Annotated in this window: 123 protein-coding genes, 1 tRNA gene and 1 riboswitch (1 of these 125 running past the window's edge); of the genes, 60 read left to right on the top strand and 64 right to left on the bottom strand. The window is 75.3% G+C overall.

Annotated elements, in window-relative coordinates; translation table 11 throughout:
- Together AC1050_RS11105 and AC1050_RS11110 are read left to right on the top strand one after the other, a co-directional pair.
- Positions 1-1,081 carry the 3' portion of a mechanosensitive ion channel family protein gene (locus tag AC1050_RS11105; RefSeq protein WP_482387463.1) on the top strand. The gene continues 818 nt to the left of window position 1, outside the view, so 1,081 of the gene's 1,899 nt are visible here — the last part of the coding sequence; its start codon lies off the left edge, out of view; its stop codon occupies positions 1,079-1,081.
- Positions 1,082-1,544: 463 nt separating this feature from the next.
- The gene (locus AC1050_RS11110) at positions 1,545-1,829 is read left to right on the top strand and encodes a Fe-S cluster assembly protein HesB (protein ID WP_482387464.1); all 285 of its coding nucleotides are present in this window, start codon (positions 1,545-1,547) and stop codon (positions 1,827-1,829) included.
- Between the two features lie 180 nt (positions 1,830-2,009).
- Here AC1050_RS11110 and AC1050_RS11115 read toward each other — a convergent pair whose 3' ends face one another.
- From AC1050_RS11115 to AC1050_RS11125, 3 genes are all read right to left on the bottom strand, one after another.
- On the bottom strand, positions 2,010-2,279 hold the full coding sequence (locus tag AC1050_RS11115) for a GlsB/YeaQ/YmgE family stress response membrane protein (protein ID WP_482387465.1): 270 nt from the start codon (positions 2,277-2,279) through the stop codon (positions 2,010-2,012).
- Between the two features lie 112 nt (positions 2,280-2,391).
- Complete coding sequence (locus tag AC1050_RS11120) at positions 2,392-2,667, bottom strand: hypothetical protein (protein ID WP_482387466.1); 276 nt, start codon at positions 2,665-2,667, stop codon at positions 2,392-2,394.
- Between the two features lie 132 nt (positions 2,668-2,799).
- Positions 2,800-3,147 carry a VOC family protein gene (locus AC1050_RS11125; protein ID WP_482387467.1) on the bottom strand — a complete coding sequence of 116 codons (348 nt, stop codon included), beginning with the start codon at positions 3,145-3,147 and terminating at the stop codon, positions 2,800-2,802.
- 143 nt (positions 3,148-3,290) lie between these two features.
- Here AC1050_RS11125 and AC1050_RS11130 point away from each other — a divergent pair, with 143 nt between their 5' ends.
- Complete coding sequence (locus AC1050_RS11130; protein WP_482387468.1) at positions 3,291-3,890, top strand: TetR/AcrR family transcriptional regulator; 600 nt, start codon at positions 3,291-3,293, stop codon at positions 3,888-3,890.
- Positions 3,891-3,941: 51 nt separating this feature from the next.
- On the opposite strand, the gene AC1050_RS11135 is transcribed toward AC1050_RS11130, so the two are convergent.
- The 4 genes from AC1050_RS11135 to AC1050_RS11150 form a co-directional block, all read right to left on the bottom strand.
- On the bottom strand, positions 3,942-4,400 hold the full coding sequence (locus AC1050_RS11135) for an SRPBCC family protein (protein ID WP_482387469.1): 459 nt from the start codon (positions 4,398-4,400) through the stop codon (positions 3,942-3,944).
- Positions 4,397-4,759, bottom strand: coding sequence for an ArsR/SmtB family transcription factor (locus AC1050_RS11140; protein ID WP_482387470.1), 363 nt, complete (start codon positions 4,757-4,759; stop codon positions 4,397-4,399). Before AC1050_RS11140 ends, AC1050_RS11135 begins: the two co-directional genes overlap by 4 nt.
- 74 nt (positions 4,760-4,833) lie before the next feature.
- Complete coding sequence (locus tag AC1050_RS11145) at positions 4,834-5,490, bottom strand: hypothetical protein (protein WP_482387471.1); 657 nt, start codon at positions 5,488-5,490, stop codon at positions 4,834-4,836.
- A gap of 17 nt (positions 5,491-5,507) precedes the next feature.
- Complete coding sequence (locus tag AC1050_RS11150; RefSeq protein WP_482387472.1) at positions 5,508-5,954, bottom strand: DUF4383 domain-containing protein; 447 nt, start codon at positions 5,952-5,954, stop codon at positions 5,508-5,510.
- Positions 5,955-6,165: 211 nt separating this feature from the next.
- Here AC1050_RS11150 and AC1050_RS11155 point away from each other — a divergent pair, with 211 nt between their 5' ends.
- Both AC1050_RS11155 and AC1050_RS11160 read left to right on the top strand, forming a co-directional pair.
- Positions 6,166-6,762 (top strand): DUF2231 domain-containing protein, encoded by a 597-nt coding sequence (locus AC1050_RS11155; protein WP_482387473.1) that lies wholly within the window; start codon positions 6,166-6,168, stop codon positions 6,760-6,762.
- A gap of 155 nt (positions 6,763-6,917) precedes the next feature.
- Positions 6,918-7,535, top strand: a complete 618-nt coding sequence (locus AC1050_RS11160) for a DUF2238 domain-containing protein (RefSeq protein WP_482387474.1) — start codon at positions 6,918-6,920, stop codon at positions 7,533-7,535.
- On the opposite strand, the gene AC1050_RS11165 is transcribed toward AC1050_RS11160, so the two are convergent.
- On the bottom strand, positions 7,532-8,263 hold the full coding sequence (locus AC1050_RS11165) for a GTP pyrophosphokinase (RefSeq protein WP_482387929.1): 732 nt from the start codon (positions 8,261-8,263) through the stop codon (positions 7,532-7,534). The two genes, AC1050_RS11160 and AC1050_RS11165, sit on opposite strands and share 4 nt — an antisense overlap.
- 297 nt (positions 8,264-8,560) lie before the next feature.
- Here AC1050_RS11165 and AC1050_RS11170 point away from each other — a divergent pair, with 297 nt between their 5' ends.
- Positions 8,561-8,698: a hypothetical protein gene (locus AC1050_RS11170; RefSeq protein ID WP_482387475.1), complete on the top strand. Its 138-nt coding sequence runs from the start codon at positions 8,561-8,563 to the stop codon at positions 8,696-8,698.
- A gap of 151 nt (positions 8,699-8,849) precedes the next feature.
- A complete protein-coding gene (locus tag AC1050_RS11175; RefSeq protein WP_482387476.1) occupies positions 8,850-10,013 on the top strand; it encodes a Fic family protein in 1,164 nt (387 codons plus the stop codon).
- A gap of 18 nt (positions 10,014-10,031) precedes the next feature.
- Here AC1050_RS11175 and AC1050_RS11180 read toward each other — a convergent pair whose 3' ends face one another.
- Both AC1050_RS11180 and AC1050_RS11185 read right to left on the bottom strand, forming a co-directional pair.
- Positions 10,032-10,673 (bottom strand): hypothetical protein, encoded by a 642-nt coding sequence (locus tag AC1050_RS11180; RefSeq protein ID WP_482387477.1) that lies wholly within the window; start codon positions 10,671-10,673, stop codon positions 10,032-10,034.
- 172 nt (positions 10,674-10,845) lie between these two features.
- Entirely contained in the window at positions 10,846-11,703 is an 858-nt protein-coding gene (locus AC1050_RS11185; protein WP_482387478.1) for a helix-turn-helix transcriptional regulator, read from the bottom strand.
- A 101-nt stretch (positions 11,704-11,804) separates the two neighbouring features.
- On the opposite strand from AC1050_RS11185, the gene AC1050_RS11190 reads away from it, so the two are divergent.
- The 4 genes from AC1050_RS11190 to AC1050_RS11205 all read left to right on the top strand — a co-directional run bounded on the left by AC1050_RS11190 (position 11,805) and on the right by AC1050_RS11205 (position 16,755).
- The gene (locus AC1050_RS11190; RefSeq protein WP_482387479.1) at positions 11,805-12,485 is read left to right on the top strand and encodes an SDR family NAD(P)-dependent oxidoreductase; all 681 of its coding nucleotides are present in this window, start codon (positions 11,805-11,807) and stop codon (positions 12,483-12,485) included.
- A gap of 36 nt (positions 12,486-12,521) precedes the next feature.
- Positions 12,522-13,106, top strand: coding sequence for a GNAT family N-acetyltransferase (locus AC1050_RS11195; RefSeq protein WP_482387480.1), 585 nt, complete (start codon positions 12,522-12,524; stop codon positions 13,104-13,106).
- A 94-nt stretch (positions 13,107-13,200) separates the two neighbouring features.
- A complete protein-coding gene (locus tag AC1050_RS11200; protein WP_482387481.1) occupies positions 13,201-15,900 on the top strand; it encodes a winged helix-turn-helix domain-containing protein in 2,700 nt (899 codons plus the stop codon).
- A gap of 111 nt (positions 15,901-16,011) precedes the next feature.
- Positions 16,012-16,755 carry a DUF4386 domain-containing protein gene (locus tag AC1050_RS11205; protein ID WP_482387482.1) on the top strand — a complete coding sequence of 248 codons (744 nt, stop codon included), beginning with the start codon at positions 16,012-16,014 and terminating at the stop codon, positions 16,753-16,755.
- A 38-nt stretch (positions 16,756-16,793) separates the two neighbouring features.
- On the opposite strand, the gene AC1050_RS11210 is transcribed toward AC1050_RS11205, so the two are convergent.
- Both AC1050_RS11210 and AC1050_RS11215 read right to left on the bottom strand, forming a co-directional pair.
- Positions 16,794-16,866: transfer RNA gene (locus AC1050_RS11210), tRNA-Lys, on the bottom strand.
- A 137-nt stretch (positions 16,867-17,003) separates the two neighbouring features.
- On the bottom strand, positions 17,004-18,317 hold the full coding sequence (locus AC1050_RS11215) for a glycoside hydrolase family 3 N-terminal domain-containing protein (protein ID WP_482387483.1): 1,314 nt from the start codon (positions 18,315-18,317) through the stop codon (positions 17,004-17,006).
- 136 nt (positions 18,318-18,453) lie between these two features.
- Here AC1050_RS11215 and AC1050_RS11220 point away from each other — a divergent pair, with 136 nt between their 5' ends.
- Together AC1050_RS11220 and AC1050_RS11225 are read left to right on the top strand one after the other, a co-directional pair.
- A complete protein-coding gene (locus tag AC1050_RS11220) occupies positions 18,454-18,672 on the top strand; it encodes a hypothetical protein (protein WP_482387484.1) in 219 nt (72 codons plus the stop codon).
- Between the two features lie 150 nt (positions 18,673-18,822).
- On the top strand, positions 18,823-21,006 hold the full coding sequence (locus tag AC1050_RS11225; protein ID WP_482387485.1) for a heavy metal translocating P-type ATPase: 2,184 nt from the start codon (positions 18,823-18,825) through the stop codon (positions 21,004-21,006).
- 107 nt (positions 21,007-21,113) lie between these two features.
- Here AC1050_RS11225 and AC1050_RS11230 read toward each other — a convergent pair whose 3' ends face one another.
- From AC1050_RS11230 to AC1050_RS11240, 3 genes are all read right to left on the bottom strand, one after another.
- Positions 21,114-21,545 (bottom strand): hypothetical protein, encoded by a 432-nt coding sequence (locus tag AC1050_RS11230; RefSeq protein ID WP_482387486.1) that lies wholly within the window; start codon positions 21,543-21,545, stop codon positions 21,114-21,116.
- 123 nt (positions 21,546-21,668) lie between these two features.
- Positions 21,669-23,204 carry a vWA domain-containing protein gene (locus tag AC1050_RS11235; RefSeq protein ID WP_482387487.1) on the bottom strand — a complete coding sequence of 512 codons (1,536 nt, stop codon included), beginning with the start codon at positions 23,202-23,204 and terminating at the stop codon, positions 21,669-21,671.
- A gap of 194 nt (positions 23,205-23,398) precedes the next feature.
- Positions 23,399-24,106, bottom strand: a complete 708-nt coding sequence (locus tag AC1050_RS11240; protein WP_482387488.1) for a hypothetical protein — start codon at positions 24,104-24,106, stop codon at positions 23,399-23,401.
- Between the two features lie 260 nt (positions 24,107-24,366).
- Here AC1050_RS11240 and AC1050_RS11245 point away from each other — a divergent pair, with 260 nt between their 5' ends.
- The 5 genes from AC1050_RS11245 (at position 24,367) to AC1050_RS11265 (ending at position 27,558) form a co-directional block, all read left to right on the top strand.
- A complete protein-coding gene (locus AC1050_RS11245; RefSeq protein WP_482387489.1) occupies positions 24,367-24,720 on the top strand; it encodes a hypothetical protein in 354 nt (117 codons plus the stop codon).
- Positions 24,713-24,982, top strand: coding sequence for a hypothetical protein (locus tag AC1050_RS11250; RefSeq protein WP_482387490.1), 270 nt, complete (start codon positions 24,713-24,715; stop codon positions 24,980-24,982). The genes AC1050_RS11245 and AC1050_RS11250 overlap by 8 nt, the downstream gene beginning before the upstream one ends.
- A 24-nt stretch (positions 24,983-25,006) precedes the next feature.
- A complete protein-coding gene (locus AC1050_RS11255; RefSeq protein WP_482387491.1) occupies positions 25,007-26,206 on the top strand; it encodes a M20/M25/M40 family metallo-hydrolase in 1,200 nt (399 codons plus the stop codon).
- A gap of 101 nt (positions 26,207-26,307) precedes the next feature.
- Positions 26,308-27,027 carry a YqjF family protein gene (locus AC1050_RS11260; RefSeq protein ID WP_482387492.1) on the top strand — a complete coding sequence of 240 codons (720 nt, stop codon included), beginning with the start codon at positions 26,308-26,310 and terminating at the stop codon, positions 27,025-27,027.
- A 129-nt stretch (positions 27,028-27,156) separates the two neighbouring features.
- Positions 27,157-27,558 (top strand): four-helix bundle copper-binding protein, encoded by a 402-nt coding sequence (locus AC1050_RS11265; RefSeq protein ID WP_482387493.1) that lies wholly within the window; start codon positions 27,157-27,159, stop codon positions 27,556-27,558.
- Positions 27,559-27,627: 69 nt separating this feature from the next.
- Here the strand turns inward: AC1050_RS11265 and AC1050_RS11270 are convergent, their stop codons facing one another.
- A complete protein-coding gene (locus tag AC1050_RS11270) occupies positions 27,628-28,002 on the bottom strand; it encodes an ArsR/SmtB family transcription factor (protein WP_482387494.1) in 375 nt (124 codons plus the stop codon).
- A 101-nt stretch (positions 28,003-28,103) separates the two neighbouring features.
- Here AC1050_RS11270 and arsM point away from each other — a divergent pair, with 101 nt between their 5' ends.
- Positions 28,104-28,868 (top strand): arsenite methyltransferase, encoded by a 765-nt coding sequence (arsM, locus tag AC1050_RS11275; protein ID WP_482387495.1) that lies wholly within the window; start codon positions 28,104-28,106, stop codon positions 28,866-28,868.
- Entirely contained in the window at positions 28,868-29,065 is a 198-nt protein-coding gene (locus tag AC1050_RS11280) for a hypothetical protein (protein ID WP_482387496.1), read from the top strand. The genes arsM and AC1050_RS11280 overlap by 1 nt, the downstream gene beginning before the upstream one ends.
- A 55-nt stretch (positions 29,066-29,120) precedes the next feature.
- Here the strand turns inward: AC1050_RS11280 and AC1050_RS11285 are convergent, their stop codons facing one another.
- The 3 genes from AC1050_RS11285 to arsB are packed head-to-tail and all read right to left on the bottom strand — an operon-like array spanning position 29,121 to position 31,696.
- Complete coding sequence (locus AC1050_RS11285) at positions 29,121-29,543, bottom strand: arsenate reductase ArsC (protein ID WP_482387497.1); 423 nt, start codon at positions 29,541-29,543, stop codon at positions 29,121-29,123.
- 18 nt (positions 29,544-29,561) lie between these two features.
- Positions 29,562-30,587 (bottom strand): metalloregulator ArsR/SmtB family transcription factor, encoded by a 1,026-nt coding sequence (locus AC1050_RS11290; protein ID WP_482387498.1) that lies wholly within the window; start codon positions 30,585-30,587, stop codon positions 29,562-29,564.
- On the bottom strand, positions 30,584-31,696 hold the full coding sequence (gene arsB, locus AC1050_RS11295) for an ACR3 family arsenite efflux transporter (protein ID WP_482387499.1): 1,113 nt from the start codon (positions 31,694-31,696) through the stop codon (positions 30,584-30,586). Before arsB ends, AC1050_RS11290 begins: the two co-directional genes overlap by 4 nt.
- Before the next feature lie 288 nt (positions 31,697-31,984).
- Between arsB and nhaA the strand changes: the two genes are divergently transcribed.
- The 3 genes from nhaA to AC1050_RS11310 all read left to right on the top strand — a co-directional run bounded on the left by nhaA (position 31,985) and on the right by AC1050_RS11310 (position 35,395).
- Positions 31,985-33,256: a Na+/H+ antiporter NhaA gene (gene nhaA / locus AC1050_RS11300; RefSeq protein ID WP_482387500.1), complete on the top strand. Its 1,272-nt coding sequence runs from the start codon at positions 31,985-31,987 to the stop codon at positions 33,254-33,256.
- 210 nt (positions 33,257-33,466) lie between these two features.
- Positions 33,467-34,423: a choloylglycine hydrolase gene (gene bsh, locus AC1050_RS11305; protein WP_482387501.1), complete on the top strand. Its 957-nt coding sequence runs from the start codon at positions 33,467-33,469 to the stop codon at positions 34,421-34,423.
- Between the two features lie 204 nt (positions 34,424-34,627).
- On the top strand, positions 34,628-35,395 hold the full coding sequence (locus tag AC1050_RS11310; protein WP_482387502.1) for an SDR family NAD(P)-dependent oxidoreductase: 768 nt from the start codon (positions 34,628-34,630) through the stop codon (positions 35,393-35,395).
- Between the two features lie 13 nt (positions 35,396-35,408).
- Here AC1050_RS11310 and AC1050_RS11315 read toward each other — a convergent pair whose 3' ends face one another.
- The 3 genes from AC1050_RS11315 to AC1050_RS11325 all read right to left on the bottom strand — a co-directional run bounded on the left by AC1050_RS11315 (position 35,409) and on the right by AC1050_RS11325 (position 37,040).
- Positions 35,409-36,275 carry a helix-turn-helix transcriptional regulator gene (locus tag AC1050_RS11315; RefSeq protein WP_482387503.1) on the bottom strand — a complete coding sequence of 289 codons (867 nt, stop codon included), beginning with the start codon at positions 36,273-36,275 and terminating at the stop codon, positions 35,409-35,411.
- Between the two features lie 113 nt (positions 36,276-36,388).
- Positions 36,389-36,532: a hypothetical protein gene (locus AC1050_RS11320; RefSeq protein ID WP_482387504.1), complete on the bottom strand. Its 144-nt coding sequence runs from the start codon at positions 36,530-36,532 to the stop codon at positions 36,389-36,391.
- A 112-nt stretch (positions 36,533-36,644) separates the two neighbouring features.
- On the bottom strand, positions 36,645-37,040 hold the full coding sequence (locus AC1050_RS11325; protein ID WP_482387505.1) for an MmcQ/YjbR family DNA-binding protein: 396 nt from the start codon (positions 37,038-37,040) through the stop codon (positions 36,645-36,647).
- A gap of 220 nt (positions 37,041-37,260) precedes the next feature.
- Between AC1050_RS11325 and AC1050_RS11330 the strand changes: the two genes are divergently transcribed.
- Positions 37,261-38,250 (top strand): NADP-dependent oxidoreductase, encoded by a 990-nt coding sequence (locus tag AC1050_RS11330; protein WP_482387506.1) that lies wholly within the window; start codon positions 37,261-37,263, stop codon positions 38,248-38,250.
- A 53-nt stretch (positions 38,251-38,303) separates the two neighbouring features.
- Here AC1050_RS11330 and AC1050_RS11335 read toward each other — a convergent pair whose 3' ends face one another.
- A complete protein-coding gene (locus AC1050_RS11335) occupies positions 38,304-39,017 on the bottom strand; it encodes an SDR family oxidoreductase (RefSeq protein ID WP_482387507.1) in 714 nt (237 codons plus the stop codon).
- 153 nt (positions 39,018-39,170) lie between these two features.
- Between AC1050_RS11335 and AC1050_RS11340 the strand changes: the two genes are divergently transcribed.
- Positions 39,171-39,779 (top strand): TetR/AcrR family transcriptional regulator, encoded by a 609-nt coding sequence (locus AC1050_RS11340; protein ID WP_482387508.1) that lies wholly within the window; start codon positions 39,171-39,173, stop codon positions 39,777-39,779.
- 11 nt (positions 39,780-39,790) lie between these two features.
- Here the strand turns inward: AC1050_RS11340 and AC1050_RS11345 are convergent, their stop codons facing one another.
- Positions 39,791-40,261: an ATP-binding protein gene (locus tag AC1050_RS11345; protein WP_482387509.1), complete on the bottom strand. Its 471-nt coding sequence runs from the start codon at positions 40,259-40,261 to the stop codon at positions 39,791-39,793.
- A gap of 110 nt (positions 40,262-40,371) precedes the next feature.
- Here AC1050_RS11345 and AC1050_RS11350 point away from each other — a divergent pair, with 110 nt between their 5' ends.
- From AC1050_RS11350 to AC1050_RS11360, 3 genes are all read left to right on the top strand, one after another.
- Positions 40,372-40,713 carry an STAS domain-containing protein gene (locus AC1050_RS11350; protein ID WP_482387510.1) on the top strand — a complete coding sequence of 114 codons (342 nt, stop codon included), beginning with the start codon at positions 40,372-40,374 and terminating at the stop codon, positions 40,711-40,713.
- Positions 40,714-40,777: 64 nt separating this feature from the next.
- A complete protein-coding gene (locus AC1050_RS11355; RefSeq protein WP_482387511.1) occupies positions 40,778-42,004 on the top strand; it encodes an MFS transporter in 1,227 nt (408 codons plus the stop codon).
- Positions 42,005-42,008: 4 nt separating this feature from the next.
- Positions 42,009-42,350 carry an ArsR/SmtB family transcription factor gene (locus tag AC1050_RS11360; protein WP_482387512.1) on the top strand — a complete coding sequence of 114 codons (342 nt, stop codon included), beginning with the start codon at positions 42,009-42,011 and terminating at the stop codon, positions 42,348-42,350.
- A gap of 15 nt (positions 42,351-42,365) precedes the next feature.
- Here the strand turns inward: AC1050_RS11360 and AC1050_RS11365 are convergent, their stop codons facing one another.
- From AC1050_RS11365 to AC1050_RS11375, 3 genes are read right to left on the bottom strand one after another with little or no spacing between them, the layout of a single operon-like run.
- Positions 42,366-43,331 (bottom strand): formylglycine-generating enzyme family protein, encoded by a 966-nt coding sequence (locus AC1050_RS11365; RefSeq protein ID WP_482387513.1) that lies wholly within the window; start codon positions 43,329-43,331, stop codon positions 42,366-42,368.
- Positions 43,328-44,275 carry an HAD family hydrolase gene (locus AC1050_RS11370; RefSeq protein WP_482387514.1) on the bottom strand — a complete coding sequence of 316 codons (948 nt, stop codon included), beginning with the start codon at positions 44,273-44,275 and terminating at the stop codon, positions 43,328-43,330. Before AC1050_RS11370 ends, AC1050_RS11365 begins: the two co-directional genes overlap by 4 nt.
- A gap of 10 nt (positions 44,276-44,285) precedes the next feature.
- On the bottom strand, positions 44,286-45,824 hold the full coding sequence (locus AC1050_RS11375) for an arylsulfatase (RefSeq protein ID WP_482387515.1): 1,539 nt from the start codon (positions 45,822-45,824) through the stop codon (positions 44,286-44,288).
- A gap of 222 nt (positions 45,825-46,046) precedes the next feature.
- Here AC1050_RS11375 and AC1050_RS11380 point away from each other — a divergent pair, with 222 nt between their 5' ends.
- The 4 genes from AC1050_RS11380 to AC1050_RS11395 all read left to right on the top strand — a co-directional run bounded on the left by AC1050_RS11380 (position 46,047) and on the right by AC1050_RS11395 (position 47,718).
- The gene (locus tag AC1050_RS11380; RefSeq protein WP_482387516.1) at positions 46,047-46,397 is read left to right on the top strand and encodes a DUF6221 family protein; all 351 of its coding nucleotides are present in this window, start codon (positions 46,047-46,049) and stop codon (positions 46,395-46,397) included.
- Positions 46,398-46,517: 120 nt separating this feature from the next.
- Positions 46,518-46,844: a LapA family protein gene (locus AC1050_RS11385; RefSeq protein WP_482387517.1), complete on the top strand. Its 327-nt coding sequence runs from the start codon at positions 46,518-46,520 to the stop codon at positions 46,842-46,844.
- Positions 46,841-47,290 (top strand): hypothetical protein, encoded by a 450-nt coding sequence (locus AC1050_RS11390; protein WP_482387518.1) that lies wholly within the window; start codon positions 46,841-46,843, stop codon positions 47,288-47,290. Before AC1050_RS11385 ends, AC1050_RS11390 begins: the two co-directional genes overlap by 4 nt.
- Positions 47,287-47,718 (top strand): hypothetical protein, encoded by a 432-nt coding sequence (locus AC1050_RS11395; protein ID WP_482387519.1) that lies wholly within the window; start codon positions 47,287-47,289, stop codon positions 47,716-47,718. Before AC1050_RS11390 ends, AC1050_RS11395 begins: the two co-directional genes overlap by 4 nt.
- A gap of 6 nt (positions 47,719-47,724) precedes the next feature.
- Here AC1050_RS11395 and AC1050_RS11400 read toward each other — a convergent pair whose 3' ends face one another.
- From AC1050_RS11400 to AC1050_RS11420, 5 genes are all read right to left on the bottom strand, one after another.
- Positions 47,725-48,393, bottom strand: coding sequence for a GAP family protein (locus AC1050_RS11400; protein ID WP_482387520.1), 669 nt, complete (start codon positions 48,391-48,393; stop codon positions 47,725-47,727).
- A gap of 28 nt (positions 48,394-48,421) precedes the next feature.
- The gene (locus AC1050_RS11405; RefSeq protein ID WP_482387521.1) at positions 48,422-48,925 is read right to left on the bottom strand and encodes a DUF1269 domain-containing protein; all 504 of its coding nucleotides are present in this window, start codon (positions 48,923-48,925) and stop codon (positions 48,422-48,424) included.
- Positions 48,926-49,039: 114 nt separating this feature from the next.
- On the bottom strand, positions 49,040-49,444 hold the full coding sequence (locus tag AC1050_RS11410; RefSeq protein WP_482387522.1) for a hypothetical protein: 405 nt from the start codon (positions 49,442-49,444) through the stop codon (positions 49,040-49,042).
- 163 nt (positions 49,445-49,607) lie between these two features.
- A complete protein-coding gene (locus tag AC1050_RS11415) occupies positions 49,608-51,308 on the bottom strand; it encodes a SulP family inorganic anion transporter (RefSeq protein ID WP_482387523.1) in 1,701 nt (566 codons plus the stop codon).
- Between the two features lie 99 nt (positions 51,309-51,407).
- Complete coding sequence (locus AC1050_RS11420) at positions 51,408-52,055, bottom strand: hypothetical protein (RefSeq protein WP_482387524.1); 648 nt, start codon at positions 52,053-52,055, stop codon at positions 51,408-51,410.
- Positions 52,056-52,296: 241 nt separating this feature from the next.
- Here AC1050_RS11420 and AC1050_RS11425 point away from each other — a divergent pair, with 241 nt between their 5' ends.
- Positions 52,297-52,695, top strand: a complete 399-nt coding sequence (locus AC1050_RS11425) for an ATP-binding protein (RefSeq protein ID WP_482387525.1) — start codon at positions 52,297-52,299, stop codon at positions 52,693-52,695.
- A gap of 21 nt (positions 52,696-52,716) precedes the next feature.
- Here AC1050_RS11425 and AC1050_RS11430 read toward each other — a convergent pair whose 3' ends face one another.
- Entirely contained in the window at positions 52,717-53,523 is an 807-nt protein-coding gene (locus AC1050_RS11430) for a MerR family transcriptional regulator (protein WP_482387526.1), read from the bottom strand.
- Between the two features lie 70 nt (positions 53,524-53,593).
- Here AC1050_RS11430 and AC1050_RS11435 point away from each other — a divergent pair, with 70 nt between their 5' ends.
- From AC1050_RS11435 to AC1050_RS11445, 3 genes are read left to right on the top strand one after another with little or no spacing between them, the layout of a single operon-like run.
- Positions 53,594-53,947 (top strand): nuclear transport factor 2 family protein, encoded by a 354-nt coding sequence (locus tag AC1050_RS11435; RefSeq protein WP_482387527.1) that lies wholly within the window; start codon positions 53,594-53,596, stop codon positions 53,945-53,947.
- 29 nt (positions 53,948-53,976) lie between these two features.
- Positions 53,977-54,699, top strand: a complete 723-nt coding sequence (locus AC1050_RS11440) for an alpha/beta fold hydrolase (protein ID WP_482387528.1) — start codon at positions 53,977-53,979, stop codon at positions 54,697-54,699.
- Positions 54,699-55,679, top strand: coding sequence for an NAD(P)/FAD-dependent oxidoreductase (locus AC1050_RS11445; protein ID WP_482387529.1), 981 nt, complete (start codon positions 54,699-54,701; stop codon positions 55,677-55,679). Before AC1050_RS11440 ends, AC1050_RS11445 begins: the two co-directional genes overlap by 1 nt.
- Here AC1050_RS11445 and AC1050_RS11450 read toward each other — a convergent pair.
- Positions 55,618-56,916, bottom strand: a complete 1,299-nt coding sequence (locus AC1050_RS11450) for an RNA polymerase sigma factor (protein ID WP_482387530.1) — start codon at positions 56,914-56,916, stop codon at positions 55,618-55,620. The two genes, AC1050_RS11445 and AC1050_RS11450, sit on opposite strands and share 62 nt — an antisense overlap.
- Complete coding sequence (locus AC1050_RS11455; RefSeq protein WP_482387531.1) at positions 56,913-57,602, bottom strand: YciI family protein; 690 nt, start codon at positions 57,600-57,602, stop codon at positions 56,913-56,915. Before AC1050_RS11455 ends, AC1050_RS11450 begins: the two co-directional genes overlap by 4 nt.
- A 626-nt stretch (positions 57,603-58,228) precedes the next feature.
- Between AC1050_RS11455 and AC1050_RS11460 the strand changes: the two genes are divergently transcribed.
- The 7 genes from AC1050_RS11460 to AC1050_RS11490 all read left to right on the top strand — a co-directional run bounded on the left by AC1050_RS11460 (position 58,229) and on the right by AC1050_RS11490 (position 65,349).
- A complete protein-coding gene (locus AC1050_RS11460; protein ID WP_482387532.1) occupies positions 58,229-58,318 on the top strand; it encodes a potassium-transporting ATPase subunit F in 90 nt (29 codons plus the stop codon).
- Positions 58,318-59,988: a potassium-transporting ATPase subunit KdpA gene (gene kdpA, locus AC1050_RS11465; protein WP_482387533.1), complete on the top strand. Its 1,671-nt coding sequence runs from the start codon at positions 58,318-58,320 to the stop codon at positions 59,986-59,988. The genes AC1050_RS11460 and kdpA overlap by 1 nt, the downstream gene beginning before the upstream one ends.
- A 5-nt stretch (positions 59,989-59,993) precedes the next feature.
- The gene (gene kdpB / locus AC1050_RS11470) at positions 59,994-62,162 is read left to right on the top strand and encodes a potassium-transporting ATPase subunit KdpB (RefSeq protein ID WP_482387534.1); all 2,169 of its coding nucleotides are present in this window, start codon (positions 59,994-59,996) and stop codon (positions 62,160-62,162) included.
- Between the two features lie 17 nt (positions 62,163-62,179).
- A complete protein-coding gene (gene kdpC, locus AC1050_RS11475) occupies positions 62,180-62,785 on the top strand; it encodes a potassium-transporting ATPase subunit KdpC (RefSeq protein ID WP_482387535.1) in 606 nt (201 codons plus the stop codon).
- 103 nt (positions 62,786-62,888) lie between these two features.
- On the top strand, positions 62,889-63,824 hold the full coding sequence (gene ppk2 / locus AC1050_RS11480) for a polyphosphate kinase 2 (RefSeq protein WP_482387536.1): 936 nt from the start codon (positions 62,889-62,891) through the stop codon (positions 63,822-63,824).
- Positions 63,825-63,887: 63 nt separating this feature from the next.
- Positions 63,888-64,517, top strand: coding sequence for a dihydrofolate reductase family protein (locus AC1050_RS11485; RefSeq protein WP_482387537.1), 630 nt, complete (start codon positions 63,888-63,890; stop codon positions 64,515-64,517).
- Positions 64,518-64,524: 7 nt separating this feature from the next.
- Positions 64,525-65,349: an alpha/beta fold hydrolase gene (locus tag AC1050_RS11490; RefSeq protein WP_482387538.1), complete on the top strand. Its 825-nt coding sequence runs from the start codon at positions 64,525-64,527 to the stop codon at positions 65,347-65,349.
- A 13-nt stretch (positions 65,350-65,362) separates the two neighbouring features.
- On the opposite strand, the gene AC1050_RS11495 is transcribed toward AC1050_RS11490, so the two are convergent.
- The 4 genes from AC1050_RS11495 to AC1050_RS11510 all read right to left on the bottom strand — a co-directional run bounded on the left by AC1050_RS11495 (position 65,363) and on the right by AC1050_RS11510 (position 67,508).
- The gene (locus AC1050_RS11495; protein ID WP_482387539.1) at positions 65,363-65,761 is read right to left on the bottom strand and encodes a PIN-like domain-containing protein; all 399 of its coding nucleotides are present in this window, start codon (positions 65,759-65,761) and stop codon (positions 65,363-65,365) included.
- A gap of 10 nt (positions 65,762-65,771) precedes the next feature.
- Positions 65,772-66,449, bottom strand: a complete 678-nt coding sequence (locus tag AC1050_RS11500; protein ID WP_482387540.1) for a DUF433 domain-containing protein — start codon at positions 66,447-66,449, stop codon at positions 65,772-65,774.
- 67 nt (positions 66,450-66,516) lie between these two features.
- The gene (locus AC1050_RS11505; RefSeq protein ID WP_482387541.1) at positions 66,517-66,996 is read right to left on the bottom strand and encodes a GNAT family N-acetyltransferase; all 480 of its coding nucleotides are present in this window, start codon (positions 66,994-66,996) and stop codon (positions 66,517-66,519) included.
- Positions 66,993-67,508 carry a MarR family winged helix-turn-helix transcriptional regulator gene (locus AC1050_RS11510; protein WP_482387542.1) on the bottom strand — a complete coding sequence of 172 codons (516 nt, stop codon included), beginning with the start codon at positions 67,506-67,508 and terminating at the stop codon, positions 66,993-66,995. Before AC1050_RS11510 ends, AC1050_RS11505 begins: the two co-directional genes overlap by 4 nt.
- 89 nt (positions 67,509-67,597) lie before the next feature.
- Here AC1050_RS11510 and AC1050_RS11515 point away from each other — a divergent pair, with 89 nt between their 5' ends.
- Entirely contained in the window at positions 67,598-68,230 is a 633-nt protein-coding gene (locus tag AC1050_RS11515) for an FMN-dependent NADH-azoreductase (RefSeq protein WP_482387543.1), read from the top strand.
- 170 nt (positions 68,231-68,400) lie between these two features.
- Here the strand turns inward: AC1050_RS11515 and AC1050_RS11520 are convergent, their stop codons facing one another.
- The 13 genes from AC1050_RS11520 to AC1050_RS11580 form a co-directional block, all read right to left on the bottom strand.
- A complete protein-coding gene (locus tag AC1050_RS11520; RefSeq protein ID WP_482387544.1) occupies positions 68,401-69,159 on the bottom strand; it encodes an FHA domain-containing protein in 759 nt (252 codons plus the stop codon).
- Positions 69,156-70,436: a vWA domain-containing protein gene (locus tag AC1050_RS11525; RefSeq protein WP_482387545.1), complete on the bottom strand. Its 1,281-nt coding sequence runs from the start codon at positions 70,434-70,436 to the stop codon at positions 69,156-69,158. The genes AC1050_RS11520 and AC1050_RS11525 overlap by 4 nt, the downstream gene beginning before the upstream one ends.
- Positions 70,433-71,548, bottom strand: a complete 1,116-nt coding sequence (locus tag AC1050_RS11530) for a PP2C family protein-serine/threonine phosphatase (protein WP_482387546.1) — start codon at positions 71,546-71,548, stop codon at positions 70,433-70,435. The genes AC1050_RS11525 and AC1050_RS11530 overlap by 4 nt, the downstream gene beginning before the upstream one ends.
- Entirely contained in the window at positions 71,545-73,755 is a 2,211-nt protein-coding gene (locus AC1050_RS11535) for a tetratricopeptide repeat protein (RefSeq protein ID WP_482387547.1), read from the bottom strand. The genes AC1050_RS11530 and AC1050_RS11535 overlap by 4 nt, the downstream gene beginning before the upstream one ends.
- Positions 73,752-74,957 (bottom strand): hypothetical protein, encoded by a 1,206-nt coding sequence (locus tag AC1050_RS11540; RefSeq protein WP_482387548.1) that lies wholly within the window; start codon positions 74,955-74,957, stop codon positions 73,752-73,754. Before AC1050_RS11540 ends, AC1050_RS11535 begins: the two co-directional genes overlap by 4 nt.
- Positions 74,954-75,946 carry a glutamate ABC transporter substrate-binding protein gene (locus AC1050_RS11545; protein WP_482387549.1) on the bottom strand — a complete coding sequence of 331 codons (993 nt, stop codon included), beginning with the start codon at positions 75,944-75,946 and terminating at the stop codon, positions 74,954-74,956. Before AC1050_RS11545 ends, AC1050_RS11540 begins: the two co-directional genes overlap by 4 nt.
- A complete protein-coding gene (locus AC1050_RS11550; protein WP_482387550.1) occupies positions 75,943-77,298 on the bottom strand; it encodes a hypothetical protein in 1,356 nt (451 codons plus the stop codon). The genes AC1050_RS11545 and AC1050_RS11550 overlap by 4 nt, the downstream gene beginning before the upstream one ends.
- On the bottom strand, positions 77,295-78,668 hold the full coding sequence (locus tag AC1050_RS11555; protein WP_482387551.1) for an AAA family ATPase: 1,374 nt from the start codon (positions 78,666-78,668) through the stop codon (positions 77,295-77,297). The genes AC1050_RS11550 and AC1050_RS11555 overlap by 4 nt, the downstream gene beginning before the upstream one ends.
- The gene (locus AC1050_RS11560; RefSeq protein WP_482387552.1) at positions 78,665-79,207 is read right to left on the bottom strand and encodes a hypothetical protein; all 543 of its coding nucleotides are present in this window, start codon (positions 79,205-79,207) and stop codon (positions 78,665-78,667) included. The genes AC1050_RS11555 and AC1050_RS11560 overlap by 4 nt, the downstream gene beginning before the upstream one ends.
- Positions 79,208-79,249: 42 nt before the next feature.
- Positions 79,250-80,497, bottom strand: a complete 1,248-nt coding sequence (locus AC1050_RS11565; RefSeq protein ID WP_482387553.1) for a toxic anion resistance protein — start codon at positions 80,495-80,497, stop codon at positions 79,250-79,252.
- A 257-nt stretch (positions 80,498-80,754) separates the two neighbouring features.
- A complete protein-coding gene (locus AC1050_RS11570; RefSeq protein WP_482387554.1) occupies positions 80,755-81,120 on the bottom strand; it encodes a fluoride efflux transporter FluC in 366 nt (121 codons plus the stop codon).
- Complete coding sequence (locus AC1050_RS11575; protein WP_482387555.1) at positions 81,117-81,662, bottom strand: fluoride efflux transporter FluC; 546 nt, start codon at positions 81,660-81,662, stop codon at positions 81,117-81,119. Before AC1050_RS11575 ends, AC1050_RS11570 begins: the two co-directional genes overlap by 4 nt.
- Positions 81,653-82,165, bottom strand: coding sequence for a universal stress protein (locus tag AC1050_RS11580; protein ID WP_482387556.1), 513 nt, complete (start codon positions 82,163-82,165; stop codon positions 81,653-81,655). The genes AC1050_RS11575 and AC1050_RS11580 overlap by 10 nt, the downstream gene beginning before the upstream one ends.
- 171 nt (positions 82,166-82,336) lie before the next feature.
- Here AC1050_RS11580 and AC1050_RS11585 point away from each other — a divergent pair, with 171 nt between their 5' ends.
- Both AC1050_RS11585 and AC1050_RS11590 read left to right on the top strand, forming a co-directional pair.
- Positions 82,337-82,615 (top strand): hypothetical protein, encoded by a 279-nt coding sequence (locus AC1050_RS11585; protein ID WP_482387557.1) that lies wholly within the window; start codon positions 82,337-82,339, stop codon positions 82,613-82,615.
- Between the two features lie 70 nt (positions 82,616-82,685).
- Positions 82,686-82,752: riboswitch (guanidine-III (ykkC-III) riboswitch) on the top strand.
- A 10-nt stretch (positions 82,753-82,762) separates the two neighbouring features.
- A complete protein-coding gene (locus AC1050_RS11590) occupies positions 82,763-83,077 on the top strand; it encodes a DMT family transporter (RefSeq protein WP_482387558.1) in 315 nt (104 codons plus the stop codon).
- Between the two features lie 4 nt (positions 83,078-83,081).
- On the opposite strand, the gene AC1050_RS11595 is transcribed toward AC1050_RS11590, so the two are convergent.
- Entirely contained in the window at positions 83,082-83,777 is a 696-nt protein-coding gene (locus tag AC1050_RS11595) for a DUF429 domain-containing protein (protein WP_482387559.1), read from the bottom strand.
- Between the two features lie 32 nt (positions 83,778-83,809).
- Here AC1050_RS11595 and AC1050_RS11600 point away from each other — a divergent pair, with 32 nt between their 5' ends.
- Positions 83,810-84,175, top strand: a complete 366-nt coding sequence (locus AC1050_RS11600; RefSeq protein ID WP_482387560.1) for a hypothetical protein — start codon at positions 83,810-83,812, stop codon at positions 84,173-84,175.
- A gap of 63 nt (positions 84,176-84,238) precedes the next feature.
- On the opposite strand, the gene AC1050_RS11605 is transcribed toward AC1050_RS11600, so the two are convergent.
- From AC1050_RS11605 to AC1050_RS11640, 8 genes are all read right to left on the bottom strand, one after another.
- On the bottom strand, positions 84,239-84,613 hold the full coding sequence (locus AC1050_RS11605) for a DivIVA domain-containing protein (RefSeq protein ID WP_482387561.1): 375 nt from the start codon (positions 84,611-84,613) through the stop codon (positions 84,239-84,241).
- 10 nt (positions 84,614-84,623) lie between these two features.
- Positions 84,624-86,201, bottom strand: coding sequence for an SPFH domain-containing protein (locus AC1050_RS11610; RefSeq protein WP_482387562.1), 1,578 nt, complete (start codon positions 86,199-86,201; stop codon positions 84,624-84,626).
- Positions 86,202-86,425: 224 nt separating this feature from the next.
- Positions 86,426-86,830 carry a DUF779 domain-containing protein gene (locus AC1050_RS11615; protein ID WP_482387563.1) on the bottom strand — a complete coding sequence of 135 codons (405 nt, stop codon included), beginning with the start codon at positions 86,828-86,830 and terminating at the stop codon, positions 86,426-86,428.
- A gap of 80 nt (positions 86,831-86,910) precedes the next feature.
- Positions 86,911-88,434, bottom strand: coding sequence for an acetaldehyde dehydrogenase ExaC (gene exaC, locus AC1050_RS11620; RefSeq protein ID WP_482387564.1), 1,524 nt, complete (start codon positions 88,432-88,434; stop codon positions 86,911-86,913).
- Between the two features lie 140 nt (positions 88,435-88,574).
- Complete coding sequence (locus AC1050_RS11625; RefSeq protein WP_482387565.1) at positions 88,575-88,784, bottom strand: hypothetical protein; 210 nt, start codon at positions 88,782-88,784, stop codon at positions 88,575-88,577.
- Between the two features lie 2 nt (positions 88,785-88,786).
- Complete coding sequence (locus tag AC1050_RS11630; protein ID WP_482387566.1) at positions 88,787-89,092, bottom strand: ArsR/SmtB family transcription factor; 306 nt, start codon at positions 89,090-89,092, stop codon at positions 88,787-88,789.
- 45 nt (positions 89,093-89,137) lie between these two features.
- A complete protein-coding gene (locus AC1050_RS11635; RefSeq protein WP_482387567.1) occupies positions 89,138-90,436 on the bottom strand; it encodes a sigma-54-dependent transcriptional regulator family protein in 1,299 nt (432 codons plus the stop codon).
- A gap of 170 nt (positions 90,437-90,606) precedes the next feature.
- Positions 90,607-91,380 (bottom strand): IclR family transcriptional regulator, encoded by a 774-nt coding sequence (locus AC1050_RS11640; RefSeq protein WP_482387568.1) that lies wholly within the window; start codon positions 91,378-91,380, stop codon positions 90,607-90,609.
- 214 nt (positions 91,381-91,594) lie between these two features.
- Here AC1050_RS11640 and AC1050_RS11645 point away from each other — a divergent pair, with 214 nt between their 5' ends.
- The 12 genes from AC1050_RS11645 (at position 91,595) to AC1050_RS11700 (ending at position 103,454) form a co-directional block, all read left to right on the top strand.
- Positions 91,595-92,857, top strand: a complete 1,263-nt coding sequence (locus AC1050_RS11645; protein WP_482387569.1) for an ABC transporter substrate-binding protein — start codon at positions 91,595-91,597, stop codon at positions 92,855-92,857.
- Positions 92,858-92,960: 103 nt separating this feature from the next.
- The gene (locus tag AC1050_RS11650) at positions 92,961-93,977 is read left to right on the top strand and encodes a branched-chain amino acid ABC transporter permease (protein ID WP_482387570.1); all 1,017 of its coding nucleotides are present in this window, start codon (positions 92,961-92,963) and stop codon (positions 93,975-93,977) included.
- Entirely contained in the window at positions 93,974-95,032 is a 1,059-nt protein-coding gene (locus AC1050_RS11655) for a branched-chain amino acid ABC transporter permease (protein ID WP_482387571.1), read from the top strand. Before AC1050_RS11650 ends, AC1050_RS11655 begins: the two co-directional genes overlap by 4 nt.
- Positions 95,029-95,757, top strand: coding sequence for an ABC transporter ATP-binding protein (locus AC1050_RS11660; protein ID WP_482387572.1), 729 nt, complete (start codon positions 95,029-95,031; stop codon positions 95,755-95,757). Before AC1050_RS11655 ends, AC1050_RS11660 begins: the two co-directional genes overlap by 4 nt.
- Positions 95,750-96,469 carry an ABC transporter ATP-binding protein gene (locus tag AC1050_RS11665; RefSeq protein ID WP_482387573.1) on the top strand — a complete coding sequence of 240 codons (720 nt, stop codon included), beginning with the start codon at positions 95,750-95,752 and terminating at the stop codon, positions 96,467-96,469. Before AC1050_RS11660 ends, AC1050_RS11665 begins: the two co-directional genes overlap by 8 nt.
- Before the next feature lie 98 nt (positions 96,470-96,567).
- On the top strand, positions 96,568-97,218 hold the full coding sequence (locus AC1050_RS11670; protein ID WP_482387574.1) for a cysteine hydrolase family protein: 651 nt from the start codon (positions 96,568-96,570) through the stop codon (positions 97,216-97,218).
- On the top strand, positions 97,215-98,165 hold the full coding sequence (locus AC1050_RS11675) for a polysaccharide deacetylase family protein (protein WP_482387575.1): 951 nt from the start codon (positions 97,215-97,217) through the stop codon (positions 98,163-98,165). The genes AC1050_RS11670 and AC1050_RS11675 overlap by 4 nt, the downstream gene beginning before the upstream one ends.
- Positions 98,162-99,076 (top strand): polysaccharide deacetylase family protein, encoded by a 915-nt coding sequence (locus tag AC1050_RS11680; RefSeq protein WP_482387576.1) that lies wholly within the window; start codon positions 98,162-98,164, stop codon positions 99,074-99,076. The genes AC1050_RS11675 and AC1050_RS11680 overlap by 4 nt, the downstream gene beginning before the upstream one ends.
- On the top strand, positions 99,073-100,458 hold the full coding sequence (locus AC1050_RS11685; RefSeq protein ID WP_482387577.1) for an MFS transporter: 1,386 nt from the start codon (positions 99,073-99,075) through the stop codon (positions 100,456-100,458). Before AC1050_RS11680 ends, AC1050_RS11685 begins: the two co-directional genes overlap by 4 nt.
- Positions 100,455-101,555 carry an NADH:flavin oxidoreductase/NADH oxidase gene (locus tag AC1050_RS11690; RefSeq protein WP_482387578.1) on the top strand — a complete coding sequence of 367 codons (1,101 nt, stop codon included), beginning with the start codon at positions 100,455-100,457 and terminating at the stop codon, positions 101,553-101,555. Before AC1050_RS11685 ends, AC1050_RS11690 begins: the two co-directional genes overlap by 4 nt.
- Before the next feature lie 285 nt (positions 101,556-101,840).
- Positions 101,841-102,986: a GNAT family N-acetyltransferase gene (locus tag AC1050_RS11695; RefSeq protein WP_482387579.1), complete on the top strand. Its 1,146-nt coding sequence runs from the start codon at positions 101,841-101,843 to the stop codon at positions 102,984-102,986.
- A gap of 36 nt (positions 102,987-103,022) precedes the next feature.
- A complete protein-coding gene (locus AC1050_RS11700) occupies positions 103,023-103,454 on the top strand; it encodes a hypothetical protein (RefSeq protein ID WP_482387580.1) in 432 nt (143 codons plus the stop codon).
- 3 nt (positions 103,455-103,457) lie between these two features.
- Here the strand turns inward: AC1050_RS11700 and AC1050_RS11705 are convergent, their stop codons facing one another.
- The gene (locus tag AC1050_RS11705) at positions 103,458-104,573 is read right to left on the bottom strand and encodes a helix-turn-helix transcriptional regulator (RefSeq protein WP_482387581.1); all 1,116 of its coding nucleotides are present in this window, start codon (positions 104,571-104,573) and stop codon (positions 103,458-103,460) included.
- A gap of 153 nt (positions 104,574-104,726) precedes the next feature.
- Here AC1050_RS11705 and AC1050_RS11710 point away from each other — a divergent pair, with 153 nt between their 5' ends.
- A complete protein-coding gene (locus tag AC1050_RS11710) occupies positions 104,727-106,121 on the top strand; it encodes an FAD-binding oxidoreductase (protein WP_482387582.1) in 1,395 nt (464 codons plus the stop codon).
- Positions 106,122-106,197: 76 nt separating this feature from the next.
- Here the strand turns inward: AC1050_RS11710 and AC1050_RS11715 are convergent, their stop codons facing one another.
- Positions 106,198-106,608, bottom strand: coding sequence for a DoxX family protein (locus AC1050_RS11715; protein WP_482387583.1), 411 nt, complete (start codon positions 106,606-106,608; stop codon positions 106,198-106,200).
- A 104-nt stretch (positions 106,609-106,712) separates the two neighbouring features.
- Positions 106,713-107,744 carry an NAD(P)-dependent alcohol dehydrogenase gene (locus tag AC1050_RS11720; protein ID WP_482387584.1) on the bottom strand — a complete coding sequence of 344 codons (1,032 nt, stop codon included), beginning with the start codon at positions 107,742-107,744 and terminating at the stop codon, positions 106,713-106,715.
- Positions 107,745-107,758 lie beyond the last annotated feature (14 nt).

Below are 107,758 nucleotides of genomic sequence, written 5' to 3' on the forward strand. Positions count from 1 at the left end.
GCAGGTGCCCGTCGACGAGCTGCGGGCCGAGCTGAACCGGCTGCTGCAGGAGACCGACCTCTGGGACCACCGGGTCGGCATCCTGCAGGTCACCGACGCCGTCAACGGCTGGGTGCGGCTGCGGGCGCTCGCCAGCGCCGCCGACGCCCCGACGCTGTTCGACCTGCGCTGCTACATCCGCGAAGGCCTGGTCACCTACCTGCAGGCGTCCGCGCCGCAGGGCCTGCCCCGGACCCGCATCGAGACGACCAAGGGCGCGCCGCTCCCCGCCGTCGAGGCCGCGCCGGCGCGCCGCCCGCGACCCGCGACCGGCTCGCACGCCGTCGTCGAGCCGCGGCCCGAGACCGGGCAGCTCGACGCCCGCCTGTTCACCGGCAGCGTCGAGGCGATGCAGCGCGCCGGGTCGTTCGCCGGCCCGGGAGAGGACGTGATCGCCGAGCGCGAGGAGCACGCCGCCGAGGCGCGCCAGGACGAGGGCGCGGCCCCGGTGCCGGGCCGCTCGTCCGGCGGCCGGCGGGGTGCCGACGACGCGGGTCCCGGGACCGCGGCCGTGCCCGTGGCGCGGGACGCCGCTGCGGCGCCGGCTGCCGCTGGCGGTGCTGCCGGTGCTGCCGCGGGAGGTGCGCCGAGCGGGACGGGCGCCGTCCCTGCGGCCTCGACCGGTGCAACCCCCGCCGACACTGCTGCCGCGGACGCGGCCCGGACCGATACCGACGAGGCCGTGCCGACCGGGACCGCTGCGACGGCGGCGAGCGGCGCGGACACCGGCGCCGCGGGTGTTCCGGCGGTGGCCGACGAGGCGCCCCGGCGGGACACGGCACCGCCGTCGGTCCCGGTCCCCGCAGCCGAGCCGGCACCGGGCACCGACGCGGGCACCGACCCCGGCACGATGGTCCTGCCGGCCTTCGCCGACACGACGGCCACGTTCCCGGCCACGACCGAGCCGCTGGCGAACGATGCCGGACCCGCCACCGCGGCGACGGAGGCCCAGCCGGAGGTCGCGGGGGACGAGCAGCCCGCGCCGCCGACGCGCCGCTCGGTCCGCAGCGCCCCGGTCGACCCCCGCACCCGCCGGGGCTGACCCCCCGCGCGCGTCAACCCGCCCGGGCCCCGCGCTCGCCCGCTGCACCGCTCGTCCGCTGCGCAGCTCGCATGCTGCGCTGCTCGCCTGCTGCACCGCTCGCCCGCCGCGCCGCTCGTCTGCGCGGGCTCCGGGTCGCCGAGATGACAACTCCCGCCTGTCCGGCTCCTCGCTCGCACAGGCGCGGAGTGTCATCTCGGCGAGTGGCGCCGGGCGCGGCGTGGTGTGCGGGGTGACGCGGCGCCGGCGCGACGGGTGCCGCGCGGCGTGCGCGGGCGCGTCCAGGGCGGGAGGGTGCGGGATGCGCGCCGCGCTGTCCAGCGGGCTCCGCGCAGCGGACCTCGCGGGTCTCGCCCAGCGGACCCGCGGTTGCGTCGCCGCTGATCCCGGAACACGGTGGAGGAGTCCGATGGTCGCGGCGCCCTGGTTCCGCGACCGCCACCGGCAACCGAGAGGGGCCTTCGTGCTCACCCTGACCGACAACGCCAGCACCGCCGTCCGCGACCTGACCTCCCGCGCCGGGCTCCCCGACTCCGGGGGCCTGCGGATCGCGGAGTCGGAGCAGCAGCTCGGCTCGTTCGAGCTCGCGCTCGTGCCCGAGGCGGTCCCCGGTGACGAGGTCATCGACGCCGCGGGCGCCACGGTGTTCGTCTCGCAGCAGACGTCCACGCTGCTCGCCGACCTCACGCTGGACGCCGACCCGGCGGCCACGGGGAACCCGGGCTTCACGCTCGCGCCGCAGGGCTGACAACCCCCGCACGCCACGAGGGCCCGCGCATCCGGATCGGATGTGCGGGCCCTCGTCGTGCCGGGCACGCCTCCCGGTGTCCCACCGGGAGGCGCTGGAGCCCGGCACGGTCCGGCGGCGGTGTCCCACCGCTCGCCGGACCGGGTCGGTGCGCGGCGCTCGCGAGGAGCGCCGGCGGCGTCAGGCGCGGGCGCCCTTGCGGCCGGTCAGCGCGCCGTAGATCAGCAGCACGACGATCGAGCCGGCGATGGCGAGCAGCCAGGTCTGGATGGACCAGAAGTCCTCCAGCGGGGCGTCGAACAGCACGCTCCCGAGCCACCCACCCAGCAGGGCGCCGACGACGCCGAGCAGCAGAGTCACGAACCAGCCACCGGCCTGGCGTCCGGGCAGGATCGCCTTCGCGATCGCCCCAGCGATCAGCCCCAGCAGCAGGAAAGCGAAGAAACCCATCTGGCACCTCCAAGGTTGCAGTTCGAACGGGGATGACCGTCCCACGACTGCGAGCGGTCCGCATCCGGAACGGCTGCGAGGGCGCTGGTGAGCGGCCCGCGCGGCGGCCGGGTCAGGACATCTGGCTCATCACGAGGGCGCCCAGCGCGAACCCGACGACGGTGGCGATCACGGCCACCACGAGCGCGATCTTGCCCAGGCGCTCCTTGCGGACGACGGCGAAGATGCCGGTCACGATGCCCGCGAGGCCGAACACGATCGGCAGGAACAGCACGGCGATCGCCGAGAGCACGAAGGTGATGATCGAGAGCACCGGCGTGCCGGTGACGACGGCGGGCGTGGTGGAACCGGTCGGGCCGGTCGGACCCTGTCCGTACGGGCTGGTCATGGCGTTCCCCTGTCTGTTCGCGGCACGGGTGTGCGCTGTCCGGAGCCGGCATCGAAGACGGCAGCCGCAAACTAGGGCGAAACGGGCATGCGCGCCCGCTGAGTGACGCGAATCACCCGGACGGGTGGTGCCTCAGGCGGCGGGGATCAGGTCGAACGCGTTGCCCTCGGGGTCGGTCAGGCTGACCCAGCGCGCCGCGCCGCCGACCGAGCCCACCCGGCGCGCGCCGAGGCGGACCAGCCGCTCGGACTCCCGCTCCAGGTCGGTGGTGACGAGGTCGAGGTGCAGGGCGTTGCGGATGACACCGCCCGCCCGGACGCGGTCGAAGACCAGGCGCGGGGCGCCGCCGTCGTCGAGCAGCTCGGCGTGCTCGGCGGTGGCACCGGGGGCGACGTCGCGGCCGAGCGCGCCGGCCCAGAACCGGGCGACGGCGTGCGCGTCGTAGGCGTCGAACGTGAGTCCGTGGAAGCTGCTGGCCATGAGGGCCTCCCTGGGGTGTCGAGCGGGGTGCGGCGCCGGCGTCGACGGGTGGTCGGGAGCGGCGTACCCTGGAACGGAGGAGCCTCCGTTTCGCTCCACGACTCTAACCGGAGGATCCTCCGGATCGCAAGGGGAGCAGCCAGATGAGCACCGCACCCGCCGCCACGAGCGGCAAGCCGCTGCGCGCCGACGCCGCGCGGAACCGCGCCCGGCTGGTCGAGGTCGCCGCGGCGGCGCTCGCCGAGGACGGCGACGTCGCGCTGGAGGCGATCGCGCAGCGGGCCGGTGTCGGGATCGGCACGCTGTACCGGCACTTCCCGGAGCGCGGTGCCCTGGTCGAGGCGGCCTACCGGCAGGAGGTCACCGAGCTCTGCGACGCCGCGCCGGCGCTGCTCGACGGGGACCGGCCGGCGGTCGAGGCGCTGCGGGACTGGATGGGCCGGTTCGTCCGGTACGCCGCTGCGAAGCGGGGGATGGGCGGCGCGCTGCGGGCCGCCGTCGGGTCGGACTCGTCGCTGTTCGCCGAGACCCGGGACCGGATCATCGCGGCGCTCGACGTGCTGCTGGACGCCGGCCGGGCCGACGGCTCCGTGCGGCCGGACGTCGACGGCGAGCAGGTGATGCTGGCGATGGGCGGGGTGTGGAACGTGCCGGACTCGGACCGGTGGGCGGAGCGCGTGCGCGGGCTGCTCGACCTGGTCGTCGACGGCCTGCGGTACGGCGCCGTGAGCCGCGCGCGCTGAGCGCGCCGACGCCCGGCACCTCCGCGAGGTGCCGGGCGTGCGCGCGGCCGGTCAGGCCTGCTGCAGGTAGGCCGCGATCCGGTCGAAGGCGCCCTGCCAGGCCTGCCCCTCGAAGAAGTCGCGGACCTCGGGCGTCGGGAAGCCGCTCTGCACGACGTCCATCCGGGTGCCGCCCTCGACGGCCTCGAACGTGACGACGACGTGGGTCGTCATCGTCTGGCCGTCCGGGCTGCTGCCGACGGACTCGGTGACCAGGCGGTGCGGCCGGTCGATCTCGAGGAACGTCTGCGTCTCGCGGAACAGCTCGTCGCGGCTGGGTCCCCACACCGCGGTCTGCTGCCCGCCGACCCGCAGGTCCACCTCGATCTCGACCACCCCCGGCTCGGTGTCGAGGATGGCGAACCAGATGCGCTGCTTCTCCGCGTCGGTGTAGGCGTCGAAGACCTCCTCCGGCGTGGCGGGCAGCACCCGGGTGGCACGGAGCTCGAGGTCGGTGGCGTCGGTGGTCATGGTGTCGGTCCTTCCGGTCGGTCGTCGTCGCGCGTGCCGCGCTGCAGGGTGAAGAAGGCGTCCAGGCCGTCGAGCCGGCGCTCCCAGAGGCGCTGGTAGAACCCGATCCAGGACATGGCGTCGTCCAGTCGCTCGGTGCCCAGGCGGCACTGCCGTGCGCGCCCGACCTTCTCGGTGACGACCAGGCCCGCGTCCTCGAGCACCCGCACGTGCTTGGTCATGCCCGTGAGGGTGATGCCGTGCGGCTCGGCGAGCTGGCCGATGGTGGCCGGACCCTCGCCGAGGCGCGTGAGGACGTCGCGCCGGGTCGCGTCGGACAGGGCCGCGAAGACCTCGTCCAGATGCTCTTGCTGAACCATGTGGTTCACCGTAACACTGAACCGAACGGTAGACAATAGCGATCTGGCGCGGAGGCCGGCGGCGGTGACGCGGGTCAGTCCGCGCGGGCCGCGCGGTAGGACGGCCGCCGGACGCGCGCCGCCCAGGCGGGCACGCGCAGGTCCCCCGGGACGTGGGCGACCGGGTCGAAGCGCAGGTCCGCGTCGTCGGCGTCGCCGGGCCGGGCCGGGCACACCAGGCGGCCGCACCGCTGCCACGGCCCGCCCGGCCGGGCGGAGAGCAGGATCAGGTCGATGCTGCCGTCGTCGGGGGTGTCCGGCATCGGCACGGCGGCGACCAGGACGGCGCGACCCTCGGCGTCGAGGAACGGCATCAGCGTCCCGTGCGGGCCCGCGAGCGGGTGCCGGCGCGGCACGAGCAGGAAACGGGAGAGCCGGCCGAGGCCGGTGGTCGACAGCAGGAGGTCCTGCGGGCGGCCGTCGCGCTGCCAGCGCACCGCGATGCCGAAGACGTCGGGGAGCGGGCGCGGCAGGCCGGCGGCGCGGGACACCCGGGCGACCGCGGTCGCGACGTAGGGCGCGCCGAGCTCCCGGGCGCCGGGGGCGTCGCTGTCGTCCAGCACGAGCGTGCCGCGCCGCACGACGCCGCGCGGGTGCAGCGGGCGCGGGGTCGGCCGCAGGCGGCGGACGGCAGCCGTGGCCGCACGCAGGACCGCGCCGACGGCGTCGGCCGGCGCGGTCCTGGCGGTCATCGGCGTGCTGCCGGTGCTCAGGCGCGCGTCGTGCGGGCCGAGCGGTCGCGACGCGGCCACAGCGCGATCGCGAGGCCGGCCAGCGCGGACACGATGTGCAGGACGTTGTCCGCGCCGTTGATGTTGAGGAAGTTCCACTCGGGCCGGTTCGCCACGATCAGGCCGTACACGAACGTCGCGCCGTAGCCGATGAACAGCAGCCAGCCGTAGGTGCGGGCCTTGCTCGAGGTGCTCCACAGCGCGATGCCGGCCAGGCCGATCACGATGTGCACGATGTTGTGCAGCGGGTTGATCGCGAAGCCGAGCAGGGTCTGCGAGTGGTCGTGCTCGGTGAAGCCGTCGAACCCGGTCACCAGGAACCCGGCGAGGCCGACGACCAGGTACACGACGCCGATGGTGAGCGCCAGGTACTGGTGCGGCTCGCGGGCGGTGGTGGTGCGGGCGGGCGTGGCGGATGCAGACATCGTGGGTACCCCCTGTGCGTACGCGGGCCTCCGGCGCCGGGGCGGCCGGTGGCGCTCTGCCGGGCGCCGGACTCTGGACGCGGGTGCTGCACGCCCAGCATGCGTCGGTGCTGGTGGGTGCGCATCTCGGCGCCGTCCCGGGGTGCGGCGGGCTCGGGTGCGCGGGATGCTCGTCGGCGACGCCCCGTCCGCTTGCCCCCAGGAGGACCGCATGACCGACGAGAGCCTGCCGCTGCGCCTGACCCGGAAGCTGGAGCGGTCGACCGCGCTCGACAAGCCCGTGGACGCCCTGCGCCCCGTCGTCCTCGCCGCGCTGCGCGCGCAGCCGAGGATCGCGGCGGTGCTGCACGGCAGGCCGATCGGGCACGCCGCGCACCCGCTCACGACCGACGTGCCGATCGGCTTCTGGGCGAGCTCTACCGTGCTGGACCTCGTGCCGGCGGGCGGGGACGGCCGCCGGCAAGCCTCCGACCTGCTGCTGGGGCTCGGCATCCTGTCCGCGGTCCCGGCCGCGGTCACCGGGCTCGCCGACTGGTCGGTGTCCGACCGCCGCACCCTGCGCGTCGGCTCGGTGCACGGGATGCTCAACAACGTCGCGCTCGGTCTCTACGGCACGTCGTGGCTGCTGCGCCGCGGCGGCCACCGCGGTCTCGGCGTCGCGGTCTCGCTCGGTGCCGGCGGCGTGCTGGGCGTCAGCGCGTACCTCGGCGGGCACATGGCCTCGCGGCTCGGCTCGCCACCGACGACCGCGTCCGGTCCCGCGGAGCCGGAGCGGGAGGGTCAGGCGCCGGAGGACGTGCCGGTCTGAGGCGGTCCGCTCCCCGCACCAGGCCCGACCTGGGGCGACGCGCCGGTGCGGGCGTCCCGGCGCTCCCCGGCGTCCCGGGTGCGGCCGAGGACGCACGCCCGTAGCGTCTGACGGCACGGACGCCCGGACCGGTGGCGCGCGACGGCGGGAGCAGCGTGGCGAGCACGGTCGACGGCAGCCCGGACCGGTCGTGGCGCGGAGCGCCCCGCCTGCTGCTGCGCGGTCCCGGCGGCGTCGTGCGGGTGCTCGCCGTCGTGTCCGTCGTGGTGGCGCTGACCGCGCGCGGACCGGTCGACGCGGCGCTGTTCGCGCTGGTGCTCGCCGGCCTGGTGGTCCCGCCGGCGGCGCGGGTCGGGCCGGCGCTGGACGCCGCCTACGGCGCGGGCCTGCTCGCGGCCGCGTGGGCCGGGGCGCTCGACCTCTACGAGGCGGTGTCCTGGCTCGACCTCGTCATGCACCTGGTGGTCACCGGGCTGATCGCCGCCGTCGCGCACCTTGCGCTCGCCCGGTGGACGGGGGCGGTCGCCGACCCCGGTGCCACCACGGGAGCCGACGGAGCGGCGCGGCGGGTCGGCGTGGTCGCGGTGACCACGGCGCTCGGCCTGGCGCTGAGCGTCTGGTGGGAGGTCGGGGAGTACCTCGGGCACACGTACGCCGACTCCTCGATCCACGTTGCGTACCGGGACACGGTCGGCGACATGGTGCTGGGCGGGATCGGCTCGACGGCGGCGGGCGTCGCGCTGGTCGTGACGGCCGCGCGCCGCGCCCGCTAGGACGCGTCCGGACCGGCGGCCTGGCGCTCCCGCGCCCGCTCCCAGAGCCGCAGCAGCACCGCGTCGTCCACGCCGGCGACGGCGCCGCCGGCGGCCCCGAGCGCAACGTCGGCGCCGCGCACCTCGGCGTGCAGCTGCTCCATCCGGCGGTCCAGCTGCTCCGCGACATCGGCCGCGTCGGCCAGGCTGGCGGCCAGGTGGCCCGGGACCTCGCCGTCGTACTTGTAGTAGATCTTGTGCTCGAGGCTGGCCCAGAAATCCATCGCGATGGTGCGGATCTGCAGCTCCACCGTCACCGGCACGGGCCCGGTGCTCAGGAACACCGGGATCTCGACGAGCGCGTGCAGGCTCTTGTACCCGTTGCCCTTCGGCTCGGCGATGTAGTCCTTGATCTTCAGCACCCGCACGCCCGACTGGGAGGTCAGCGTCTCGAGGATCCGGTAGGTGTCGGCGATGAAGCTGCACGTGATCCGCACCCCGGCGATGTCGGTGATCCCGGCGCGGATCGCCTCCGGCGTCAGCTCGAGCCCGCGCCGCAGCGCCTTGTCCAGGATGCTCGCGGGCGACTTGACCCGGGACCCCACGTGCTCGATCGGGTTGTACCGGTGCAGGTGCAGGAACTCGGTCCGCAGGATCGAGACCTTGGTGAGGATCTCGTCCACCGCGAACTGGTGCTCCATCTGCATCCGCGCGAAGCCCGCCTGCATCTGCCGGGCGAACGCGAGCATCGCGGGGTTCGGCGGCCCGCCCTCGGCGGGGTCCGGAAGCGGGGGGACGAGGTCGGGCACGTCGGGCTCCTGGGGTCGGGGGTGGCCGCTGCCATCCTCTCGCGCCGCGCGGCGCTGCCGGGTCGCCCGAGGTCCCGGGTGTCAGGTGCTCGCGCGGCAGACGACGGGCGTGTCCAGCAGGATCGCGGCCGGCTCCGTCCGGCGTCATTCCGCTCCACCTCGGCGGTCGCGCTCGACCTCGGCGCGGACGCGGGTGGCGCCGATCGGGGGAGACGGGGCCGTGGCGGGGAGCTCGTCGTGGAGGGCACCCGCGAGGTGCTCACCTGGGCTCCGGCGGGTGCGCCGGTCGCCTGGGCCCGCGAGCTCCGGGCGCTGGGCGTGCCGGTCGCCCCGGTGCCGCGCCACCCGGCCCGGGCCACGGCCGCGGCGTCCTGACCCGCGGGCGCCGTCGCGGGGTGACACCGCTGCACGGGTGGCTCGGGGACCGGTCCGCGATGCTCTGGTAACCGAGAAGAGCACGGCTCTTGTTCTCGGTTATCGCGATAAGCGAGAATAGTGCGTCCGATCTTCTCGCTCAGGAGGCACCGTGCTCGGCATCCCCTCGCACGAGTACGAGACGCTGCCGTGGGCGCCGCGTTCCGGCCGACGAGCGGAGATCGACGAGTACACCGCATCGATCCCGCCGCTGATCGCGCACGTGCACCTGGCGCCGTCGCCTGACGTGCTGGAGGCGTGCGGGCAAGCACGGGTCGACGTCGGCGTCCTCGAGCGGTCCTACGCCGGGCAGGTCGCGGCGCTGGAGCCGTTCCTGCTCCGCACCGAGGCCATCGCGTCGTCGCAGATCGAGGAGGAGCTGACCACCGTCGACCAGCTCGCCCGCGCGCAGCACGGCATCCGCGCGCCGCGGACGGCACGGACCGTCAAGGGCGCCATCGACGGGCTCGCCCTGCTGGTGTCCCGCGCCGGTGCGGGCGTCGAGCTCGCCGACGTCCTCGCCGCGCACCGGCCGCTGATGGCCGACGACCCCGACGAGAAGTGGGACGCGGGCACGCTCCGCGCGGTGCAGAACTGGATCGGCGGGTCCAACCGGTCGCCCCGCGGCGCCGTGCACGTGCCGCCCGCCCCGGAACGCGTGCCGGCACTGATGGCGGACCTGATCGCCTTCATGCGGCGTACGGACCTGGACCCCGTCGTGCAGGCTGCGGTCGCGCACGCGCAGTTCGAGTCGATCCACCCGTTCACGGACGGCAACGGCCGGATCGGCCGCTCGCTGATCAACGCGGTATGGCGGTACCGGGGCGTCACCCACGAGATGGCCGTGCCGGTGGCGTCGGCGATCGTCGCGGACAGGGAGCGGTACTTCCGGCTCGTCAACGACTACCGCCTCGGCGACGTCGGGGAGTTCGTGGCCTACCTCGCCGACGCCGCCGCACGTGCCACCGAGGCGGCGACGGTCTCCGCCGAGCGGCTGGCCTCCTTGCCCGAGCAGTGGCGCGAGCGGGTGCGCCCCCGAGCGGGTTCCGCCGTCGCGGTGCTCCTGCCCCTGCTCATCAGCAGACCCGTCGTGGACGCGTCGGACGTCGCCCGCCTGGCGGACGTGTCCTCGGCGCGGGCCTACGCGGCGATCGAGCGGCTCGTCGAGGCGGAGGTGCTGCGGCCGATCACCGAGTCGAGGCGTGACATGACCTGGGCCGCGGGCGAGGTGCTCGACGAGGCGGACCTGATGGTGGACCGGCTGCGGTTCGGCTGACCCGCGGGGCCCGACGGCTCAGCGCGCGCCGGCGGTGACCGGCACCTGCGGGTCGCCGCCCGCGTCGCCGGCCCGGGCGTCCGGCTCGCGCCGGAAGATGATCTTGAGGATCGGGAAGAACACCACGAACGAGATCAGCGCGTTGATGATCATCGTCACGACGTCGGCCCCGGTCTCGCCGGTCGTGCCCCAGCGGTCGATCATCCACTGGTAGATCGGGTCCTTGTAGAACCCCTGCAGCCAGGCGGCGACGAACGTGATGATCACGTAGGCGATCGCGTACCAGGTGGCCGCGCGCCACACGTTGCTGTCCGACTTGAACGTGACGTTGCGCTGCAGGAAGAAGTTGATGACCTGCGCGATCAGCAGCGTCAGCTGGACCGCGAGGAAGTACGCGAGGCCGCCGCCGCCCAGGGGAAGGGTCCCGGCGGGGTAGTCGAAGATGAAGAAGGTGCTGCCGTCGGCGTTGGTGTTCACCGCGAGCACCTGGAACGCGGTGTCCACCAGCGGGGTGAGGTTGAAGACCCACTTGAAGATCGGCATCAGCGCCAGCTGCAGGCCCGTCATGCCCTGGCTGATCAGCGTGAAGACGACGAACTCCGCCACGCCCGGGCGGGTCTCGGCGAAGCGCTGCCAGGCGGTGCGGATGCGGCGGATCATCGCGACGTCCCTCTCCCTCGGGCGCCCGGCTCGTCCCGGGGTCCGAGGTCATGGAAGCCGACGGTCGGCGGTGCCGGGGCCCCGTCGGCACAACCTGTCGCGAGGCGTCGACATGTTGTCGTGGGGCGTGTGCCGGGGGCGGGCGCCGAGCCGCCGATCGGGTGGCTCCGTGTCAGCGGTGCGCCGGTACCTCGTCCGTGATCCCGAGCGCCTGCGTCCCCATGACGCGCAGCAGCTCCAGCTTCTGCGCGTCCTCGCTGCCGGGGGCGGCGGTGTAGACGACGATCCGCAGGTCGTCGCCCGGCACGGACAGCACGTCGCAGTCGAGCGTGATCGGCCCGACGGGCGTCCGGGTCATCGTCTTGCGGCTGGACCGGTGCTCCGCGACGCGCGCGGACCCCCAGCGCCGCGCGAAGTCCGGCGACTCGGACTTCAACCGGGCGACCAGCCGCGCGAGGTCGCGGTCGCCGGGGTAGCGCCCGACGGCGGCACGGAGGTCGGCGGTGAGGTCGGCGGCGAAGTCCTCCTCGTGCTGGTCCTCGAACTCCACGCCGGGGTGCCCGGTCGTGAAGTACCGCCAGGCGAGGTTGCGGTCGAGCCCGACGTCGCCGGCCGGGTCGGTGCCGAGCGCGGCCCACAGCGGGTTCCACCGGAGGATGTCGAAGGTCGCCGTGAACACGGCCAGCGGCACGTCGCCCAGCCGGTCGACGACGCGCTGCACGCCGGGGGTGATCTGGCGCGGGACGAGCCCGCGGTCGGGCGGGGCGGCACCGGCGACGCGGTACAGGTGGTCGCGCTCGGCGTCGGTCAGGCGCAGGGCCCGGGCCAGCGCGCCGAGCAGCTGCGGCGACGGGTTGGTCGCGCGGCCCTGCTCCAGCCGCACGATGTAGTCCACGCTGACGCCGGCGAGGGTCGCGAGCTCCTCCCGACGCAGCCCGCGCGCCCGGCGGCCGACGCCGGCGGGCATGCCGACGTCGGCGGGACCGATCCGGTCCCGCCAGGACCGCAGCACCTCCGCGAACTCGCTCATGCGCCCATCCTGGCCCCGGTTCGGGCCGGCTGGGTGGTACTGCCGGTCCCACCGTCGAGCGGGGCCTGGGGGACCGGGCGGACCGGCCGCAGTCTGGGTCCATGACCACCACGCTGATCACCGGGGCCAACAAGAGCCTCGGCCTGGAGACCACCCGCCGCCTCGTCGAGGCCGGCCACACCGTCTACGCCGGGATGCGCGACCTCGCGAACGGCGCCGCGGCGCGTGCGCTCGGCGCGCTCCCGGTGCAGCTCGACGTCACCGACCAGCACAGCGTCGACACCGCACTGGCGTCCCTGCCGGAGCTCGACGTGCTCGTGAACAACGCCGGCGTCATCGGCACCTCGTTCGGCGTCGACGACCTGGACGCCGCCGCGATGCAGGCCGTGCTCGACACGAACGTGCTCGGCATCGTCCGCGTCACCCAGGCGGCGCTGCCGCTGCTGCGCCGGTCGGCGAACCCCGTCGTCGTCAACGTCGCGTCGGGGGTCGGCTGGCCGCGGTTCCTCACCACCGAGGGGCGGGACGAGTACGGCGTCCCGGCCGTGCCCTACGCCGCGTCGAAGGCGGCCGTCATCGCGCTCACGGTGCAGTACGCGAAGAACCTGCCGGGGTTCCGGGTCAACGTCAGCGACCCGGGCTACACCTCGACGGACTTCAACGGGCACTCCGGGCACCAGACGGTGGCCGAGGGGACGGACGCGACCGTCGCGCTCGCCCTGCTCGGGCCGGACGGGCCGACGGGGGAGTTCCACGACCGGACCGGGCGCATCGCCTACTGACCCCGGAGCGTGGTCACCCCGGGCTAGCCTGCCGGGGTGACCGCGCCCCGTCCCGAGATCGCCTGGCCCCTGACCACCGAGCGACTCGTCCTCCGGCCCGCCACGCAGGACGACGCGCCCGCCGTCTTCCGGTACCGGCGCCTGCCCGAGGTCGCCCGGTGGATGACCGCGCAGCCCGAGGACGAGGCGTCGTTCACCGAGCGCCTGGTCCGGCCCGAGAACCTCGGGCCGACCGTGGTGGTGGAGCTGGACGGCACCGTCGTCGGCGACCTGCTGCTGCGCGTCGAGGACGCGTGGGGGCAGCTCGAGGTCGCGGGCGACGCCGCGCGCACGCAGGCCGAGATCGGGTGGGCGTTCCACCCCGAGGTCGCCGGGCAGGGGCTCGCGACGGAGGCCGTGCGGCGGCTGGTCGGGGCGATCTTCTCCGAGCTCGGGCTGCGCCGGGTGACGGCCGTGTGCTTCGCGGCCAACGCGCCGTCGTGGCGCCTGATGGAGCGGATCGGGATGCGGCGCGAGGCCACGTTCCGAGCGGACTCGCTGCACCGCGACGGGCAGTGGCTGGACTCGTACGCGTACGGGCTGCTGCGCGAGGAGTGGCAGGCGGGCGCGTCCGGGCGCTGAGGTCCGGCATCGGGCAGCAGCAGCGCCGCGGGTGGTAGACATACCGGCGCGCCGCCCGCCGGGCCGGCGCGTACCGCCGGCACGGGAGACGGACGTGGCGACGCCGCTGCTCAGGAGCAAGACCCGGGTCCCGGACCGCCGGCCGGGCCGGGTGGTCCGCGCCCGGCTGCTCGACCGCCTCGAGCGGGCGACGGCGACCCGGCTCGCCGTCGTGTCCGCGCCCGCGGGCTACGGCAAGACGACCCTGCTCACCGAGTGGCTCGCGACCCGGCCGGCGGGGGCGCCGGTCGCCTGGCTCGCGCTGGACCCGGCCGACGACGACCCCGCGGTGTTCTGGGCGTACCTGCTCGCCGCGGTGGACGCGGGCGTCCCGGGTACGGCCGAGGCCGCCGGGGCCGCGCTCGCCGCGGGGGAGCCGCACGACGCCGTGGCCACCACGCTGCTCAACGACCTCGACGGCCTGGACCGTGACCTGCTCGTGGTGCTGGACGACGTCCACGTGCTGCGGTCCGAGGCGGTCCTGGCGGGTCTGCGCCTGCTCGTCGAGCACCTGCCTGCCCGGGTGCACCTGGTGCTCGCGGCGCGGGCCGAGCCCGACCTGCCGCTACCCCGGCTCCGCGCCCGCGGCGAGCTGGTGGAGCTGCGCGCCGAGGACCTGCGGTTCACCCCCGAGGAGACGGCGGCGTACCTGGCCGGCGCCGGGGTCCCCCTGGACGCCGCGGACCTCGCGGCGGTCGCCCGGCACACCGAGGGCTGGGCCGCTGCGGTGCAGCTCGTCGTCCTGGCGCTGCAGGACTCCGGTGACGTCGCCGGCGTCCTCGCGGGCCTGAGCGGCGACCACCGGCACGTGGCGGACTACCTGGTCGACGAGGTGCTGCGCCACCAGTCGCCGGAGGTGCGCGCCTTCCTGCTGCGCACCAGCGTGCTCAGCCGCCTGTCCGGGCCGCTCTGCGACGCCGTCACCGACGGGCGCGACGGGGGTGAGGTGCTGGAGGCGCTGGACCGCGCGAACCTGTTCCTGGTGCCGCTGGACGACGGGCGCCGGTGGTTCCGGTACCACCACCTCTTCGCCGAGGTGCTGGCGGACCGGCTCGGCCGCGAGCAGGGCGCCGACGCCGTGGCGGACCTGCACCGCCGGGCCGCGCGGTGGCACGCCGAGCACGAGCACGGCGACCCGGCCGAGGCCGTGCGGCACGCGCTCGCCGGGCAGGACCACGCGCGGGCGGCCGAGCTGGTCGAGGCCGCCGTCCCCGCGATGCGCCGCGACCGCCGGGAGTCCACCCTCCGCGGCTGGATCGAGGCGCTGCCGGCGGACGTGGTCGGTGCCCGGCCGGTGCTCGCGCTCGGCCAGGTAGGCGCGCTGCTGGCGGAGGGCCGGGCGGCCGACGCCGCCGCGCTGCTGGACCACGTCGAGCGCGGCGTCGCGGAGGCCACGGGGGACGCGCCAGCGCCGGCCGAGGTCGCGGCGGTCGCCGGGCAGGCGGCCGTCTTCCGCGCCGCGCTGGCGCAGGCGGCCGGGGACGGCGAGGCGGTCGAGCGGCACGCGCGCCGGGCGACCGACCTGCTCGGGCCGGACGAGCACCTGGGCCGCGGCGCCGCCACCGGCCTGCTGGGGCTGGCCGCGTGGAGCCGCGGCGACCTCGACGAGGCGGAGCGGTGGTGGTCGGCGTCGCTCGACGCCCTGCTCGCGGCGGGGCACCACGCCGACGCGCTGGGCGCCGTCCTCGCCCTCGGCGACATCCGGACGGCGCAGGGCCGGCTGGCGGAGTCCGCGGACGGGTACGCGGGAGCGCTGGCCCGTGCCGAGATCGAGGGCGCGGCGCCGCGCGGGGCGGCCGACATGCACGTCGGGCTCGCGTCCGTCCTGCGCGAGCGGGGCGAGCTCGACGCCGCGCGCGGGCACCTCGACGCCGCCGACGCGCTGGGTGACGGCGCCGGGTTGCCGCAGAACCGGCACCGCCGGCTCGTCGCGGAGGCGCTGCTCCACGTGGCCGAGGGGGACGCCGACGCCGCCGTCGCGCTGCTGGACGAGGCGGAGCGCGCCTACGTGGGCGACTTCTTCCCGGACGTGCGGCCCGTGGCCGCCGTCCGGGCGGGCGTGCAGGCGCGCGCCGGTCTGCTGGAGCCCGCCCGGCGGTGGGCGCGGGGGTGGGAACCGGCGACAGACGGGGCGCCCCGCTACGTGCACGAGTACGAGCACCTCACCCACGTGCGCGTGCTGCTCGCCGAGCACCGCGCCGGCGGGACCCCAGGCGCCCTCGTGGACGCCGAGCGGCTGCTGGACCGGGTGCTCGCCGCGGCGGAGGACGGCGGCCGCACCGGATCGGTGGTCGAGGCGCTGGTGCTCCGGGCGCTGGTGCGGCAGGCGGACGGCGACGTCCCGGCGGCGCTCGCGGCGCTCGACCGGGCGGTCCGGCTCGCGGCGGGCACCGGGCACGTGCGCGTCCTCGTCGACGAGGGGCCACCGGTGGCCGCGCTGCTCGGCGTGCTCGCGCTGCGACCGGACGCACCCGCGCACGTCACGACGCTGCTCGCGGCGGTACCGGACGCGGCACCAACCGCGGCCGCTGCGCCGGGACCGGGCCTGCTGGACCCGCTGAGCGCCCGCGAGCGGGACGTGCTGCGCCTGCTCGCGACCGAGCTCGACGGGCCGGAGATCGCCCGGCACCTCGGGCTGTCGCTGAACACGGTCCGGACCCACACCGCGAGCGTCTACCGCAAGCTCGGCGTGCACGGCCGCCGGGCCGCGCTCCGCCGCGCCGAGGAGCTGGGGCTGCTCCGCGCCGGCCGCTGACGACCTTCACCCGCGCGCTCACCAGGTGTGGTGATCCGCGCTCACCACACCGGTTCCTACGGTGCGGGGCACGGGCGGCGGACGGCTGCCCCGACCTGCCGAGGAGCCACGATGTCCACCACCACCGCACGCGCCGACGTCCCCGCGGGGGCCCGCGGCGCCGCCCCGTACCGGGGGACCGCCCGGCTGGCCGGGGCGCTCTACCTGCTGACGTTCGCCAGCTCCATCCCCGCGCTCCCGCTGCTCGGCCCGCTGCTGGACGACCCGGCCGTCTACGTGCTCGGCGCCGGCGCCGACGGCTCCGTGGTGGCGGGTGCGCTGCTGGACCTGGTGAACGCGCTCGCCTGCGTCGGCACGGCCGTCGTCCTGTTCGGCGTGGTCAAGCGGTGGGGCGAGCACCTGGCGCTCGGCTTCCTCGCGTCGCGCCTGGTCGAGGCGGCGGTGATCGCGATCGGGGTGGTGAGCGTGCTCGCCGTGGTGACGCTGCGCCAGGACGGGCCCCCGGCCGGGGACGACGGCAGCGGGCTGGCCGCGGTCGCGCAGGGGCTCGTCGCGGTGCGGGACTGGACGTTCCTGCTCGGGCCCGGCGTGATGGCGGGGGTGAACGCGCTGCTGCTCGGGTCGCTCATGCTGCGGTCGGGGCTCGTGCCGCGGATGATCCCGATCGCGGGACTGGTGGGGGCGCCGCTGCTGATCGCCTCCGACCTGCTGACCATGGCCGGCGTGAACGAGCAGCTGTCGGTGCTGTCGGCCGTCGCGGTGGCGCCGATCTTCGTCTGGGAGCTGTCGCTCGGGCTGTGGCTGCTGGTGCGGGGGTTCCGGCCGGCGGCGTTCGTGGGTGCCGCGGCCGCCTGATCGGCCCGGGAGGGCGGCGGCGCGCCCGGCGTGCTAGGTGGGCCCCGTGGGGATCGAACCCACAACCCGCGGATTAAAAGTCCGCTGCTCTGCCAGTTGAGCTAGAGGCCCGGGAAGCGCGGGGATCGAACGGCGGATCCCTCGGGAGCACTCCCGTGTCGCCGGCAGGAGAACGGTGCCGCGCCGACGGCGACGACGTCGACGGTACCGCGTCCGCGGTGCGCCGTCGGAGCGGTCGCCACCCGGCGTCACGGACCCGAGGTCGCCGCCCCCGGGTCGGCGCCCGGCCCGGCGTCCGGGGCGAGCTGCGGCAGCTCCACGTCGAGGCACGACATCGCCACGGGGTCCCCGCCGGCGAGCGCGGTCACCCGCGCCGCCGCCTCCGACAGGCGGGCCTCGGGCAGGACCCCGCCCTGCACCGCCGCGACGAGCCCGTCCCGCATGCGGGCCGCGTGGTGGCCGTCGGTCGCCAGCACCGCGTCGGCGCCGGCGGCGACCGCCTGGACCGCGGCGTCGGGGAAGTCCCAGCGCAGGTTCACCGCGCCCATGCCGACCGAGTCCGTCATGGCGACGCCCTGGAAGCCCGTCTCGCGCAGGAGGGCGTAGGCGCGGGGGCTCAGGGACGCGGGCAGCTCCGAGTCGAGCGCCGCGTACTGCAGGTGGTTCAGCATGACGACGGTTGCGCCCGCGTCGACGGCGCGCTGGAACGGCAGGACGTCCGTCGCCGCCAGCTCGTCCAGGCCGGCCTCGACCAGCGACGACTCCCGGTGCGAGTCGACCGCCGAGCGCCCGTGGCCGGGGAAGTGCTTGACCGCCGAGGTGACGCCCGCGTCGGCGAGCCCGCGCGCGTAGGCCAGCCCGTACGCCGCGGCCTCCTCCGGGTCCGCGCTGAAGGACCGGTCGCCGATCACGCCCGCGGCGGGCCCGTCGTCCAGGTCCAGCACGGGGGCCAGGTCCAGGTCGACGCCGACGGCCGCCAGCGCCTGGCCGGTGGCCGCGGCCTGCCCACGGACGTCGTCGGGCGTTCCCTGGGCGGCCATCCGGCGCGGCGACGGGCCGGGGCCGACGACGTCGCGCATGTGCGCCACCCGTCCCGACTCCTCGTCGGTGGCCACGATCACCGGTCGCGCCGCCGCGGCGCGCAGCCCCGCGGTCAGCGCCGCCACCTGCTCGGCGCTGTGCGCGTTCCCGCCCGCGAGGAACACGCCGCCGACGCCGAGCTCCATGACCTGCTGCGCCAGCGGGTCGTCCGCGCGCGTCACCCCGGGCAGCCCGACGACCAGCACGGCGGCCGCCCGCTGCTGCAGGGGCGCGGGGGTGCAGGTCGGCGTAGGCGCCGGCGTGGGCCCGGAGGTGACGCTGGGCGCAGGTGCGCGCGCCGCCGCGGGGACCGGCTCGGGTGCGCCGGCACCGTCCGCCGCCGCCCACGCGAGGGGCACGGCGGCGAGCCCCACCGCGACGAGCGCGGCGGCCGCCAAGCCGCGCGCGCGGCCCGGCCGGGTCGCGCCGCGGGCGTGCCGGGGCGGGGACCCGGACCGGCCGGGAGTGGTGGGGGAGCGCACGACGGCAGGCTACGTCCCGCCACCCCGCGCCGCCGCCGAGGTGGACGGGCGGGCCCTGGCGCCCGTGCCGACGGTGCCGCCGAGCTGCGCCGGCGCTCGGAGCGCGGTGGCCGGACGCGCCGCCAGGACCGTGCCGGTGCTGACCGCCCTGGCTGACCGGACCTACCGACGGCTCTTCGCGGCGCAGGTCATCTCGCTCGCGGGCACCGGTCGGGCGACGGTCGCCCACGGGCTGCTCGCCTACGACCTCGCGGGCGCGGATGCCGGCCTGGTCCTCGGGACGCTGGCCGGCACGATCGTCGCGGACCAGACCGCCGAGATCGAGACGATGGAGCAGCTGCTCGCGGATATGTGACGACCCTCGACCGCAACGCCACCGGTGCCCCCTCGCCGGTGGCGTCGCCTTGTCTGCCGTGGCTGCTCGGAATACCCCCGGGGGGTATGCGGTTGTCGGGTGTGACGCCAGGAGCAGCACGCCTGGGCGGACGACGGGAGGACCACCGAGATGAGCCACGACGACCACGCCGGGCACGACCTCGTCAGCGCGGGCACCGCCGGTGCGGACCGGGCCCACCGGGACGAGCCGGGAGCAGCCCGGACCCGCGCAGCGGACGCCGACCACGGCTCGGCGGCCCACGACGCGCACGCGTCCGCCGGGCACGCGGAGCACGACGCGCACGCGGGCCATGAGGGACACGGCGGCCACGCGGGCCACGGCGGCCACGCGGGCCACGGCGGCCACGCGGGCCACGTGGAGAAGTTCCGCCGGCTGTTCTGGATCATGCTCGTGCTCGCGGTGCCCGTAGTGCTCGCCAGCAGCATGTTCGCGATGGTCCTCGGCTACGAGCTGCCGGACGCCGGCTGGCTGCCGTGGGTCTCCCCGCTGCTGGGCACGGTGATGTACGTCTGGGGCGGCGCCCCCTTCCTGAGCGGCGCCCGTGACGAGCTGCGTGCCAGGCGGCCGGGGATGATGCTGCTCATCGCCCTGGCCATCACCGTCGCGTTCGTCGCGTCCTGGTCGTCGAGCCTCGGTCTCGTGGGGCACGAGCTGGACTTCTGGTGGGAGCTCGCGCTGCTGATCGTGATCATGCTGCTCGGGCACTGGATCGAGATGCGCTCGCTCGCGCAGACCACCTCGGCGCTGGACTCCCTGGCCGCGTTGCTCCCGGACGAGGCGGAGCGCGTCGAGGGCGCCGGGGTCGTGCGCGTCTCTCCCGCCGACCTCGTCGTGGACGACGTCGTGCTCGTGCGGGCGGGCGCCCGCGTCCCCGCCGACGGCGTGGTCGTCGACGGCTCCGCTGAGGTGGACGAGTCCATGGTGACCGGGGAGTCGCGGACGGTGCCCCGCACCGCCGGCGAGCGGGTCGTCGCCGGGACCGTCGCGACCGACTCGGCCCTGCGCGTGCGGGTGACGGCGGTCGGCGACGACACGGCCCTGGCCGGCATCCAGCGGCTCGTGCTCGAGGCGCAGAGCTCGTCCTCGCGCGCGCAGCGGCTGGCCGACTCCGCCGCGGCGCTGCTGTTCTGGTTCGCCCTCGGAGCCGCCGCCGTCACCGCAGCGGTCTGGTCGATCGCCGGGCAGCCCGACGCGGCCGTGGTCCGGACCATCACCGTGCTCGTCATCGCCTGCCCCCACGCGCTCGGGCTCGCCATCCCGCTGGTCGTCTCGATCGCGACCGAGCGCGCCGCGCGTGGCGGCGTCCTGGTCAAGGACCGGCTCGCGCTGGAGAGCATGCGCACCGTCGGCACCGTGGTCTTCGACAAGACCGGCACGCTGACCAAGGGGCAGCCGACCGTCGCCGACGTCCGTACCGCGGCGGACCTCGACCGCGACCAGGTCCTGGCTCTGGCCGCGTCCGCCGAGGCCGACAGCGAGCACCCGCTCGCCCGTGCCGTCGTCGCCGCGGCCACCCACCTCGACGTGCCCGCAGCGACGGACTTCACGTCCTCGCCCGCGGTCGGCGTCCGCGCGCGCATCGACGGCCGTGTCGTCGAGGTCGGCGGCCCCCGCCTGCTGCACCAGCGGGGGGTCGAGGAGCTCGACGGTCTCGAGCAGTGGCGCAGTGACGGCGCGACCATCCTGCACGTCCTGGTCGACGGTCGGGTGGCCGGTGCGCTCGAGCTCGCCGACGAGGTCCGGGAGGAGTCCAGGACGGCGGTCCGGGAGCTGCGCGACCGGGGCGTCGACGTCGTCATGATCACCGGTGACGCCGAGGCGGTCGCCCGCTCGGTGGCGGCCGAGCTCGGCATCGAGCGCTTCTACGCCGGCGTGCGACCCGAGGACAAGTCCGCCAAGGTCGGCGAGCTCCAGGGCGAGGGCCGGACGGTCGCGATGGTGGGCGACGGCGTGAACGACGCGCCCGCGCTCGCCCAGGCCGACGTCGGCATCGCGATCGGGGCCGGCACCGACGTCGCCATCGCCTCGGCCGGGGTGATCCTGGCCAGCGACGACCCGCGCTCGGTGGTGTCCGTCATCGAGCTGTCGGACGCCAGCTACCGCAAGATGAAGCAGAACCTCTGGTGGGCCGCGGGGTACAACCTCGTCGCGGTCCCTCTTGCGGCGGGCGTGCTCGCACCGGTCGGGTTCGTGATGCCGATGTCCGTCGGCGCACTGCTGATGTCCGTCTCGACCGTCGTCGTCGCGCTCAACGCCCAGCTCCTCCGACGGCTCGACCTGCGGCCGCGCTGACCTGCGGCGGCGGGCGTGGGGTGCCCACCGACCGCCGGGTCGAGGGCGACGCGCCGTCGGCGACTCACGGCCGGAGGAGCCACGCCGCGCGGACCGCGCGGCGTGGCTCAGGCCCTGCCGGCCGGCCGGAGCTCGTCGGCGAGCTCCTGGACCCGGACGTCCATCCGGACCAGCCGCGCGGCGCCCCAGACCTCCAGCCGGTCCGAGTAGGCGTTGAAGGCGACGGTGCGGTGGTCGTCGATGTACGCCGGCAGCGCCGCCGCCGACCGGAACCCCGCGCGGTCGGCGGCGGCACGCCACGCCGGCCACCGGGTCTCGGTGACGACGTCGGGCACCAGCACGCCGAAGAGCTGCTCCATCGCCAGCACGCACGGTCCGTCCTCGGCCCGCACCTCCGCCTGGTCGACGGCTGCCGCGCGCGGGTCGCTGCTGCCGACCTGGTGCAGAGCAGGCCCGTCCTTGACCGTGATGCTGCAGCAGGTCCCGTGGCCCATGTGCTCAGCCGCACGCAGTGCCAGGTCGTCCAGGGTGGTGTGCATCTCGTCGGGCCCCTCCGGTGCCGGGGAGCACCAGGCCGGTGACGGACACCCACGGTGCCGGACGGTCATCGACGTCGCGCCCATAGTCGCACGCCCCCCTCGTGGCGCACCGGGAGGCGTGGGTCAGCCGGCGAGCTCCGTGTACGTCTCGACCAGGCCGACGAACTCCGTGCGCAGCCCGTACGGATCCTCCCCGAGCGCGGTCACGGCGCGGTCCCGGGCGCGGGCCGCCTCGGCGCCGTCGGCGTGCTCGGACCCGGCCGCCACGAGGCCGAACTCGGCGACGGCGGACGCGAACCTGAAGTCGCTGCTGGGGGAGCGCGTGTACGTGTCGGCGCCGGCGGGGACGACGACCTCGGTGCTCTCGGTCGCGCCCGGCTCCTTGTAGCGGACGTGCACCGTCAGGAAGTCGTCGGAGCCCACCGTCGCGCGGTCCTGGTACCTCAGGTCGTCGTCGCCTGCGTCGTCGTCGTCCGCCCGCACGAGCTCGTAGAACGCGGTCACCGAGTGCCCGGCACCGACGTCGCCGGCGTCCGTGGCGTCGTCCTCGAACTCCTCGTCCTCCAGGCGCCGGTTGTCGTAGCCCAGCAGCCGGTACCGGGAGACGGCCGCGGGGTTGAGCTCGACCTGCACCTTGAGGTCCTGGGCGACGACGAACATCGTGGAGTCGAACTCGTCGACCAGGACCTTGCGCGCCTCGTCGACGGTGTCGATGTAGGCGTAGTTGCCGTTCCCGTGGTCGGCGATCGCCTCCATCGTGCTGTCCTTGAGGTTGCCCATGCCGAACCCGAGGACCGAGATGTGCACGCCCGTGCTCGCGTGCTCCTCGATCAGCTCCGTGAGCTGCTCGGGGGTCGACGGCCCGACGTTGAAGTCCCCGTCGGTCGCCAGCACGACCCGGTTGTTCCCGCCCTCGATGAAGTTCTTGGTCGCGAGCTCGTACGCGGTCTGCAGTCCTGCCGCCCCGCCGGTCGACCCCCCGGCGCGCAGCTCGCGCAGGATCTGCACGAGCCGCTTGCGCTCGCTCCCCGGCACCGAGTCGGCCAGCACGGCGTCGCTGCCGGCGTAGGTCACGATCGAGACGGTGTCGTCCTCGTCGAGCTGCTCGACGAGGAGCGCGAACGACTCGGCGAGCAGCGGGAGCTTGTTGGGCTCGTCCATCGACCCGGACACGTCGAGCAGGAAGACGACGTTGTTGCCCCGGCTGGTCGGCACCGCCTCCGTCGCCTGCACGCCGATCATCGCGAGCTGATGCTCCGGCGCCCACGGCGCGTCGGCGACCTGCGTGGTCACGGTGAACGGGTCCGCCGCGTCCGCCGCGGGGGCCGGGTAGTCGTAGTCGAAGTAGTTGACCAGCTCCTCGATCCGCACCCCCTCCGGCTCGACCCCCTGCGTCAGCTGCCGGCGCAGGTTGCTGTACGACGCGGTGTCGACGTCGGACGCGAACGTCGACAGCGGGCTCGTGGCCACGTCCTGGAACGGCTGCTCCGGGGAGTCGTCGTACTCCTCCTGCGGGGTGGTGGGAACGTCCCGCCACTGCTCGGGGGCGAGGGCGTCGTCCTGTATCGCCTCCTGCCCGTAGGAGGCGTCGCTCGACCCGCCCGTGCCGCACGCACCGAGCGCCCCGAGCACCGCCAGCGCGGCCGCCGTCGCGACCACACGGTCCCGCCGCCGCCCCGAGGACCCGGGACGAGCACCTGTCGACCACCGACCGCGCATGTGACCCCTCCATCGTCTGAGGACTGCATGCTCGCGGACCGCTGACCAGCGCGGACAGCACGGGACGGTCACGCGACCGTACCGTTCTGGTCACGGTGGACGGCGGCGGGTCAGCGGAGCCGCGCGCATCGGGCCTACCCGCCTTGCCCGCCCTGCCCGGCCTCCTGGAGGACCGTGTGCGCGTGGTCGACGACGTCGACCCCGGCTTCCTGGGCCTGCGCGAGGAGCAGCATGCGTGCGGCATCCGGACGCAACGCGTGCTTGGCGACCAGGAAGCCCACGGCGGTGTCGACGACGCCGCGCATCGCGAGCTCCTGCGGGGCGCGGACCGCCCGGGCGCGGGAGGCGAACGTCAGGTCCGCGTTGGTCGTCACCAACCCGGCGAGCGCCCCGACCGCGGCGCGGAGCAGCTCGACCCGGCCCTCGAAGGCACGGGGGTCTGCGGCGTAGACGTTCAACGACGCCCGCACCGACCCGGTTGCCGTCTCCACCGGCATCGACAGGCTCGAGCGCACCCCCTCCTCGGTGGCGGCGGTGGCGTACATCTGCCACCGGTCCTCGTCGAGGAGGTCGGGTGCCGAGCGCTCCTCGCCGGAGGCGGCGGACTCCAGGCAGGGGCCCCCGTGCTCGCTCTGCGCCAGGTCGATCGCCAGGGACCGTGACGACGTCGAGACGAACGTCAGCGTGAGGTCCTCGGTCAGGACGGCGAGGCTGACCCCGACCGTCGAGGGCACGATCGTCTCGATGCGATCGGCCAGGCTCTGCAGGGTGTCCTCCACGTCGCCGCCGCCGGCGGCGGCGAGGTACGACAGCACCTGTCGGGTCTCGGGCAGCGGTTGCACGCACGTTCCTCGGGTTCGACCTGCGGCGCCCTGGCTCGACAGCCGGTCTCCAGGTTGCCACGGCCCGCTCGTCGTCGCTCGTGCGGTCACCCCGTCACCGGTGGTCGGCCGGGAGAGCGGGATCGCCGGTGCTCGCCTCGCACGGCCCGGCCCGGCGTGTGACGCTGGCGGACCACGGCGCAGAGTGATCGCCGTGCCGCCCGCGGGACGCCGTGGCTGCCCGGGACCGCAGGCTCGCCTCGACACCGGCTGGAGGAGCGATGAAGCCACTGACCCCGACCACGCACGCTGCGCTGGACTACACGCTGGGCGCCACGCTGCTGACCGCCCCGCACCTGCTGGGCCTGACCCGCGGGGCACGCGCGTTCTTCGGTGCCTTCGGCGCCGTGGCGATCGGCGTCAACGCCCTGACGGACAGCCCGCTGGGCGTGCGGCGGGTGATCCCGTGGCGCACGCACCGGGCGATCGACCTGGCGTCCGACCCGGTGTTCGCCGTGCTGCCCGTCGTCACCGGCATCGCGAGGGACCCGCGCGCCCGGGCGCTGTGGCTGACGGCGAGCGCCGCGCTCGCGGCCGCCGTCGTCCTCACCGACTGGGAGGTCGCCGGTGACTGAGACCGCGACGGCCGTGGGCACCGGACCGCGGGAGCCGGGCCACGGCGGGTCCACCGCGGGAGGTGCGCCGGACGCCACCCACCTCGGCGCGATCCACGCCTACGCCGCGGACCACCTCGACGAGCTGGTCGGGCAGCTGGCGGACTGGGTGCGGATCCCGGGTGTCGCCGGCGTCGCCGAGAACCAGATGACGCTGCAGCGCTCGGCGAACTGGCTCGCCGGGGTGCTGCGCGCCACCGGGTTCCCTCGGGTCGAGCTGTGAGAGGTCGAGGACGGTGCCCCCGCGGTGTACGCGGAGTGGTGCGAGGCCCCCGGCGCGCCGACCGTGCTGGTCTACAGCCACCACGACGTGCGCAGCGCGAAGCCGCAGAACTGGGGCCAGGTCGACCCGTTCGACCCCGCGGTCCGGGACGGCCGGCTCTGGGGGCGCGGCACCTCGGACGCCAAGGGCCAGGTGCTGTGCCACGTCTGGGGTCTGCGCGCCCACCTCGAGGCGACCGGCCGCACGGCGCCCGCGGTCAACGTCAAGCTGCTGGTCGAGGGCGAGGAGGAGGCGCAGTCCACCCACCTCGCCCAGCTGCTGGACGAGCACCCCGGGGCGACCGCGGCCGACGTCGTGCTGCTGAGCGACACGGTGCTGTGGCGAGCTGACGCGCCGGCCGTGTGCCTGGGACTGCGGGGGTCGCTGAACGCGACGCTCACCGTCACCGGCCCTGGCCGGGACGCGCACAGCGGCGCGGTCTCGGGACCGGCCCCGAACCCGCTGCACGCCGTCGCCGCGCTGGTCGCGCGGCTGCACGACGAGCGGGACCGCGTGACGATCCCCGGGTTCTACGACGACGTCGAGCCGGTCCCCGACGCCGAGCGCGCGGCGATCGCCGCCCTGCCGTACTCGGACGAGGACTGGCTGGCGCGCTCGGAGACGCACCGGATCATCGGCGAGGAGGGCTGGTCGCCGCTGGAGCGCCTGTGGCTGCGCCCCGCCGTCGAGGTGCTGACCATCGCCGCCGGTGACGTGGACCCGCCGACCCGCGGGGCGATCCCGTCGGTGGCCCGGGTCGACCTGAGCTTCCGCACCGTGCCGGGTCAGCGGGTGCACCGGGTGGCGGAGCAGCTGCGCGCCTGGGTCGCCGAGCAGATCCCCGGTTACGTGGACTGGGAGCTGACGATCCCGCTCGAGAGCACCCAGGAGGCGTACCGGACGCCTGACGACGTGCCCGCACTCGCGGTGCTGCGCGCGGCGATGGCCGACGGGTGGCGCACCGACCACGTCGGGTCGATGCGCAACGCCGGTGGGTCGCCCGCGTCGCTGCTGCACGACACCACCGGGGCGCCGGTGCTGTTCTTCGGCACCGGACTCGTGGAGGACCACTGGCACGACAGCGACGAGAGCGTGCTGATCGACCTGCTGCGTGCCGGAACGGCGACGCTGGCGTCGTTCTGGGAGCGCCTCGGCGCGGCGCCGGCGCCGGTCGGACGGTCCTGAGCCGGTCGCCGGGTGGGCGGGTGCGGCAGGCCGTGCCTAGCCTGGCCTGAGCGAGCGCGGCCCGCTCCGAGGGCGACCGGCGGCCGACGCGGGGAGGCGCCATGAGCGGCCGAGGACCGGACCAGCCCGTGCGGTGCACGACCACGCTGCAGCGGTGGGAGTCGCTCACGTTCCTGCACTGGCCGTACGCCCCCGACGACGTCGCCGCGCTGCTGCCGCCGGGCCTCGTGCCGGACACCGTGGACGGCACCGCCTGGGTCGGGGTCACGCCGTTCCTCATGCGGGACGTCCGCGTACCCGGCGTGCCCGCCGTCCCGCGGTGGTCGCGGTTCGTCGAGGTCAACGTCCGCACCTACGTCCGGCACCCGCGCAGCGGCACCGACGGGCTCTGGTTCCTGGCCCTGGTGTGCCCGCGGCGGGCGGTCGTCGGCGCGCTGCGCACGGTCGGGCTGCCCTACCACCGGGCCGACGGCTCCGGCCACGACGACGCGGATGCCGTGTCCTACCGGGTCCGGGTGCGCGGCGGCGGCGCGTTGCGCGCGCGGGTCGTGCCGGGCGGGCGGATGACCGAGCCCGACCCGTGGCACGTCTCGGTCACCGGCCGGTGGGGCGCGTACACGCAGCGGGCGGGGCGGCTGTGGCGGGTGCCGGTGGAGCACGCACCCTGGCCGCTGCACGAGGCCACGGCCCCGGAGCTCGCCACGGACCTGCTGCAGCGGTGCGGGTTGCCGCGGCCCACCGGCGCCCCGCGCGTGTGCTGGTCCCCGGGCGTCGACGCGCGCATCGGGCTGCCGCACCTGCTGCCGGCGGGCCGCGGCTGATCAACGCCGGCGCGGCAGACGCGGGACGCCGCCCCGCGGCGACCGGGTGCGCCCGCTCGGGCGCGCTCGTAGCGTGGCCGGACGCCCGGACCACGGGCGGACCGCCCACCCGACCCGCAGGAGGACGCGATGCGCACGACGGAGATGCTGCAGACCTACCCCGGCACGGTGGACCTCGACCGCGAGCAGCTGGCGCGCGTCGTCGACGCGCTCGTGGAGTGCGCACAGGCGTGCACCGCCTGCGCCGACGCCTGTCTCGGCGAGGAGATGGTGGCCGACCTGCGCACCTGCATCCGCACGAACCTCGACTGCGCCGACAGCTGCGGCACCGTCTCCCGGATCCTGTCGCGGCAGACCGGCGGCGACGCCACCGTCACCCGCGCGCACCTCGAGGCGTGCGTCGTCGCCTGCCGGGCGTGCGGTGACCAGTGCGAGAAGCACGCCGGGATGCACGAGCACTGCCGGGTGTGCGCCGAGGCCTGCCGCGCGTGCGAGCAGGTGTGCCGGGAGCTGCTCGCCACCCTCTCCTGACCGGACGGTCCAGGCGGAACCCGGTACCGGCCGACCGCCGGTGGTCGGCCGCTGGACCCGGCGGCTCGGTCAGGCGCCGGCGGTTCCCGCCAGGTGCCCGCCGAGGTGCCGGGTGAGGTCGTCCACGGCGCCCGGGACGACCGTGTAGTAGGCCCACACCCCGCGCTTCTCCCGGGTCACGAACCCGGCCTCCGTGAGGACCTTGAGGTGGTGCGACACGGTCGGCTGGGACAGCCCCACCGGCTCCGTCAGGTCGCAGACGCACGCCTCGCCGCCGTCGTGCGCGGCGATGATCGACAGCAGCCGCAGGCGGGCCGGGTCGGCCAGCGCCTTCAGCGTGCGGGCGGTCCGGTCGGCGTCCTCGGCGGACATGGTGCTGCCGGTGACCGGGCTGCAGCAGGCGGTCGACGTCGGGATGCTCACGGGGAGCAGGTCCAGGGCCATGCCGCCATCCTCGCTCAGACATCGACCGTTGTCGATGTTGACAGCTGTCGATGTCTGCGTCACGCTCAACACATCGACGGTGATCGATCTTTGGAGGAGCGATGGTGCAGGACATCCGTGAGCAGGTCCGGTCCCGGTACGCGCTGGCGGCGGTGCAGGGCAGCGGTGACGCCGGCTGCTGCGGCGGTGGCGACTGCGGGCCGCAGGACCTGGTGATCGACGAGCGGTTCGGGGCGACGCTGTACGGCGCCGAGGACGCGGCATCGGTGCCGGCGGAGGCCCTGGCTGCCTCGCTCGGCTGCGGCAACCCGCTGATGGTGGCGGAGCTGCGCGAGGGCGAGCGCGTCCTCGACCTCGGGTCGGGCGGCGGGATCGACGTGCTGCTGTCCGCACGCCGCGTCGGTGCCACGGGCTTCGCCTACGGCGTCGACATGACCGACGAGATGCTCGACCTGGCCCGTGCCAACGCCGCGAAGGCGGGCGCGACCAACGTCGAGTTCCGCCGGGGCACGATCGAGGACCTGCCGCTCGGGGACGCCACGGTGGACGTGGTGATCTCCAACTGCGTGGTCAACCTGTCCCCGGACAAGCCCGCGGTGCTGGCCGAGGCGTTCCGGGTGCTGGTGCCCGGGGGTCGCGTGGGCATCTCCGACGTCGTCGCGGAGGACCACCTGACGCCCGAGGAGCGCGCCGGGCGCGGCTCGTACGTCGGGTGCATCGCCGGCGCGCTGTCCCGCACCGAGTACCTGGACGGCCTGGCGGCGGCGGGCTTCGTCGACGCCCAGGTCGAGTTCACGCACCCCGTCGCCGACGGGATGCACGGCGCGGTCGTCCGCGCCCGCAAGCCCGCACCCGAGGAGGCGTGATGGACCCCGAGGTCTACCTGACGATCCACCGGCAGGACGAGCGCGAGCTCGTGCGGCAGCTCGAGCTGCGCCGCGCCGCGCAGGACTGCCCGGGCTGCGTCGTGCGCGCCCGCCGGTTCGTGGAGCGGATGGCCGAGCGAGTGCGCTCCCGTGCGGCCGGGGTGGTGCCCGCGACGCCGGCCTGCTGCCCCGCCTGACCGGCGTCGCGCGAGGGGTCGCACCCGTGGGTGCGGCCCCTCGTCGTCGGAGCGCTCAGGCGGTGACGGGCTCCACGCCGAGCTCGGCCAGCAGCGTCAGGACGCGCCCGCGGATCTCGTCGCGGATCGGGCGCACGGACGCGATGCCCTGGCCGGCCGGGTCCTCCAGGGCCCAGTCCTCGTACCGCTTGCCGGGGAAGATCGGGCAGACGTCGCCGCAGCCCATGGTGATGACCACGTCGGAGGCCTGCACGGCGTCGGTGGTGAGCACTTTCGGGCGCTCGGTGCGGATGTCGATGCCCTCCTCGAGCATCGCCTCGACGGCGACCGGGTTGATCTGCTCGGCGGGCATCGAGCCGGCGGACCGGACCTCGACCGCACCGCCGGACAGGTGGCGCAGGTAGCCGGCGGCCATCTGAGAGCGGCCTGCGTTGTGCACGCAGACGAACAGGGCGGAGGGCTGGGTGGTCTCGCTCATCGGGGTCTCCTCAGGGAGTCAGGCGGGAACGTGGAGGTCGGGCAGCAGATCGGCGAGCAGGGTGCGCACGCGGCGGTCGATCTCGTCGCGGATGGCACGCACACCGGTCTCGGAGGCGAGGGCAGGGTCGCCGACGACCCAGTCCTCGTAGCGCTTGCCCGGCAGGATCGGGCAGGTGTCGCCGCAGCCCATGGTGATGACGACGTCGGCCGCGCGGACGGCGTCGTCGGTCAGCGGCTTGGGGAACGCCTCGGCGTCCGCGTCGAGCTCGGCCAGCAGCGGCTGCACCCCGGGGTGGACCTCGCCGGCGGGCGCGGAACCGGCCGAGCGGACGACGACGGCGTCGCCGGCGTAGTGGTGCAGCAGCGCGGCGGCGAGCTGGGAGCGGCCGGCGTTGGCGACGCAGACGAACAGCACCTGCGGGCGGTGGGCGGCGGCTGCCGTGATCGCCCGCTCGGCATCGGTCAGGCGCTGCCGGGCGAACCGCTCGGTGTTCACCACGAGGTGCGAGCGGACCGCCGACGACCGGGCCAGTCCGGTGTAGGACTCGCGGACGACCGTCAGCACGGCCGCGGGGTCGCGGTCGGGGAACGCGGCGACCAGCTGGTCCGCGATCCGGGCCAACGCGGTCTCGGCGTCGGTCAGCCCGGTGAGCGGGGACAGGTGCGCCGCCTCGGCCGCCACGGGTGCGAACGTGTCCAGCAGCGTCGTGACGGCGCCGCGCAGCGCGGGCTGCACGCGGTAGTACACCCAGGTGCCGCGCCGCTCCGAGGTGAGCAGGCCGACGTCCTTGAGCAGCTTGAGGTGGTGCGACACGGTGGGCTGCGACACCTCGGCGACCGTGGCCAGGTCGCAGACGCAGGCCTCGCCGGTCGGGGAGGTCGCGATGAGGGACAGCATCCGCAGGCGCAGCGGGTCGCCGAGCGCCTTGAGGGTGCCGGCCACCTGGGTCGCGGCATCCAGGCCCATCGCGTGGTCGGCGGGCGAGGGCTGCGGTGCGCAGCCCTCGCCGACCACGGCGGTGGCGGGTGTCGTGGTGGTCATGAGCGGACCTCCTGCGGTGCGACGGCGGAGACGGGACGAGCGGTGCCGGTGAACCAGCGTCGGCCGACCCACAGGCTGACGTAGACCAGGCCGACCAGGACCGGGACCTCGATGAGCGGGCCGACGACGCCGGCCAGCGCCTGACCGGAGGTCGCGCCGAACGTGCCGATCGCCACGGCGATCGCGAGCTCGAAGTTGTTGCCCGCCGCGGTGAACGCCAGCGTGGTCGAGCGTGCGTACCCGAGCCCCAGGCCCCGGCCGGTCAGCATGCCGACGCCCCACATCACGGCGAAGTACACGAGCAGCGGCAGGGCGATCCGCGCCACGTCGAGCGGGCGCGAGGTGACGGCGTCGCCCTGCAGGGCGAAGAGGAGCACGATGGTGAACAGCAACCCGTACAGCGCCCAGGGGCCGATGCGCGGGACGAACCGCTCCTCGTACCAGTCGCGGCCGCGGGAGCGCTCGCCGATCCACCGCGACGCGAACCCGGCGGCGAGCGGGACGCCGAGGAACACCAGGACGTTGACCGCGATCTGCCCGATCGACACGTCGAGCCCGGCGGAGTCGAGGCCCAGCCAGCCGGGCAGCACGGTCAGGTAGAACCAGCCGAGCAGCGAGAACGCCACGACCTGGAACACCGAGTTGATCGCGACCAGGACGGCGGCAGCCTCGCGGTCACCGCACGCCAGGTCGTTCCAGATCACGACCATCGCGATGCACCGGGCCAGCCCGACGATGATCAGCCCGGTCCGGTACTCCGGCAGGTCCGGCAGGGACACCCAGGCGAGCGCGAACATCAGCGCGGGCCCGAGGACCCAGTTCAGCGCGAGGGAGCTCGCCAGGAGCCGCTTGTCACCCGTCACGGCAGCGACGCGGTCGTAGCGGACCCTGGCCAGCACCGGGTACATCATCACGAGCAGGCCGACGGCGATCGGCAACGAGATGCCGCCGACCTCCAGCTCGGCCAACGCGCCGCCCAGCGCGGGCACGAGCCGGCCCAGCGCGAGGCCCGCGACCATGGCCAGACCGATCCAGACAGGCAGCCACCGGTCGAGCGCCGACAGCCGCCCCCGCGTCGCCGTCAGGTCGGGCAGCACCTGCGTGCTCACAGGACCACCGCCGCGGCGCCCGTGTCGGCGCTCCGAGCGGCGAGCGCGTCGACCAGGCGTGATCGCCTGGATGCAGCGGACGGCACTTGATTCGACATGTGTCTATGTTGACATACGTCGATGCCGCAGCGCTACGCGCAGGGGCGCATCACTCCCGGACGAGCACGTCCGCCTCGACGCGCCCTCCGTCCCGACGTCGCGTACCGTGTCGGCTGGTGTGCCGGGAAGTCTGGTCGGCGTCCTCGTCGGCGACCCTTCCGCGAGGGCCTCAGCCGCCTGGGAGAACCCATGACGACCGCACACCCCCACGCCCCCGCGCCCTCGGCACTGCGCCGCTGGGCGTCCCGCGAGACGACCGGCGGAGCGCTGCTCATCGCCGCGGCCGTGCTCGCCCTGGTCTGGGCGAACTCGCCGTGGCGCGCCGCGTACGACACCGTGTCGCACACCGTCCTCGGGCCCGCGGCGCTGCACCTGGACCTCGACGTCGCGCACTGGGCGGCCGACGGTCTGCTCGCCGTCTTCTTCTTCACGGTCGGGCTCGAGCTCAAGCGCGAGATCGTCGTCGGCTCGCTGCGCGACCCGCGCCGCGCCGCGGTGCCGGTGATCGCGGCGGTCGGCGGCATGCTCGTGCCCGCCGCGCTCTACACCGCCGTCGTCGTCGCCGCCGGCGACGACGCGGCGCGTGGCGGCTGGGCGATCCCCACCGCCACCGACATCGCGTTCGCCCTCGCCGTCCTGGCCATCTTCGGCCGCGGGCTGCCGGTGGCCATCCGGACGTTCCTGCTCACCCTGGCCGTCGTCGACGACCTGCTCGCGATCGTGGTGATCGCCGTGTTCTACACCGACACCGTGTCCGTCGGAGCGCTCGGCCTCGCGCTCGTGGTGATCGCCGCGTTCGCCGCGCTCGCGCGGTCGGCGCACGTGCACCCCTGGCTGCTGGCACCGCTCGCGCTGCTCGCGTGGGGGCTGATGCACGCCTCGGGGGTGCACGCCACCATCGCGGGGGTGCTGCTCGGCCTGGTGGTGCCGGCCCGCCCGGTGCACGGCGAGGTGGACGACCGCGCGCACCGGTACGAGCAGGCCGTGCGGCCCTGGTCGGCCGTCGTCGCGCTGCCGCTGTTCGCCTTCTTCTCCGCCGGCGTGACGCTGATCCCGGACGGGGACGGCGGATCGCCGCTGGCCCAGGCGGTCGTGCCGGCGGTCGTCCTCGGCCTGGTGGTCGGCAAGGTGACGGGCATCCTCGGTGCGGTCGCCCTGGCGACGCGGTCGTCCCGGCTGCGCCTGCCCGACGGCATCGGGCTGCGGGACCTCCTGCCGGTCGGCCTGCTGGCCGGCATCGGCTTCACCGTGTCGCTGCTGATCGTCGAGCTGTCGTTCGACGACGAGACGACGACGTCGGGCGCGAAGATCGCAGTGCTCGCCGGGACCGTCGTCTCGGCCGCGGCGGCCGCGGTGCTCCTGCGGTGGGACAGCCGGAAGGCGCGGTCGGCCGACATGAACGAGGACGGCGTCCCCGACAGCCCCCAGCCCACCGTCGGGGACGTCGCGGACCGGACCTGACCTCGGCCCGGCGCGCGTCGAGGTCCGCCCCGCCGCGCCCGCGCCGGTGCGCCCCGACGGCCACGCGCCCCCGTCGGGCGGGCCGGTACTCATCCCGACGGTGTGAGGACGTCCAACGCGCCGTCCCCGGATGCTGGTGCCCGGGGCACGGCACGCGGTCGACGGTGCCGGGCTGCCCGGACGGACGACACCGACGGCAGGGGGAGCAGCATGTGCACGGGGATCCGGTTCTCGGACGGCGACGGCCACCTGTACCTGGCCCGCAACCTCGACTGGACGAGCGGCTACGGGGAGCGGGTGGTGGTGACCCCCACGGGGTACGCGCCCCGGTCCCCGTTCGGGGCGATCCCGAGCATCCGCCACGCCACCATCGGCATGGGCATCGTCGAGGACGACACCCCGCTGTACTTCGACTGCGGGAACGACGTCGGCCTCGCCGTGGCGGGACTCAACTTCCCCGGGTACGCGGAGTACGCGGCGGCGCCCGTCGACGGCGCGACCAACGTCGCCGCCTTCGAGCTCCCGCTCTGGGTGTGCTCCCAGTTCGGCAGCGTCGACGAGGTCGAGGCCGCCCTGGCGGAGGTCGCGGTCGTCGACCGGCCGATCGACGAGAGGTACCCGAGCTCGTTGCTGCACTGGATCGTCGCCGACGCGACCCGCGCGATCGTCCTCGAGCACACGCACGACGGCCTGCACGTGGTCGACGACGACGTCGACGTGCTGGCGAACCAGCCGGGTTTCTCCTGGCACCACGAGAACCTGCGCAACTACCTCAACACGTCGCCCGAGTTCCCCGGGGAGACGGTGCTCGGCAGGGCTCGGCTCGCGCCCTTCGGCTCGGGATCGCACATGCGCGGGATCCCCGGTGACTACTCCTCGCCCTCGCGGTTCGTCCGCGCGGCCTACGTGAACGCGCACTACCCGACCCAGGCGGGCGAGGCCGACAACGTGAGCCGCGCCTTCCACACGCTGCAGCAGGTGGCGATGGTCGACGGCTGCGCCGCGATGGCCTCGGGCGAGTTCGAGAAGACGCTCTACACCGGGCTCTTCTCGTCCGCGACGTCGACGTACTACTGGAACACGTACGACGACCCGGCGGTCCGCGGCGTCGCGCTCGCGGACCACCAGCCAGGCGGGACCGAGCTCGTCGTCGCGGAGCCCGGGTGACCTGACGGGCCGGTCCCGGCGGACGGCTGCCGCCTCGCGCTGGGCCGTGCCGGCGCGGGGTCGCCCGGTCGGGCGAGGGATGCCCTGGCGGAACACCTTCTAGGCGGGACTCCCGCGTGCCGGACGGCGGGCGTTGCATGGGGGATCACCGGGGTGTGGCGACCCGCCCCCCGGGCCTCCGACCCCCGAAGGACACCTGCCCCCATGACTCAGCAGCTCACCGGAACCACGGCCGTCGTCACCGGAGCGAGCAGCGGGATCGGTGCCGCCACCGCCCGCGAGCTCGCCGCCCTCGGCGCGACCGTCGCGGTCGTGGCCCGCCGCCAGGACCGCCTCGAGGCCCTCGTCGCCGACATCGAGCGGGCCGGCGGCGCGGCGCTCGCGGTGGTCGCCGACATCTCCGACCGCGGCCAGGCGCAGGCCGCCGTCCAGCAGGTCGTGGACCGCACGGGCCGCCTGGACGTCCTTGTCAACAACGCGGGCCTGATGCTGCTCGGCCCGGTCGTCGGCGCGGACGTGGACGAGTGGGAGCGGATGATCGCGATCAACCAGAAGGGCCTGCTCTACATGACGGACGCGGCCCTGCCGCACCTGCTGTCCGCGGCCCAGGACGAGCTGCGCGGCGTCGCGGACATCGTGAACATCTCCTCCATCGCGGGACGCCAGGCCTGGGCGAACTTCGCCGTCTACAACATGACCAAGTTCGGCGTGAACGGCTTCTCCGAGGCCCTGCGCCAGGAGGTCACGAAGAAGCAGGTCCGCGTCGGGGTCCTCGAGCCCGGCGCCGTGGCCACCGAGCTGGTGTCGCACAACAACGACCAGGTCCGCGCCGACCTGGCCGCCTCCGACGCCGAGAACATCCCGGTGCCCCTGCAGCCCGAGGACATCGCGGAGAGCATCGCCTACATGGTGACCCGGCACCCGCGCTCGTCCGTCGCCGAGCTGTGGGCCATGCCCACCTCCCAGGCCTGACGGGGGCGCTCCGTCACGCCTGCCGGTCGCCGACTCTCCCGTCGGCCACGCGGCGGCCCAGCAGTCGCAGGCCCTCGTCCGCGTCGGACCCGGCCTCGGCGCTGAACACGACGAGCGTCAGCCCGGGATCGGCCGGCAGCTCCAGGACCTCGAAGTCCAGGACCATCTCACCGACCACCGGGTGCCGGACGTGCTTGCTGCCGGTCTGGTGCAGGCGGACGTCGTGCGCGTGCCAGCGCTCGCGGAACTCCGGGCTGCGGGCGGCCAGGTCGCGGGTCAGCCGCAGGAGCGCCCGGTCCTCGGGTGCGCGCCCGGCCTCGGTGCGCAGGGTGGCGACGGCGTCGTCGGCCGCGCGGTCCCAGTCCACCCAGAAGGTGCGGGCGGCCGGGTCCAGGAACGTGAACCGCGCGTGGTTCGCCGGCCTGTCGGCCGTCGCGAGCACCGGGGCGAACAGCGCCTCGCCGAGGGGGTTCATGGCGATCGAGTCCAAGCAGGTGCTGGTCACGATGGCCGGGACGTCGGTCATCAGGTCGAGGATACGGCGGACGTTCGGCCGGATCTCGCGGGCCGGGGCGCGCGGCGGGCGGCGGGCCGACGGGTCCGCGGCGCGGGCCAGGTCGCCGAGGTGCGCGCGCTCCGCCTCGTCCAGCTGCAGCGCGCGGGCGATGGCGTCCAGGACGCCGTCCGACACGCCGCCGAGGTTGCCGCGCTCGAGGCGGGAGTAGTACTCGACGCTGACCCCGGCCAGCCCGGCGACCTCGCCGCGACGCAGGCCGGGCACGCGCCGGTGGGTGCCGTAGGCGGTGAGACCCGCCTGCTCGGGGGTGACCCGCGCGCGGCGCGACATGAGGAACTCGCGGACCTCCGCGCTGCTGTTCACCGTCCGACGGTACGTCGCGGTGGCGCGCCCGGGGACTCCGTGGCAGGGCACCCCACATCCGCGGCCGGAGACCCGGGGGAGGTGACGTGCACGCCACCTCCCCGGACCGCCGATCAGGCGTAGACGTCCAGCAGCGCGGTCGAGGACAGCGCCGGGAGCGACGCGGCGGGCGCGGCCGCGGGAGCGGCGGACGCCGGGGACGGGGTCGGGGCGGGGTGCGCGGCGTAGCCGGCGGAGCCCACGGAGCACACGGACATGACTGCCTCCAGGTGAGTCGGGCCGCCGGTCGATCCGGCGGCGCACCGACCCGTTCGACCGGTCGCGCCGGCACCGGAGCCGAACCGGGGTGCCCTGCGAGTACACCCCGGCTCAGTGCGACCGCTCGCGCTCCCGGCGCAGGTCGTCGGGCAGGACCGGCTGGCGGGACCGCGGCAGGCCGTCACGCACCAGCAGGTACGAGTCGCGGACCAGCTCCGCCACGAGCGAGGGGATGAGGTCCCGCTCGCCGTGCAGGGTGATCCAGTGCCGCTTGTTCATGTGGTAGCCCTGCGTGATGCCCTGGTGCTGCTGGCGCAGTGCCTGGCCGTCCTCCGGGTCGCACTTGACGATCGCGACGGGCTCGCCCGGCACCTCGGTGACGAGCAGGAAGACCTTCCCGCTCACCTTGAGGACCTCCCACTCGGGCCCGAAGGGGTGCTCGTGCGTCACGCCGGGGAGGTCGGTCGCCGTCCGGACGGCGAGCTCCTGGAGCGCGGTCCCGTCCATGTCCCTGCCTCCTGCTCGGTGGTGCGTGCGACCGGTAGCGATCGAACCACCGGCTCACCAGGTCCGCGACCACGGTGGGCGCGCCCGTCCGCCGGTCCTTTGACAACTGAACTGAGCGGACTCAGAATTGAGTGAACTCGGGAACCCGCGTGGCCGCCTCACGTAAGGGTGTGGCACGGCCGCTCGGGGCCCGTCCGCCTCACGAAGGAGCACCACCCGCATGCGCGCACTCGGGATCACCGGCTACCGGCAGCCGCTGACGCAGATCGACGTGCCCGAGCCGGTCGTCGGCCCGCACGACGTGCTGGTCGACGTCGAGGCCACCGGGCTGAACCACCTGGACGAGAAGATGCGCGCCGGTGAGTTCACGGCGATCCTCCCGGTCGCGATGCCCCTGGTCCTCGGGTACGACGTCGCCGGGACCGTGCTCGAGGTCGGTCCCCGGGTGCGCGGCTTCGCCCCCGGCGACCGGGTCTACGGCCGCCCCGCCGCGGGCGGCACGTTCACGGAGCGGGTCGCGGTCCCCGAGGGCGAGCTCGCGCACGTCCCGGCGTCGCTGACCACCGCGCAGGCCGGCGGGCTGCCCCTCGTCGCGCTGACCGCCTGGCAGGCGCTGGTCGAGCGCGGACACCTGCAGCCGGGCCAGAAGGTCCTGGTCCACGCCGGCGGCGGTGCGGTCGGGTCGCTGGCGATCCAGCTCGCGAAGCACCTCGGCGCGCACGTGGCCACCACCGCGAGCGGTGCGGGTGCCGATCTCGCGCGCGAGCTCGGCGCGGACGTGGTGGTCGACTACCGGACCCAGGACTTCGCGGCCGAGCTGTCGGGCTACGACCTCGTCCTGGACAGCCTGGGCGGGGAGAACCTCATGAAGTCGTTGCGGGTGCTGCGCCCCGGCGGCAGGGCCGTCGGCATCGCCGGGCCGCCCGAGCCGGCGTTCGCCCGGCAGGCCGGGCTCAACCCCGGCGTGCGGCTGGCGGTCGCCGCGCTGAGCAGCAAGGTCCGCCGGCAGGCGAAGAAGCGGGGGGTGACCTACGAGTTCCTGTTCATGCACGCCTCCGGGGACCAGCTGCGCCAGGTCTCCGCGCTCATCGACGACGGCGTCGTGCGGCCGCTGCCCGTGGAGACCTTCCCCGTCGCCCAGGCGCCCGAGGCGCTGGCGGGCCTCGCCGCGGGCCGCGTCCGCGGCAAGCTCGTCCTCACCCGCGGGTGACGGCCCCGCACCGCGGGCGGCAGGCGTCCTGCCGTCCGCGGTGCAGCGAGTCCTCAGGAGGCGGCGCGCACCAGCTGGGGGTAGACGACCTCCAGCGGGGCGCTGAGCCCGGCCTTGGCCTGGACCGACGTCGCGTCCGCGAGCACCTCGTACTGGTCCGCCTCCACCGCGTCGAGCACGGCGGCGACGAGGTCGGCGGGGTCCGTCTTCGGTCCGTCGGCGTGCGCGGCCATGGCGGTGTCCACCCAGCCGACGTGCACGCCGACGACGTGCACGTCCGCGGGGGCGAGCTCCAGCCGCAGCGAGTTCGTCGCCGACCACAGCGCCGCCTTCGTGGCGCTGTAGATGCCGGCGCCCGCGTACCAGCTCAGGGCGGAGTGCATGTCGACGATCGCCGCGTCCTCCGCCTCGACGAGCAGTGGCGCGAAGGCGCGCGCCAGGAGCAGCGGGCCCACGAAGTTGGTCTCGACGCTGGCGCGGATCTCCTCGTCGGTGTGCTCGAGGATGCTCGCGCTGGGCACCGAGACGCCGGCGTTGTTGACCAGCACCGTCACGTCGGGCGCCGCCTCGACGACGGCCCGGATCGACGCGGGGTCCGTGACGTCGAGCGCGAGGGGCACGACGCGCTCGTCGTCCCAGGCGCGCGGGGTGCGGGCGGTGGCGTAGACCGTGGCGGCGCCGCGCGCGAGGGCCTGGTGGACGAACTGGGTGCCGATGCCGCCGTTCGCGCCGGTGACGAGGACGACTGCGCCGTCGAGGGTGGGCATGGTGGTGCTCCTTCGGTCCGAGGACCGCGACCAGGCGGTCGCGGAAGGCCGGGTGGGCCCGTGGAACAATGGACGCGGCCGATCTGAGGCCACCCGGATGTGACTCTGCTCGAAACCGAGTCCACTCACTTTCTATTCCCGGAGGCAGCACGCATGGCAGGCGCCCCCACGACGACCGGCCGGCGCGAGCGCAGCAAGCAGCTGAAGCTCGAGCGGATCACCGCGGCCGCGCGGGAGCTGTTCGCGGAGCACGGCGTCGACGAGGTCACGACGCAGCAGGTCGCCGAGCGCGCCGACATCGGTGCCGGCACGCTGTTCCTCTACGCGCGGAGCAAGGGCGAGCTGCTGCTGCTGGCGCAGAACGCCGCCTACGCCGACGCGCTGGCCCGCGGGACGCAGGCCGCCGCGGACGCCCCCGACGTCCTGGAAGCGGTCCTCGCGATCGTCCGGCCCGTCGTCGAGTGCAACCGGAGCCAGGTCGAGAACGGCCGGACCTACCTGCGCGAGATGGTGTTCGGTGACCCGGAGGAGCCGCACCACCGCGAGGCGCTCGCCATCGTGGAGCGGACCGAGCAGGCGGTCGCCGCGGTCCTGAGCCGCGACGGGGACGTCCCGGCGGAGGACGCGGCGACCTTGGCGCACGTGGTCTCCGCGGTGATGCTCCTGGCGATGGCCACGGCCGGGGACGCCGGGACGGGCGTCGACGAGATCGTGGCCGGGATCCGCCGCCAGGTCGCCGCGCTGCTGCACCGCGCGCCCTGACCGCGGGCCGGTCAGGACACGGTGCCGGCCGCCTCCTGCGCGGCGAACGTCGCCCACACGTGCTTGGTCGTCGCGGTCGCGTACCAGCCGACCTCCTGGGAGAGGCGCCGGGCGATCCGGAGCCCGAACCCGCCCTCGCCGAGCGGTCGCCCGCCGACGACCTGCGGCTGGCTCGACAGGTCGTGGTCGGCGACGTCGAGCAGGAAGTCGTTCCCGTCGGTGCTCAGCCGCACGAACGTCGGCGGCAGGCCGTGGGTGAGGGCGTTCGTCGCCAGCTCGGACGCCACCAGGATCATCCGCTCCGGCACGCCCGCCAGGGCCTCCGACGGCAGGGGCGTGTGCGACGTGATCGCGGCGAGCAGCTCGCGACGGACGGCGGCGAGCTCGAGCGTGTCGTGCAGGACCCACTCCCGCACGAAGCGGAACCGCTCCGGCGGTCTGCTCGACTCCAGGCCCTCGTCGCGTCCGGGCGCGTCCGTCACGTCTACCTCCATCAAGTCCGTGGGAAGGCGACCAGCCTCGCCCGGAAGCGGTCCGTCGGCCAGCGGAGGAGGCCGTGCGCCCGGGCACGGGGTGTCCCATACTCGAACCGATGGTTGATGACCGAGATGCTGCGCCGGCGGACGACGCGCCGACCGGGCGCGTGTGGATCGACGAGCAGGATCCCCGGGTGCTCCGGCTGGCGGGCGAGGTCGACCAGCCGGTCGTGCGGCGCGCGCGCGAGCGCATCACGGACCACGACCTGGGGCTGGTCGACGTGGTCGACCTGGCCGAGGTGACGTTCGTGGACTCGTCGCTCATCTCCCTGGTCGCGAACCTGACGCTCGGGCGGCGGCCCGACGCCGAGCCGCTCACGCTCCGGCGGGTGCCGGAGCTCGCGCGCTTCGTCATGGACGTCTCCGGGCTGACCTCCGCGGTGAAGATCCTCGACTGAGGCACGAGGCCGGAGGGGTTGCTGCGTGCTTGCATGATCGCGTAACTACGCACATGATGTCGCCGTGCTCGCTGCTCTGACCGACCCCACCTACCGTCGGCTGCTCACCGCTCAGCTGATCTCCCTCGCCGGCACCGGCCTGGCGACGGTCGCGCTGGGTCTGCTCGCGTACGACCTGGCCGGGCCGGGCGCGGGCCTGGTGCTCGGGACGGTGTTCGCGATCAAGATGCTCGCGTACGTGGCGGTGGCCCCGGTCGCGGCGGCCCTGGTGCACGCCGCGCCGCCGCGGGTGGTGCTGGTCGTCGCCGACGTCGTCCGCGTCGTCGTCGTCCTCGGCCTGCCGTGGGTCTCGGCCGTCTGGCAGGTGTACGTCCTGGTGCTGGTGATGCAGGCCGCCTCGGCCGTGCACACCCCGGCGTACCAGGCGGTGCTGCCGCGCGTGCTGCCGGACGAGCGCCGCTACACCCAGGCGCTCTCGCTGTCCCGGCTCGCCGAGGACCTCGAGATGGTGCTGTCGCCGCTGCTCGCCGCGGCGCTGCTGCTGCTCGTGCCGAGCTCGGACCTGTTCGTCGGCACCGCGATCGGGTTCGCCGCCTCGGCGCTGCTGGTGTCCCGGCTGCACCTGGGCGCGGCTCGGGCCGAGCGCGAGCCGCAGACCTTCGCCGTCCGGGCGCGGCGCGGCGTCGAGCTCATGGCCCGGACCCCGGCGCTGCGCGCGGTGCTGGCCCTCAACCTGGCGGTCGCGGCCGGCGGCGCGTACGTGCTGGTGCAGTACGTGCTGATCGCCCGGGAGGTGTACGAGCGCGGCGACGGCACGGCCGCGGTGCTGATGGCGGCGCTCGGCGCGGGGTCGATCACGGTGGCCGTGCTGCTCCCGCGCGCGCTGGAGTCGCTGCCCGAGCGCGCGCTGATGCTCGGCGGCGCAGGCCTGCTCACCGTGGCGACGGCGGGCGTGGCGGCGGCGCTCACCGTGCCGGGGACCGCCGGGCTGGTCCTGGTGGGGCTGCTCTTCGCGCTGGTCGGCGCGGGGTGGGCGGCCGCGGAGACGCCGGTCGGGCGGATCATCACGCGCTCGACGGCCGAGCGGGACCGGCCCGCGGTGTTCGCCGCGCAGTTCTCCCTCTCGCACGCCTGCTGGCTGGTGACCTACCCGCTCGCCGGGTGGCTCGGCTGGCTCGGGCTCGGACCGGCGGCGGTGCTGCTGGCGGGGGTGTCCGCCGCGGCGACCGTCGCGACCGCGGTGCTGTGGCCGCGCGAGGCACCGCGGCCGGCGGTCGACGTGGCAGGCTGATCCCGTGACCGCGCAGCACTCGCCGGCGCCCGTCCGGGCGGACGCCGACCTCGACACCGCCGTCGAGGTCCTGCGCCTGCTCGCGGACCGGACCCGGCTCGCGGTCCTGGACCTCCTGCACGACCGCGAGCTCTCGGTGGGGGCGATCGCCGAGCTGCTCGGCCGGCCCGTGCCGGCGGTCTCGCAGCACCTGGCCAAGCTGCGGTCGGGGCGGCTGGTGCACACGCGGCGCGACGGCGTGACCGTCTACTACCGGCACGCCAACGAACACGTCGACGCCCTGGTGCGCAACGTCCTGCAGCAGGCGGAGCACCTCGGCTACGACCACCCGCCGCACCACCGCTAGCGCGCGCGGCGACGGCTAGCCGAGGAGCGGCAGCGCCGGCCGCGGCCGGCGCACGCAGCGGAAGCCGATGTGGCTGGTGCCGGTGTCCACCATCTGCGGGCGGCGCGCGGCGGGGCGGTACCGCCGGCAGTAGCTGTCCGCGCACAGGAACGACCCGCCCTTGATCACCTTGCGCGGCACGGGGAACTGCGGCTGCGCGGGGTCGAGGCTGGCCGCGGCGTCGGGGCCGCGCGGGTTGGCGGGGACGCAGCAGTCGTCGGCCGCGTCCTGCTCGTGGTGCTGCGCGTACCAGTCCGACGTCCACTCCCAGACGTTGCCCGCCATGTCGTGCAGGCCGTACGGGTTGGCGGGGAAGCTGCCGACGGGTGCGGTGCGGCCGTACCCCGGGTCGGCGCGCCACGGGAAGTCGCCGTGCCAGAAGTTCGCGAGCCGCGCCCCGGGTCGCTCGGGCTCGCCGCCCCAGGTGTAGGGCTCCCCGGGCAGCCCGCCGCGCGCCGCCGCCTCCCACTCCGCCTCGGTCGGTAGCGACCGGCCGGCCCACGCGGCGTACGCCTCGGCGTCCTCGAGGGCGACGTGCACGACCGGGTGGTCGGCGCGCCCGGCCAGCGACGACCCCGGGCCCTCCGGGTGGCGCCAGGACGCGCCGGGGGTCCACGCCCACCACTGGCTGAGGTGCCGCAGGTCGACCGGCCCGGGCGTGCCCGTGAACACGAGCGACCCCGGCTGCAGGTTCGCCGCGGGTGCCCCCGGGTACTCCGCCGGGTCGAGCGGGCGCTCCGCCACGGTCACGTAGCCGGTGTCCCGGACGAAGGCCGCGTACCGGCGGTTGGTCACCTGGTGGGTCTCGATCGCGAAGGCGTCCAGCCGGACGCGGTGCGTCGGCGCCTCCTCCGGGTAGTGGACGTCCGAGCCCATGACGAAGACCTGCGCCGGCACCGGGCGCAGCCCGGCGAGCCCGACGTCGTCGACGACCGCGCTCACCGGGCGGCGCCGTCCGCGAGCACCGTCGTCCAGTCGTCCCGCATGCTCACCACGACCCAGCCGCGGGCCGCGGCGGCGGCCAGGGCGTCCTCGGCGCCCGCGACGTACTCGAACTCGCGCTCGTCGTCGTCGTGCAGGACCAGCAGCCGCAGCGCCGGGCCGGACCCGGTCCCCGAGAAGGTGAGCATGGGCAGGTCCCCGTTGGAGTTGCCCACCGACAGGATCGGGCGGCGGCCGATCCGGCTCCAGATCCGCACGGGCTTCTCGGGGCCGTCGTCGAAGAAGTCCATCGCGCTCTTGTAGAGCAGCTCGTCCTGGTCCGCACCGGGGCGGTAGGTGAGCCCGAGGGCGCTGCCGATCACCCGCTCGGGCGGCACCCCGTACAGGTCGCCGGCGACCGGGCGCATGAAGTCGCGGTCGCCGCCGGACGCGATGTAGACGGTGAAGCCGTGGGCCTCCAGGCACCGCAGCAGGTCGACCATCGGCGCGTAGACGCAGTCCCGGTAGGGGATGCCCAGGGTCGGGTGCCGCGCCTCGGCGAAGAACGCCCGCACCCGCGTGTCGTACTCCTCGACGGTGACGTCCGCGAACGCCTCGGTGACCGCCGCCATCAGCAGCCGCAGGTCGCCGTCGTCGCCGTGGTAGTGCTTCACCATGGCGGCGCCCATCCAGTGCAGGTCCTGGGAGTAGGCGGCCTGCCAGGGCTGCCGCTCGCGCAGCCCCGGGTCGGCCGCGGCCATCTCCGCGAGCCGCCGGACCGTGAAGTCCAGCTGGATCGGCATCGGCTTCTCGCACCAGAGCGTGCCGTCGTTGTCCAGCACCGCCACCCGGGCGGCGGGCGGCACGTGGTCCGGCCCCTCCTCCCGGGTGACGCGGTCCACGAAGTCGAGGACCGCGGTGCGCGCCGCCCCGTCCCGCCAGGTCGCCAGCCGCTCGTCGGCCACGCCCGCCGCCTCAGTCGCGCGCGAGCGCCGCGTGCAGCCGCGCCACGGCCTGGTCGATGGTGAACGTCGCGGCCTCCTGCCGGGGCGGGAAGTCGAGGAACGTCTGCAGGAACTCCGTGGTGATCGCGGTGCCGTACAGCGCGACGAAGTCCCGGTCGATGAACCAGTCCCAGTAGGTGTTGGAGGTGACGTCGGCGCGCTCGAACGGGTCGGTGCGCAGGTTGAACAGCTTCGGCACCCGCAGCGGGGTGAACGGCTCCGACCAGATGCCCATCGTCCCGGCGAGGCGCTGCTCCATGAACACGACCTTCCAGTTGAAGAACCGGATGCCGAGCACGTCGCAGTCGTCCGAGAAGTAGATCAGCCCCTTGCGCGGGCTCTCGTCGACCTCGCCCGTGAGGTACGGCAGCAGGTCCCACCCGTCGATGTGGACGCGGAACGTCTTGCTCCCGGCGACGTGTCCCGCCTTGAGCTTCTCGACGACGTCCGGCTCGCCGGCCGCGGACAGGAACGTCGGCAGCCAGTCGTGGTGCTGCACGATCTCGTTCGACACGACGCCCGCGGGGATGTGCCCCGGCCAGCGGATCACCTCCGGGACGCGGAACGCGCCCTCCCAGTTGGTGTTCTTCTCGCTGCGGAACGGGGTGGTCGCACCGTCCGGCCAGGTGTTGGCGTGCGGGCCGTTGTCGGTGCTGTAGACGACGATCGTGTCCTCCGCGATCCCCAGCTCGTCCAGCGCGTCGAGCAGCAGCCCCACGTGACCGTCGTGGTCGATCATCGTGTCGTGGTACGCCGACTGCCACCGCCCTGCCTGCCCGCGGCTCTCCGGCTTGGTGTGCGTGCGCAGGTGCATGTGCGTGGTGTTCATCCACACGAAGAACGGCGTGCCCGCCTCGTGCTGGCGGCGGATGAAGTCGATCGCGGCGGCGGTCGTGTCGTCGTCGATGGTCTCCATCCGCTTGCGGGTCAGCGGCCCGGTGTCCTCGATGCGCTGCTTGCCGACGACGCCGAACTTCGGGTCGACGGTGGGGTCGTGCTGGTCCGTCGCCCACGACCGCAGCACGCCGCGCGGCTGGTAGATCGCGTGCAGCACCGGGTTGTCCTCGGCGCGGGGGAAGTCCTCCTGCTCCGGGTCCTCCTCGGCGTTCAGGTGGTAGAGGTTCCCGTAGAACTCGTCGAAGCCGTGCACGGTCGGCAGGTACGCGTTGTGGTCGCCCAGGTGGTTCTTGCCGAACTGCCCCGTGGCGTAGCCGAGCGGCTTGAGCAGCTCGGCGATCGTCGGGTCCTCGGCGGCCAGCCCGATGTCCGCGCCCGGGATGCCGACCTTGCTCATCCCGGTGCGGTACACCGACTGGCCGGTGATGAACGCCGCGCGGCCGGCGGTGCAGCTCTGCTCGCCGTAGGAGTCGGTGAACCGCATGCCCTCGTCGGCGATCCGGTCGATGTTCGGGGTGCGGTACCCCATCAAGCCGTCGCTGTAGCAGCTGAGGTTCGTGATCCCGATGTCGTCGCCCCAGATGACCAGGATGTTCGGCTTCCCGTCCGGCATGTCCGTCCCCTGTCCGATGGCCGGCCACGACCGCGCCGTGGCGTACCGGGCCAGTGTCGACGGCGGCGCGGCGCGATTCCCTCACCCGGTGCAGGTGATCGGACGCGGCCCGTCGGGGCGGCCTCGTCACGCCGGGTAGGGTCGGAGCACGCCTCCGGCACGCGCACCGTCCGGCGGACCGCCGCCCGCGGCGCCCCGCCTCGCCTCGCAGAACGGTCGCCCATGACGCTCACCACCTTCCTCCTGGCACGGATCGCCGAGGACGAGCGCGCGGCCGAGCGCGCGCTGTCCGACGACGTGGCCGGCACCCGCCGGGGTGTCCCGGCGCCGGACGGCGCCCCGTACCTCGCGGACCCCGCCGACCCGGCGCGCGTGCTGATCGAGTGCCGCGTGAAGCGTCAGGTCGTGGTCCTCGCCGACGAGGCCACCGGGCTCGACCAGACGGTGGACATGGAGCGGGAGGCCGAGTCCCGGCTCGACAGCGGCATCCACTACGTCGGCGACCGCATCCTGCGCGCGATGGCGTCGGTGTACGCGGGCCACCCGGACTTCGACCCGGTGTGGCGGGGGTGAGCCGGATCGTCCCCCCCGGGGCCGGACCGAACGCCGACCGAGCGGCGTAAAGTGGGAGGCAGCCCGGTGTCCAGGGCCTCTTCGTGAGGTGACGACCCGGATCCAGCATCGGAGGGCGTCATGCCCGTCCAGCACGCATCCCCTGCCCCACGTCGCGGCCACGAGCCGCAGCCGGGCCGCGCCCGCGGCTCCGGCACCCGGACCAGCGCGGCGTGGTCCGGCATCTGCGTCGGCGTCCTCCTGCTGATCGCGCTCGTGGTGTTCATGCTGCAGAACACCGGCCCGGTCGCGGTCTCGTTCCTCGGCATGAGCGGGACGGCGCCCCTGGCGCTCGCGCTGCTGATCTCCGGCCTCGCCGTCGGGCTGGTCGTCCTGATGGCCGGCGCCCTGCGCATCGGGCAGCTCCGGCGCCGGGTGAGCAGCGGCGCGACGGAGGTGCGCTCATGAGCGCGCCGGCCTCCCGCGGCGACGTCGTCGACGCCGGCGCGCAGCAGCTGCGGCTGACGTCGGTGCTGTCCGGCGGGCTGCCCGCCACGCTGGGCACGCCCGGCGCGCCCACGCTCTACACGGTGCCCGCCGTGTTCTCGCGCCAGGTGAGCGCGGCGGAGCGGCTCGCGATCCAGTCGCCGGAGACCGTCCGGCGGCTGACCGCCGCCGGGTACCCGCGGGTCACGCTGAACGTGGCCGACCGGCGGCTGCTCATCGGCAGCACCAACCTGGACCAGCTCCGCGACGGCCTGGCGCACGAGCTCGCGGAGCTGCTGCGCGACATCGACCGCACCCTCGCCGAGCAGCGCGACCAGCGGGACGCGGACGCGCTCGCCGCGCGGTCCACGGAGGCCGACCGGGCCGCCGACGTCCAGGACCGCGTCGACGAGATCCGGTTCGCGTGACACCCGGTGGCGGCGCGGGGCGGGGTGGCACGCGGGGGCCGGAGGACGGCGGCGACCTGCACACGATGCTGCGGGCGTGGGCCCGCGGCCTCTTCCCCCTCGAGGCGGCGACCGAGCTGCTGATCCGCGCGGGCTTCGCGCGCGCGCAGGACCCGTGGGTCCGTCGCGGGGCCGCCGGCACGAGCGGGTCCGACGCGGTGTGGATCGACTTCGCGGCCGTGTCGGCGTTCGTGGAGCCGGTGTCCACCGGCGACCGGCGGCTGCTGCTGTTCGCCGCCTCGCTGTCCGGCGTCGACGGCGCCCCGGCGGTCCGGCTCGGGGAGCTCATGTCGGTCGAGCCGCGGCGGCTCGCGCTCCTGGTCGCCGCGCTCGCGCACGCCGGGGGACGCCACGACGTGTGGTGGACCGCCCCCGCCACGACCTCCTGACGGCCGTCAGACGGCGGCGATCCCGTCGCCGAGCATCTTCGCGCCGATCACCAGCAGCAGCACCGCCATGATCGCCGCGTTGTTCCGCACCATCCAGGTCTTCAGGTCGTCCAGCAGCGCCGCCGCCCGCGGCCCGGTCGCCAGGTAGACCACCAGCGGGGCGGCGACACCGAGCGACGCGACCACGACGAACACCGCGAGCGCGACGGCCCGGCTGCCCGCGTCCGGCGTCGCCGCGGCGATGGAGGTGGCACCGGACACCACGAGCAGCAGGTTCTTCGGGTTGACGACGCCCAGCAGCACGGCGAGCCCGAACGCCCTGACCGGGGTGAAGGTGTCGATCGCGTGCATCCACCCCGGCGTCGGCGGGACGGCGTCGCCGCGGGGACGGCCGCGCCAGCTCCGCACCGCCAGCGCGAGCAGCAGGACGCCGAGGACCACCTTGAGGACGGCCACCCACGTGGGGGTGTCCGGGTCGTCCCCGGTCGCCGCCCCCGTCACCAGGACGACGACCGTGCCCAGCGCCGCGATGCCGAGGACCCAGCCGAGCAGGAAGCCGGCCGCGTTCGAGCGCGCCCGCGGCGTGACGAGCATCAGCACGACGGCGACGATCGGCATCGGGCTGATCAGCACCCCCACCGCGACGGGCAGGGACTGGCCGATCGCCGCACCCACGGCCGGGTCTCTCGGCTGCGCGGTCGCCTCAGACGTTCTCGTCGAACGCGTCGCGGAGCTTCTGCTCCTCCTGCTCGGACAGGTTGGTGTGGATGAGCTCGCCGTGGATGCCCTGCTCCTTGAGCGCGCCGATGACGCGGTCGGTGACCGCGCCGGAGGACAGCACGAAGAGCGCGGAGGTGCCCGGTGTGACCTTGCTGCGGACGGCGTCGATGAAGTCGTCGTCGATGCCCACGTCGGCGAGCGACCCGCCGAGAGCGCCCGCGGCCGCGCCCACCGCGGCACCGAGCAGCGGGACGAAGAACAGCAGGCCGAACAGCATGCCCCAGAAGGTGCCGCCCAGGGCCCCCGCGGCGGTGAGGTTGTTCGACTGGCGGGTCTTCGGCTTCTTGCGGCTGGGCTCCCAGGACACCGTGGCGGCGTCGTGCACCTGGATGAGCTCCTGCTTCTGCAGGGCGAGCAGGGCCTGCTCGGCCCGGTCCGCGCCCTCGGGGGTCTCGAACTTCCACGCGCTGAGAGTGGCCACCGTCATCTCCTCGTCACTGGTCCGTCAGGTCAGGTCAGCGTCGCCGCCCGGAGCACCGCACCACCTCATCCGGACGAGGTGAGTCCCGTCGGCCGGGCCCGTTCCGGCCGCTGCCGCGCGTCAGGTCGCGGGCCGCCCGGCCTGCCGGGCCTGCAACCGCTTGCGCAGGAAGGCGAGCGGCAGCAGCCACGTGGCCAGGGCGGTCACCAGCCAGACCAGGACCACCGCGGCGATCCAGGTCGCGGCGCCACCCGTGATCTCGATCCCGCCGGTGAAGGCCGAGGCGATCAGCAGCGCGACGTAGGTCGAGACCAGCCCGACCCCGCCCAGGAACGCGCTGGCGTACCGCTTCGCGACCGTCGCGATGAACGGTGCCAGCACCGACTGCGCCACCGTGAAGACGACGACGGCGGCCAGGAACCCCGTGGCGGTCAGGTGGAACCCGTCCAGCACGAGCGACGTCACCCACAGCCCGAGCGCCGCGGACCCGAGGAAGATCGCGACCCGGATCAGGAAGATGATCATGCGCGGCGGCCTCCGTCGCTGTGCGGTGCGGCCACCTGCGGGTCGACGGGCATGGCTGCCTCCTGGGTCTGCGCCGGCCGCCCCGGCGCGGCGGCTGCTCCCAGCGTCACGACGTCGCCGCCGGCGGGCATCACCTGGGACGGATGAAGCCGGGGTGCGGACGTCACGGCGCGCGCAGGTGCGCCGCGATCGCGTCGTCGACGGAGTCGTAGCGCGGCAGCGGGCCGTCGTCGTCGGCGGCCGCCCGCAGGACGTCGCGGACCTGCCCGACGTCCTCGGCGAGGACGAGCCGCGCGCCGGACCGGTCCAGGTCCCGGCGCAGCAGCCCGAGCATCCCGGCGGCGGCGCTGTCGACGAACGGCACCGTCCGCGCGTCCAGCACCACGAGCCCGGCGTGCTGCTCCGCCGCCAGCGCCCGCACGACGGCGCGCACCGTCTCGGCGTTGGCGAAGAACAGGCCGGACTCGACCCGCACCACGAGGACGCCCGGCACGGAGCCGCCCGGGGCCTTGCCGCGGACCGTGCGCCGCTCGGCGTCCACCCACGTGCCGTGCTGGTCCATGACCAGGGTCGCGACGTGCGGTCGCGAGGCCCGGGCGAGCAGCAGCACGAGCGAGATCAGGACACCGACCACCAGCCCCGGGAGGGTGTCGAGCACCAGCACCCCGACCAGGGCGGCGAGCGCGGCGTACGCGTCGAACCGGGCGGCGTTGCCGTAGAGCCGGCGGCCCGACGCACCGGCCAGCGCCCACAGGCGCCGCAGCGCCCGGACGTCGACCAGCTCGACGACGGCGGCGATGACGACCGCCGCGAGCGTGGCCTCGGGCAGCTGCTCGAAGACCGGGGTCAGGAACAGCAGGGTCGCCAGGGTCAGCACCGCCGCCGTCATCCCGGACAGCTGGGTCCGGGCACCGGCGCCGCCGTTCACCGCGGTCTTGGACAGGCTGCCGTTCACCACCATCCCGGACGCCAGCCCCGAGCCGAGGTTCGCCAGGCCCATCCCGAGCAGCTCGCGGTTCGCGTCGACGTCGTAGCCGGCGCGGGCGGCGTAGGCCTTCGCCGCGCCGAGCGCCTCGGCGAAGCCCACGAGCATGACGCCCGCGGCGGGACCGACCAGGTCGCCGTAGGTGCTCAGGTCCACGTCCGGCAGACCGAGGGGCGGCAGCCCGGCGTCGATCGGGCCCACCACGGCCACCCCGCCCTCCGACAGGCCCAGGGTCAGCGCCGCCACGATCCCGAGCGCGACCACGACGAGCGAGCCGGGCACCCGCGCGGCGTACCGGCGCAGGAGCAGCAGGACCGTCAGGCAGGTCACGCCCAGGACGGCGGTCACGGGGTCGGTGTCGGGCAGCCGGCGGACCAGGTCCACCGTCTTCTCGACGAAGCTGCCCGCGCCCTTGGGCACGCCGAGCAGCGCCGGCACCTGGCCCACGATGATGACGAGCGCGAGGCCCACGATGAAGCCCTTGAGGACCGGCTCGGAGATGAACGAGGCCAGGAACCCCGCTCGTACCGCCCCGGCGACCACGCACAGCACGCCCGTGACCAGGGCCGTGGCCGTGGTCAGCGCCCAGAACGCGGCCGCGTCGCCGGGCCGGAACGCGGCGACGACGCCGGCGGACAGCGCCGCCGTCGCGGACATCGGTCCCACGACGAGGTGCCGGGAGCTGCCCGCGGCGGCGTACAGGAGCAGGGACGGGACCGCGGCGTACAGCCCGACCACCGGGGGGACGCCGGCGATCGTCGCGTAGGCGAGCGACTCCGGGACCAGGACGGCCCAGACGGTGAGCCCGGCGAGCAGGTCGGTCCCGAGCCAGGCGCGCCGGTAGCCCGACAGGGACGGGTAGAGCCAGCTGCGGGACACGGCGCTCCTCGGCCGACGGGGGTGCGAGGGCCAGACCACCCCACCGGGCCCGGCCCCGTCGTCACCCGGGCGGAATGAGCGGCTGCCGCAGCCCCGGCGTCAGACGATCTTGGGGAACGTCGCGAGCAGGACCACGCCGACGACGAACAGCGTCCCGGCGAGCGCGACGAGGGCGTGCCGGGGGAGCGGCCGCTGCGCCCGCTCGGACAGCGCGGTGAAGAACAGCACGAGCGCGAACAGCACCGTCAGCAGCGTGTAGTCGTCGCCGCGCTGGTTGTTGCGCAGCGCGGCCTCGAAGGAGGCGTCGGCGCGGGCGTCGGCCTCGGCGGCCTCGGTGGTGCCCGGTGGGCGGTACGAGTCCAGCGCGAACGGGCTCGGCGGCGCGTCGGGATCCTCCAGGGGACGGGCCGCGACCCACTCCTCGAAGGCCGGCCGGAACCGCTCGGCGAACCGCTGCTCGACGAAGGCCGCGAGCTCGTCGTCGTCCTGCGCCACCGCCTCCAGCCACACCGCGAAGGTCTGCAGGTCGTAGCCGCGCGCCGCCTCCGCGGTGGCGCTCCACCGCGTCGCCTCGATCCGCTGGGCGGACGCGCGGGAGAACGCGATGGACATCTCCCCGCCCCACTTGCTCGCCTCGAACCCGCTCCACGCGGTCAGGACGGCGGTCACGGTGAGGATCACGAGCGCGACGGCGTCGCGGACGCGCGACCGCCGCGCCTGCTCCTGCTCCGTGCCGGTCCGGTCCATCGCTCCTCCTCGCCGCGACCCGGCGCCGGGCGCCGCGCACTGCCGCGACCGTAGGGGCAGCCGTCCGCGGCGGGCGTCACCCCGGCGGGATGACCAGCGCCGGGGGCGCAGCCCTGGCGGTGCCGGTGCGGCGGGCCTAGGCTGCAGGCGCGGCTACGACTCCCGGGCGTGCGCGCTCGGGCCAGACTCCCTCTGTGCCTTCTGCGATCGCGACGTCGATCGTCCGGACGGGGTTTCGCGCATGGTGCAGGGGCAGATGTCCGTCCGCGAGATCACCGCGCCGGCGGTGCTGTCCTCGATCGCGACCCTGCGGCACTGGGCGGTCGACCACGGACGCGTCGCCGGCGCGACCCACGGGGCGCTGGCCGCGGTGGAGCTCACCGCGAGCGAGGTGGTGACGAACGCCGTCGTGCACACCCCGGCCACGGTCGACGTGACCATGCGGTTCAGCCTCGACGGGCCCGCGATGTACTTCGAGGTGCAGGACGACGAGCAGACCCTGCCGCGGGTCCGCGCCCGGGACGCCGGGACACCCGGCGGGCTCGGCCTGCACCTGGTCGAGGCGCTGTCCGACCGCTGGGGCTGCCGGCTGGGCGAGTCCGGCGGGAAGGTCGTCTGGTTCGCGATCGGTCTCGGCTGACCCGCGGGTCCGCCGGACCGGTCAGCACGGCGCCAGCCGGAAGACCGGCCACCCGATCTCGGTCCGCCAGGCCGCCGGGTCGGGGGTGTCCCGCGGCGCGACCCGGTAGATCTCGTGCACCGGACCGGCGACCTCCAGCGCGTTGGCCACGACCCAGGCGCCGAGCTCGCCGTAGGTGACGTCGATGTCGTCGTGCGGCCCCACGTGCGTCGTGACGGCGAGCTCCACGGCAGGGAGGGTGACCGGGCGGACCCGGCCGGCGCGCGGCGGCCGGTCGGTCGGGCGGTACACGAGGACGTGGCCACTGCCCTCCTCGAACAGCGCGTTGGAGTAGAGGCCGCCGGGGACGCCGGTCCGCTCGCCGACCAGGGCGTCCAGCTCGGCCATCGCGCCGGAGTACCAGGCGATCACGTCGTCGTACGCCACATCGTCCTCCACCGCGGCCACGGTGGTCGCCGGCACCGTCCGGAGCTCGACCGCCCGCGGCGCGGGGTCCGGCCGCAGCAGGCGGCGGAGCGACGCGACCGCGGTGCGCGTGCGGTCGAGCTCGGACTCCAGCCGCTGCAGGTGGTCGGCGACCAGGCCGGCGCGGTCGACGGGGTCGGGGGAGCGCAGGATGCGCCGCACGTCGGCCAGGGGGACGTCGAGCTCGCGCAGCCGGCGGACGACCTGCGCGGTGGGGATCTGGTCCGGGCTGTAGTAGCGGTACCCGGTCGCGTCGTCCACGGCGGCCGGCTCGAGCAGGCCCGCGTCGTGGTACCGGCGCAGCGTGCGCACGCTCAGGTGCGTCATCCGGGAGAACTCGCCGATGGCCAGCACGCCCGCCATGATGCACCCTCTCCCGGGGGGAGGGTCCAGTGCTGGACCCTCCCGCACCGGGAGGGCGCACGGTCGGGGCATGACCACAGCGACCAGCATCCGGCCCGACGAGCTGCCGGCCCCGATCCGCACCTACCTCGCCGCGCACGCGGCGTCCGACCCCGACGCGGCGCTGCCGGCGTTCACGCCGACCGCCGTGGTCGTCGACGACGGCACGACCTACCGCGGCACCGACGAGGTCCGGCGGTTCCTGGCGAAGGCCGGTGCCGAGTTCACGTACACGACCGAGCTGATCGGCGCGCAGCGCGTCGACGACGCGCACTGGGTCGCCACGCACCGCCTCGTCGGGGACTTCCCCGGGGGCGTCGTGGTGCTCGCGTACCGGTTCACGACGACCGGCGACCGCATCGCCGAGCTCGTCATCGCACCCTGACCCCGCACCACCCACCGAGAGGAACTGCCATGACCAGCAGCAAGCCCACCGTCGTCCTCGTGCACGGCGCCTTCGCCGACTCCTCCAGCTGGAACGACGTGATCGCCCGGCTCCGCGCGGACGGCTACCCGGTGGTCGCGGTGGCGAACCCGCTGCGCTCCCTGCGCGGCGACGCCGAGCTCCTGCGTGACGTCCTGGACGGCGTGGACGGCCCGGTCGTCCTCGCCGGCCACTCCTACGGCGGCAGCGTGCTGAGCGAGGCCGCCGCGGGGCACCCGCGGGTGCAGGCGCTCGTGTTCGTCGCGAGCTTCCTGCTGGACGAGGGCGAGAGCACCGGCGAGCTGGCCGGCAGGTACCCGGGCAACGAGCTCGGGACCGCGCTGCGACCGGTCCCGGTCCGCGGCCCCGACGGGCGGACGGTCGACGACCTGTCCATCGAGCAGGAGAAGTTCCACGCGGTCTTCGCCGCCGACGTGCCGGCCGACGTCGCCGCGCTGATGGCGGTCACGCAGCGGCCGATCATCGCCGACGCGCTCGCGGACAAGGCGACGGCGGCGGCCTGGAAGACCGTCCCGTCCTGGACCGTCGTCACGCTCCGGGACCTGGCGGTCCCGGCCGAGGCGCAGCGGTTCATGGCGCAGCGGGCCTCGTCGCACGTGGTCGAGGTGGACGCCTCGCACGCCGTGACCGTCTCCCGGCCGGACGAGGTGGCACGCGTCATCGACGAGGCCGCCCGGGCGACCACGGCGTGATGCCCCCGGGAGCGCGCACGACGACGCACGACGAGCAGCACGACGTGGTGGTCGTCGGCGGCGGCGCCGCCGGGCTGGGAGCGGCGCTCGCGCTGGCCCGGGCCCGGCGCACCGTGCTGGTGGTGGACGCCGGACGCCCGCGCAACGCCCCGGCGGCGCACGTGCACCAGGTGCTCGGCCGTGAGGGCACGCCGCCCGCGGAGCTCCTCGCGATCGGCCGCCGCGAGGTCACCGGGTACGGGGGAGCGGTGCTCGGCGGGCGGGTGTCCGCCCTGACCCGGGCGGACGACGGCTTCCGCGTCGACCTGGCGGACGGACGGTCGGTGCGCGCGCGCCGGGTCCTGGTCGCGACGGGGCTGACCGACCAGCTGCCCGACGTGCCCGGGCTCGCGGGGCTGTGGGGGACGAGCGTGCTGCACTGCCCGTACTGCCACGGCTGGGAGGTGCGGGACCGGCCGATCGGGGTGCTCGGGTCCGGGTCGCAGAGCGCGGTCCAGGCGCTGCTCTGGCGGCAGTGGAGCGAGGACGTCGTGCTGTTCCCGCACACCGCGGCGGCACCCACGGCCGAGGAGCGCGTGCTGCTCACGGCCCGCGGGGTGCGGGTGGTCGAGGGCACGGTCGCCGGGCTCGAGGTCGTCGCCGGGGCGCTCGCGGGCGTCCGCCTCGCGTCCGGGGACGTCGTCGCGCGCGAGGCGCTGGTCGTCGCGCCGCGGTTCACGGCCGAGGCGGGGCTGCTGGCGGGCCTGGGCGTCGAGCCGGTCGAGCAGGTGGTGCACGGCGCCGTGCGGGGGACGCGGGTGCCCGCCGACCCCGCAGGCCGGACGGAGGTGCCGGGCGTGTGGGTGGCCGGGAACGTCGCCGACGTGACCGCCCAGGTGATGGCCGCGGCGGCGCACGGGGTCGCGGCCGCGGCGGCGATCAACGTGGACCTGGTGCTCCAGGACGCGCGGGTCGCGGCCCGTCTGGCGTCACCTCGGTGAGCCGCCGGGACAGGTAGCGGCGCTCGGCCTCGTTCACCACGAGGCCGAGCGCCTCCCGGTACGCCTCCGCCGCGGGCTCCCGCCGGCCCGCCCGGCGCAGCAGGTCGGCACGCGCCGCGGGGACGTAGTGGCTGCCGGCCAGCCGCCCGTCCGCCGCCACGGTGTCGATCGCCGCGAGCCCGGCGTCCGCCCCGTCGGCCATCCCGGTGGCGACCGCCCCGGCCAGGCCGGCGAAGGGCGACGGCGCGAGCTCGAGCAGGTCCCCGTACAGCCGGGCGACCGTCGTCCAGTCGGTGCCTGCCGGGGGCGTCGCGCGCGCGTGCTCCGCCGCGATCCGCGCCTGCAGCAGGTACGGCCCCGTCCTGCCGCCCGAGCGGACCAGGCCCTGAGCGGCCGCCAGCACGGCGGTCGCCTCGGAGATGCCCGCCGCGTCCCACCGGCCGCGGTCCTGGTCCTCCAGCGGGACCAGGTCGCCGGCCGCGTCCACCCGGGCCGCCCGGCGCGAGTCCTGCAGCAGCACCAGCGCGAGCAGGCCCAGCACCTCGGGGTCGTCCGGCACGAGGCGCGCGACCAGCCGGCCGAGCCGCACCGCCTCGTCGCACAGCCCGGCACGCACCAGGTCGGTCCCCGCGCCCGCCGCGTACCCCTCCGTGAAGACGAGGTAGACCACCGCGAGCACGCCGTCGAGCCGCTCGGGGAGCCGGTCGGCGGGCGGCACCCGGTAGGGGATGCGCGCCTCGGTGATCTTCCGGCGGCCCCGGACCAGCCGCTTGGCCATCGCCGCCTCGGAGGTGCCGAAGGCGCGGGCGATCTCCGGGACGGTCAGCCCGCACACGGTCCGCAGCGTGAGCGCCACCTGCACCTCGAGGGCGAGCGCGGGGTGGCAGCAGGTCGCGACGAGCGCGAGCCGGTCGTCGCCGAGCGCGCGCGGGTCGTCGGGCTCCGGGCCGGGCACGTCGTCGGTCCTCGTCATGGCCGCCACCTCCGCCAGCCGCCGTGCCTCGGTGCCCGCGCGGCGCAGCCGGTCCAGGGCGCTGCGCCGGGCGGTGGTGGTGAGCCACGCCCCGGGACGGTCGGGCACCCCGTCCCGGGGCCAGGTGCGGGTCGCCGCGGCGAACGCGTCCTGCGCGCAGTCCTCCGCGAGCGCCCAGTCACCCGTCACGCGGATCACCGTGGCCACGACCCGCGCCCACTCCTCGCGGAAGGCCCGGGTCAGGGCGTCGTCGACGACGGTCACGGCTGCCAGAGCGGCCGGACCTCGACCGCCCCGACGGCGGCCGCGGGGTGCCGGGCGGCGGCGTCGATCGCGGCGTCCAGGTCGGGCGCGGCGATCATCGCCACCCCGGCGACCTGCTCCGCCACCTCGGCGTACGGGCCGTGGGCCACGACGGTGCGCCCGTCGCGGACGCGGACGGTGCGCGCCTCGGCGGCCGGGCGCAGCCGGTGGCCGCCGCGGTCGACGTCGCGCAGCTCCTCCGCCCACGCGGCGGGCGCCTCGTCGGGGTGCGGCGAGCCGTCCGGCACCTCGCCCATCAGCAGCAGGTAGTGGCCGGCCCCGGCGTCGTCCGGCGCGAGCACGTGCCCGTCCGGCGCAGTGCCGTCGAACGGCCACGCCTCCCGGACCTCGATCGCGCCGAACCGGGCGGCCGGGTGCGCGGCGGCCAGGGCGACCGCGGTGTCCAGGTCGGGCACGTCGAGGACGTCGAACCCGCCGACCAGCTCCTTGTACTCGGCGAACGGCCCGTCGGTGACGAGCGTGCGCCCGTCACGCACCCGCACGGTGGTCGCGGTGCCGGCGTCGGCCAGGCGGTGCCCCTCCCGCCGCCCGGCGCGGTCGGCCTGCTCGACCCAGGCGGACGGGTCGGCCTGGTCGGGGGTGGGTGCGGCGTCGACGCCCACCCGCACGAACGTCACGTAGGTCATGGCTCCTCCTCGGTGTCGGCTTCTGTCACCTGGACGACGCACGGGATCGCGTCACGAGGACACCCCCGCATCATCGGCGACCGGCCGGTGCGGGGTCGAGGGGTGTCCCCGGGGCGGGCGCGGGTGCGTCGGGAAGGTGAGCGGCGCCCGGTCGGCGGGCGCCGCCGCACCCGAGGAGGTCCCCGTGCACTCCGACCCGCCGCCGCTCGCGCTGCTGCTGTCCCGGCGCTCCGTGATCACCGAGTCCCGCAGCGCGCTCCCGGACGCGCCCCAGGTCCTGCCCGTGCCGCGACGGCCACGGAGGTGGTGGCGCCGAGCGCGGCCGGGCAGGGCAGCCGACCGGCCCCGGCACGACACGGGCGGCTAGCGCGGCGGAGACCCGCCGCACGGGTTCCGTCAGCAACAGCCCGGGACCCGTATGGAAGTCGTGAGGACGGCCGCCGGCGGTCCGGAGCGGGTGTGTGGTGGACGACGGCCCGGCAACGACCGGGCCCGTCGCTCCGCCCGGTCGGGCGGGTGACGAGGTTCGACGTCTGGAGTCCCCTCGTGCTGGACCTGGTGCTCGTGGCGGCCGTGGTCGCCCTGTTCGCGCTCGTGGGCGCTGTCGCCGCGGGGGTCGAGAAGCTGTGATCGTGCTCGACCTCGCCGCGGCGGCGCTGGGCGTCGCGGCGGTCGTCTACCTGGTGTGGGCGCTCGTGAAGCCGGAGACGTTCTGATGGCCGCGTGGACGGCCGCCGCGCAGGTCCTCCTCGCGGCGCTGGTGCTGGCCGCCCTGTACCGCCCGCTCGGCGACTACCTGGCCCACGTGTACACCTCCGTGCGGGACCTGCGGGTCGAGCGCGGCCTCTACCGCCTGATCGGCGTCGACCCCCGCTCGGAGCAGTCGTGGCGGGCGTACGTGCGCAGCCTGCTCGCGTTCTCCCTGGTCGGCGTGCTGCTGGTCTACGTGCTGCAGCGGGCGCAGACCTGGCTGCCGTGGGACCTCGGGATGCCCCGGGTCGGGCCGCACCTGGCGTTCAACACGGCGATCTCGTTCGTCACCAACACCAACTGGCAGTCGTACTCGCCGGACGTCACGCTGGGTTACGCGGTGCAGGCGCTCGGCCTCGCGGTGCAGAACTTCGTGTCCGCCGCGGTCGGTCTCGCGGTCGCGGTCGCGCTTGTCCGCGGGTTCGCCCGGCGCGGCACCGGCACCATCGGCAACTTCTGGGTCGACCTCACCCGCGGCACCCTGCGCATCCTGCTGCCGGTCTCGGTCCTGGCCGCGCTGGTGCTGATCGCCGGTGGCGTGATCCAGAACTGGGCGGGCTTCACGGACGTGACGACGCTCGCCGGCGGGACGCAGCAGATCCCCGGCGGGCCGGTCGCCTCGCAGGAGGCGATCAAGCTGCTCGGCACGAACGGCGGCGGCTTCTTCAACGCGAACTCGTCGCACCCGTTCGAGAACCCGTCCGGGTGGACCAGCCTGTTCCAGGTCCTGCTGATGCTGGCGATCCCGTTCTCCCTGCCGCGCACGTTCGGCCGGATGGTCGGCAGCCACCGGCAGGGCTACGCGATCCTCGCGGCGATGGCGACGATCTTCCTGGTCAGCCTGACGCTGCTGACCGTCGTCGAGAGCCGCGGCGCGGGCACGGCCCCGGAGCTCGCCGGCGGCGCGATGGAGGGCAAGGAGCAGCGGTTCGGCATCGCGGCGACCACGCTGTTCGGCAGCGTCAGCACGCTGACGTCGACCGGTGCGGTCAACGGCATGCACGACTCGTTCACCGCGCTCGGCGGCCTGTTCCCGATGCTCAACATGATGCTCGGCGAGGTCGCCCCCGGCGGCGTCGGCTCGGGGCTGTACGGGATGCTCGTGCTGGCCGTCCTCGCGGTGTTCGTCGGCGGCCTGATGGTCGGCCGGACGCCGGAGTACCTGGGCAAGAAGCTCGGCCCGCGCGAGATCAAGCTCGCGTCGCTGTACATCCTGGTCACGCCGACGCTGGTCCTGACCGGGACCGCGCTGTCGTTCGCGATCCCGGCGGTCCGGGCCGACGTCGAGGCGACGTCGGTCTGGAACCCCGGCGTGCACGGCTTCTCCGAGGTGCTCTACGCGTTCACGTCCGCGGCCAACAACAACGGGTCCGCGTTCGCCGGCCTGACGGCCGACACCCCGTGGCTGAACACCGCGCTGGGCGTCGCGATGCTGCTCGGCCGGTTCGTGCCCGTCGTGCTGGTCCTGGCGCTCGCGGGCTCGCTCGCCGCGCAGGACAGGGTGCCGTCCACCGCGGGCACGCTGCCCACCCACCGGCCGCTGTTCGTCGGCCTGCTCACGGGCGTCGTCGTGATCGTGACCGCCCTGACCTACTTCCCCGTTCTCGCGCTGGGTCCCCTGGCGGAAGGTCTGTGAATCCCATGTCCGTGCTCACCACACCCGAGGCCCCCGCGGCGCCGGCCACCGCGCACACCTCGTCCGCGCCGCAGCGCGCGTTCAGCGCGCGCCAGCTCCGGGACGCGCTCCCGGGCGCGTTCCGCAAGCTCGACCCGCGCCTCCTGTGGCACAACCCCGTGATGTTCGTCGTCGAGGTCGGGGCCGTCCTCACCACCGTGCTCGCCGTCGCGGAGCCGTTCACCGGCGGACCCGCGGACTCCGGCGGCACCGCCACACCCGGCACCTTCACCGCGGCCATCGCGGTCTGGCTCTGGCTCACCGTGCTGTTCGCCAACCTCGCCGAGGCCGTCGCCGAGGGCCGTGGCAAGGCCCAGGCGGACAGCCTGCGCCAGACCCGGTCCAGCACGTCGGCGACCGTGGTCGACGGGTACGACGCGGCGGGCGACCCCGGCGCCGAGCACACCCGCACCCGGTCCGTCGCCTCGCCCGACCTGACCCTCGGGGACGTCGTCGTGGTCACCGCCGGCGAGCTGGTCCCGGGCGACGGCGACATCGTCTGGGGCATCGCCTCGGTGGACGAGTCGGCGATCACCGGGGAGTCCGCCCCGGTGGTCCGGGAGTCCGGCGGCGACCGCAGCGCGGTGACCGGGGGCACCCGGGTGCTGTCCGACCGGATCGTCGTGCGGATCACGTCGAAGCCCGGCGAGACGTTCGTCGACCGGATGATCGCCCTGGTCGAGGGCGCCGCCCGGCAGAAGACGCCGAACGAGATCGCGCTGAACATCCTGCTGGCGTCCCTGTCGGTGGTGTTCGTGGTCGTCGCGCTGACGCTGAACCCGATCGCCGCCTACGCCGGGGCGTCCGTCAGCGTGCCGGTGCTGGTCGCCCTGCTCGTCTGCCTGATCCCCACGACCATCGGCGCGCTGCTGTCCGCCATCGGCATCGCGGGCATGGACCGGCTGGTCCAGCGCAACGTGCTCGCGATGTCGGGTCGTGCGGTCGAGGCCGCCGGCGACGTCACGACGCTGCTGCTCGACAAGACCGGCACCATCACCTACGGCAACCGGCGCGCGGTGGACCTCCTGCCGCTCACCGGGGTGGACGCCCACGAGCTGGTGCGCGCCGCCGCGCAGGCGTCGGCCGCCGACCCGACGCCGGAGGGGAGGTCGATCGTCGACCTCGCCTGCGCACGGGGTGCGGCCGGGGACGTCGCGACGCTCGCCCCCGGCACCGAGGTGGTCCCGTTCACCGCCCAGACCCGGATGAGCGGCGTCGACCTGCCCGACGTCACCCGGATCCGCAAGGGCGCCGGCTCGGCCGTCGTCGCCTGGCTCGAGGAGGAGGGCTCCCTGGCGCCGGCGGTCCGGCGGGAGCTGGGCGACCGCGTCGAGGGGATCTCCTCGAGCGGCGGCACGCCCCTGGTGGTCGCGACCACGGACCGGTCCGGCGCCGGCCGGGTCCTGGGTGTCGTCCACCTCAAGGACGTCGTCAAGGAGGGGCTGGCCGACCGGTTCGCCGAGCTGCGCGCGATGGGCATCCGCACCGTCATGATCACCGGCGACAACCCGCTCACCGCGAAGGCCATCGCGGCCGAGGCCGGGGTCGACGACTTCCTCGCCGAGGCCACGCCGGAGGACAAGCTCGCGCTCATCCGGCGGGAGCAGGAGGGCGGCCACCTGGTCGCGATGACCGGGGACGGCACCAACGACGCCCCGGCGCTCGCGCAGGCGGACGTCGGCGTCGCGATGAACACCGGCACGTCGGCCGCCAAGGAGGCCGGGAACATGGTCGACCTGGACTCGGACCCGACCAAGCTGATCGACATCGTCCGGATCGGCAAGCAGCTGCTCATCACCCGCGGCGCGCTCACCACGTTCTCGATCGCGAACGACGTCGCGAAGTACTTCGCGATCATCCCCGCGCTGTTCGCGGGGGTGTTCCCGGGCCTCGCGACCCTCAACCTCATGCAGCTGGGCTCGCCGGCCTCCGCGATCCTCTCGGCGATCGTCTTCAACGCCCTGGTCATCGTGGTGCTGATCCCGCTGTCGCTGCGCGGCGTGCAGTACCGCGCCGCCGCCGCGTCCTCGATCCTCGGCCGCAACCTGCTCGTCTACGGGCTCGGCGGCGTCGTCGCCCCCTTCCTCGGCATCAAGCTGATCGACCTGGTCGTCGGCCTGCTGCCCGGCTTCTGAGAAGACTGGACACCACCATGAGCTCCCCCCGCACCACCTGGCCGCACCTGCTCGTCGCCCTGCGGGCGATGCTCGTCCTCACCGTGATCCTGGGGATCGCGTACCCCCTGCTGGTCACCGGGCTCGGCCGGCTGCTGCCGGCGCGCGCCGACGGCTCGATGGTGACCGACGCCGGCGGCACCGTCGTCGGCTCGTCCCTGATCGGCCAGTCGTTCACCGACTCCGCCGGCGCGCCGCTCGCGCAGTACTTCCAGTCCCGGCCGTCGGCCGCCGGGGACGGCTACGACGCGGCTGCGTCGTCCGGGTCCAACTGGGGTCCCGAGAACCCCGACCTCGTGGCGGCGATCGAGGAGCGCCGCGCCGCGGTCGCCGCGCTGGAGGGCGTGGACCCGGCCGACGTGCCGGTCGACGCGCTCACCGCCTCGGCCTCGGGCCTCGACCCGCACATCAGCCCGGCCTACGCCGAGCTGCAGGTGCGGCGCGTCGCGGCGGAGCGCGGGCTCGCCGAGGACGAGGTCCGCGGCCTGGTCGCCGCCGCCACCACGGGGCCGGACCTCGGGGTGCTCGGTCAGGCGGGGGTGAACGTGCTCGAGCTGAACCTGGCGCTGGACGCGCGCGGCTGAGACCCGTGCGGGCCCGGGCGCGACCCCGGGCCCGCACCACCTCTTGCGGCGGCACCACGGGTGCCGGAGTATCCGAGGCGAACCCGCCGACCAGGAGGCCAGCGTGACCAGCGAGACCACCGCGACCACCGCGACCACCGGCACCCCTCCGGAGAACCTCCGGGAGTACATCGAGTACCTGCGTGACAGCGGCTACACGGTGCGCGACGGGCACACCCCGGACCCGGACCTGATCGACCCGCAGGGCAACCCGGTCTACACGTGGCAGGAGGGCTACCCGTACGACGAGCTGATGGACCGCGACGAGTACGAGCTGAAGAAGTACCAGCTGCAGGTCGAGCTCCTGAAGTTCCAGTACTGGCTCGAGGACAACGACAAGCGCGCGATCATCCTGTTCGAGGGCCGCGACGCCGCCGGCAAGGGCGGCACGATCAAGCGGTTCACCGAGCACCTCAACCCGCGCACCGCCCGCGTCGTCGCGCTCTCCAAGCCCAGCGACCGCGAGCGCGGCCAGTGGTACTTCCAGCGCTACGTGCAGCACCTGCCCACGGCCGGCGAGATCGTCATGTTCGACCGGTCCTGGTACAACCGCGCCGGGGTCGAGCGCGTGATGGGCTTCGCCTCCGACGAGGAGTACCAGGCGTTCATGGCGCAGGCCCCGGCGTTCGAGAAGATGCTGGTGGACGCCGGCATCCACGTCACCAAGCTGTGGTTCTCGGTGTCCCGCACGGAGCAGCGGACGCGGTTCGCCATCCGGCAGCTCGACCCCGTCCGGCGCTGGAAGCTGTCGCCGATGGACCTGGCCTCGCTGGACCGGTGGGACGACTACACCGCGGCCAAGGAGGAGATGTTCCGCCGCACCGACAAGCGGCACGCCCGGTGGACGATCATCCGGTCCAACGACAAGAAGCGCGCCCGGATCAACGCCATGCGGTTCTTCCTCAACCAGTTCGACTACGAGGGCAAGGACACCGCCGTCGTCGGCCGGCCCGACCCGCTGCTGGTGATCCGCGGCAAGAACGAGCCCGCCGACGAGTGACCCGGCTCGCTACGCTCGACGGGTCCGGCTGACGACCGGCCGGGGACCCACCGAGGAGCAGCCATGGGGCGCCTGCACATCGACCTGTTCGTCACCCTCGACGGCGTCGCGCAGGCGCCGGGCGGCCCGGAGGAGGACCCGTCCGACGGCTTCCCGTACGGCGGCTGGCAGGCGCCGTTGGACGACGACGTCGTGAGCCGGGAGGTCGGCGCCGGCATCGCGCGGATGGACGCGCTGGTGCTGGGTCGCCGGACGTACGACATCTTCGCCGCGTACTGGCCGCGGCACGGGGACGACCCGATCGGGCGGCAGCTGAACGCGGTGCCGAAGTACGTCGCCAGCCGCGGGACGCCGGAGCTCGGGTGGCCGGGGAGCACGCTGCTCGGACCCGACCTCGCCGCGGGGCTGCGCGCGGTGCGGGACCGGCACGAGTCCGTGCACGTCATCGGCAGCGTCGACCTGGTGCAGACACTGCTCGCGGAGCGGCTGTTCGACGTGCTGACGCTCTGGGTCTACCCCGTGCTGCTGGGCCGGGGCAAGAAGGTGTTCCCGGACGGGGTGCGGGCGTCCGGGCTCCGGCTGCTCCAGCCGCCGATCGCCGGGAGCGCGGGCGTCGTGCAGCTGCGGTACGGCCCGACGGGCGAGGACCCCGGGACCGGCGTCGTGGGCGCGCCCGACGACCCGGCCGCCTGAGCGCGACGTGGACCGCGGGGTCACGGGGCCGGGGGTCACGGTGCCGGGGGTCGAGGTGCGGGGCGTCGAGGTGCTGGGGGTCGCGGTGCACGCCGTCGAGCACGGCGCGGGCCGGCCGGTGCTCGTCCTGCACGGGGCGGGCGTGGACCACCGGGAGCCGGAGGCGTGCTTCGACCCGCCGCTCGCGCTGCGCGGCGGGCTGCGGCGCCTCTACCCGGACCTGCCCGGCGCGGGCCGGACGCCGGCGCCGGCCTCCGTCGCCAGCGCGGACGACGTCCTGGACGTGCTGCTCGCCTGGGCCGACCGGGTGGCAGGGACCGAGCCCGTGCTGCTGGTCGGGCACTCGGCGGGGGCGTCCTACGCGCAGGGATTCGCCGCGCGGCGCCCCGACCGCGTCGCCGGGCTGGCGCTGGTGTGCCCCCTGCTGGCCGGCACCCGCGACGTCCCGGAGCACCGCCCGGTCGTCGCGGCGCCCGGCCTCGGGGACGCGGGGTTCCGGGAGTACCTCGTGCGGCAGACGCCGGCGATGCTGGACCGGTACGAGCGGTTCGTGGTGCCCGGTGCGGCGCTCGCGGACGAGGCCGCGGCGACGCGGATCGGCGCGCGCTGGGAGCTGACCCTGCCGCCGGGCGCGCGGTACGACGGGCCGGTGCTGCTGGTCGCGGGCCGGCAGGACTCGACCGTCGGGTACGCCGCGACCGTCGACCTGCTCCCGGCGTACCCGCGGGCGACGCTCGCGGTCGTCGACGGTGCCGGGCACGCGCTGCCGCACGAGCAGCCGGCCGTGCTGGCGGGGCTGCTCGCGGGGTGGCTCGACGCCTGCGGGGCGTGACCGCCGGTCCCGGTCACCGGTCTCGGAGGCGGATCGGCCGCACCCCGGTGACGCCGAGGGCGAGGGCCCAGGGGCCGCCGCCGAGCTTGACGATCTCGCGCTCGAGGCGGGGCTCGTGCCGCAGGAAGAGCGCCAGCTGCTCGCGCGGCTGCAGGTCCTGCTTGGCGCCGATCCACACCGAGCGGATCCCGAGCTCCCGGTACAGGTCGAGCTCCGCCGGGCGCGTCCGGATCCGGCGGTCCCGCGTGATCACCACCAGACCCCGAGCCGCGACCACGGGCATCCAGTCGGTGTCGTAGGTGCCGAGCGGGACCTCGGGCAGGTCGTCGTGACCGGGGTGCAGGACGTCGTCGCGGCCGGAGCGGCGCAGCAGCTTCCCCAGTCCGAGCGCGTTCTCGTCCGTGAAGTACACGCCGTCGCGGTCAGGCGGCCCGGTTGCTGCTGATCAGCTCGTACCGGATCGCCGCGTCGAGCTCCTCGGCGGTGACGTCGTACAGGTCGGCGATCTCCTCGCGCGGGGCACCCGCGCGGAACGCCTCGACCAGCGTGTCGGTGCGCACGTTCCGGATCGCCGGCTGCCCGAACGCACGCCGGGCGTCCAGGCGCACCTGCGGGATACCGGCCTCCGGGCGCACGCCGCTGACCGCGCCGTCCTCGTAGTCGACGGCCGACCGGAACCGCTCGGTCGACTCGGCGAGCAGGTACTGGCCGTTCCGCACCACGACGATCTGCAGGCGGCCTTCGAGCCCCACCTCGTCCTGCACCGCGCGGACGAGCTCCCGGCCCTCGACGTCCAGCAGCGGCCTGGCGAGGGCGAGCGGGTAGGGGCCGAGCTCGGCACGCAGCCGCACGATCGCCGGGCGCATGCGCTGCACCGGCACGTCCCGGCTCCGGAACTCCGCGAGCAGGCGCGCCTCGACCATCTCACCCCACGTGACCACGTCCGCTCCCGTCGGCTCGGCACGGAGCACGGGGTCGTAGAACCGGGTGCCGCGGGAGTAGCCCTCGAGCCAGCGGCGCGCCGTACCCGCGTGCAGGCCGACGACGCGATCCACGTCCGCGTAGGAGTAGATCGCGCGATCGAGCAGGGAGGCGCTCACGCGGACATCGTGGCACGCGCGGAGCAGCCGACGGGCGTGGCCCGCCGACCTGCGTAGGTGGTGCGCCTCAGCTGAGGCGTTTCTCGAAGCAGCGGGAGTCCGGCAGCGCGACGTCCCACGGCGCGTAGAGCGGGATGCGGGTCCAGCCGAGCGCGAGGTACAGCGCCTCGGCCTCGGGCTGCCGGTCACCGGTCTGCAGGATCACCCGCGACGCACCGGCGCCGCGGGCGACCCGCTCGACCTCGGTCATCACCGCGCGGCCGACGCCCCGGCCGCGCTGGCCGGCGGCGACGACGACCCGCTTGACCTCCCACTCGCCGTGGTGGTCGCGCAGGGCCGCGTGGCCGATCGGCGTGCCGTCGTGGTCGACGGCGAGCACGGTGTGCCGGATGGTCGCCGGGTCGACGGCCAGGGCGGCGGCGACCTCGGGGGTCATCGCGACGCCGGCGTACCGGACGGACATCTCGGCGTCCATCGCCGCGCGCATGGCGGTCGCCCGCGGGTCGTCGTAGGCGACGGACTCGAGGGAGTAGGTGCTGGTGGTCACGCGGTTCCTTCGGGAGCGGGGAGGGCGAGCATGTCGGCGACGTCGGGGGCCGCGCGCCGCACGACGGTGCGGCCCGCGTCGCCGAGCGCGGCGAACCGGTCGGGACCGAGCGCGTCGACCACGAGCCGGCGCACCTCGCGCACGTGGCCGGGTGCGGTGCTGCGGAGCTTCTCGACGCCGGCGGGGGTGAGCCGCGCGCTGGTGCGCTTGCCGGCGGCGGTGCACGACCCGCGGGCGACCCAGCCCGCGGCCTCGAGGCGGGCGACGGCGTGCGAGAGGCGGGACGGCGAGCCCTGCGACAGCCGCGCGAGGTCGCTCATCGGCGCCTCGTCGTGCGCGCGCTCGGACAGCGCCGCGAGCACCTGGTACTCGTACAGGTTCAGCCCGGCGTCCCGCTTGAGCTGGGCGTCCAGCGCGGCGGGCAGCGTGCTGACCAGGGCGTAGACGAACTTCCAGTCCTCGAGCTGGCTGCCGTCGAGCCAGGGGGTGGCCTCGACGGCGGGCTCGGTCATGCGACGAGTGTACGGGTGTTGAACATTCAACGCTTCGGTGCGTACAGTCCGCCTTGAACATTCAACACGCTGACCCACCAGGAGTGACCATGACCGTGCTGCGCATCGACGCGACCATCCAGGGCGCCGGCTCGGCGAGCGCCGGGCTCGCCGACCTCGTGACCGCCGAGCTCGCCGCGTCCCGGCCGGACGAGCAGGTCGTCCGGCGCCACCTGGGCGAGAACCCGCTGCCGGCCGACGCGTGGGCCACCGCGGTCGGGGCGGGCTGGACCCCCGCCGAGCAGCGCACGCCGGAGCAGGCCGCCGCGATCGCGCTGTCCCTCGAGGTCGCCGGCGAGCTGCGCGCGGCCGACGCCGTCGTGCTCGCGCTGCCGCTCTACAACTGGGGCGTCTCGCAGCACGTCAAGACGTGGATCGACCTGGTCATCGCCGGCGGCGCGCCCGGGGACCCGGTGCTGGCCGGCAAGCCCGCCGTGCTGATCACCACCCGCGGTGGCGGCTACGGCCCCGGCACCCCGAAGGAGGGCTGGGACCACAGCACCGGCTACCTGCGCCGCATCATCGGCGAGGTCTGGGGCGCCGACCTCACGGTGATCGAGCGCGAGCTGACGCTGGTCGGCGTGAACCCGGCGATGGACGCGCTGGCCGAGCCCGCCGCGCTGGTCAAGAAGGAGGCCGAGGCCGCCGCAGTCGCCGCCGGCCGCGCCCTCGCCACCCGCTGACGCCCCCCCCCCGACGCCCCCGGCCGGGCATCCCACCGCCCGCGCCGAGATAGGGCCGTCACCTCGAGATAGGGCCGCCCGGGGTCCTATCTCGGCGCGACGGCCCTATCTCGACGAGCGGGCTGGAGGTGGGGGTGGGGATGGGTGGGTGTGGCGGGGTAGCCCCCGGGTCACGGCGGGGGCGTGCGCTCCTCGGGGGTGGCGCGGCGGACGACGATGCGGGTCCACGCGCCGACGTAGACCCGGTCGTCCTCGGCGAGCTCGCGGCGCTGGCCCGGGGTCAGGGCCTGGGTCGGCAGCCGGCCGGAGGCGGGCCCGACGTAGGTGCCGTTGGACGAGGACAGGTCCTCGACGAACCAGCGGGTGCCGTCGGTGGTCAGCTGGGCCTGGCGGCGGCTGACCGCGTCGTCGCCGGCGCAGTCGATCTCGGGGTGGATGCCGCGCGACCGCGACTCCCGGCCGATCAGCAGCGAGCGCACGGTGAGCGGCACCACGGCCGGCAGCCCGGGGGACGGGCACGGCTCGGCGGCGTCCTGCTCGGCGTACCAGTCGGGGTCGACCCAGACCTCGGCGACCCACTCCAGCGCGACGGCGGGTGCCAGGGACGGCCCGCCGCCGACGGCCGGGTCGGGGGCCGCGGCGTTGACGTCCGGGGCGGGTGCCGCGGGAGCGGTCGTGCGCGGCAGGGCGCCGGTGGTGAAGTCGTACCCGCAGGCCTCGCAGAACAGCGCGCCGGGCGCGTTCGGCAGGGCGCAGTTGGGGCAGGGCACCTCGGCCCCGGCGGCGGGGGCGGCGGGCGCGGCGGCGGGCGCCGCGGTGACGGCGTCCGGCACGGGGGCCGCGGCCGCGGGCGCACCCATCGGCGCACCGCACACGTCGCAGTAGTCCGTCGAGGTCGAGGGGTGCCCGGCGGGGCAGGTCGCCGTCACCGCTTCACCCGCGTGGTCTTGGTGGAGGCGGTGTCGAGGGCCATCTCGTCCAGCTTGTCGACCGCCTTCTTCAGCCGGACCTTGCCGGTCGCGGGCTCGTCGATGTCGACGACCTTGCGGAGCTTGGACGTCGCCTCCTCGTTGCCGGTCTCGGCGGCCAGCTGCGCGGCACGGCCCAGCTTGGCGGTCGCGGTGCGGTCGTCGCCGGCGGCCTTGGCGGCGAGGCCGTCCTGGATGGCCTGCGCGAGCTCGGTCTGCCCGGTGTAGTGCGCGACCTCGGGGTTGATCTTGGCGGACAGGGCGCTGTCGTCGGTCCACCTCGCCTTGACCAGGCCCTGGGCCTGCACCTCGTCGCCGACCACCAGCTGCACGCGGGCGGCGAGCTGCTCCTGGCCGAGCCCGCGGGAGGCGGGCAGGCGGACGGCGACGTGGAAGTCGCGGGACTCGTCGCCCCACGACCCGGTGGGGTAGGCGCCGGTGAGCGGGTTCACCTCGGTGCGGCGGGGGGTGAGGTCCTCGACGCTGGGAGCGACCTGCCGGACGAACAGCACCTGGCCGCCCTGCGGCGCCCACACGCGCAGGTCGGCGGCGGCGACGCCGCGGCCCATGGACGTCTGCATGATCGCGGCGAACTCCGCGGCCATCTGCTCGGGCCGCGGGATCAGGTCGACCGTTCCCATCAGCGCCTGGGCGATCCGGCGGAGCTCGCCGACCTCCCAGTCCGCGCCGACACCGCGGCAGTCCGCCTGGAACGTGCCGACGGCCCCGTGCAGCCGGGCGTCGAGCTCGGCCGGCGTCTCGTGCTGGTTCTTGCCGTCGGTCAGCAGCACGGCGTGCCGCTGGGTGACGGAGGGGACGGAGGTGAGCACCCGGGTGGCCAGCTCGATCCAGGTCCCCATCGCGGTGCCGCCCTCGGGGCGCAGCCGCCCGAGCGCCTGCTTGGCGTGCTCGCGGGTGGCCGGGGACATCCGCACCATCAGGGCCTCGCGCGGGTCCGGGTAGAGCAGCTGCGCGACGTGGCTGCCGGCGACGATGGCGAACCAGGTGCCGTCGGTGACCTGGTCCAGCGCGGCGGCCGCCGCCTGCTGGGCGGCGCGCACCCCGGCCTCGCCCATCGAGCCGGAGCAGTCGACGATGATCGCCTCGGCGGCGTCGCCGCCCGACGCGCCGGCCTGGCCGGCGTCGGTGCACTCGACGGTGACGATCGCGTGCACGTCCGTGGAGCCGTCTGCCAGGTACTCGTTCTGGTAGACCGCAGCGGTGAAGCCGGGGCTCATGCGGGACCTCCTTCGTCGGTCGTGGCGCCCAGCCGTGCCAGCGCCACGGTGATGTTGTCCTTGCCGCCCTGCTCGTTCGCCCAGTCCACCAGAGCGCCCGCCATCGCGGCGGGGTCCGAGCCGGTGGACCGTGCGAGGTGCTGCACCATCGCGGCGAGCGGAGCCGCCTCGGAGCAGTAGTTCCACAGCCCGTCCGAGCACAGCAGCAGCCAGCCCGGGCCGGGCACCTCCAGCCGGGAGACCGTCGGCGCCTGGTCGTCGGCATCGACACCGAGCCACCGGGTGATCGCGTGCGCCATCGGGCCGTTCTCGGCCTGCTCGCGCGGCACGCCGTCGGCGACCAGCTCGGCGGCGACGGAGTCGTCGACGGTCAGCTGCCCGGGCGTGCCGTCGTCCGGGACCCAGTAGGCCCGGGAGTCGCCGACGTTGCCGACGGTGACGGCCGTGCCCTCGACCAGCGCCGCGACGAACGTGCAGGACGGCGGCGAGTCCCCGTGGTCGTGCGGCGTCGCGGTGGCCACGGCCTTCGCCGCCGCGGCGCCGGCCGCGGTGACCCGGGTCTGCGCGAGCGCGGCGAGCGACCGGCCCGACGCCAGCCCGGTGCCGCGCTCGCGGGCGAGCACGTCGCGGGCGGCGGCGGCCGCGGCCAGCGAGGCGACGTCGGAGCTCTCGGAGGTGGACACCCCGTCGCACACGACCAGCGCCGCCCACGACCCCGGGCGCGCGTCGGCGGCCAGCGCCATGGCGTCCTCGTTCCGGTGGTGCCGGCGGCCGCGGTCGGACACGGCGGCGACCCACGCCGCGGGCTGGGCCGTCATGTGGTCGCGCGGCCGCGGTGCGGGCGTGCCGCAGAGCGTGCAGTACCCGTCCTCGACCGGCCCGCCGCACCCGGGCTCGGCGCACGTCCGGGGCAGCTGGGCGACGGCGGCGTGCGCGGCGGCGACGGCCCGCAGCGGCACGGTGGCGGTCGTGCCGGTGGCGCTCGGGACCGGGGCGGGCGAGACGACCGGCGCCGCGGGCAGCTCGGCGCCGCACTCCTCGCAGAACAGCGCGTCCGGCGCGGCGGGGGTGCGGCAGGCCAGGCACGCCCGGCCGGTGCCGACGGCGGTCACCGGGTGGTCCACCGGCGCACGCCGTTCGCGGCGTCCACCAGGACGATCTTCTCCGCGGGCGTGCCGGTCGCCCGGGCGAGCGCGCGGTAGGTGTGCTCGAGGCCGTCGCGCAGCCCGTCCTCGGTCGCGGTCCACGACCCGAGGGTGACCGCGGGCTGCTCGCCGTGCTGCTCGACGTCGTCCAGCGCCGCGGTCAGGGCCTGCACCGTCAGCCAGGACCGGTCGCCCGCGTCCACGCCCACGCCGTCGAGCGAGTCCAGCGCCTCGGCGAGGGCGGGCAGCCCCGCGCCGGACCCGGCGAGCAGCCGGGCGCGCAGCAGCCGGGCGTCCGGGTACGCGCGCGACGTGGCGGGCACCAGGTCCACCGCCGCGACCGCTCCCGGGACGTCGCCGCGCTCGGCGCGGAGCCGGGACATGGCGAACGCGCCCGCGGGGACGTAGGCGGCGTCGGTCCGGGCGCAGGTCGCGTAGAGGGACTCCGCGATCTCGGGCTCGCCGGACGCCTCGCAGGACAGCGCGAGCGCCAGCTTCGGGGCGAGCTCGCCGGGCACCTGGCCGTAGACGGCGTTGAACGCCGACCGGGCGGCGCCGCCGTCGCCCCGGCGCAGGTGCGCGAGGCCCTGCAGCCACACCGCGCGCCACTCCCACGGGTCGGTCGCGAGCAGCTCGTCGGTGGCCGCCGCGACCGCCTCGTCGTCGCCCGCGTCCAGCGCCGCGCGGGCGGTCGCGAGCAGGACCTCGGCGGAGTGCTCGGGGTGCGCCCGCAGGTGCGCCAGCCGGGCGGCCGGGTCCGCGATGTCGACGGTCGACAGCCACGGCAGCTGCGGGTCGGTCACGTCCGGGCGCAGGTCCGGCAGCTCGCGCCAGGTCAGGGCCGCGGCGGCGGTGTCGGGGGCGGTGAACAGCAGCGACGGCGCCGCGTCGCGGGCGGCCGTCGCCCCGGTGCTGGTCGCGACGACCTCGCGCAGCACGCCGAGCAGCTGGACCCGCAGCTCCGCCACCGACCCGAACCGGTCGTCGGGGTCGGGCGCGCAGGCCTTGGCGACCAGCCGGTAGAACGAGTCGAACGCCTGGAACAGCGGGGTCTCGGACACCGGCGGCAGCGAGGACACGTAGGTGGACTGGTAGCCGCGGAACTCCATCGCCAGCACCACCAGCGTGCGGCCCAGCGTGTAGACGTCGGAGGCGATCGACACGCCCTGCTCGGCGACCTCGGGCGCCTGGTAGCCGACGGTGCCGTAGATCGCCGAGTCCAGGTCGTCCAGGCGCCGCACGCCGCCCATGTCGATCAGCTTCACGTCGTCGCCGATCTGGATGAGGTTGTCCGGCTTGAAGTCGCAGTAGACCAGGCCCAGGTCGTGCAGGTACTCGAACGCCGGCAGGATCTCCAGGACGTAGGCGATCGCCTGGTCCAGCGGGAACGCGTCGTAGTGGCCCGCGGCGCGCATCCGCTCCTTGAGCAGCCCCTTGAGCGAGTGCCCGCCGACGTACTCCATGACCGTGTAGCCCGCGCCCTCGTGGGACACGAAGTTGTAGATCTCGACGATCCGCGGGTGCTCGACCTGCGCGAGGAACTGCCGCTCGGCGATGGCCGCGGCCATCGCGTCGGCGTCCCCGGTGTTCAGCAGGCCCTTGAGCACGACCCACCGGTCGGACACGTTCTTGTCCCGCGCCAGGTAGATCCAGCCGAGGCCGCCGTGCGCGAGCGCGCCCGCCACCTCGTACTGCCCGCCGACCAGGTCCCCGGCCTGCAGCTTGGGCGCGAACGAGTACGGGTTGCGGCACTTCGGGCAGAAGCCCTCGGTGCGGCCGGGGCGTCCGGCGACGGAACGCCCGACCGGCGCCCCGCACGACGGGCAGAACCGCTTCTCCTCGGCGACCTCGGGGTGCTCCAGGATCGCGGCGGCGGCGTCGACCGCCGGCGCGGGCGCCACCGTCGTCAGCCCGGCGCCGAGCCGCGCGGTGCGCAGCCGGCTGGACGACGACCCGACGCGGCGGGTCGACCCGGTGCGGCCGGTGCGCGCCGAGCCGATGGCGGTGGAGCCGAGGCGCTGGCTGGACGTCCGCGTCGAGCCGGCGCCGTCGGTGCCGGCCGGCTCACCGGTGACGCCGGCGGCAGCGGGCGCGGCCTCGCCGCCGGGCGTGCCGCAGACGTCGCAGTAGCCGTCGACGACGGTGCCCGGGCAGCCGGGCTGGGTGCAGGTCATGAGGTCCGTCCAGACGAGGTCGGGGGAACGGGGCGCACGGGGCTGACGGCACGCACGGGGATGGCCCGGGTGTCCGTCGCGGGGCGGGTCGCGCGCGGGGTCTCGAGCAGCACGCGGTAGGCGCCGGCCAGGGAGCGCAGCCGCGGCAGGTCGACCGGCGGGGTGCTGAGCAGCTGGGCGCCCACCCGGGCCAGGGCGGCGACCTCGGGGAGGGCCGCCCGTCCCTGGGCGGTGGCCTGCGCGTCGGAGGCCTCGAGCAGCCCGCGGAGCCCGGCGAGCTCGGTCACGGGAGCGCCGTAGGCGTCGGCGACGTGCGCGAGCGCGCGTTCGACGGTGCCGAGCCGCTCCAGGTAGGCGTCGACGGCGGCCGCGCCGTCCGGCACCGGGCCGAGCGCGGCCACGTCGGGCACGCCCAGCACCGGCGCGGGGGTCACCTGCGCGACGCAGGTGGCGACGAGGGTCCGGACCTCCGCGGCGCGGCCCGCGAGCTCGTCCCGCCAGGCGACGGCCCGGGCGTGGTCGCGCTCGTCGTCCCGGGCGCGGGCGGCGCCGACGATCAGGTCGCGCTCGCAGGTCGCGACGTCCGCGTCGAGCGGGCCGAGCAGGCCGCCGACGTCGGCACCGCGCCGGGCGCGCTCGACCACGTCGGTCAGCCGGCGGTCGAGCCGCTGCAGCCGGTCGGCGGCGGCCAGGGCCTCCGCGCCGCGCGCCCCGGCCAGCAGGTCCCGGATCCGCTCGACGCCGGCACGCAGCGCGGCCAGCCGGGCGGCGAGGTCGGCCGACCCGGCGGTCAGCGTGAGCCGCTGCCGGAGCTGGGCGGTGACGGCGTCCGACAGCCGGCACGCCTCCGGCAGCGAGACCGCGCCGGAGCCGGTGCGCCCCCAGACCATGGCGGACAGCCGCGCCAGCTCGACCGCGCCGACCCGGCCGCCGTCCCACACCGCGACGAGCGCGTCCAGGCGGGTGCCGGCCGACTGCCACAGCGCCATCGCGAGCGTCACGTCGCCGGTGACCGCGGCGTCCGCCGACGCGAGCGCGGCCTGGTCCAGCTCGTCCAGCTCCCGGCGGCGCCGGCTGCGCCAGGCCGCCATCGCGTCCAGGTAGCCCGCCATCGCGTCGGGCGTGACCGGCTGCCCCCACGCCGCGGGGGCGTCGGGTGCGACGACGGGCGCGCCCGGCGGGCTGGTCACGGCGGCGGTCACCGGCCGTACACCGGGGTCGGCGGGGCGGGCGCGGCACCGAGCGAGGGCGCGAACCACCGGTCGTAGGAGGCGGCCCACGACCCGTCGGCCTTCGCCTGCTCCAGCGCGGCGTTGACGAACCGCACCAGGTCGGCGTCCTCGGCGTTCATGCCCAGGCCGTAGGGCTCGGCGGTGAACGCCTCGCCGACGACCTTGGCGTAGGGGTCCTGCGCGGCGAGGCCGGCCAGCACGGTGTCGTCGCCGGTGATGGCGTCGACCTCGCCCTGCTGGAACCGCACCAGGCAGTCGGTGTGCGTGGACGCCGCGACGGGCTCGACCTCGCCGAACTCCTCGAGCTTCGCCAGGCTGGACGTCCCGGCCGGGGCGCACACCCGCGCACCGGCGAGGTCGGCCAGCGACGTCGCGTCGGACGCCAGCGGCACCAGCACCTTCTGGCCGGACCGGTAGTACTCGGCCGAGAACGCGATCTGGGTCCAGCGGTCGCAGGTGATCGTCATGTTGCGGGCGACCAGGTCGACGGTGCCGTCCTCCAGCGCGGGGATGCGGTCGGCCGCGGTGATGACCACCAGCTCGATCCGGTCGGGGTCGCCGAAGATCGCGTCGGCCACGATCCGGGCCATGTCGATGTCGAACCCCTCGACCTCGCCGCTGACCGGGTCGCGCGCGCCGAGCAGCAGGGAGTCCGCGGAGACCCCGACCCGCAGGCGGCCGCGGTCCCGGATCTCGGCGGCGGTGGACCCGGCGGGGACCGCGTCCGGGCTCGCCGGGCCGGTGGGGGCGTACGACGCGAGCGGGTCGGCGCACTCCGCGGGGGCCGGCGCGGCCGGAGCGGGCGCGGGGTCGCCGGTGGCGGTCTCCGCGGGCGGGACGGTCGTCTCGGCGTACACGTCGCCGCCGGCGCAGCCGGACAGGACGAGCGCGGCCAGGGCGAGCGCGAGCACCGCGGGGCCTCGGCGGCGGGGGCGGCGGGGGCTGCGCGTGCGGTTCACCGGTACTCCTCGATCCGGCGGGAGATCCCGCTCCAGGACAGGACGGCCACGGCCAGGCCGGCGGCGACCGACAGCCACAGGCCCAGGACGAGCCCGCTGCCGGCGCTCTCCAGGGCGTCCGACGTGGCGTCGGACGCCTCCGTCAGCGCGGCGGCGGAGGCGTCGTCGAACGCGGCGAACGCGGCGTTGGCCGACCCCTCCTCGCGGGAGGTCGCCGCGGCCACGGCGTCCTCCCAGGCGCCGTCGTCGTCGAGCTGCCGGATGGCCGCGTGCTGCTCGGCGTAGGCGGCCCACGCGGTGGGCACGTCCTGGTCGACGACACCCGAGGCCTGCGCGTCGTCGAGGGCGCCGTCGACCTGCGCGGCCGAGGCCACCCAGGCCTCCTCGAACGCCGACCCGCTGCCGCGGGCGATCAGCGTCAGGGACTCGTTGGCCTTCGCGTCGTAGGCGCCGAGCCGGGCGGTCGACAGCGCGTCCGCGGCGGCGGAGCTCGTGGCGCGCGCGTCCGCGACCTGCGACGACACCGAGACCAGCACGATCCCGGAGCCGACGGTCAGCACCAGCAGCACGACGCCCGCGGCGGCCAGCGGCGGGTTGACGTACCGGTGCGTGCGGCGCGCCAGCCACACCGAGGCGGCGACGACGCCGGCCAGCCCGACCACACCGCTGCCCACGGCGAGCGCCCAGGCGCTGCGCGCGGCGTCCATCTCGTGGTCGACCCGTGCCGAGTTCGCGTCGATCAGCGCCGCGAGCGCCGGCAGGGCGTCCGTGCGCAGGTCGGCCGAGGCGTTGCGCAGGTACTGCGACCCGACGGGCAGCCCCTGCCGGTTGGCGGACCGGGCCCGCTCGACGTCGCCGGAGTACTCCAGGATCGCGGTGTTCAGGGACGCGAGCACGGTGCCGTCGGCGGGCTGCGCGCGGGCGGCCTCGGCGACCAGCTCGGTCGCGGTGCGCATCGCCGCGTCGTAGTCCGCGCGCAGGTCCGCGGGCTCCAGGCCGCCGACCAGGAACGCGTTGGTCGCGTCGGCGTCCGCACGCACCAGGCGGGTCTGCAGCTCCTGCAGGCGGACCAGCTGCGCGGCGTTCGCGTCCGCGCGGCCGAGGGCGCCGTCGGCCGTCCGGAACGCCCAGCCGGCACCGAGGGCCACCAGCGCTCCCAGCAGGACGAGGGCGATCGCGACCAGTCCCATCCGGGACGGCGTGCTGCGGCCGTGCGCGGCGGCGGTGGCGGCGGCGAGCTCCGCCGGGCTGGTGGGTGCGGCGACCGGCGCGGGCGGGCCCGCGGGCGCGGCGTACGGCGCCGGCACCGGGGCGGGCGGCGCGGTCGCCGGGGCGGGGACCGTGGTGGTCACGCGGGTTCTCCTTCGGGTGCGCGCTCGGGGGCCGGGTCGGTGACCGGCCCGGCAGCGGGCTCGGTGTCCGGCTCGGCGGTGAGGTCGGCGGGGACGAGCTGCCGGAGCTGCTCGGGGGTCGGGTCGGGGACGTCGCGGAGCCGCCAGGCGTGCCGGCCGATCGCGTCCTCCAGGACGTTGCGCACGAACCGGGCGTTGCCGAACCCCTCGTCGCGCACCGCCTCCGCCAGCAGCCCGCGCAGCGCCTGCGCGGTCGCGTCGTCGACGGCGAAGTCGGCCGCCTCGGCCATCAGCGTGAAGATCGCGACCAGCTCGTCGTCGGAGTAGTCGTCGAAGGACACCGTGGTGCGGAACCGCGACCGCAGCCCCGGGTTGGAGTCCAGCAGGCGCGCCATCGGCCGGGGGTAGCCGGCGACGATGACCACCAGCTCGGCGCGGTCGTCCTCCATCGCCTTGAGCAGGGTGTCGATCGCCTCGCGGCCGTAGTCGTCGCGTGCCAGCGTGTACGCCTCGTCGATGAACAGCACGCCGCCGCGGGCGCGCTCGACCACCTCGGTGGTCTTGATCGCCGTCTGACCCAGGTAGCCGCCGACCAGGTCGTCCCGGTCGACCTCGACCAGGTGGCCCGTGGCCAGCAGGCCGAGCGCCGCGTAGATGCCGGCGACGCTCCGGGCGACGACGGTCTTGCCGGTGCCGGGGTTGCCGACGAACACCAGGTGCCGGGACATCGTCGGCGCGCGCAGCCCGGCGGCGGTGCGGAGCTTCTCCACCCGCAGCACCGCGGCCTGGCGGTGCACCTCGGCCTTGACGGTCCCCAGGCCGACCAGGGCGTCGAGCTCGGCGAGCAGCTCCTCGACGGTCTTCTTCGCGGCGGGCTCGACGGGGGGCCCTGCGGCCGACACGGCGGCGGCCTCGGTACCCGTCGTCTCCCCGGCGGTGGTCGTCCTGCCGGGCACCGTGGGCATCCCCGGTACCGGCACCGCGCCCGCGCCGGCCAGCTGCGCGGCCGCGGTCAGCGTGGCGTTCCCGACCACCGACGGCGTCGGCCGGCCCAGCGTCCCGGCGGCGGTGGCGACCTCGACCAGCGCGCGGGCGTAGGCACCGGCGTGCGGCGACCTCGTGGCGGCCAGCTCGCCGAGCAGCGTCGTCGGCGCGCCGCGCCACCGGCGCCCGCGCGAGGCGGCGTCGAAGAACGCCTGCGTGCCGCCGACCGCGCCGGTGCCGGCGATCCAGTCGGCGGGCGCGCCGGGGGAGTGCTCGGCGACCGCCGCGGCCAGCGCGGCACCCTCCGCGAGGGCCCGTGCGGGGTCGGTCCCGGCGCGGGTGGCGACGTCGGTGAGCGCGGCGAGGGCGCCGGCGAGCGCGGTCATGCCGTCGCCCCCGGCGGGGTCAGCCGGCCGTCCAGGTCGAGCGCCCCGCCCCCGGCCGCCGGGCCGAACTTCTCGGCGAGGAACCGGCCGTGCGCGACCAGCGCGACCGCGTCGGACCGGTTCACCGCGTCGAGCACCTGGTCCATCGTGCGGCCGAGCAGGTCCAGCTGGTCGATCAGCACCATCAGCGACGAGCGGCCCGCGTCCACCGGCCGGGAGTTGGCCCACTCCCGCGGCAGCCGCAGGTAGCCGCCGACGGCGTCCGGCAGGTAGTCGGTCGCGGTGGCCATCACGTGGTACGCCTCCTCGGAGCCGGCACCGAGCCGGTCGAGCCGCGGCACGGTGTCCCGGACGACGCGCACCACCCGGTGCACCCGGGACGCCACGGGCGCGGGGACGGCGCCGCCGGCCACCATCGCCTCGACCCGGTCGAGCGCGGCGAGCAGGTCGGCGGCGGTGGGGGCGGGCGGCAGCGTGGAGGCGGCCGGCTGCTGCGGCGCACGGCCGGTCAGGCGCTCGAAGAACCCGCTCAGCCCCACGCCGTCGCCTCCTGCCCGGTGCACCCTGTGGTCATCGCGCGGTCATCGGGCGGTGTCGCCGAGGTCGAGCAGGCCACCGGCCGCGGCGCGCTCGTCGTGCTGCTGCACCCGGGCCAGGTACGACTGCGCCTTGTCGACCTCGGTCTGCAGCGTGCCGACCGTGGCCGCCATGGAGTCCAGGGCCTGCGCCTTGAAGGTGTCGATCGAGTCGAGCGTCGCGTAGATGTTGGTGAACGCCGACTGCAGCTGGGGCAGCCCGATGGTGGACGCCGCCGCCTGCTCCTGGATGCGGCCGGCGTTGTCGCGCAGCATCTGCGACGTGCGCTCGATCAGCCCGGACGTCGTGCTGTTCAGGGCCGTGATCTGGTTGAGCACCAGCTGCTGGTTGGACAGCGCCTGGGACACGATGACGGCGGTTCGGAGGGCGTCGACCGTCGTGGTCGCCGATCGGTCGACGCCCTTGATGAGCTCGAGGTTGGACCGCAGCAGGATGTCGATCGACAGGTACCCCTGGATCGACACGGCGAGCTGGGTCAGCAGGTCCTGGTGCTTCTGCCGGACGTAGAACAGCACGTCGTCCCGCAGGGCGCGGGCGCGCTCCGGGTCGGTCGCCTCGAGGTCCGCGATCTGCGCCGAGAGCCGTGCGTCGAGCCGCTCGGCCACGTACACGTACTGGTTGAGCTTGCCCATGGTGGCCCAGAGCTCGGCCTTCTCCATGTTGAGCGCCTGGTTGTCCTTGCGGAGCTCGTCCTGGCCGTCCCGCAGCGCGTGCAGGATCGCGTTGAGGTGCGACTCGGCGGACTGGTACTTGCGGAAGTAGTCGACCGCCCGGTCGCCCAGCGGGATGAAGCCGAGCAGCTTGCGCGCGCCCTTGAGGCCGGACGGGTCCAGGTCCTCCACCGTGCGGCGCAGGTCCAGCAGGGTGTTGCCGACCTTCGACCCCGACGCGAGGCCGCCCTCCGTGATCGCGCGGACGGGCGTCTGCAGCAGCCGGTTGGAGGAGTTCGCGGCGTGCCGGATCTCGGCGTCACCCATCGTCCGGACGTCGGCCGCCTGCGCGGCGAACGCGGGGGACGCCGCCGGGGCGGCGAGCAGGCCGGTCAGGTAGCCGTCGACCTTGGAGTCCAGGCCCGGCAGCAGCGCGGGGTCGACGGCCGGCGCGAGCTTCGGCGCGGCGGTCGCCGCCACCGGGGCGACCGGGTCCGGCGCGGTGAGCGTGACCGGGGCCTCGAGCGGGGCGGGCGGGGCGAGCGGCGTGACGCCCTGGGCGGCCGACGAGTCCTGGGTCATGCGCGCGTCCTCTTCTCTGGGGCCGACCGGGGGCGGTCGGGCGCCTGCGCCCAGCGTATGGGTGCATATCGTGCTGAACGGGGCAGTTGCGCGAAAAGTTCGCGGCGAGGTCCGGAGCCACCCGATCGCCGCACCACGCGCTCGCAGGTCGTCCGCGCACGGCGAGGTCGTCAGAAGCCGGCGAGGTCGTCACGTGCAGCTGACGACCTCGCCGACGTGTGACGACCTCGCGGGCGACGCCGCGGACCGGCCGCGGCTCAGAGCGCGTGGCCGACGGCGAAGCCCGCCGCCGCGAGCGCCACCGCCGCGACGAGCATCCCCGCCGCGTTGACGGACGCCGCCAGCCACCGGCGGTCCTCCACCAGCCGCGCGGTCTCCAGCGACGCCGTGCTGAACGTCGTGTACCCGCCGAGGAACCCGGTCCCCGCCACCGTCACGAGCACCGCGGACGTCCCGTGCGCGACCAGGCCCGTGAGCACCCCGAGCGCGAACGCCCCCGTCAGGTTGACGACCATCGTGCCGAGGGGCACCGCGGAGCGGGAGCGGGCGCGCAGCACGCCGTCGACCACGAACCGGGCGACCGCCCCGAGCCCGCCTGCCAGTGCCAGCGCCAGCACGATCACGACCCACCCCCGCTGCCCCGCGCCGCCTCGTCCTGAGCCGTCTCGTCCTGAGCCGTCTCGGCCGGGACCGTCTCGGCCGGCGCCCGGTCGGCCCGGGTCCGGTCGGCCAGCGCCGCCGCCACCCGCAACCCGGCGACCGAGGCCGCGAGCCCGACCAGCGCGGTCGACAGCGCGTAGCCGAGCGCGGCAACCCACCGGCCGGCGGCCAGCAGCTGCTCGGTCTCCACCGCCAGCGCGCTGTAGGTCGTGTACGCGCCGAGGAACCCCGTCCCGAGCAGCAGCCGCGCCGCCCGCCGCCGCCCCGTGTCGGGTCCGCGGGTCGCCAGCCAGCCGGTCAGCAGCGCGAGCAGGAAGGCGCCGCTGACGTTCACCACCCAGGTGGCCCACGGCCAGGCGCTCGAGTCGATCGCGAGCCGCAGGCCGTACCGGCTCACCGCGCCCGCGGCGCCGCCGAGCAGCACCAGGCCGAGCAGGGCGGGGTCCCGGTGCGCGGGCCGCGGGGCGCTGTCGAGCACGGGGCCGACCCCGGCGTTCACTCCCACGCGGCGCGGCCCTCGGTCGAGCCGACGGTGACCGGGACGACCAGCACCGGGATGCGCTGGCGGTGGGTGAGCTGCACGGCCACCGAGCCGGTGAAGAACTCCGCCAGCATCGGCACCAGCCCCGGCTCGCGCGAACCCACGACGATCATCCGGGCGCCGACGACGGAGGCCAGGCGCGCGAGGGCGCGCGCCGGTTCGCCCGCCAGCGACCGGTAGGTCCACGGCGCACCGCCCGCGTCGAGCACGCCGCGCAGCGGGTCGAGCGCCTCGTTCCCGGTGGGTGCGCCGGGGCCCTCGCCGCTCTCGGGGTCGATCGCGTCCGACAGCACCGAGCCGTCCGCGTGCTCCTGGACCACGTACCGGGCCGGGTCGGCCCAGGCGACGACCAGGTCCACGCCGAGCGCAGCCGCGAGCGCCGCCGCGGTCCGGGCGACCTCGGGCCGCTGGCCAGGTGCGACGCCGACCACGACGGGGGCGGACCGGGGGTGCTGCCGTTCTGCCATGGCCACCTCCGCCTCCGTCGCCGCGGGACGCGGGTCCGCGCGCGAGCCAGGGTAGTCCGTCGCGCGCGGGGGCCACCGTCGTGCCCCCGGCCCGTCCCGCCGGTCCGGGTGGCCCGGGTAGCCTCGCCGGCACGGACGGGCCGCGGCGGCCCCGTGCCGGGAGGGGGCGACGTGGACGGGTCGGACGAGGTCCCGGGCTGGCGGCTGCTGGTGCCCGCCTGGTACGACGTGCTGTGGACCGGCGTGCTGGTGCTGCTGCTGGCGCTGCTCGCGTCGGCGCTGGTGGTGTGGGCGCGGGGGCGCCGGGCCGGGCGCGCGACGCTCGTCGAGCTGGTGCTGGTCCTCGGCGTGCCGGTCGTGGGGCCGGCCGGCTACCTGGTGGGCGAGGTGGTCGTGCACCGGGCGCGCCGGGCCCGTGCGGTCCCGGTCGCGGACCCCGGCACCCGCTGATCCCGCGAGTGGTGCCCGAGGTCACCACCCGTGGGCGTTGCCACCCGCGCACCCCGGTGCGACGCTGGGACCCGAGCCCGGCATCCGGGCTCCCGGACGAGGGGTGCCGTACCCGGTGCGCGACAAGACGGCCCGAGGGAGTCCGTCATGTCCTGGATCGTTCTCGTCCTCTCCGGCGTGCTGGAGGCCGTGTGGGCCACCGCGCTGGGCAAGTCCGAGGGGTTCAGCCGCCTCGGCCCGACCATCGTGTTCGGCGTCGCGCTGGTCGCGAGCATGGGCGGCCTGGCCTACGCGATGCGCGACCTGCCCGTGGGCACCGCGTACGCGGTGTGGGTCGGGATCGGCGCGGTGCTGACCGTCGTCTACGCGATGGTGACCGGCACCGAGCCGGTGTCGCTGCTCAAGGTCGTGTTCCTCGCGATGATCGTCGGCGGCGTGGTGGGGCTGAAGGCCCTGCACTGAAGCGTCAGACCCAGATCGCCGCGGGCCACCCGTCGGCGAACACCTCGGGCGGGTCGGGCAGCGACCGCGCGACGCCGGCCACGTAGCGGCGCGCGGTCCACGCCACCGCGGCGGCGTCCAGCACGTCGTCGACCGCCACGTCGTGCCCGGCCAGCCCGAGGTCGCCGTGCATCGCGACGCCCTGGCCGGCGAGCAGCCGGTGCCGCAGCGCCGCACCGGCCCAGGTCGGCTTGCGGACGGTGAGCGGGGCTCCGTGCAGCTCGGCGAACACGACCTCGGGGTGCACCTCCAGCACCGGGTGGTCGGCGCCGGCGGCGTACCGCTCGGCCTCGAGGACCCGGTGCCGCAGGCCGTAGGCCTGGATCGAGACGCCCTCGCCGGCCAGCCGCCGGTTCAGCGCGACGGCGGCCGGGTGGTCGGGCGCCAGCAGGGCGTCGCGCACCGGCGTGACGAACACCGAGGACCGCAGCGGGCCGATCGCGGCCCTGGCCAGCACGTCGGCGGCGCGCCGGCCGGCGTCCGGCAGCCCGATCGGGATGTCGATACCGACCGCCGTCACGGGGCCACCGGTGCGGGCCAGCGCGACCAGGTCGGCGAGGCCGCGCGCGACGTACGCCTGCGGCGCGCCGGCGCCCAGCGCGACGCCGACCCAGCCGGCCCGCGCGGCGTCGACGCCGAGGACGCGCGGGGACGAGGGCACGGCGCCCATGATGCCCCGGTACGGTGCCCGGCATGGGTGCGTGGGTGCAGGAGATCGTGCTGGGGCCGGGCGAGACGCTGGTGTGGCGGTGCGCAGCGAACTGGTCGCACCAGGGGCTCGCGGCGGGCGGCTACCTGGCGCTGACCTCCACGTCGCTGGTGTTCCAGCCGAACCGCGTGGACGCGACCTGGACCGGGCCGTGGCGGCTCCCGCTCGCCGCCGTGGCGCGGGTCGGCGTGCAGCCCGTGACCTGGAGCGACTTCTTCTCCGGCGGCCTGCGGCGCCGGATGCGGCTGGACCTGGTCGACGGCAGCGTGGCGCTGCTCGTGATCAACCGCCTGGACCGGCGCGTCCGCGAGGTCGGCGCCGCCGTGGACGCCGTCCGCTCGGCCGGCTGAAGCCGCCGAGACGCCAGCAGGTGCGGGCTCCCGACCCGGGAACCCGCACCTGCTGGGCGTACTTCAGTCGCGGACGCGCAGCGACAGGACGACCTGGTCGAGCAGGTCGTCGACCGCGTCCTGGTCGTAGCCCTCGGCGAACTTCGTCGCCTTGAACCTCGCGTTCAGCACGTCGGCCGGTGCCACCGCGGCGCCCGTGCCGTCGAGCGCGGCCGCGGCCCGCTCGACGAACGCGTCGACCTGGTCGATGTCGTAGCCCTCGCGGAACTTCGTGCGCGGCACGGCGGACGCCCGCTCCCGCAGCGCCGCACCGGAGAGGGCACCCGACGCCGGGCCGGACGGGGTCGCACCGGACGGGGTGCGCCCGGACGGGTTCGGCCCGGACGCGGTGAGCAGCGGGGCGTCCTCCCCGCGGAGCAGCCGGGTCAGCCAGGACATCGCCGCCCCCTCAGCTCGTGGCGCCGTCGGTGACCTCGCGCCCGGCCGGCGCGTGGCTCGGGGTCGGCACGTCGTGCCGCGCGGCGGGGGCCGGCGTGCTGCCGCCGAACCCGCGCACCAGGTCGAGCAGGTCGACGCCGGTCTGCGCCTTGAGCATCGTGACCAGCTCCTGCACGCCCGTCGACACCTGGCCGGGCAGCCGCGATGCGCCGTCCTTGTCGATGATCGTGATGTCGTCGATCTTCCCGAGCGCGTCGGCGTACGGCTGGGCGACCTTCGGCAGCGCGTCCAGCACCATCTGCAGCCGCGCCGACTCGGGGAACGCCTGGTAGGCGTCGGACTCGGCCTTGATCGCGGCGGCGCGGGCCTCGCCCTGGGCGCGCTCGGCGGCGGCCTGGGCCTCACCGCGCGCCTGGATGCCCTCGGCCTCGGCCCGGGCGAGCGCGAGCGCACCCTCGGCCCGGCGCTGCTGCTCGATCAGCGCCGCCTCCGCGCGGGACCGCGCGGCGGACGCCTCGGCCTCGGCCTGCGCGGTGGTGCGCTGCGCCTCCGCCTCGTACTTGCGGGTCGCGGCGGTCTTGGCGGCCTCGGCCTCCTGCTCCGCGGCGTACTTGCGGGCGTCGGCCTCCTGCGCGGCCTCGTACTTGCGCGCCTCGGCGGGCTTGCGGACCTCGGTCTGCAGCTCCTGCTCGCGCAGCGCGGCGCGGCGCAGGGCGACCTGCTCCTGCTGGATCAGGACCTCCTGCTGCGCCTCGGCCTCGGCGCGCTCCTTCGCGGCCTCGGCCTCGGCCTGCGCCGTCGCCGTCTCCTGCGCGATCGTCGCGTTGCGCAGGGACAGCGCCTTGTTGGACTCGGCGATCTGCACCGCGGCCTCGTTGGAGCGCTCGGTGCTCTCCTGACGGGCCTGCGCCTCGGCGATCTCGGCGTCGCGGGCGACCGCGGCGGCGCGCGGCCGGCCGAGGTTGCGGATGTACTCGCCGGAGTCCTCGACGGTCTGGATCTCGAAGTTCTCCAGGATCAGACCCCGCTCGGCCAGCATCGGCACGGCGATGTCCTTGACCTCCTTCGAGAACTCCTGGCGCTCGTAGAGGATCGACTCGACGGTCAGCGTGCCCGCGATCGTGCGGAGCACACCGACCAGCACCTCGGAGGTCTGCTGCTCGATGACCTGCTCCTGGCTGCGGCCCGCGAACCGCTGGGCCGCCGCGCGCACCATGCGCTCCGTGCCGCCGACCTTGACGACCGCGATGGACCGCAGCGTCACGCCGACGCCGGACTTGGTCGTCGCGTCCTCCGCGGCGACCGAGAAGCTCTGCGACGCGAGCGACAGCCGGACGACCTGCTCGAAGATCGGCTTGACGAACGTGCCGCCGCCGATGACGACGCGCTGGCCGGACAGGTCGGTGGTCTCGTCGCCGGTCTCGGGGTTGATCACCGGCTTGCCGCTCTTGCGGCCGGTGATGATCAGCGCCTCGTCGGGGGTCGCGATCTTGAACCGGACCTTGGCGTAGATCGAGCCGACGATGGCGATCAGCACGACGGCGACGACCGCGACGACGACGATGACGGCGGTTCCTGCGAGCTCCATGGGACTCCTCGGGCTCCTCCGGGCGCAGGCAGGTGCGACCGGTCGGGACGGTGGGCTGCCTCGACCCTATGCGGGCGCACCGGCCCCGGTCAGGGCTTTCACCGGAAGATCGTCCGGATGCCTGACGCCGAGGTCGACGGTTCCGCGGTCGGGGACGGCGTGTCCCGTCGGCGCGTCGCGCGGAACCGTCGACCTCGTCGGGCGCGGGCGCGCCGCCCCGCGGGTCAGGCCGGGCCGACCGCGGGCGGGGTGCCGTCGGCGGCCCACTCCTCGTCCGTGAGGAGCCGGCTGCGGATGAGGAACCGGACGCCCTCGGGGGCCTCCAGCGAGAACCCGGCGCCGCGGCCCGGGACCACGTCGATGGTCAGGTGCGTGTGCCGCCAGTACGCGAACTGGCTGCGGCTCATCCACACCGGCACGGCGAAGTCGTCGACGTGCAGGTCGCCCAGGTGGACGTCGGCGTCGCCGGTGATCAGGTCGCCGTCCGGGTAGCACATGGGGGACGAGCCGTCGCAGCAGCCCCCGGACTGGTGGAACATCAGCTCGCCGTGCTGTGCCCGCAGCGAGCGCAGCAGGTCGGCGGCGGCCGGCGTCAGGTCGACGCGGCTCGGTGCCGCGGTGCTGGTCATGCGTCCTCCGTCCCGGCCCGCGGCCGGTCGCCCACCCTCGCCGGCGACCGGCCGCGGCCCGTGCTCGTCGCGCGGACCGGTCAGAAGAAGCCGAGCTTCTGCGCCGAGTAGGACACCAGCAGGTTCTTGGTCTGCTGGTAGTGGTCGAGCATCATCTTGTGGTTCTCGCGCCCGACGCCGGAGCCCTTGTACCCGCCGAACGCCGCCGCCGCGGGGTACGCGTGGTAGCAGTTGGTCCACACCCGGCCGGCCTGGATGTCCCGGCCCGCCCGGTACGCGATCGCGCCCTCGCGGGACCACACGCCGGCACCCAGCCCGTAGAGGGTGTCGTTGGCCGTGTGGATCGCGTCGGAGTAGTCGCTGAAGGACGTGACGGCGACGACCGGCCCGAAGATCTCCTCCTGGAAGATCCGCATCGAGTTCTTGCCCTCGAAGATGGTCGGCGTGACGTAGTAGCCGCCGGCCAGGTCGCCGTCGAGGTGCGCGCGGCCGCCGCCGGTGAGCACCTTGGCGCCCTCGGCCTTGCCGATGTCGATGTAGGACAGGATCTTCTCGAGCTGGTCGTTGGACGCCTGCGCGCCGATCATCGTCTCGGTGTCGAGCGGGTTGCCCTGCTTCACGGCCTCGGTGCGGGCGATGGCGTCGGCGAGGAAGCCGTCGTAGATCGACTCCTGGATGAGCGCGCGTGACGGGCACGTGCACACCTCGCCCTGGTTGAGGGCGAACATGGTGAACCCCTCGAGCGCCTTGTCGTAGTAGTCGTCCTTGGCGCGGGCGACGTCCTCGAAGAAGATGTTCGGGCTCTTGCCGCCGAGCTCCAGCGTGACCGGGATGATGTTCTGGCTGGCGTACTGCATGATCAGCCGCCCGGTCGTGGTCTCGCCGGTGAACGCGATCTTCCGGATCCGCGGGCTGGAGGCCAGCGGCTTGCCCGCCTCGACGCCGAACCCGTTGACGACGTTGACGACGCCCGGGGGCAGCAGGTCGGCGATCAGCTCCATCAGCACGAGGATCGACGTCGGCGTCTGCTCGGCCGGCTTGAGCACCACGGTGTTGCCGGCGGCGAGCGCGGGCGCCAGCTTCCACACGGCCATCAGGATCGGGAAGTTCCACGGGATGATCTGCCCGACCACGCCCAGCGGCTCGTGGAAGTGGTAGGCGATCGTGTCCTCGTCGATCTCGGAGATCGAGCCCTCCTGGGCGCGGACGGCCCCGGCGAAGTACCGGAAGTGGTCGATGGCCAGCGGCAGGTCGGCGTTCAGCGTCTCGCGGACGGGCTTGCCGTTCTCCCAGGTCTCGGCGACCGCGAGCATCTCGAGGTTCGCCTCCATCCGGTCGGCGACCTTGTTGAGGATCACGGCGCGCTCGGTGGCGGTGGTCTTCCCCCACGCCCGCGCGGCGCCGTGCGCGGCGTCCAGGGCGCGGTCGATGTCGGCGGCATCGCCCCGGGCGACCTCGGTGAAGGTGCGGCCCGTCACCGGCGACGGGTTCTCGAAGTACCGTCCCGCGGCCGGCGCGACGTACTCGCCGCCGATCCAGTGGTCGTAGCGCTCGCGGAAGGTGGCCGGGCTGCCGGGCTGACCCGGCGCTGCGTAGACGGTCATGTGCGCCCCTCGGTGCAGGCTGACCGGCCGGACCGTGGTGCGGCGGCCGGGCGGACCGCGTCGTTGCGGCCCGTGCGCCGGACGCTAGGGGCGCGACCGTTGCAGGTGCGTTGCACCGCAGGTGGCGCGTGGTGCGGCGGTCAGCCCGGGATCTCCGTGAGGGTGCGCTCGATGCGCTCCAGCCGGTGCTCGATGGCGTCGAGGCGCACCAGCACCTCGTGGCGGCTGGGGCCCGCGTTGATCTCCGCGATCTTGCGGCGGTTCTTCAGCACGCTGTCGACGACGGACGCGAGGCTGCCGAAGACGATCGCGCCCAGCACGATCCAGGCGAACCAGGGGATGCTCTCCATGCTCAGGGGCCTTCCTCAGGGGTGTCGGCGATCGCCCGGGCGACGATCGCGGGTGTGACGTGCAGGTCGAACGGGACGACCTCGTAGTGCCGGAGCGCCTTGCCGTCCGGCGAGACGCTGTGGTGGCTGGCGACCAGGCCGGCCTGCTCCAGCTTGGTGAGGTGGCCGTAGAGCAGCGGGCGGGACATCCCCACCCGACGAGCGAGCTCGCTGACGTGCACGCTCTCCTGCCCGAGCTCGGCGAGCACGCGCAGCCGCTGCGGGCTGGCGAGGGCGCCGAGCACCTGCGTCAGCTCCTCAAGCGTCATGACCGACCTCCATGTGTCAGCAGAACCTTACGCATGAAAGGGTGATCAGTGCCAGGGGTGCCGCGCCGGTCCTGGCCCGAGGTCGCGCACCAGCAGGTCGAGGCGACCGAGCGCCCGGGTGTGCGCTGCCGTGCCCGGCGCGGTGAGCGTGCCGAGGCGCTCCCACGCCTGCCAGTCGCCGGCGCCCTCGTCGCGGTCCAGCCACCGCTCGAGGACCACGGTGTCGTCCGCGTGCAGCACGGCGGCCCGGACGTCCGCGGCCAGGGCGTCGCGGACTTGCTCCACGCCCGGTGCGCGCGAGCGCGGCAGGACGGGTCCGGGGTACCGGTCCAGGGCGGCGCGGACGTCGTCGCGCCCGAGCGCCTCCCGCACCGCGTCCAGGTCGGAGCCGAGGCTCGTGGCGAGGCGGTAGGGCCGGGAGTGCGCGACCAGCCCGCCGACGGCGCGGCGCAGCCGGGACACCTCGGCACGCACGGCCACCTCCGACATCGTGCCCGCGTGCAGGAGCACGGCGAGCTCGTCGGCGTGCAGCCCGCGCGGGTGCGCAGACAGCAGGAGCAGCAGCTCCGCGTGCCGCAGCGACAACGGCCGCGGGGCCGCGCCGGGCCGGTGCAGCACGCCGGGGCCGGGCCCGAGCACGACGAGCCGGGGTGCCGTCGCCACGTCGGCCGGCGCCGGGCCGCCCCGCGCCAGGCCCAGAGCGCGCAGGTCCGCCTCGACCGCCGCCGCGGTGGCCCGCACCAGCGACAGCATCAGCGGGGAGGCCGCGCCCTCGCCGCCGGTGACGTCGAGGGCGCCCAGGGCTCGTCCGTCGGGTGCGCGCAGCAGCGCCGCCGAGCAGCTGAACGGCTGCACGGCGCGGGCGTAGTGCTCGGCGGCCAGCACCTGGACGTCCCGCCCGGTGGCGAGCGCGGTCCCGGGGGCGTTGGTGCCGGCGTGCTCCTCGTCCCACGCCGCGCCCTCGACGAAACCGACTCCCTCGACGGACCGGCGCACGTGCGGGTCGCCGGCGATCCACAGCAGCCGGCCGTCGGCGTCGGTCAGGGCGACGAGGAAGCCCTCGGTCACGGCCGCGTCGAGCAGCAGGCCGCGCACGACGGGCAGCGCGTGCCGGAGCGGGTGCTCGCCGCGGTGCGCGCGCAGGTCGGCGTCGGACAGCGTGACGGGGGCGGCGGGGTGCTCGGGGTCGACGCCGCTGCGCCGGCTGCGGAGCCAGGAGTCGGCGACCAGCGGGCGGACGTCCCGGGGTGCGGTGCCGGTGCTGAGGAACGCGTCGTAGGCGGCGGAGGTGCGCGCGAGGGCGTGCGTGTCGGGACGCAGCAGGTCGCGCTCGTCGGCCGGCACGGCCCACCACCTCCTCGACGACGTCGTCGCGAGGTCAGTGTGGCCCGCCGCGCCGCGGTCGCGCCAGGTGGCGCCGAGGTCGACGGTTCCGCGGTCGGGGACGGCGTGTCCCGTCGGCGCGTCGCGCGGAACCGTCGACCCCGGCCCCGACCTCGCCGACCGGCCCCGGGTCAGGCGCGGTGCAGCGACCGGAGGCGGTCCGAGGCCCGGTGGGCGGCGTCCGTCACCAGGCGGGCGACCTCGGGCACGTCCTCGTCGGGGAACCGGGAGTCGAGGTACGCCACCGACAGGCTCCCGACGGCCTCCCCGGCGCCGTCGAGCACGGGCGCGGCGATGCTGCTCGAGTGCGGCACCCGCTCGGACGACGTGGACGCCCAGCCGCGCGCGCGGATCTGCGCCAGGCGCTCGCGGATGGCGGCGGGGTCGACGACGGTGCGCGGCGTGAACCGCGGGACCGGGACGGCCAGGGCCAGGTCGACGTCCGCCGGGGGCAGGAACGCGAGGATGCTCAGCCCGCTCGCGCCGTTGGTGAGCGCCTGGTGCTCGCCGATCCGGATGGCGATCCGGATGTGCTGGGAGGACTCGACCTGGTCGACGTAGACGCGGCCGTGGCCGACGCGCGCGGCCAGGGTGGTGGTCTCGCCGGTGACCTGGCTGAGGTGCGCGAGGACGGGTGCGGCGGCCGCCACGATCTCGGTGCGGCGTCCCGCGGTGCGGCCGAGGGACACGGCCGCGGGGCCGAGGGCGTACCGTCGGCCGCTCTCGTCGTAGCGCACGAGCCCGGTGTCCAGCAGCTGCTGCAGGATCCGGTGCACGACGGCCTTGCCGAGGTCGAGCCGCCGGGCCAGATCGGTCACGCCGAGCCACGGCTCCTCGCCGCCGAGCGCCAGCAGCACCTGCGCGACGCGCTGGGTCGTCGACGACCGGGTGTCCTGCACGTCCACGTGACGGGTCCTCTCCCTGGGGTGCGCCCACCGTATCGCGGCTGTTCCGCTCAACGGAACCGTGCTGCTGCGTCCTGAGGGTGCGCAACACAGAGTTAACGCGCCAGCAACTCCCGGTGACCGCACGGTGCCTAGGTTCGACGCATCGAGCGGCAGCCACCCCCTGTCGCCACCGTGTTCCGGTGAACGGAACCCAAGCCACTCGGGAGTCGACGTGAACCACAGGATGCGTGCCTGGTCCGGCGCCGGGATCGCCGGTCTCGCCCTCACGCTGGCCGCCTGCTCTGGCTCGGCCGTCAGCGCCGCCGGCGGCGGCGAGGCGACGACGGGGGAGGCCGTGGACGAGGTCCTGATCGGCGCCCTGCACCCGCTCACCGGCGCGAACGCGGCGGACGGCCAGCAGATGTCGAACGCCGCGCAGCTCGCGGTGGACGCGATCAACGAGGCCGGCGGCATCGAGTCGCTCGGCGGCGCGGAGCTGGTGCTGGAGGCCGCGGACACCCAGGGCACGCCGGAGACCGGCCAGAGCGAGGCGACGCGCCTGATCGAGGAGGGCGCCGTCGCGCTGGTCGGCACGTTCCAGAGCGGCACCAGCGCCAACGTCGCCTCGGTGGCCGAGCGCAACCAGGTGCCGTTCGTGATGGACGTGTCCGCGCTCGACGAGATCCTCGAGCAGGGTTACCAGTACGCGTTCCGGATGCAGCCGAACGCCAGCCTGATGGGCGAGCGCGGTGCCGAGTCGCTCGCCGCACTGGCCGAGGACTCCGGCACGCCGGTCGAGAAGGTCGCGTTCCTGTACGAGCAGGGCAACTACGGCGCCGCGGTGTACGAGGGCTTCCTCGCGGAGGCCGAGGCCGCCGGGCTGACCGTCGACCCGGTGATCAGCTACGACGCCGCGTCGGTCAGCGACATGACCACGCAGATCAGCCAGGTCGCGGCCTCCGGCGCGGACGTGCTGGCCGTCGCCGGGTACTACCGCGACAGCCTGCTGGTCGCGCAGGCCGTCGACACCGTCAAGCCGGACCTGCAGGCGGTGTTCGGTGTGGCCAACGGCGCGTACGACCAGCCCGCGTTCATCGCGGACGCCCCGGGCGGCGGCGAGGGCTACTTCGACGCGAACTACCACTGGGACGTCACGAACCCCGACGCCGTCGAGCTGGCCGAGCTGTACGAGGAGACCTACGGCGAGCCGATCCGCACGTCCGCCGTGCTCACCTACGACGCCGTCATGGTGATCGCCCGCGCCTTGGAGGACGCCGGCTCGGCCGACCCGACCGCCGTCCGCGACGCGATCGCGGCCAGCGACTACCAGCCGCTGACCGTCTCCACCGGTCCGGTCGAGTTCGACGAGACCGGCCAGAACACCAACGCCGGCATCGCGGTGATGCAGGTGCAGGACGCCGCGATCAAGCAGGTGTTCCCGAACGAGCTGGCCGAGGCGGACTACCGGTTCCCGGCCGCGCCCGCCGGCTCCTGACCGGTCCCCGCCAGCGACCGGTCCGGGGCGCCGTGCACCCCGGACCGGTCGCGCACCCGCTGCACCCGCTCCGACGCACCACCGACTCCACCCAGGGAGCCCCATGACCACCACGCTGCCCGCGACGGACACGTCGCCCCCGGGCACGTCCGCCGACGCGAAGCGACGCGTCCGGCTGTCCGAGAAGTCCCGCGTCCTCCTGGTCACCGCGGCCGTCCTGCTCGTGGTGGCCGTCGTCGCCGGCGTCCGGGCCGGCTCCGGCGCCGTCCTGACCCAGGCGCTCGTCACCGGTGTCCTCACCGGCGGCATCTACAGCCTGGTCGCGATGGGCCTGACGCTGATCTACGGCGTGCTGCACATCATCAACTTCGCCAACGGCGCGCTGGTCGCGCTCGCGCTCTACCTGGCGATGGTCTGCGTGCAGGACCTCGGGATGCACCCGTACGTGGCGCTCGTCGTGGTGATGCCGGCGATGTTCGTGCTCGGCGCGCTGCTGCAGGCGGGGCTGCTGAACCCGGTCATGAAGGCACCGATCCAGATCCAGCTGCTCATCACCATCGGCCTGGCCCTGGCGATCGAGAACGTGCTGCTGCTGGTGTTCGGGCCCAACCCGCGGTCGGTCGCGCTGCCCGGCAACACCGGAGTCCGCATCCTCGGTGCGACGGTCGAGCTGTCCCGGATCTACGCGTTCGCCGGCGCGCTGGTGATCGTCGCCCTGCTGGCGCTGCTGCTGCAGAAGTCGCGGGTGGGCACCGAGATCCGCGCGGTGGCGGCGAACCCCGAGGGCGCCCGGCTGGTCGGCATCGACATCCGGTGGATCTACGTCCTGACCTTCGGGCTCGGGGCGATGGCCGCCGGCGCCGCGGGTGTGCTGGTCGCGCCGTTCACCACGATCGAGCCCACCACCGGCGCGATCTTCAACCTCACGGCGTTCGTGGTCGTGGTGCTCGGCGGCATGGGCAACGTGCCCGGCGCGCTGGTCGGCGGGCTGGTCGTCGGCCTCACCGAGCAGCTGGCCGGGCTGATCCTGCCCAGCCAGAGCCCGCTGCTGGCCGTGTTCGTCGTGTTCCTGGTCGTGCTGTTCGTACGGCCCCGAGGCGTGTTCGGGAGGTCCGCATGACCACCACCGCCACCCAGGCCCCCGCGCTGACCGGCGACGTCACGGCACCGCGTCGTCGCCCGCTCGGCGGCGGCCGGCTGGACTACGTGCTGCTGCTCGCGCTGCTGGTCGTCGGTGCCGCGCTGCCGTTCTTCCTGACGCCGTCGCACATGGCGATCGCCAACCGGGTCCTGATCTTCGCGATCATGGGCGTGGGCTGGAACGTCATGGCCGGGTTCGGCGGGATGTTCTCGTTCGGGCACGCCGCCTACTTCGGCATCGGCGCCTACGCCACGTCCTACTGCGTCGTCGTCCTCGGGATCAGCCCGTGGATCGGCCTGCTGCTCGGCATGGTGCTGGCCGCCGCGGCGGGCGTCGGGATCTCGTACCTGGCGCTCCGGTACAAGCTGACCGGCGCGTACTACACGATGTCGACGTTCGCGTTCGCCGAGGCGCTGCGCCTGTTCGTGCAGGGCTCCGAGCCGCTGCACCGCACGGTCGGCTTCACGATCCCGGTGCAGCAGGGCAGCTCGTTCGCGGGCTTCCAGTTCCCGGCCGGGTCGCCCTGGTACTACTGGATCGGCCTGCTGCTGCTGGTCGCGTGCCTGCTCGTGACGATCGTGTTCGTGCAGAGCCGGACCGGGCGGTTCACGCTCGCGGTCCGCGACGACGACACGGCGGCCGCCGCCCTCGGCATCGACGTCCTGCGGCACAAGCTGGTCGCCGTCGCGATCTCGGCCGCGATCACGTCCGTGGCCGGCATGTTCTACGTGCAGTACTACATGTTCGTCGACCCCTCGATCGCCTTCGGTGCGCACACCTCCAACGACGCGATCATCACGGCGGTCGTCGGCGGCACCGGCACCATCTGGGGCCCCGTGGTCGGCGCGGTCGTGATGGCGCCGCTGTCCGACCTGGTCGCCGGGTTCCTGCGCAACCCGCCGCCGGCCTTCGACTGGCTCGCGGGCCACGGCGGGCTCGACATCATCCTGTACGCCGTCATCCTCGTCCTGGTCGTCACGCTGCTGCCCAAGGGCATCGTCGGGACGATCGTCAGCCGCAGGAGGAAGCAGTGACCGTCCTCGAGGCCACGGCCGTCACCAAGTCGTTCCGCGGGCTGCAGGCCCTGCGCGGCGTCGACATCAGCGTCGACGAGGGGCAGATCCTCGGGATCATCGGCGCGAACGGCGCGGGCAAGACCACGCTGTTCAACTGCATCACCGGCGCGTTCCCTCCCACGTCCGGCACGGTGCGGCTGGACGGGCAGGACATCACCGGCCTGCCCGCGCACCAGCTGGCCCGGCGGGGCATGGTCCGCACCTTCCAGCTCATGCGGCCGTTCGCGACGATGACCGTGCAGGAGAACGTCGAGATCGCGGCCATGAGCCGGGGGGCCCGCGGTGCGGACGTGCGCCGGGACGCGGCGACGGCCGTCGAGCGCACCGGCCTCGCCGAGTGGTCCGCGCGCCGGTCCGGCTCCCTGCCCGCCGGCATGCAGAAGCGCCTCGAGCTCGCCCGGGCGCTCGCCATGCGGCCGCGCGTGCTGCTGCTGGACGAGGTGCTCGCGGGCCTGGTGCCCGCCGAGCGCGCGCCCGTGCTGGACCTGCTGGAGACCGTGCGCCGGGAGGAGGGCACGACCATGGTCTTCATCGAGCACATCATGGCCGCCGTCCGCCGGCTGTCCGACCACGTCGTGATGATGGACCAGGGCGCCGTGCTGGCCCGCGGGAGCGCGGACGCGGTGCTGTCCGACCCGAAGGTCGTCGAGGCGTACCTCGGGAAGGAGACGCGCAGTGCGTGAGAGGCCTCAGCCCATGCTGGAGATGACGGACGTCCGCAGCGGCTACCACGGGCTGGAGATCCTGCACGGGGTCGGCCTGACCGTGGGGGTCGCGGAGGTGGTCGCGCTGGTCGGCGCCAACGGCGCGGGCAAGTCCACCACCCTGAAGAGCGCCGTCGGGGAGATCAAGCTGCAGGGCGGCTCCGTGACGTTCAAGGGGGAGAAGGTCGGCTACGGGCGCTCCCACGAGCTGGCCCGCCGCGGTCTGATGCTCGTGCCCGAGCACCGCGCGCTGTTCGGCTCCCTGACGGTCGAGGACAACCTGGCGATGGGTGCCCGTGCCCGGCTCGGCCGGCCGGGGTTCGACAAGGAGTGGGTGCTCGACCTGTTCCCGATCCTGCGGGAGCGGCGCACCCAGCTGGCCGAGACGATGTCCGGCGGCCAGCAGCAGATGCTCGCGATCGCGCGGGCGCTGATGGGTGCTCCGGAGCTGCTGATGCTCGACGAGCCGTCCACCGGCCTGTCGCCCAAGCTCACCGCGGACGTGTTCGGCGCCGTCGAGGCCATCCGCGACCGCGGCGTCAGCATCCTCATCGTGGAGCAGAACGCCTCCCACGTCCTGGAGTTCGCCGACCGCGGCTACGTCATGGAGTCCGGCTCCGTCGTGCTCGAGGGCACGGGCGCCGAGCTCGCGACGGACGAGCGCGTCCGCGCCGCCTACCTCGGCGGCTGACCCCCGCCGACCCGACCCACCCCGCCGTGGTGTCCCCGCCACGGCGTGCGCCGGCCCGCGCCCGAACGCGCCCGCCGGCCCCCGACGAGAGGAACGACATGACCGACTGGAACGCCGAGGTCGACCGGGTCCGCCGCCTGCGGGCCACCCGCACGAAGGTCGGGCACGGCGAGCGGCCCGCCGTCGTGGTGGTCGACTTCCAGCGCGCCTTCACCGAGCACGAGCACATCGGGCCGGAGACCGCCGTCACGCTGAGCCACGCGCAGACGCTCCTCGAGGCCGCCCGCGCCGCCGGGGTGCCCGTGATCTACCTGGTGATGGTCCTGGACGACCTCGACGACCGGATGCTCGCGCAGCGCGTGCGGTCCTCCCTGACCGAGCGGTGCCGGCGCGGCGACCCGTGGACCGAGATCAGCAGCGCGGTCCCCGCCGCGCCGACGGACCACGTCGTCGAGAAGACGGTCGCCTCGGGGTTCTACAAGACGAAGCTGGACGGGCTGCTCGAGGAGCTCGACGTCGACGAGCTGGTCGTCATCGGCACCTCCACCAGCGGCTGCGTCCGGGCGACGGTCGTGGACGCCGCGTACCGGTCGTACCGGGTGAGCGTCGTCGAGGAGTGCTGCGACGACTTCCGGCTGCTGTCGCGCGAGGCGAGCCTGTGGGACATGCAGGACCGGTTCGGCGACGTCGTGTCCCTGGACCACATGCTCGGCCGGTTCGCCGAGCTGGGCCGGCCGGCCGCGCGATGACGGCGCCGGACACCGGGGCCGCCCTGGGCACCGACGGCCGGCTGGTCTACGCGCCGATGCCCGGCCGCCCGCAGGTCACCTGGCCCGACGGGAAGCTGGTCGCGGTCTGGCACGCGCCGAACGTCGAGCACTACGACTACGTGCCCCCGGGCGGCGGCAGCCCCGCCGGCCGGGTCGCCGCGCCGGACGTGCAGCACTACATGCACCGGGACTACGGCAACCGCGTCGCGTTCTGGCGGATGCTGCGGACGGTCGACGCCTACGCGATGCCGTCGACCGTCTCGCTGAGCCTCACGCTGCTCCGGGACGACCCGGAGATCCGGGACGCCATGCGGGAGCGGGACTGGGAGGTGATGAGCCACGGCATCTCGAACCTGCGGCCGATCTACGACCTGGACGAGGCGGCGGAGTCCGCGTTCCTCGCGCAGTCCCAGGAGCTGACCCGGACGTACTACGGCGCGTCGCTGCAGGGGATGCTCGGGCCGAAGATCTCCGGCACGGACCTGACCGCCGACCTGATGGTCGAGCACGGCATGACCTACCACGCCGACTGGATCCACGACGAGCAGCCGCGGCCGCTGCGCACCCGCTCCGGCGGGCGGCTGGTGTCGGTGCCGTACTCGTACATGCTCAACGACGTCCCGCTGCTGCACGCCAAGCACTACCCGCCGTCGTACTTCGTGGACATGGTGAAGGCCCAGATCGGGCGGCTGGTCCGGGACGCCGAGCGGGACGGTCAGGCGCGCGTCGCCTGCATCGCGACGCACCCGTTCCTGTCCGGGCAGCCGCACATGCAGCGCGCGCTGGCGGAGATCTTCGACGTCGTCCGCGGCGACGACCGGCTCTGGGTGACCCGCGCGGGCGACATCGCCGGCCACTACCTGGAGCACCACTACGACGCGCAGCTGGTGCACGCCGCGGCGCTGGCGGGGGAGGGCACGCGATGACCGTCGACGACACCGGGGCGACCGTGTTCGCCCCGACGCTGGCCCGCACCGGCGACCACCTCCGTGCGCCGTGGGTGCTGCCGGACGGCAAGAAGCTTGCCGTCAGCGTGCTGCTGCACGCGCCGACCCACGTGGACGTCGTGCCCGAGGGGGCGCACAAGCCGCTCGCGATGCAGGGCGGCGTGGGCCGCGAGACCGGCGAGCCCCGGCACGGGCAGGTAGCGCGGCTGTCCCAGTGGGACTTCGGGCAGACCGTGGGGATCTGGCGGCTGCTCGACATCGCCGCCGACGCGGGCGTGCCGGTCGCCGTGCCGCTGGACGCGACGGGCGTCGCGACCCGGCCGGGGCTGGCCGCGCTGGTCGCCGAGCGCGCCGGCGAGGTGGTCGCGCGGGGCCGGGCCGCGAACGTCGTGCTCGACCCGTCGATGTCCGAGCAGGAGGAGCGGGCATACGTCCGCTCGTCCGTCGACGCCGTCGCCGCGGCCACCGGGCGGCCCGTCACCGGCTGGTTCTCCCCCGAGCGCGGGACGACACCGCGCACGACGGCCGTGCTGCGCGACGCGGGGCTGACCTGGTTCGGCGACTGGCCGGTCGACGAGCGGCCGCTGGCCCTGGTCGACGCCGCCGCCGGGCTGACCGCCGTCCCGTTCTCGCTGGAGACGGAGGACGTGTTCGCGCTGTACGCCCGCGGCCTGCCGTTCGGCGACTACGAGCGGCTGCTGCTCGACACCGTCGACGCGCTGGTCGCGGACGCCGACGTGGTCGGGGCGCGGCACCTCGGCCTGAGCTGGTTCGGCTGGGTGCTGGGGCAGGCGTGCTTCGCCGACGTCGCCGAGCGGGTGCTGCAGCACCTGGCCGGGCACCCGGACGTGCTCCTGGTGCTGCCGGGCGACGTGCCGGCCCTGCTGTGACCACCGTGGCGGCCGCCCGGCCGCTGCCGCCCTCGCTCGGCTGGGCGCTCGGCTCGGGCACGATCCTGCAGGGCCTGAACTCGGCCGTGCTCGCGGTCGCGCTGGTGTCGATCGGCCGCGACCTGGGTGCCGGGCCCGGCGCCCTGGCCTGGGTGGTCTCCGCGCTGTACCTGTCGGCGGCGGTGGCGTCGCCCACCGGCGGCCGGCTGGCGGACCTGTTCGGGCCGCGCCGGGTCTACGTCACCGGGCTGGTCGTGGCCCTGGTCGCCTCCGTCGCCGGGCCGTTCGTGCCCTCGGTCGGCTGGCTGATCGCGGACCGGGTGCTGCTCGGCATCGGCACGGCGATGCAGTTCCCGACGGCGATGGCCGTGATCCGCCGGGAGGCCCGCCGGCTCGCCGCGCAGCCGGCGTCGGCGCTGGGCGTGGTCGCGCTGTGCGGGCAGACCACCGCGGCGCTGGGGCCGACGATCGGCGGGCCGATCGTGGCGCTGTGGGGCTGGGAGGGGATCTTCTGGGTCAACGTGCCGATCGTCGCGAACGCCGCGTTCTGGGTGCTGCGCGTCGTGCCCGCGGACCCGCCGCTGCCGCGCACCGGCGCCCGCGCGGTCCTGCGCTCGCTCGACCCGGTCGGCCTGCTGCTGTTCGTCGGCACCCTCGTCCCGCTGATGGTCGGCCTGCTGCAGCTGGACGGCAGCCCGCAGTGGTGGTGGTTCGTCGCCTCCGCCGTGCTGCTGACGCTGCTGGTGGCGTGGTCCGCGCGGTCGCCGCGGCCGTTCCTGGACGTGCGGCTGCTGGCCCGCAGCCCCGGGGTGTGGCGCACCTGCGTCCGGGCCGTGCTGACGTTCGTCTCGTTCTACGCGATCTTCTACGGGCTGCCGCAGTGGCTCGAGCGCGAGCGGGGGACGGACCCGGCGCAGGCAGGGCTGCTGATGTTCCCGGTGTTCGGCGTGGGGGTGCTGTCGACGATCGCCGCCACCCGGCTCGGCGCGCGCCTGCGGCCCCGGGTCCTGCTGGTCGTCGGCGCCGCCGCGATGGTGGCCGCGGGCGTCGTCGCGCTGACCGCCGTCGACGCCGACGCCCCGGTCTGGCTGATCGTCCTGCTCGGCGTGCTCATGGGCGTGCCGAACGGGTTCAACAACCTGGGCAACCAGCTCGTCCTGCACGCGTCGGTCGCCGAGCAGCACGCCGGCGTCGCGAGCGGGCTGTACCGCACCGCCCAGTACATCGGCGCGGCCCTCGCGTCCGTCGTGGTGGCGAGCGCCCTGGCCCCCGGGCACGGTCCGGACGGGGGCATCGCCGCGCTCGGCGCCTGGATCGCCGCGCTCGGCGGGGTCCTGCTGCTGGGGTCCGTCGTCGTCCTGATCCGCGAGAGGCGCGCATGAGCCACCTGTTCACCCCGCTCACCCTGCGGGACCTGACCCTGCCCAACCGCGCGTGGGTGTCGCCGATGTGCATGTACGCGTGCGAGGACCCGGCAGCGCCGGGCGTCGTCGGGCCCTGGCACGCCGCGCACTACGCGCAGTTCGCGCTCGGCGGTGCCGGCCTGGTGCTCACCGAGGCGACGGCCGTGCTCCCCGAGGGGCGGGTCACCCCGCAGGACGCCGGCCTGTGGTCCGACGACCACGTCGCGCCCTGGCGGACCGTCACCGACGCCGTGCACGCCTGCGGCGGCGTGATCGGCGTCCAGCTCGCGCACGCCGGCCGCAAGGCCGGGCACTACCGCGGGCTGCCGGGCGACACCGACCCTGCGGGCTCCGTGCCGCTCGACGACGGCGGCTGGGTCACCGTCGGCGCGAGCGACGAGCCGTTCGGCGACTACGCGGCGCCGCGGGCGGCCTCCGACGCGGACCTGCGCGCCGTCGTCCGGGCCTTCGCGGACGCCGCCCGCCGGGCCGTCACCGCGGGGTTCGACGTGGTCGAGCTGCACGGTGCCCACGGCTACCTGCTGCACGAGCTGCTCTCGCCCGTCACCAACGACCGCCGCGGTGCGTGGGGCGGGTCGGCCGCCGCCCGCGAGGCGCTGCTCCTGACCACCGTGCGCGCCGTGCGGGCGGTGCTGCCGGACGGCGTGCCGCTGCTCGTCCGGCTGTCGGTCTCCGACGTCGCGCCCGGCGGGCTCGAGGCCTCGGACTCGGCCGACCTGGCGGTGCGGCTCGTCGACGCCGGGGCGGACCTGGTGGACTGCTCCTCCGGCGGGCTGGTGCCGGGTGCGGAGTACCGGCCGTCGCCGGGGTACCAGGTGCCGGGGTCGGCGACCGTGCGGGCCGCCGGGGTGCCGACCGCGGCGGTCGGGCTGATCGACGACCCGGCGCACGCCGAGGACGTGCTGCGCCGCGGCGAGGCGGACGCGGTGCTGCTGGGCCGCGGGATGCTCCGCGACCCGCACTGGGCCCGGCACGCGGCGGTGGCCCTGGGCGACGCGGACGGCCCGCGCGAGCCGCGGTACCACCGCGCCTGGCGCCGCACGGTCCTGGGCTGAGCCCGGGCCGCGGCCGGCGCTGCGCCGTTCGGGTGCCCGCCGAACGGGGGACACGAGGCGGTGGCGGCCGGCCCGCGACGTGCCTCGCGCGTGCCGGCGCCGAACCCCGCCGAGGCGGTGAGCAGCGAGGACGTCGCGCGGCTGCGGCGGTCCCGCCGCCGCCCGTGAACCCGGTCCCGCGGTCGGGGTTCGGTTCACCCCTGAAGCGGGACAAATCGGACACGCATCGTCCCTAGGCTCCCCTCACGAGCGACGTCAGGCCGTGGCGCCCCGGGGGAGGACGACGTGCAGATCAGGCTGCTCTCGCTGGCCGAGGTGACCGAGGACGACGTGCACGCGTGGCACCGGCTGGCCGTGCACGCCGTCGAGCCGAACATGTACCTGGACCCCCGGTTCCTGGTGCCGGCGCGCGACCGGGGCGACGAGGCGGCCGACCTCCGGGTGCTCGTGGTGCAGGACGGTGCCGAGTGGCTCGCGGCGCTCGCGGTGGCCACCAAGCCGCTCGCGGCGCGGGTCCCGCTGCGCGCGGCGACCACCGGTGCCACCTTCATGACCTGGCACGCGGACCGGCACCACCCGCTGCTGCGGGCCGGCCGCGAGGCCGAGGCGCTCGGCGCGCTGCTGCGCGGGGCGACCCGCACCGGCCTGCCGGGCCTGCTCCAGCTGCAGCACGTCCCGGCGGACGGCGCGGTCGCTGCGGCGCTGGACGCGGTGGCGGCCGGGTCCCGGGTCGAGGTCCTGGAGCGCCGCCGCAGCGCGGCCGCGTTCGCGCCGCGGGACCGGGTCACGGTGCTGCCGGTGCCCGAGGGGCCGGGGCCGCTGGTCGACCCGCCGCTGTCCTGGGACCACATGCCGACCGACGAGCGCCGGAACATGCGCCGGGGCGTCCGGGGTCTGGTGCGCGAGACGGGCGGCCCGCTCGAGCTGCACGACCTCAGCGGGGACCCGTCCGGGGACGACGCGTTCCTCGCGCTGCAGGCGGCCGGCTGGAAGGGCGACGCCGGCCGGGGCGGGGCCGCGCTGGCGCTGGACCCCGTGGCCGAGCGGTGGTTCCGCGAGGTCGTCGCGCGGTTCCGGCGGGACAAGGACCTGCTGCTGGTCCGGCTCGCGGCGGGCGGCGAGACGCTGTGGATGGGCTACGCGCTGCGGTCGGGGTCGGCGTACTTCGGGTTCCTCGACGCGTACGCGGAGCGGCACCGGCGGTACAGCCCGGGCTCGGTCGGGCGGATCGCGAGCATGACGTACCTGTTCGGCACGACGGACGCCCCGTTCTTCGACCCGGCGTTCGACTCCCGGTACGCGACGGGCGCGCGGATCTTCCCGGACAGCCGGGACCACGTCGACCTGCTGGTGGCCACCGGCGGCCCGGCGGCGCGCGCGGTGCTGCGCGCGGTCCCGACGGCCCGGCGCCTCGGGCTGGTCCCGGACTGAGGCCGCGGCCCGCCGCGGCGTGGCACGCTGGGCCCCGTGACACCGTTCCGCAGCCCGCGCGTCGACGCCGAGGTCGCCTCCGGGTTCCACGCCGCCGAGGCGCGCGCCCTGCAGACCGCGCTGCTCGGGGTGCTCGCCGCCGCCGAGCGGGCGACGGGCCGGCCCGTGCCCGTCGACCTGACGGTGGACCCGGGCCGCGGCGACGGGCTGGTGCTGCACTGCCGGAACCAGCTGGTCGGGTTCGTGCCGGCGGAGCACGCGCCCCCGCTGCGGGACCAGCGGGCGCGGGCGGGCAGCCGCGCGCGGCTCGTGGTCCCGGGGCTGCTGGTGCTCGACGGGACCACCTGGCGGGTGTGGGTCGGCCCCGTGCCCGACGGCGGTGTGCCGGCGGTGCCCGACGGCCTCGACACGCTGCCCGCGCCGCAGACGACGGTGCTCGGCGTGCCGCTGCGCCGCGACGACGCCTGAGGCTCACGCCGGCACGAACCACCCGCCGGGGGTCAGGTCGGTGGCGAACCGCGGGGCGTAGTGGTCGAAGAACACCCGCGCGACCAGCTCGCGGCGGCTGCTGACCCCGGCCTTGTCGAAGACCGCCTTGAGGTGGTCCTGCACCGTGTAGGGCGACAGGTGCAGCGTGCGGCTGATCTCCTGGGTGCTCGCGCCCTGCAGCACCCCGGCGACGACGTCCCGCTCCCGGCCGGTCAGGCCGAACGCCGCGACCACCAGCGGCACGATCTCGGGCGGTCCCGCCTCCTCCACGGTGACCACCACCTGCCGGCCGGCGCCGTCCCGCCCGGCGAGCGGGGCGGCGTGCACGACCAGCCACTGGCCCGACCGGGTGCGGACCCGCAGCCGGGGCACGGAGTCGAACCGGCCGTCGGCGAGCGCCCGGGCGGCGGCGGTGATCGCGGCGACCGGCGTGGGCAGCGCGCCCCAGCCGGAGCCGCCGAGCTCCGCGACCCGCGCCTCCGCGGCGGGGCTGAGCCGGCTGACCGTGTTGTCCGCGTCGACGACCAGCACCGCCGGCCCCGCGACCCGCGGCTCGGGCGGGGCGGCCGCGGCGGTGACCAGCCCGGCGCGCACGCCGACGGCGAGGGTCGTCGCGACGCGGCCCAGGAAGTCCGCCTCGGCGGGACCGAAGCCGCTGGTCGACCCGTTGCGGTAGAGCGCGATCGCCGCCCAGGTGTGCCCGTCGACGCGGCCGGACGCCCGCATCTCGTGGTCCAGCGACCAGTGCGGCACGAAGATGTCGCGGTGCCGGCTGCTGCGCCGCGGGTCGCCGCCGGTGTCGTCCGCGAGGATCCCGACGGGCTGCGTGCGCCGGGCGAGGGAGCGGAACAGGTTCACCTCGTCGGTGACGTACTCGTGCTGCAGGAACTCGGCGTCGAGCTCGTCGCCGAGGTTCTGCTTGACCGAGCCGGTGAGCAGGCCCGTCTCCGGGTCGACGGGTCCGATGCACGCGGCGTCGTGCGGGACGGCCGCCGCGAGCAGGTCGAACGCGGCCCGGACGAAGTCGCGCCAGTCCAGGCCGGAGCGTGCCAGGGCGTCGAGCCCGCGCTGCACGGGCTCGGTCCGGAGGGTCGCCATGCAGCGATCGTCCCGCCGCACCTCGCAGGCGTCACCCGGTTTGTCCGGATTTCGCCCGTCCGCCCGGCTGTCGCCCGGACCTGACCGATGGCTCGACGAGACCCCAGGTTCCTGGGATACCCGCGGCCGGGGCGGGCGAGGACGCTCGTCGGCATGACGACAGAGCTCCGTGCCCCGGCACCCCTGGGCGACCTCGACCTCGACGACCTCCGCCGCTCCGTCCGCGGCACCGTCCTCGCACCCGGCGACGCCGGCTGGGACGAGGCCCGGCTGCCGTGGAACCGGCTGGTCGACCAGCAGCCCACCGCGCTGGTGCTGGCGGCCGACGCGGCCGACGTCGTGGCCGTCGTGCGGTGGGCCGGCGCGCACGGCGTCCCGGTCAGCGCGCAGCCCCGCGGCCACGGCGCCAGCAGCGCGCTCGACGGCACCGTCGTGGTGCGCACCGCCGCGCTGGACGACGTCTGGGTCGACGCGGGCGCACGGGTCGCCCGGGTGGGCGCCGGCGTCACGTGGGGCGCGCTGCAGACCGCGCTGGACGGCACGGGCCTCACCGGGCTGATCGGGTCCAACGGCGACGTGACCGTGGTCGGGTACTGCCTGGGCGGCGGCCTGTCCTGGTTCAGCCGGGCGTACGGCACGGGCGCCGGCTCGGTGCGGGCCGTCGAGGTGGTCGACGCGGGCGGCGCGCACCGCTGGGTGCGCGGCGACCGCCCGGAGGACGCCGACCTGCTGTGGGCGCTGCGCGGCGGCGGCGGCGACTTCGCGCTCGTCACCGCCGTGGAGCTCGAGCTGCACCCGGCGCCGGAGGTCTACGGCGGGCTGCTCGCGTTCCCCGTCGACGCCGCCAGGCCGGTGCTGCGCGCGTTCCGCGAGGTGACGGAGCAGGCCCCCGAGGCGCTGTCGACCTGGGCGACGATCATGCACCTGCCCGACGTGCCGTTCATCCCCGAGGAGCTGCGCGGCGTCTCGCTCGCCGTGGTCATGGCCACCTACCTGGGCGACGCCGCCGAGGCCGAGCGCCTGCTGGCCCCGGTCCGCGCCGCGGGCCCGGTGCTGCGCGACACCTTCCGCCCGCTCGCGCCCGGGGAGGTCGGGCTGCTCGCCGAGGAGCCGGTCGACCCCGTGCCGGCCGTGCTCGCCGGGACGCGCCTGCACGCCTTCGACGACGCCGCGATCGACGCCCTGATCGCCGTGGCCGGCACCGCCGCCGCCACGCCGCTCATGCAGGTGCAGGTCCGGCACGTCGGCGGGGCGCTCGCGCGCGAGCGGGTACCGGGTGCGGCCGGTGCCGCACCCGAGCCGTACCTGCTGACCGGGCTGACCATGGTCCCGGTGCCCGAGCTCGTCCCCGTCGTGAACGCCGCGCTGGACCGGCTGTTCACGACGTTCGCGCCGTGGAGCACCGGGACCGCGCCGCTCACGTTCCTGGACCGCGACGAGTCGATCGAGCGGGCCTACGGGTCCGCGACGCTCGAGCGGCTGCGGGCCGTCAAGGCCGCCGTCGACCCCGGCGGGCTGATCCGCAGCAACCGGCCGGTCGCCGGCTGAACCGCCGGTGGGCCGGTCCCGCGCAGGGGGACGGACCGGCCCGCAGGCAGTCGCCCGGCAGCCGCCAGTCCGCCGCTCAGCGGCCGGCCGACCAGGCCCAGCGCACGAGGGGCAGCTGCAGCGGCAGGCGCGCGAGCGTGACGGCGGCGCGGGCGGTCCGGCGGCGGTCCGGGAGCGCGCCGCGCGCGCCGTGCACCGCGTCGACGGCCATCTGCACGTTCGCGGGGAACACCGCCACGAGCAGGGCGGCGCTCGCGGGACCGGCGACGCGGCGGGTGGCCGGCAGCGCCAGCCCCGCCGCGCACGCCAGCTCGGCGACCCCGGACACGAGGACGAGCTGCCGCGGGCGGGGGAGCGCGCGCGGCACGATCGGCTCGAACACCTGCGGCCGCACCAGGTGCACCACGCCGGAGACGGCGAACGCGGCGGCGACGGCGGCCGCCCCGCGACCGAGCGGGCGGGCGGCGCGGGGCTCGGTGGTGGTCACCCGGCCATCCTCGACGAGGGCACCCGGTCCCGCCCGCTCGCGCCCGCCCGGCCCGCCCGCTCGCGCCCGCCCGCTCGCGCCCGCCCGGCCCGCTCGCGCGGCGGTCAGCGGCCCGGCACCACCACGGCGCGTCCGCGGATCGTCCCGGCGTGCAGGCGCTCGTACGCCTCGGTCGCCCGGTCGAGGCCGAACTCCTCGACGTGGATGGTGATCGCGCCGCGCTTCGCGAGCTCGACGACCTCCATCAGCTCGGTGCGCGAGCCCCAGTTGATGGCCCGGCCGTTCACGTCGAGCGGCACCGTGGTCTGCCCGATGCGCACGGCGCCGGACGCGACGCCGACGACCACGACGTCGCCGCCCACGCGGACCATGCTGCCGGCCAGGTCGGCGGTCGGCTGGATGCCCACGAAGTCGAACACCACGTCCGCGCCGAGGCCCCGGGTCAGGCCCTTGACGGACTCGACGGCGTCGGGGTCCGACAGGAACGCGTGGTCGGCGCCGACCTCGCGGGCGAACGCCAGCTTGTCCTCGGCGACGTCCAGCACGACGACGGTGCTCTGCGTCAGCGCCTTGAGGATCTGGATCGCCACGTGCCCGAGCCCGCCCGAGCCGATGACCACGGCGGTGCTGCCCGGGACCAGGCGGGGGAGCGCGGACTTCACGGCGCGGTACGGGGTGAGGCCCGCGTCGGTGAGCGACACGTTCTGCACCGGGTCCAGGTCGCCGAGCGGCACGAGGTGCCGCGCGTCGTCGACGATCATGTACTCCGCCATGCCGCCGTCGCTGAAGATGCCGGGCGCGCGCATGCCCTGCTCGCAGTTCTGCTCCTCGCCCGACGCGCAGGCGTAGCAGCGGCCGCAGCCCCACGGGCCGTAGACCAGGACGCTCTCGCCGACCTCGACGCCGTGCACCCCGGCGCCGATCTCCTCGACGACGCCCGCGACCTCGTGGCCGAGGGTCAGCGGCACCGGCTTGAAGTAGTAGTCCTCCGCGGACGTGCCCATGATGAACTCGTCGGAGTGGCAGGCTCCGGCGGCGGTCACGCGCAGCAGCACCTCCGACGGACCGGGGGTCGGCCGGTCGACCTCGACCAGCTCGGGACGGGATCCGATCTCGCGGTACTGCAGGGCCTTCATGACGCGCCTCTTCC

The organism is Cellulomonas sp. NEAU-ZC6, from assembly GCF_056844425.1.

What these genes read in the sequence shown, in the direction of transcription:
- AC1050_RS11155 (WP_482387473.1), top strand. Translation starts at nt 6,166, where the DNA reads ATGACCGACGAGAGCCTGCCGCTGCGCCTGACCCGGAAGCTGGAGCGG.
- kdpB (WP_482387534.1), top strand. Translation starts at nt 59,994, where the DNA reads ATGTCCGTGCTCACCACACCCGAGGCCCCCGCGGCGCCGGCCACCGCG.
- AC1050_RS11535 (WP_482387547.1), bottom strand. Translation starts at nt 73,755, where the DNA reads ATGACCTGCACCCAGCCCGGCTGCCCGGGCACCGTCGTCGACGGCTAC.
- arsM (WP_482387495.1), top strand. Translation starts at nt 28,104, where the DNA reads ATGGTGCAGGACATCCGTGAGCAGGTCCGGTCCCGGTACGCGCTGGCG.
- AC1050_RS11140 (WP_482387470.1), bottom strand. Translation starts at nt 4,759, where the DNA reads ATGGTTCAGCAAGAGCATCTGGACGAGGTCTTCGCGGCCCTGTCCGAC.
- AC1050_RS11375 (WP_482387515.1), bottom strand. Translation starts at nt 45,824, where the DNA reads ATGCCGGACGGGAAGCCGAACATCCTGGTCATCTGGGGCGACGACATC.
- AC1050_RS11280 (WP_482387496.1), top strand. Translation starts at nt 28,868, where the DNA reads ATGGACCCCGAGGTCTACCTGACGATCCACCGGCAGGACGAGCGCGAG.
- AC1050_RS11485 (WP_482387537.1), top strand. Translation starts at nt 63,888, where the DNA reads ATGGGGCGCCTGCACATCGACCTGTTCGTCACCCTCGACGGCGTCGCG.
- AC1050_RS11720 (WP_482387584.1), bottom strand. Translation starts at nt 107,744, where the DNA reads ATGAAGGCCCTGCAGTACCGCGAGATCGGATCCCGTCCCGAGCTGGTC.
- AC1050_RS11185 (WP_482387478.1), bottom strand. Translation starts at nt 11,703, where the DNA reads ATGAGCGAGTTCGCGGAGGTGCTGCGGTCCTGGCGGGACCGGATCGGT.
- AC1050_RS11445 (WP_482387529.1), top strand. Translation starts at nt 54,699, where the DNA reads ATGCCCCCGGGAGCGCGCACGACGACGCACGACGAGCAGCACGACGTG.
- AC1050_RS11265 (WP_482387493.1), top strand. Translation starts at nt 27,157, where the DNA reads ATGCGCACGACGGAGATGCTGCAGACCTACCCCGGCACGGTGGACCTC.
- AC1050_RS11525 (WP_482387545.1), bottom strand. Translation starts at nt 70,436, where the DNA reads ATGAGCCCCGGCTTCACCGCTGCGGTCTACCAGAACGAGTACCTGGCA.
- kdpA (WP_482387533.1), top strand. Translation starts at nt 58,318, where the DNA reads ATGGCCGCGTGGACGGCCGCCGCGCAGGTCCTCCTCGCGGCGCTGGTG.
- AC1050_RS11335 (WP_482387507.1), bottom strand. Translation starts at nt 39,017, where the DNA reads ATGCCCACCCTCGACGGCGCAGTCGTCCTCGTCACCGGCGCGAACGGC.
- AC1050_RS11230 (WP_482387486.1), bottom strand. Translation starts at nt 21,545, where the DNA reads ATGCACACCACCCTGGACGACCTGGCACTGCGTGCGGCTGAGCACATG.
- AC1050_RS11705 (WP_482387581.1), bottom strand. Translation starts at nt 104,573, where the DNA reads ATGGCGACCCTCCGGACCGAGCCCGTGCAGCGCGGGCTCGACGCCCTG.
- AC1050_RS11350 (WP_482387510.1), top strand. Translation starts at nt 40,372, where the DNA reads ATGGTTGATGACCGAGATGCTGCGCCGGCGGACGACGCGCCGACCGGG.
- AC1050_RS11150 (WP_482387472.1), bottom strand. Translation starts at nt 5,954, where the DNA reads ATGTCTGCATCCGCCACGCCCGCCCGCACCACCACCGCCCGCGAGCCG.
- AC1050_RS11205 (WP_482387482.1), top strand. Translation starts at nt 16,012, where the DNA reads ATGTCCACCACCACCGCACGCGCCGACGTCCCCGCGGGGGCCCGCGGC.
- AC1050_RS11580 (WP_482387556.1), bottom strand. Translation starts at nt 82,165, where the DNA reads ATGGCAGAACGGCAGCACCCCCGGTCCGCCCCCGTCGTGGTCGGCGTC.
- AC1050_RS11625 (WP_482387565.1), bottom strand. Translation starts at nt 88,784, where the DNA reads ATGGAGAGCATCCCCTGGTTCGCCTGGATCGTGCTGGGCGCGATCGTC.
- AC1050_RS11115 (WP_482387465.1), bottom strand. Translation starts at nt 2,279, where the DNA reads ATGGGTTTCTTCGCTTTCCTGCTGCTGGGGCTGATCGCTGGGGCGATC.
- AC1050_RS11190 (WP_482387479.1), top strand. Translation starts at nt 11,805, where the DNA reads ATGACCACCACGCTGATCACCGGGGCCAACAAGAGCCTCGGCCTGGAG.
- AC1050_RS11245 (WP_482387489.1), top strand. Translation starts at nt 24,367, where the DNA reads ATGAAGCCACTGACCCCGACCACGCACGCTGCGCTGGACTACACGCTG.
- AC1050_RS11555 (WP_482387551.1), bottom strand. Translation starts at nt 78,668, where the DNA reads ATGACCGCGCTCGCCGGCGCCCTCGCCGCGCTCACCGACGTCGCCACC.
- AC1050_RS11650 (WP_482387570.1), top strand. Translation starts at nt 92,961, where the DNA reads ATGACCACCACGCTGCCCGCGACGGACACGTCGCCCCCGGGCACGTCC.
- AC1050_RS11340 (WP_482387508.1), top strand. Translation starts at nt 39,171, where the DNA reads ATGGCAGGCGCCCCCACGACGACCGGCCGGCGCGAGCGCAGCAAGCAG.
- AC1050_RS11310 (WP_482387502.1), top strand. Translation starts at nt 34,628, where the DNA reads ATGACTCAGCAGCTCACCGGAACCACGGCCGTCGTCACCGGAGCGAGC.
- AC1050_RS11290 (WP_482387498.1), bottom strand. Translation starts at nt 30,587, where the DNA reads ATGACCACCACGACACCCGCCACCGCCGTGGTCGGCGAGGGCTGCGCA.
- AC1050_RS11325 (WP_482387505.1), bottom strand. Translation starts at nt 37,040, where the DNA reads ATGGACGGGACCGCGCTCCAGGAGCTCGCCGTCCGGACGGCGACCGAC.
- AC1050_RS11260 (WP_482387492.1), top strand. Translation starts at nt 26,308, where the DNA reads ATGAGCGGCCGAGGACCGGACCAGCCCGTGCGGTGCACGACCACGCTG.
- nhaA (WP_482387500.1), top strand. Translation starts at nt 31,985, where the DNA reads ATGACGACCGCACACCCCCACGCCCCCGCGCCCTCGGCACTGCGCCGC.
- AC1050_RS11510 (WP_482387542.1), bottom strand. Translation starts at nt 67,508, where the DNA reads ATGACCGAGCCCGCCGTCGAGGCCACCCCCTGGCTCGACGGCAGCCAG.
- AC1050_RS11405 (WP_482387521.1), bottom strand. Translation starts at nt 48,925, where the DNA reads ATGACGGTGGCCACTCTCAGCGCGTGGAAGTTCGAGACCCCCGAGGGC.
- AC1050_RS11180 (WP_482387477.1), bottom strand. Translation starts at nt 10,673, where the DNA reads ATGATCCGCCGCATCCGCACCGCCTGGCAGCGCTTCGCCGAGACCCGC.
- AC1050_RS11605 (WP_482387561.1), bottom strand. Translation starts at nt 84,613, where the DNA reads ATGTCCTGGCTGACCCGGCTGCTCCGCGGGGAGGACGCCCCGCTGCTC.
- AC1050_RS11455 (WP_482387531.1), bottom strand. Translation starts at nt 57,602, where the DNA reads ATGACCTACGTGACGTTCGTGCGGGTGGGCGTCGACGCCGCACCCACC.
- AC1050_RS11165 (WP_482387929.1), bottom strand. Translation starts at nt 8,263, where the DNA reads ATGCTCGCGTTCGCCCGGCAGATGCAGGCGGGCTTCGCGCGGATGCAG.
- exaC (WP_482387564.1), bottom strand. Translation starts at nt 88,434, where the DNA reads ATGACCGTCTACGCAGCGCCGGGTCAGCCCGGCAGCCCGGCCACCTTC.
- AC1050_RS11130 (WP_482387468.1), top strand. Translation starts at nt 3,291, where the DNA reads ATGAGCACCGCACCCGCCGCCACGAGCGGCAAGCCGCTGCGCGCCGAC.
- AC1050_RS11675 (WP_482387575.1), top strand. Translation starts at nt 97,215, where the DNA reads ATGACGGCGCCGGACACCGGGGCCGCCCTGGGCACCGACGGCCGGCTG.
- AC1050_RS11590 (WP_482387558.1), top strand. Translation starts at nt 82,763, where the DNA reads ATGTCCTGGATCGTTCTCGTCCTCTCCGGCGTGCTGGAGGCCGTGTGG.
- AC1050_RS11690 (WP_482387578.1), top strand. Translation starts at nt 100,455, where the DNA reads ATGAGCCACCTGTTCACCCCGCTCACCCTGCGGGACCTGACCCTGCCC.
- AC1050_RS11630 (WP_482387566.1), bottom strand. Translation starts at nt 89,092, where the DNA reads ATGACGCTTGAGGAGCTGACGCAGGTGCTCGGCGCCCTCGCCAGCCCG.
- AC1050_RS11515 (WP_482387543.1), top strand. Translation starts at nt 67,598, where the DNA reads ATGACCGTGCTGCGCATCGACGCGACCATCCAGGGCGCCGGCTCGGCG.
- AC1050_RS11615 (WP_482387563.1), bottom strand. Translation starts at nt 86,830, where the DNA reads ATGACCAGCACCGCGGCACCGAGCCGCGTCGACCTGACGCCGGCCGCC.
- AC1050_RS11600 (WP_482387560.1), top strand. Translation starts at nt 83,810, where the DNA reads ATGGGTGCGTGGGTGCAGGAGATCGTGCTGGGGCCGGGCGAGACGCTG.
- AC1050_RS11145 (WP_482387471.1), bottom strand. Translation starts at nt 5,490, where the DNA reads ATGACCGCCAGGACCGCGCCGGCCGACGCCGTCGGCGCGGTCCTGCGT.
- AC1050_RS11420 (WP_482387524.1), bottom strand. Translation starts at nt 52,055, where the DNA reads ATGGACCGGACCGGCACGGAGCAGGAGCAGGCGCGGCGGTCGCGCGTC.
- AC1050_RS11390 (WP_482387518.1), top strand. Translation starts at nt 46,841, where the DNA reads ATGAGCGCGCCGGCCTCCCGCGGCGACGTCGTCGACGCCGGCGCGCAG.
- AC1050_RS11380 (WP_482387516.1), top strand. Translation starts at nt 46,047, where the DNA reads ATGACGCTCACCACCTTCCTCCTGGCACGGATCGCCGAGGACGAGCGC.
- kdpC (WP_482387535.1), top strand. Translation starts at nt 62,180, where the DNA reads ATGAGCTCCCCCCGCACCACCTGGCCGCACCTGCTCGTCGCCCTGCGG.
- AC1050_RS11710 (WP_482387582.1), top strand. Translation starts at nt 104,727, where the DNA reads ATGACGACAGAGCTCCGTGCCCCGGCACCCCTGGGCGACCTCGACCTC.
- AC1050_RS11680 (WP_482387576.1), top strand. Translation starts at nt 98,162, where the DNA reads ATGACCGTCGACGACACCGGGGCGACCGTGTTCGCCCCGACGCTGGCC.
- AC1050_RS11135 (WP_482387469.1), bottom strand. Translation starts at nt 4,400, where the DNA reads ATGACCACCGACGCCACCGACCTCGAGCTCCGTGCCACCCGGGTGCTG.
- AC1050_RS11425 (WP_482387525.1), top strand. Translation starts at nt 52,297, where the DNA reads ATGGTGCAGGGGCAGATGTCCGTCCGCGAGATCACCGCGCCGGCGGTG.
- AC1050_RS11120 (WP_482387466.1), bottom strand. Translation starts at nt 2,667, where the DNA reads ATGACCAGCCCGTACGGACAGGGTCCGACCGGCCCGACCGGTTCCACC.
- AC1050_RS11430 (WP_482387526.1), bottom strand. Translation starts at nt 53,523, where the DNA reads ATGGCGGGCGTGCTGGCCATCGGCGAGTTCTCCCGGATGACGCACCTG.
- AC1050_RS11440 (WP_482387528.1), top strand. Translation starts at nt 53,977, where the DNA reads ATGACCAGCAGCAAGCCCACCGTCGTCCTCGTGCACGGCGCCTTCGCC.
- AC1050_RS11610 (WP_482387562.1), bottom strand. Translation starts at nt 86,201, where the DNA reads ATGGAGCTCGCAGGAACCGCCGTCATCGTCGTCGTCGCGGTCGTCGCC.
- AC1050_RS11225 (WP_482387485.1), top strand. Translation starts at nt 18,823, where the DNA reads ATGAGCCACGACGACCACGCCGGGCACGACCTCGTCAGCGCGGGCACC.
- AC1050_RS11655 (WP_482387571.1), top strand. Translation starts at nt 93,974, where the DNA reads ATGACCACCACCGCCACCCAGGCCCCCGCGCTGACCGGCGACGTCACG.
- AC1050_RS11435 (WP_482387527.1), top strand. Translation starts at nt 53,594, where the DNA reads ATGACCACAGCGACCAGCATCCGGCCCGACGAGCTGCCGGCCCCGATC.
- AC1050_RS11125 (WP_482387467.1), bottom strand. Translation starts at nt 3,147, where the DNA reads ATGGCCAGCAGCTTCCACGGACTCACGTTCGACGCCTACGACGCGCAC.
- AC1050_RS11670 (WP_482387574.1), top strand. Translation starts at nt 96,568, where the DNA reads ATGACCGACTGGAACGCCGAGGTCGACCGGGTCCGCCGCCTGCGGGCC.
- AC1050_RS11410 (WP_482387522.1), bottom strand. Translation starts at nt 49,444, where the DNA reads ATGATCATCTTCCTGATCCGGGTCGCGATCTTCCTCGGGTCCGCGGCG.
- AC1050_RS11330 (WP_482387506.1), top strand. Translation starts at nt 37,261, where the DNA reads ATGCGCGCACTCGGGATCACCGGCTACCGGCAGCCGCTGACGCAGATC.
- AC1050_RS11565 (WP_482387553.1), bottom strand. Translation starts at nt 80,497, where the DNA reads ATGACCCAGGACTCGTCGGCCGCCCAGGGCGTCACGCCGCTCGCCCCG.
- bsh (WP_482387501.1), top strand. Translation starts at nt 33,467, where the DNA reads ATGTGCACGGGGATCCGGTTCTCGGACGGCGACGGCCACCTGTACCTG.
- AC1050_RS11320 (WP_482387504.1), bottom strand. Translation starts at nt 36,532, where the DNA reads ATGTCCGTGTGCTCCGTGGGCTCCGCCGGCTACGCCGCGCACCCCGCC.
- AC1050_RS11385 (WP_482387517.1), top strand. Translation starts at nt 46,518, where the DNA reads ATGCCCGTCCAGCACGCATCCCCTGCCCCACGTCGCGGCCACGAGCCG.
- AC1050_RS11270 (WP_482387494.1), bottom strand. Translation starts at nt 28,002, where the DNA reads ATGGCCCTGGACCTGCTCCCCGTGAGCATCCCGACGTCGACCGCCTGC.
- AC1050_RS11285 (WP_482387497.1), bottom strand. Translation starts at nt 29,543, where the DNA reads ATGAGCGAGACCACCCAGCCCTCCGCCCTGTTCGTCTGCGTGCACAAC.